We start from the raw sequence: 106,516 nt of genomic DNA on the forward strand, positions 1-106,516 counted from the left end.
GGGCGATCTGCATCACCTGCTCCTGATAGAGGATGATGCCGTAGGTGGGCTCGAGCACCGGCTTGAGCAGCTCGTGCTGATAGTCGGGGTGCGGGTAGGATATCTCCGCCCGCCCATGCTTGCGGTTGATGAAGTCATCGACCATGCCCGACTGCAGCGGCCCCGGACGGAACAGCGCCACCAGGGCGATCATGTCTTCCAGCGAGTCGGGTTGCAGCCGCTTGATGAGCTCCTTCATACCGCGCGATTCGAGCTGGAACACCGCCGTGGTCTCGGCCTTCTTGAGCATGTCGAAGGTCGGCGCATCGTCGAGCGGAATGCTGGCGATGTCCAGCGGGCCCTCGCCGCTGCGTGCTCGCACCGTATCGACCATCTCCAGCGCCCAGTCGATGATGGTCAACGTGCGCAGGCCCAAGAAGTCGAACTTGACCAGCCCGGCTTCCTCGACGTCGTTCTTGTCGAACTGCACCACCAGACCGCTGCCATCCTCGTCGCAGAGAAGCGGCGAGAAGTCGGTGAGTTTGGTCGGCGCGATGACCACGCCCCCGGCATGCTTGCCGGTACCTCGGGTGATGCCTTCGAGCTTGACCGCCATGTCCCAGATTTCCTGGGCTTCCTCGTCGTTGTCGAGAAACTCCTTTAGGGCGGGCTCCTGCTCGATGGCCTTGGCCAGGGTCATGCCGACCTCGAACGGAATCAGCTTGGAGAGCTTGTCGCCCAGCGAGTAGGGCTTGCCCTGGGCACGTGCCACGTCGCGCACCACCGCCTTGGCAGCCATGGTGCCGAACGTGACGATCTGCGACACGGCATTGCGCCCATAGCGCTCGGCGACGTAGTCGATCACCCGGTCGCGCTTCTCCATGCAGAAGTCGACGTCGAAGTCGGGCATCGACACACGCTCGGGATTGAGGAAGCGCTCGAACAGCAGATCGTATTCCAGCGGATCGAGATCGGTGATCTTCTGCGCATAGGCGACCAGCGAGCCGGCCCCGGACCCACGTCCCGGACCTACCGGAATGTCGTTGTCCTTGGCCCACTGGATGAAGTCCATGACGATCAGGAAGTAGCCCGGGAACCCCATCTGGGTGATGATGTCGAGTTCGAAATCCAGCCGCTGACGGTAAGCCGGCTCGTGCTCTTCGCGCGAACGTCCTGCATAGATGGCATTGGGCCCATCGAAGAGTTGTTCGAGACGTTCGGTCAGGCCGTCGTGGGACACCTTGCGGAAGTACTCGTCGAGGGTCATTCCGTCGGGAATCGGGAACTCGGGGAGAAAGTACTCGCCGAGGCGCACGTCGACGTTGCAGCGCGCGGCGATCATTACGCTGTTCTCCAGCGCCTCGGGGATATCGGCGAACAGCTCGGCCATTTCCTCGGGGCTCTTGAGGTACTGCTCCTCGCTGTAGCGGCGTTCGCGGCGCGGATCGTCGAGCGCCTTGCCCTCGCCAATGGAAACCCGGGTCTCGTGGGCCCAGAAATCCTCACGGGTCAAGAAGCGCACATCGTTCGTGGCCACCACTGGCGTGTCGGTTTCGGCGGCAAGCCGGACCGACAGGTGGACGCACTCCTCTTCATGCTGACGGCCGGTGCGCGTCAGTTCCAGATAGAACCGCCCGGGGAAATGGCGCTGCCATTCGGCCAGCAGCTCGCGGGCCTCATCGTCGTGCTCGGCGAGCAGGAAACGTCCGATTTCTCCTTCGCGACCGCCGGATAGCGCGATCAGCCCGTCGCTCTGCGCGAAGACCCACTCCTTCTTGAGGATCGCGAGCCCCTGACGCTGGCCATCGACCCAGCCCCGCGAGATCAGCTCGGTCAGGTTACGATAGCCGTCGTTGTCCATGGCCAGCAGCGTCAGCCGGTACGGATGCCCTTCGTCGAAGGGATTTTCGAGCCACAGGTCGGCGCCGATGATCGGCTTGAGCCCAGCGCCTTGCGCATTCTTGTAGGCCTTGACCAGGCCGAACAGGTTGGCTTCGTCGGTGAGCGACATGGCGGGCATGCCGGCCTCGGCGGTGGCCTGGACCAGAGGTTTGAGGCGCACCAGACCGTCGACGAGGGAATATTCGCTATGCACGCGAAGATGAACGAAGGGCGTGGTCATATCGGACTCGCAGTTATTCGTGCAATGGCGGCTGCGGAGAGGCATCTCTTGCAGCGTATCAGAGAGCGGTGGAATAAGATCGACGCTTCACTAACGATCGATCAAAACAGCTCGAGTTGTTTCTTGACCGGTGCAAAGGAACGCCGATGCTCGGCCAGCGGCCCAAGCCGAGTCAATGCCGCCAGATGCTCGGGTGTAGGATATCCCTTATGGCGCGCGAAGCCGTACTCGGGAAAGCGGGCATCGAGCGCCACCATCTGTGCGTCCCGCGTCACCTTGGCGAGGATCGATGCAGCGCCGATCGCCGGATGACGGGCGTCGCCCTTCACTACCGCCTGACCGGGAAGATGATGTCGCGGCAGGCAATTGCCATCCACCAGCAGGTACTCGGCAGCCACTTCGAGCGCATCGATGGCGCGCCGCATGGCCAAGTGGGTGGCATGGTAGATGTTGAGTTCGTCGATCTCGGCCGGCGACGCTTCCGCCACGGCAAACGCCAAGGCACGTTCACGAATCAGTGCATCGAGCTCCAGGCGGCGCTTCTCGGTGAGCGCCTTGGAGTCACCCAGACCGTCGATGGGACGGCACGGATCGAGAATCACCGCCGCCGCAACTACAGCGCCTACCAGCGGGCCACGCCCCACCTCATCGATGCCAGCCAAACGTTCGCCAGTATACTCGACGATCAACTCGGGAAACTCATTCAGCGGGACTTTGCGTTTCTTCTTATCGGCAACCTGCTTGTCAGGCATGACCAGGGTCATGAGTCTTTCTCCAACACATCCGGCGCCACCTGCTGCGGCAGCGCTCGCCGCTGGGCCAAAGCGAGTACCGTGTCTGCAGCACGCTCGCTGGCGCCACGTTGCAATTGTGCATGCATCGCTGCAAAACGCGCCTCGAGCGATTGCCGCGCTTGCGCATCGCCGAGCCAAGCCATCAGCCGCTCGGCAATCGCACCGGGCGTGGCGGCGTCCTGGACCAGTTCGGGCACCAGCGTCTCGCGAGCGATCAGATTGGGCAACGATATCCACTCGGTCTTGACCAGGCGCTGCGCCAACCAGTGTGTCGTCGGTGCCATCTTGTAGGCGACCACCATGGCACGATGGCAGAGCATGGCCTCGAGTGCGGCCGTGCCCGAGGCCAGCAGCACGGCGTCGCTGGCGGTCATCGCTTCACGGGACTGGCCATCCACCAGTCTGACCCGACCCGTCAATGCAGGATACTCGCCCAGCAACGCGGATAGTTCCTCGCGGCGCTGCGGCGTTGCCGCCGGGATCACTACCTGCAGCCCCTCGATACGGTCGTTCAACTGGACGGCAGTATCGAGGAAAGTGCGCCCCAGAAAGCGAATCTCGTTACCTCGCGAACCGGGCAGTATCGCCAACACCGTTGCATCGGCCGGCAGATCCAGTGTTTGGCGCGCCGCAAGACGATGATTGTCGAGTGGCAGCTCGTCGGCCAAAGGGTGGCCAACGAAGGCCACCGGCACGTCATGACGTTCATAGAATGCCGCCTCGAAGGGCAGGAAAGTCATCATGACGTCCACCGAGCGGGCGATGCCCTTGACCCTCCCCTGACGCCAGGCCCACACGGAAGGGCTGACGTAATGCGCCGTCGGGATGCCGCTTTCACGCAGCTGCCGCTCCAGCCCCAAGGTGAAATCCGGCGCATCGATGCCGACCATCACGTCGGGCTGCCAGGCCAAGGCATCGCGTCGCAAGTGACGGCGCACACGGATCAATCCAGGCAAGTGCTTGATCACCTCGACGAGCCCCATGACCGATAGGGTTTCCAGCGGATAGAGGCTATCGAAGCCTTCGGCGATCATGCGCGGGCCACCGATACCGCGAAACTCGATATCGGGATGGCGCACTTTGAGGGCACGCATCAGGCCGGCGCCCAGTATGTCACCGGACAATTCACCGGCCACCAGATAGACACGCATGAGCTGTCGCCTTCTAGCGGGTAATGCCGCGGGTCGATTGCTTGAGTGAATCGATGAAGACCTCGACTTCCGGCATGCCGGCATAGCGCGACGTCAGGGTCTGCAATGCCTGATCCAGAGTCAGCCCCTGCCGGTAGACGACCTTGTATGCCTCGGAAAGCGCCTTGAGCGCCTCGCGAGAAAAGCCGCGGCGCTTCAGACCGACGAGATTCAGGCCATGTGCCTGGGCCGGATTGCCATTGACCATTAGGTAGGCGGGAATGTCCTTGGTCACGATCGAGCCGCCGCCGCACATGGCATGGGCGCCAACATGGCAGAACTGGTGCAAGGCCGAGAGCCCACCGAGAATAGCATGGTCTCCCAGGGTGACATGACCGCCCAGCGTGGCCTGATTGGCAAGGATGCAATCGTTCCCGATCACGCAGTCGTGGCCGACATGGGCATAGGCCATGAACAGATTACGGCTGCCGATCGAGGTCACTCCGCGGTCCTGCACGGTACCTCGATGTAGCGTGACCCCTTCGCGAATGACATTGTCGTCGCCAACCTCGAGGCGCGTCGGCTCGCCGGCATACTTTTTGTCCTGGCAGTCCTCACCCACCGAGGCGAACTGGAAGATACGATTGCGCTCGCCCAGCCGCGTCGGGCCTTTGACCACCACATGCGGTCCCACCACGCTCCCGGCACCGATCTCGACATCCGGGCCGATCACGCTGAACGGGCCGACCTCGACGTCATCGGCCAAGCGGGCGGTAGAGTCGACGATGGCGGTAGGATGTATCAAGCGACCTTCCTCTCAGCACAGATGATCTCGGCCTCGCAGGCGAGTTCGTTATCAACGGTGGCACGGCAGGCGAACTTCCAAATACCGCGCTTTTCGCGTACCACTTGCGCTTCCAGACGCAGCTGGTCACCGGGCATGACGGGACGCTTGAAGCGCACGTTATCGCTACCGACGAGGTAATAGACGTAACCGTCACGCGGTAACTTGTTGACCGTCTTGAATCCCAGAATACCGCAGGCCTGAGCCATGGCCTCAACGATCAGGACACCCGGCATGATGGGGTGATGCGGAAAGTGGCCATTGAAGAACGGCTCATTGATGCTGACGTTCTTGTAGGCGACGATGCGCTCCCCCAACGTGATCTCTACCACGCGATCCACGAGTAAAAATGGATAGCGGTGTGGCAGATACTCACGAATCTCGTTGATGTCCATTACCATCGATGCAACCTCTGAAAGTGCGTAATGCCCACCGGACAGGGTGGGCATTCTTGAGCGGATATCCGCTGATTGGCTTGGCGGTGGATTATAGCGTCACGCTACGGCGCTGACAGCCGTTCACGCCCGATTGTCACGCTCAAGTCGCGCCAAACGCTTGGCAATATCGTCGAGCTGCTTGAAGCGTACGGCATTCTTGCGCCACAAGGCATTGTTCATGGCGCCGGTTCCCGACGAATATACGCCCGGCTCGGTGATGGAATTGGTCACCAGGCTCATGCCGGTGACCTGCACACCGTCACATATCGTCAGGTGACCGGCCAGCCCCACACCGCCGCCCAACATGCAGTGACGGCCCACCTTGGTCGACCCGGCAATCCCCACGCATCCGGCCAGCGCCGTGTGATCGCCAATCTGCACGTTGTGCGCGATCTGCACCTGGCTGTCGATCTTGACGTCATTGCCGATCACGGTGTCGCCCAAGGCCCCGCGATCGATGCTCGAGCAACTGCCGACCTCGACATCGTCGCCCAGAATCACACCGCCGAGCTGGGCGATCTTGTGCCAGCCGCTGCCGTCATGGGCGAACCCGAATCCGTCGGCGCCAATGACGCAGCCACTATGCAGAATGGCTCGTTCACCGATGACCACGCCATGATAGACAGTGACATTGGCATGCAACAGAGAGCCGGCGCCGATTACCGAGTCGCACCCAACGACACTGCCCGCACCGATGATGACGTCGTCGCCAATCGTTACGCCGGCCTCGATCACTGCCTGGGGCCCCACACTCACGTTGCGCCCCAGCGACACGCCTTCGGCGATCCACGCTGTGTCATGGATGCCAGCCTCGACTTGGGCATTGAAGGGGTCGAACAACCGTGACAGCTCGGCATAGCCCAGGTAAGGGTTATCGAGTTCGAGCCGTGCCGTGGGGCAATCGGCGGCATGCGCCGGGTGGATGAGTACCGCCGCGGCCTGCGTCTCGGCGAGGTACTTGAGATAGGCCTTGTTGGCCAGAAAGCTTATGTCCTGTGGGCCGGCATCACTGAGTGTCGCCAGACCGCCCACGCGGCGTTCCCCGTCGCCGACGAGGGTAGCACCCAGCCGCTGGGCCAACTCGGCGAGGGTGCAGGTAAAGGGTGTCGTCTTTTTCATAGCATTGGCGAGCGGACGTCCGGAGACGCGCCGAACGATCACTTATCGTTGAGTATATCGGTGACTTCCTGGGTCAGGTCGAGTCCATCGGCCATGTGCACCACCGAATCTCGATCGACCAGCAACTGTACGTCATGTTTGGCGACGACCTGCTCGATGGCACGATCCAGTTGCGGCTTGGCGGATTGCAGGAATTTCTGCTCCGCCTGCTGCTGAGCCTGCTGGATCTGAGCGCGCAATTGCTGGAACTCGGCGCCTTTGCGGCGCAGTTCCTGAGCTACACTGTCACGCTCGGACTCGGACATGATGTCACCGTCCTGCTGCAGCCGTTGCTGCAGCTGTTGCAGCTCCTGGCCCAGGCTCTCGGCACGTTGACGCTGGCCGCTGGTCTGGTTGCTCAGTTCGTTCATGGAGCGCTGCGCCGCCTCGGAACTCATCAGCGCCTCGCGCCAGTCGAGCACCGCCACTTCCGCGGCATGAGCAGGTATGGAAAGCATACCCAGCAGGCATAGGGCCCCTGTCATCTTGCGCATGAAATGCTCCTTGTCACGTTTCCCGGCGTCGACATCAGAATGTCTGGCCAAGGGAGAACTGGAAGGTCTGGGTATCATCGCCTTCCTGCTCGTTGAGCGGCTTGGCCACACTGAATGTCAACGGCCCCACAGGGGTCAGCCAGGACAGCCCAAGGCCCACGCTGTAACGAAGCTCACCGAGATCGACACCGCTCTCGCAATTCGACTCGTAACCGTCAGGAACGGCGTAGCAATCGGTGAGGTAGGTATTGCCGGCATCCATGAAGATGGACGTCTGCAGGGAACGACGATCCTCGACCCAGGGGAAGGGATAGATCAGCTCGACCGAGCCTTCGACCAGCACATTGCCGCCCAAGGTATCGTCATCACCGTCGTTACGCTCGGTGGTGGCAGGCCCCAGCGTGTTGCCGGAGAAGCCACGCACCGACCCCAGGCCACCGGAATAGAAGTTCTCGTAGAACGGATATGGATCGTTGCCGATGGTGTCGGCATAGCCCAGCGCCGTGCTGAACTTGAGCGACCAGTCCGGCCTGAACTCAAAAAGTTTCCTGCCGTTGTAGCGCAGCTTGTAGTACTCGGCATCGGAGCCGGGCACGGCGGTTTCCAGCGCCACGCGCTGATAGCTGCCATCGGTCGGCATGATGCCGCGATTGAGATTGTTGCGCGTCCAGCTGGCGGTGAGCTTGTAGCTCATCGCATCGTTGCCCTGATCGTCGACGTACTCGACGATCTCGGCCGGCGTATCGTTATAGGTCTCGATGGAGAGGTCTTCGAGGCCGACCCCGAAATTCAGACGGCTCAGGTCGTTGATCGGGTAACCGAAATCGATACTGCCACCGTACGAATCGGTGGAGTATGTCGAGATGTCGGAGTCCTCGTAGTCGGTTTCGCGATAGAACAGGTTATAGCCACGCGAAATGCCGTCGAGCGTCCAGTAAGGGTCGGTATAGCCGAAGTTCAGGTTGGTATAGGTATCGCTGCGCTGGGCGCCGACATTGACCCGGTTGCCCGTGCCCAGGAAGTTCTTCTGTGACAGTGACGCACCGTAGATGACGCCGGCGGACTGAGAATAACCGACACTGGCCGAGATCGAACCGGACGGTTGCTCCTCGACGTTGTAGGTGACGTCCACCTGATCCGGCTCGCCGGCTACGGGACGGGTCTCGACATCGACCTGGCGGAAGAAGCCCAGGCGCTCGAGACGCTGCTTGGACTGGCTGATCTTGTCGGTAGATGCCGGCGCGCCTTCCATCTGAATCATCTCGCGGCGCAACACTTCGTCCTGGGTGGTGGTGTTGCCCTCGAAGTTGATCCGGCGCACATAGGCACGCCGACCGGGATCGACCCGGAAGATGACATCGACCGTATCGCCCCCTTCGGCGACCTCCGGCACACTCTCGACGTTGGCGAAGGCGAAGCCCTCGGCGCCCAGTGCCTGACGCAGCGCTTCGGCGGATTCGGTCAGCGCGCTGCGCGAGTAGATATCGCCGGACTCGGCCGTGACCAGCGAACGGGCCTGGCTCTCGGGCAGGGTCAAGTCGCCCGCGAAGCGAATGTCGTCGATACGATAGCGGCGTCCCTCGTCGACGTTGATCGTGACGTAGATCTTGGACTTGTCGGGACTGATGGCGACCTGAGTCGAGGTAATCGCGAAATTCACGTAGCCGCGATCGAGATAGTACGAGCGCAGTGTCTCGAGGTCCCCGGCCAGCTTCTCCCGCGAGTATTCGTCGTCCGAGAACCAGCCGAAGAACCAACCCGGCCGATCCTCGAGCTGAATGAGGTCACGCAGCGTCTCGTCATCGAAGGCCTCGTTGCCGACGACGTTGATCTGGCGGATCTTGGCCACGGCGCCTTCGTTGACGTCGATGTTGACCTGGACGCGGTTGCGGTCGACCGGCTCCACCGACGTATCGATACTGGCACTGTATCGCCCTTGGGAATGGTAGAGCTGTTCGAGCTGACGCTCCACTTCCTCGAGCGAAGCACGCTGCAACACCTGCCCCTCGGCCAGGCCGGTCTCGGCCATCCCCTTGAGCAGATCCTCTTCGGCGACCTGCGAATTGCCTTCGATCTCGATGCGGGAAATGGACGGACGCTCGACCACGTGAATCACCAGAACGTCACCGTCCCGGGCCAGACGGACGTCTTCGAACAACCCCGTGGCGAAGAGCTGCTTGGCGGCTTGCGCCAGCTCGCGATCGTCTACACTTTCGTTAGCGCTCACCGGGAAGGCGTTGAATACTGATGCGGCCGAAACGCGCTGAAGGCCTTCTACGCGAATATCGGACACCGTGAAGTTGGCCGCCATGGCCGCCTGGGTGCTGGTTGCCAGCATTACCGCCAATCCGAGGGTCTTGAGTTTCATGCAGTCGCTTCGCCCGATCTGTTCTGCTCGCTCGCCGAACAGGCACCTTATACATTTCCCGGGGTAACTGACAAGGCCAAGCGTGATACTGCCGGCATGCCGCCCCAGACCGAGAGACGCCCAGGGCGCCCAAAAAATTCAATGCAACATCAAATCGTTACAGTCGTAACGTGTCACAGTCGCATCAAGTCGAAGTACAACGCCATCACCATCAGCGTCCCGACCAACGCCAGACCAATCCGCAGTCCCACCGCCTGGACCGTCTCGGATACGGGACGACCCCGCACCGCCTCGATGAGGTAATAGGCCAGATGCCCCCCATCGAGTACCGGAATCGGCAGCAGGTTGAGCACACCGAGGCTGATCGACAAGTACGCCATGAAGCTGATGAAACTTTCCATACCGCTACGTGCGGTATCGCCGGCAACCCGTGCAATGGTGATCGGCCCCGACAGGTTGGAGGGCGCAATCAGCCCGACCAGCATCTTGCGAATCGAGTCGAGAGTCAGCACGGTCATCTCGGCGGTACGCGATACCGATTGCCCGACCGCGGCCAGAGGGCCATAGCGAATCTCGCGCCGATACTCTTCGGGCCAACTGACCGGTTCGACACCGGCACCGATGTAACCGACCGTCTCGCCCTCCACCTCACGGCTGCCTGGTGTCAACGCCAGGTCCTGCAGCTCGCCGTCACGCTCCACGCGTAGCGCCAAGGTTTCGCCGGGACGTTGGCGTACCCGTTCGACGAAGTCCAGCCAGTCCTCGACCGGCGCTCCCTCGATAGCCACGATGCGATCTCCCGCCTCGAGGCCGGCCTGGGCCGCCGCCTCGCCCTCGAGGACCTGGCCGAGCACGGCCGGCATCTCGGGACGCCATGGCGTAACGCCCAGTGTCTGCAGAGGCTGAGGGGGGTCTTGTTGCGCCAGCCAGTTGTCCACGCTGACACGATGTACCTGGGCCTCGGTGCTTTGCGCTCCACGCACACTGACGTCCAGAGTGCCGCTGAGCCCGATCCGCGAGATCAACTCCAGATTGACGTCTTCCCAGGAGCGGGTCCGGTCGCCCTGAATGGCAACGACTTCCTGCCCTGTCGTCAGACCGGCCTGCGCTGCGGGCGAGCCCGGCGCCACATCGCCGATGACCGGCACTACCGTCGACGTTCCGGCAACGAAAAGCAGCCAGTAGGCAATCAAAGCCAGCAGAAAATTGGCCAGCGGGCCGGCAATGACAATGGCAATGCGTGCCCACACGCTCTTGCGATTGAACGCCCGATGCTGCTCTTCGGGGGCGACCGGGCCTTCTCGCTCGTCGAGCATCTTGACGTATCCGCCCAAGGGAATCGCCGCCACGGCGAATTCGGTACCGTGACGGTCGAAGCGCGACCACAACGGCTTGCCGAAGCCGACCGAGAAACGCAGCACCTTGACGCCGCAGCGCCGCGCAACCCAGAAGTGCCCGAACTCATGAAACGTGATCAGCAGGCCAAGAACGACGATGACCGCTAAAATATTCTGTATCGCACCCATAGCGCTATCCTCCCGGCTTAGCGTGCCAGATGCCGCTCGGCAACGCGGCGGGCGCGTGCGTCCTCGGCAAGAATGACGTCCAGTTCATCGGCGGCCTTGACGTCGCAGGCGTCCAGTACGGACTCGATGATTCCGGGAATTCGGGTGAAACCCACCCTACCGGTGAGAAAAGCCTCCACCGCTACCTCATTGGCTGCATTCATCAGCGCCGGGGCCGTGCCTCCTGCCGCCATTGCCTCGCGAGCCAGGCGCAGACAGGGAAATGCCGCCTCGTCGGGGGCCTCGAAATCGAGCCTGGCCACACTGAACAGGTCGAGGTGCTCGACACCAGCGGCAATCCGCTCGGGCCAGGCCAGACCATAGGCAATCGGCGTGCGCATGTCGGGGTTACCCAGTTGAGCGATCACCGAACCGTCGCTGTAGGCTGCCATCGAGTGGATCACGCTCTGTGGATGCACGACGACCTGAATCTGTTCGGGGCGCGCATCGAACAGCCAGCACGCCTCGATCAGCTCCAGCCCCTTGTTCATCAAGGTTGCACTATCCACCGATATCTTGCGCCCCATTGCCCAGTTGGGATGGGCGCAGGCCTGTTCAGGCGTCACCGCAACCAGTCGCGTAGCGTCCCAGCCTCGAAAGGGTCCGCCGGAGGCGGTCAACAGCAGTTGGGTCACGCCGATTTCAGCGAGACGCCCACGATGTCCGGGGGGTAGACACTGGTAGATGGCATTATGTTCAGAATCGATGGGCAACAATATCGCTTCATGGCGCGCCACCTCCTCCATGAACAGTGCCCCGGACATGACCAGCGCCTCCTTGTTGGCCAACAGCACGCGCTTGCCTGCACGCACCGCCGCCAATGTCGGCAGCAGGCCGGCGGCACCGACGATGGCCGCCATGACCACATCGACCTCGTTCGCCCCGGCAACCTCCTGTAGTGCCATCTCGCCGGCTCGCACTTCGGTGGACACACCGGCACGGCCCAACTCGTCGCGCAGCCAGGCTGCATCGTGCTCATGCGCCAGCACGGCGACCGCCGGACGATGGACCAGGCACTGATCGCGCAGCGCTTCGCGACGGGTACAAGCCGTCAAGGCATGTATCCGGTAGCGCTCGGGATGCCGGGCCAGGACATCCAGGGTGCTGGCCCCGATCGAGCCGGTGGCTCCCAAGACCGTGACCGACTGACGGTCGTACGACGTGGCGATATCGAGCATCAAATGTTCCTCAGCCCCATAACCTGAACAGGGCAAACAGCGGAATGGCGGCTGTCAGGCTATCGATGCGATCGAGTATCCCGCCATGCCCGGGCAGCAGGCGGCCGGAATCCTTGATGCCGCGTAGACGCTTGAGCATGCTTTCCAGTAAATCGCCAAGTACCGACATCAGCGCCACGACCAATGTGGCAACGACAAGCCAAACGCCTTGCGCCATCCCCATTTCCAGCCACGAGGCGAACGCCAAGGCCAGCAACGCGGTCGCGGCCATGCCACCGTATACGCCCTCCCAGGACTTACCCGGGCTGACGCGCGGGGCCAGCTTGCGACGCCCAAACCGACGGCCGGCGAAGTAGGCACCGATGTCGGCGACCCAGACCAGCAGCAGCACGTAAAGCAGCCATTCGGCACCGATGGCTCGCAACTGGTTGAAACCGATCCAGCAAGGCAACAGCACCCATACGCCCATCGCCATACGCACCGCTGAAGCACGCCACTGCTCGCTCGTGTGCGGATAGCTGGCCACCCAGTAACCACTGACCAGCCAGCCGATCGCTCCCAGCCACAACGGCCAGACGGCCTCAACCGCCCCCACCAGCCAGGCCAGGAACATCAACGCTGCCAAGCCGGCAACGTAGGCCAGGCGTTGTGCCGGACGCGCCAGGCCCGATAGGTTGGCCCACTCCCAGCCTCCCCATAGCACCACGGCTCCCGTAAACAGGGCGAAGCCACCTTCAACGAGGCCGAACAGCCCCACTAGCGCCAACGGCGCGAGCACCAACGCCGTCAATATGCGTTGCTTAAGCACCCTGGGCCTCGATCTGTTCCTGGGTCATGCCGAAACGGCGCTGACGGCCGGCAAAGGCCTCGATGGCCTCGTCGAATGCCTCGGCATCGAAGTCCGGCCATAGCCGGGGCGAAAAGAAAAATTCGGAATAGGCCAGTTGCCAGAGCAGGAAGTTGGAAATGCGTTGTTCTCCACTAGTCCGGATACACAGGTCCACCGGCGGTGTACCGTTCGTGGCTATTTCCCGATCCAGCGCCGCCTCGTCGATGTCATCGGCCTGTAACTCGCCGTTTTCGACCCGAGCCGCCAAGCGCCGGGCCGCCATGGCGATGTCCCATTGACCGCCATAGTTGGCGGCAACGATCAAGTGCAGCCCTCGATTGTCGCGAGTCAACGCCTCGGCGCGCTGAATGTGCTGCTGAATCGACTTGGAGAACGCATCCCGCTCGCCGATGATGGTGAGACGGATATCATGCTCATGCAACTTCTTGACCTCGCGCTTGAGCGCCATCAGAAACAGCTCCATGAGCGCTCTGACCTCGCCGGCCGGGCGTTTCCAGTTCTCGCTGGAAAAGGCGAACAGCGTAAGGGTCTCGACGCCGCGCTCGACGGCGCGGCGAATGACGGCACGGACAGACTCGACACCGGCGTGGTGACCGCGGATGCCGGACAGCCCATGCGACCGGGCCCAGCGGTTGTTACCGTCCATGATGATGGCCACGTGGCGCGGCACTTGGGAAGACTGCGGTGACGTCATGTTAACTCGCAAGGATGAGTCAATTCGGGCGGCCATGTGCCGCCCGTTTACAGCTCAGACCTGCATCAGGTCGCGCTCCTTGGACTCCAGCAGCTTGTCGATCTCGGCGACATACTTGTCGGTCAGCTTCTGGATATCGTCCTCGGCGCGGTGCTCGTCGTCTTCGGTGATTTCCTTTTCCTTGAGCAGCGCCTTGATGTCGCCATTGGCGTCACGACGCACGTTGCGTATCGCCACACGAGCGTTCTCGGCCTCGCCACGCGCCTGCTTGATGTAGTTGCGGCGCGTCTCTTCGGTCAGCGCCGGCATCGGCACACGTATCACGCTGCCCGCCGTCGACGGATTGAGCCCCAGGTCGGACGTCATGATCGCCTTCTCGATCTTGGGCACCATGGGCTTTTCCCAAGGCACCACGGCCAGGGTGCGGGCGTCTTCGACGTTGACACTCGCCACCTGGTTGAGCGGCATCTGAGCACCGTAGTAATCCACGGTCACCGCATCCAGAATGCTGGGATGGGCACGCCCGGTACGAATCTTGTGAAAGTTCGCCTGAAGCGACTCCAGGCTTTTCTTCATGCGCGTTTCGGCGTCTTTCTTGATGTCGTTGATCACGATTTTACCCTCTGTCTATCAGCGTGCCTTCCTTTCCGCCCACGACCAGGTTGAGCAACGCGCCCGGCTTGGTCATGTCGAATACGCGTACCGGCATGTCATGGTCCCGTACCAGACAGATAGCGGTCAAATCCATTACGCCCAGCTTTTGGTCGAGTACCTCGTCATAACCCAGGCGATCGTACTTGACGGCTTCGGGAAACTTGACGGGATCCTTGTCGTAGACCCCATCCACCTTGGTGGCCTTGATGATCACGTCGGCATCGATTTCGATGCCGCGCAGGCAGGCTGCCGAGTCGGTGGTGAAGAAGGGGTTACCGGTACCGGCCGAGAAGATTACCACGTCGCCGGAGGTCAGGTAGCGGATTGCCGTACGGCGATCGTAATGCTCGACTACCCCGCTCATCGGGATCGCCGACATGACCCGGGAACGGATGTTGGAGCGTTCCAGTGCATCGCGCATCGCCAGGGCGTTCATGACGGTGGCCAGCATGCCCATGTGATCGCCGGTCACGCGCTCCATGCCGGCGGCATGCAGGGCGGCGCCACGAAACAGATTGCCGCCACCGATGACGATACCCACCTGAACACCGATACCGACCATTTGGCCGATTTCCAGTGCCATGCGGTCCAGCACCTTGGGGTCGATACCGAAATCTCCGTCTCCCATCAGCGCTTCACCCGAAAGCTTGAGCAGGATGCGCTTGTACTTCGACTTGGCACTACGGTCGGGATTGGCGGTCATGCGTAATCTCCTGAGAGGGCGGCGGAATTGACGACGAGTGGCCGGCGGCCAGATACACGATGGCGTGCGCTCTCGCGCACGCCATCTCGAAAGCCAGAAGCTAGGACCTCAGCTACGACGAGCCTGTTCCATCACTTCCTTGGCGAAATCGACTTCTTCCTTCTCGATGCCTTCGCCCACTTCGAAGCGGGTGAAGCTGACCACTTCACCGCCATTGGCCTTGACGTAGTCGGCCACGGAGGTGTTGGGGTCCTTGACGAAGGGTTGCTCGGTCAGACTGTTCTCGGCCAGGTACTTCTTGAGGCGACCCTGAACCATCTTCTCGGCGATCTCCGCCGGCTTGCCGGCCATGTCCGGCTGCGCCAGGATGATGCTCTTTTCCTTGTCGAGCTGCTCCTGCGGCATGTTCTCGGGGCGCGCCACGGCCGGATTGATCGCCGCCACGTGCATGGCGACGTCCTTGGCGACGTCGGCATTGGCGCCCTTGAGCAGGGTCAGCACGCCGATGCGGCCACCGTGGACGTATTCGCCGACCACGCCACCTTCCGGCGCATCGACGACAACGGCACGACGCACGGAGATGTTTTCACCGATCTTCTGGACCAGCTGCTGGCGGGTCTCTTCCATCTCGCCTTCCATGATGGTGGCGATGTCTTCGGACTTGGCCTCGAAGACCTTGGCCAGCACCTTGTCGGCGAACGCCTTGAAGTTATCGTCGCGGGCCACGAAATCGGTCTCGGAGTTGATTTCGAGCATCACACCGTAGCTGCCGTCCTCGGCAACACGGGTCACGACGGCACCTTCGGCGGCGGTACGGCCTGCCTTCTTGGCGGCCTTGAGACCGGAATTCTTACGCAGGTCCTCAATGGCCTTTTCGATGTCGCCATCGGCTTCGGTGAGTGCTTTCTTGCACTCCATCATGCCGAGCCCGGTGCGCTCGCGCAGTTCCTTGACCAAAGATGCGCTGATAGCTGCCATGATAGTTAACCTCTAGATATTTTCGACGTCGGATATACGGAAAACGCTATCTTCCTGCGTGACTGCCACAGCGTGACAAAGGGGGCCTAGGCCCCCTTCGCCCGCCTCCCGACCGTCACCTCCCCAGCTTGGGCGAAGAACATGACAGCCAGGATAGGCATGCCGGCATCACTCGGCGACTTCGTCGCTCTCGGTGACTTCGACGAATTCCTCGGAGCGACCTTCCTTCGCCTTGGCGCAGGCATCGGCAATCGCAGTCACGTAGATCTGGATGGCCCGAATCGAGTCGTCGTTGCCGGGAATGACGTAATCGACGCCATCCGGATCGGAATTGGTATCGACCACGCCAATAACCGGAATACCCAGCTTGTTGGCTTCGTTGATGGCGATACGCTCATGGTCGACGTCGACCACGAACAGTGCATCGGGCAAGCCACCCATGTCCTTGATACCGCCGATGGAGCGCTCGAGTTTGTCCTGCTCGCGAGTGGCCATCAGAACTTCTTTCTTGGTCAGCTTCTCGAAGGTGCCATCTTCACGCATGGTTTCGAGATCGCGCAGACGCTTGATGGACTGGCGAATGGTCTTGTAGTTGGTCAACATGCCGCCCAACCAGCGGTGGTTGACGAACGGCTGACCCGAGCGGCTGGCTTCTTCCTTGATGATCTTGCTGGCGGAACGCTTGGTGCCGACGAACAGGATCTTGTTGTTGGAAGTCGCCATCTTCTCGACCACGGATACGGCGTCATTCAGCGCCGGCAGGGTGTGTTCGAGGTTGATGATGTGAATCTTGTTGCGAGCACCGAAGATGTACTTGCTCATCTTCGGGTTCCAGTACTTGGTCTGGTGGCCGAAGTGGGCGCCTGCCTTCAGCAGGTCACGCATGTTGACTTGTGCCATGGATGACTCCTGGTATATCGGGTTAGGCCTCCATGCACCCCATGGATCCGACCACGACGAGTCCGTAGACGGTCTCGTTCGCGGCACCCGGGACCATGTGCCGGTGCATGTGTGTTTTCAAGGCATTATGCTTGCTTGCGCTTTCAGCGAATCGAGCATGGGCTGAACTCGGGAGGAGTCAGCGACGCGGATTGCAGGAAAGCGCGCGGCTTTATACCATATAACGATGCCAAGATGAAGTCGCCAACCCCGTTTTACACGGGCATCTCCCCGCTGGCGGCGCTTCCTCACACCTTGATACGAGACTTCATGAACGTTCCCATCAAAACGCCCGAAGAGATCGCCAAAATGCGCGAAGCCGGTCGTCAGGCCGCCTCCGTGCTGGAAATGCTGACTCCCCATGTCCAGGCCGGCGTCTCCACTGGTGAACTCGACCGCCTTTGCCACGAGTACATCGTCCACGAGCTGGGTTCGCAACCGGCGCCGCTCGACTATCACGGCTTTCCCAAGTCGATCTGCACCTCGCTCAATCATGTGGTGTGCCATGGTATCCCCGACTTCGACAAGAAGCTGAAGAAAGGCGACATCATGAACATCGACATTACCGTGAAGACCTCCGACGGTTACCACGGCGATACCAGCATGATGTTCGTGATCGGCGAGACCATCCAGGGCATGCGCCTGTGTCGCGTCACCCAGGAGTGCCTGTACAAGAGTATCGCCCTGGTCCGTCCCGGCGTGCGCCTCTCCGAACTCGCCAGGGTCATCGAGCAGCATGCCGATGCCAACGGCTATTCGGTGGTGCGCGATTTCTGCGGCCATGGCATCGGCGCGGGGTTTCATGAAGACCCGCAGATCCTGCATTATGACGGTTATGCCCCCGAAGCCGACATCACGCTTGCTGCAGGCATGTGCTTCACCATCGAGCCGATGATCAATGCCGGCGGCTATCGCACCAAGGTGCTGCGTGATGGCTGGACCGCCGTCACCCGCGACAAGAGCCTGTCCGCGCAATGGGAACACACGCTGCTGGTTACCGATAACGGTGTCGAGGTGTTGACGGCACGCGGCGACGAGGATTTCTCGTTTCTCGCCGCCTGACCGCCTTCCGGGACCGGCCGGCGCCTGTCCGGTCCCTCCCGACCCCATGAACCGTCTTCGCCGGATGGATCGGTACCGGCGTACCGATGCCTGAGTGCCTGCAGGGAGAAACACGCCGCATGCTTCTGCATCACTACCACTTCGTTCCCGACGAGACACTGTTCGACATTGCGGCATTTCGCACCGAACTCGATACCGGTCGCTCGCCGGTGGTGCTGTTCAAGCAGGCGCTGCGCGAGATCCAGGCCAGCCTCGATGCGCGCTTCCGCGCCGGCGCCGACATTCGCGACTTGGTGCATGGGCGCGCCTGGTGCCTGGACCGGCTACTGGAATGCGCCTGGGCCCGCCATGACTGGCCGGATGAAGGCATTGCCCTGCTCGCGGTCGGCGGCTATGGGCGCGGCGAATTGCACCCCCATTCCGACATTGATCTGATGATGCTGCTCGAGCACGACGACGACACGCCCTACCGCGAGCCGCTCACCGCATTCATCACCTTTCTGTGGGATATCGGCCTGGAGATCGGCCAGAGCGTACGTTCGCTGGCCGACTGCGAACGCGAGGCCCGCGCCGACGTCACGGTCATCACCAACCTCCTGGAGACCCGCACGCTGGCCGGTCCCGAAAGGCTCCGCGAGGCCATGCGTGCGCGTCTGTCGACGCAACACATGTGGCCATCGGACCGTTTCTTCGAGGCCAAGTGGCAGGAGCAGATCGCCCGCCACTACAAGCACAACAATTCCGAGTACCATCTCGAGCCAAATATCAAGAGCTCACCGGGCGGACTGCGCGACATCCAGATGATCGGCTGGGTGGCCAAGCGCCATTTCGGCCCGCTGCGCTACGAGGACGTGGTCGCTCAAGGCTTCATGAACGACGCCGAGTTGCGCATCCTCAGCCAGGGCCAGGCGTTCCTGTGGCAGGTCCGCTATGCCCTGCATATGCTGACCGGCCGTGCCGAGGACCGCCTGCTGTTCGACCATCAGCGCACCATCGCCGAACTATTCGGCTATCGCGACAGCCCCGAGCGCCTGGGCGTCGAACAATTCATGAAACGCTACTATCGCCACGTCACCGCCCTGGCGGGGCTCAACGACATGCTGTTGCAGCATTTCGACGAAGTGATACTGCACGCGGACGAGGAACTCGAGACACGGCCACTCAATGCCCGCTTCGAAATCAAGGGCGGCTATATCCAGGCGCGCGACCGGCGCGTCTTCAAGCGTCGCCCCGCCGCCTTGCTCGAGCTGTTTCTGCTGATGGCCCAGCATCCAGAAATCGAGGGTGTACGCGCCGACACCATTCGCCTGATTCGCGATCATCGCCACCAGATCGACGACGCCTTTCGGGAAGATCTTCGTCACCAGAGCCTATTCATGGAACTGCTGCGCAGCGGCGGCAACGTGCCACGCCAGCTGAGACGCATGAATCGTTACGGCGTACTCGGCAAGTATCTGCCCGAGTTCGGTCAGGCGGTGGGGCTCATGCAGCACGATCTGTTCCATATTTATACGGTCGACGCCCACACCCTTCGCCTGCTCAAACTGATCCAACGCTTTCGCGAACCTGCCGGACGCGAATCGTTTCCGGTGGCGGCCACGCTGATTCACCAGTTGCCCAAGCTCGAGCTGCTGTGGATCGCCGGGTTGTATCATGACATCGGCAAGGGTCGCGGCGGCGATCATTCGCTGCTCGGCGCCCAGGACGTCGCCGCATTCTGCGAGCGTCACGGCCTTACCCCTCGCGACACCCGCCTGGTCACTTGGCTGGTGGAGCATCATCTGCTGATGTCGATGACCGCTCAAAAGCGTGACATCACCGATCCGGACGTGATCCGCGAGTTTGCCGCCCAGATCCGCGACGAAGTCCACCTGGATTATCTCTACGTGCTCACCGTCGCCGACATCACCGCGACCAATCCCTCGCTGTGGAACGGGTGGCGGGCCAGTCTGCTGCGCCAGCTGCACGGCGAGACCAAGCGCGCTCTGCGTCGCGGGCTGGAAAACCCCATCGATCGCGACGACTGGATCAACGATACACGCGCCGAAGCCCTGGCACTGTTACGTACGGTCGGCGCCGACATCGCCCGCGTCGAACGGCTGTGGGACACCCTGGGCGACGATTATTTCATGCAGTACTCACCCAGCGAGATCGTCTGGCAGACCCAGGGCATTCTTTCCCACGCCGGCTCCGAGCTGCCGCTGGTCCTGGTCAGCGCCCCGGCCGAGGACACCAGTGAGGGCGGCACCAAGGTATTCATCCATACCCGCTCGGTGGAAGATCTGTTCGCCGCTAGCGCCGCGGCCATGGATCAGCTCGATCTGTCGATTCACGATGCGCGCATCGCCACCTCGAGCAACGACTGGACGCTGAACACCTTCATCGTGCTCGACGACAACAACGAGCCGATTCGCGAATCCGCACGCCTGGACCGCATCCGCCAGCATCTGGTCGAGGAACTCGACGATCCCGACGACTACCCGCAGATCGTCAGCCGCCATACGCCGCGTCAGCTCAAGCATTTCCGCGTCCCCACTCAGGTCACCATCGAGCAGGACCCGGCCAACGAGCGCACGGTACTGGAACTGATCGCCCCCGACCGACCGGGCCTGCTGGCCCGCGTCGGGCGCATCTTCGTCGAGCAGGACATCGCCCTGTCGGCGGCCAAGATCGCCACCTTGGGTGAGCGCGTCGAGGACGTGTTCTTCATCACCGACAAGCGCGGCGACCCGATCACCGACCCCGAACGCCAGGCGCGCCTGCGCGACCGGCTATGTGACGTGCTGGATGTCTAGCGGCGTCCCGATTTGAGGCGCCCCGGCGGCTTCCCTATAATCGGTGGCTTCTTGCTCGCCCGATAATAACGATCGCCGTCCGCACTCGGCGGACATCGCTGGAATGCCGATGAATCCCGAACTCGCTGCTCTCAAGCCCTACCCTTTCGAAAAGCTCGCCGCGCTCAAGGCCGGCGTGACGCCGCCGCCGCTGGCGCACATCCCACTGTCGATCGGTGAGCCGCGCCATGCGCCACCGGAGGCGGTGCTCGAGGCGCTACGTCGCCATGAAGGCGACATCGCCCGCTATCCGGCCACCGCCGGCCTGCCCGAGCTGCGCCAGACCATGGCGGCCTGGGCGACACGTCGCTTCGGCCTGAGCGTGGGCAGTCTCGATCCGGAGCGCCACATCCTGCCCGTCAATGGCACCCGCGAGGCGATCTTCGCCTTCGTTCAGGCGGCCCTGGATCGCACTCGCCCGGCGCGTGTCGCCATGCCCAACCCGTTCTACCAGATCTACGAGGGCGCGACCCTGCTCGCCGGTGGCCAGCCAGAGTATCTGGACTGCCGGGCCGACCGAGGATTCCGCCCCGATCTGGAAGCGGTGCCTGCCGAGGTCTGGCGCGACACGCAGATCGTGTTCGTCTGCTCGCCTGGCAATCCAACCGGCGCGGTCACACTACTCGAGGAGTTCACGCGCCTGATCGAACTGGCCGACGAATACGATTTCATCGTCGCCTCCGACGAGTGCTACTCCGAGCTTTACCTCGACGAGGACGCCCCACCGCCCGGACTGCTGCAGGCCTGTGCCGCGCTCGGCCGGCATGATTACCGCCGTTGCATCGTGTTCCACTCGCTATCCAAGCGTTCCAACCTGCCCGGCTTGCGTTCCGGTTTCGTGGCCGGCGATGCCGAACTGATCGTGCCATTCAAGCGCTATCGCACCTACCACGGCTGTGCCATGCCGCTGCAGGTTCAGCATGCCTCCATCGTCGCCTGGAACGATGAGCGGCACGTACAGGCCAACCGCGATGCCTACCGCGAGAAATTCGCGGCGGTGACTGATATCCTCGCCCCGGTCATGGATTTCCAGGCGCCCGCGGCGAGTTTCTACCTGTGGCCGGCCGTACCGGGCGGCGACGATGAAGCGTTCGCGCGCGATCTGTTCGCCGAACAGCACGTCACGGTGCTACCCGGCCGCTACATGTCTCGCGACAGTACAGCTGGCGGCGAGTGCCTCAACCCGGGCAGCGGCCGTGTGCGCCTGGCGCTGGTCGCCGAGCTCGACGCTACCGTCGAGGCGGCGAAGCGCATTCGCCGTTTCATCGAGTCCCGCGGATAATCGAGAAGACGACAGCTCATGATCACGCTCTACGGCATCAAGACCTGCGACACCTGTCGCAAGGCACGCAAGACCCTCGACGCCCAAGGTACGCCCTACCAGTACCATGACCTGCGCGAGGACGGCCTGAGCGCCGAGCGGCTAGAGGCATGGCTCGCCCGCACCGAGCTGGCCACCCTGCTCAATACCCGCAGCACGACCTGGCGGGCCCTGGCGGCGGAAGAACAGCAGGCGGCCAAGGCCGATCCCGATTACGCCTGCAGACTGATACTTGCCCAGCCGACCCTGCTCAAGCGCCCCTTGCTGGATAATGGCGAGCGCCTGCGCGTCGGCTTCAAGCCCGACGAGTATGCCGCCCTGGCCGGCTGAGCCATCCACCCCGAACAGAACCCATCCGGAGATCCCCCATGCTGAGCTTCGCACTCGGAATCGGTAACCAGAACAGCCAAGGCGACTGGCTGGACGTCTACTACCCGGCCCCGCTGTTCCAGCCCGACACTGCACTGGTCGAGGCGGCCCGCAAGGCCCTCGACGCCCCGGCCGGCAATGCCGTGGTCAGTTTCCTGCCGGAGCACTGCGCCGCACTGGCCCAGGCCCTGAAGGAGGCGGGCAGCGAGGAACAGGCCGAACTCGCCGAGGCTTTCGCTGCCAGCCAGCGTCCGCTCGTCGCTACTTTCCTCGAAACCGACCAGCCGCCCGAAAGCGCTCCGGAGGTCTACCTCAAGCTGCATCTGCTCTCGCACCGCCTGGTCAAGCCGCATGGCGTCGACCTGACCGGCATGTTCGGCCTGCTGCGCAACGTGGCCTGGAGCAGCGAAGGTCCCATCGACATCGAGGAGCTGCCGGCGAGGCGCCTCAAGGCACGCCTGGAAGGCCGCCCGCTGTCGGTGGACTGCGTCGACAAGTTCCCCAAGATGACCGACTACGTGGTGCCCAAGGGGGTGCGTATCGGCGACACCGCACGGGTGCGGCTGGGCGCCTACCTGGGCGAGGGCACCACGGTCATGCACGAAGGCTTCGTCAACTTCAACGCCGGCACCGAAGGCCCGGGAATGATCGAAGGCCGCATCTCGGCCGGCGTCATGGTCGGCAAGGGCTCTGACCTGGGCGGCGGCTGCTCGACCATGGGCACGCTGTCCGGTGGCGGCAACATCGTCATCAAGGTCGGCGAAGGCTGCCTGATCGGCGCCAATGCCGGTATCGGCATTCCGTTGGGCGATCGCTGCACCGTGGAAGCCGGCCTGTACATCACTGCCGGCGCCAAGGTCGCGGTGCTCGACGACCAGGGCCAGGAAGTCAAGACCGTCGCTGCCCGCGAACTGGCCGGCCAGGACGATCTGCTGCTGCGCCGCAACTCGGTCAATGGCCGTATCGAGTGCCTGACCAACAAGAGCGCCATTGCACTCAACGACGCGCTTCACGCCCACAATTGATGCCGTGCGCCCGTGTCGCGGGCGCCATTCACTGCCAGCAGGACTTTTCATGCCCTTGCCCGATACCGCCGCTCCGGCGACGACGCTGTCACCGACGCTCGAACTGGCCATCGATCTGATGCGCCGACCTTCGGTCACTCCTGACGATGCCGGCTGCCAGGAGGTGATGATCGACCGTTTGGAGCGCCTCGGCTTCCACGTGCAGCGTCTCCCGTTCGGCGATGTGGACAACTTCTGGGCAGTACGTGGCCATCACGGGCCGGTCCTGGCCTTTGCCGGGCACACCGACGTGGTACCCAGCGGCCCGGAAAGCCAATGGCGTACCCCGCCCTTTGCGCCGCAGATCAATGCCGAAGGCGAGCTATGCGGGCGTGGCGCCGCCGACATGAAGGGCAGCCTGGCGGCGATGGTCACCGCCGTGGAGCGTTTCGTCACGGCACACCCGGACCATGATGGTCGAATTGCCTTTCTGATCACTTCGGATGAGGAAGGACCGGCCCAGGACGGCACGCGCGCCGTGGTGGAGCACCTGCGCGAAGCCCACGAACGCCTCGACTATTGCATCGTCGGCGAGCCGTCGTCTACCGCGCGCCTCGGTGACGTGATCAAGAATGGCCGGCGTGGCTCGCTGGGGGGTGTGCTGCATGTGCATGGCGTGCAGGGTCACGTCGCCTATCCGCATCTGGCGCGCAATCCGATTCATGAGGCGGCCCCGGCGTTGGATGCGCTGTGTCGCGAGCACTGGGACGCCGGCAATGCCTTCTTTCCTGCGACCAGCTTCCAGATCTCCAACATCCGCTCGGGCACCGGGGCGACCAATGTCATTCCCGGTGAGCTCGAGGTGGTGTTCAACTTCCGCTACTCCACGGAAGTCACTCACGAGCAGCTCCGTGAGCGCACCGAGGCGATCCTCGACGCCCATGGCCTCGACTATCGCCTGGACTGGACACTCAACGGCGAACCGTTTTTGACCGCCGAAGGCGAACTGGTCGATGCCACGCTGGCCGGTGTGGAGGATATCGTCGGCCAGCGTCCCGAACTATCGACGGCCGGCGGGACGTCGGATGGGCGTTTCATCGCCACCCTGGGCAGCCAGGTGGTCGAGCTGGGCCCGCTCAATGCCACCATTCACAAGGTCAACGAACGCGTGCGTGCCGCCGATCTGGATACGCTGAGTCGTATCTACGAGGCGATCTTACTGCGCCTGTTCGCCTGAGGTTCGCCATGCAGCGCTATCCCGACATCGAGATCTATCTGGCCAAAGCCGACATTCCACGCATCGAGGCTTGGCTGCGCGACACCCTCGACGCCGATCCGCTCAAGCCTGCCGGCAAGCGCAAGTGGCGGTCCCGGGGTCATTGCGACCAGGCGGAGATTCCCATTCTCCTGGTGGAAGCGGTTGCCGACGGCTTCGCCACCCTGTGGTTCGACAGTGACGCTACGCCATGGCCCCGGGATACCGACTGCGCCCGCGACGCTGCGCAGCACTTGGCCTGCGAGGTGCGCTGTTCTCTCGGTGGCTGGCAACCCGGCGACGACCCCGATCGCTTCTGGCAGGTACTGCCCAATGGCAGCGAAGGTGCCATCCACTGGCCCGACTCTGGGCAGTAAGCCGAGCCAGAACGAAAACACCCTACCGTATGGGCAGGGTGCATGTTATTCATCCAGCACAACCGAGAGGAAACTCATCGAGCGATGATCAGGCAAGGCGAGAGGGCATCGAAAGTGCGGAGTTTACTTTGGTAAATGAGCAACTTGAGATGTCCTTTCAACGCAGCATGATCAAGCGCAGACAGTTTCTTTAAGTGATGACGGTGACATCATCGGCCTGCAGGCCCCTCTCGTTTTCCACCACGTAGTACCGCACCTTCTGCCCCTCGGCCAGCGTACGGTGCCCCTTGCCCCGAATGGCCCGGAAATGCACGAAGACGTCTTCCCCGCCATCATCTCGGGTAATGAAACCGTACCCCTTATTGACGTTGAACCATTTGACCTCGCCGATTTCACGATCGTCGTTTTCGACGTCGGCAATCGTCGCCAAGCGTGGTGAGAGCATATGCATGGCGAGAGTGGCAGCGAGTAGCAGCAGGAAAACTGCCAGCACAGTCGCAATGTAGACCTGTACCATGCCGACACCGGCCAGCATGTCGGCAACGGCACCGCCGAACAGCATGACGAACAAGGCAATCAGAAGCGGGGCGGGGACGGCGAACAGGAGGCTGACAAGACTGCAACGAAGTATGACCTTGCGATTCATGGACCTCTATTTCTCTTGTTGTGATACAAACGAAAGCCACGGTGTGCTGTGCATGCCGGGCAATGACCAAAAGGTGTCGCGATGAACGGCAACACGCAGCGCAGCGATTCTAACATGCCCAATGACAATACGCTTGACAGGCTGGAAAAACGCCTGGAAGCCCTGGAAAGCCGTCTCGCCTACCAGGAGCATTGGCTGGACACACTGGATCGAGCCGTGGCAGGACAGGAGCGCAGGTTAACGCAGCTCGAGCGTTTAAGTGAACTGTTACAGTTGCGGTTACGCGAACAGCATCAATTGCTGCAGGCCAACGACGGCGGGCCCGGAGAAGACGACTACCGGATGGAGGATGAAGTTCCTCCGCATTATTGAGGTTCTTTCGGACGCAAGCCCGAAGCCAAGAGCATGGTCCTGGTTCGGGCTTGCGGTCGCGATTCAGGTCATCGGCGGTTCGGCCGGTAAATCATCCAGATAGCGCTCTGCATCCAATGCCGCCATGCAGCCGCTACCCGCCGAAGTAATCGCCTGGCGATAGACATGGTCCATGACGTCACCGGCGGCGAACACCCCCGGCACACTGGTGGCAGTGGCGTTACCGTCGAGACCGGACTTGACCTTGATGTACCCTTCGGCCATGTCCAGTTGCCCTTCGAAGATCCCGGTATTCGGCGTATGACCGATGGCAATGAACACGCCGGGGACAGCGAGATCCTTGCTCACCCCGTCCACGGTAGACTTGATGCGCACACCAGTGACCCCCGTGGCATCGCCCAGCACTTCTTCGACTTCATGATTCCATTCCACGGCCATGTTGCCGCTATCGACCTTCTCGAACAGCTTGTCCTGAAGGATTTTCTCGGCACGCAGACTGTCACGGCGATGTACTAGCGTCACCTTGGACGCGATATTGGACAGATAAAGCGCCTCTTCCACGGCCGTATTGCCGCCGCCGACCACGACGACTTCCTGGTTGCGGTAGAAAAAGCCATCACAGGTGGCACAGGCCGATACCCCTTGTCCCATGAACTGCTGCTCGGAGGGCAATCCCAGGTAGCGTGCGCTGGCACCGGTAGCGATGATCAATGCGTCGCAGGTGTAGGTACCGTTATCGCCCTTGAGCGTGAACGGACGCTGGCGCAGTTCGACTTCGTGAATATGGTCGAACAGAACCTCGGTGTCGAAGCGCTCGGCGTGCTTGCGCATGCGCTCCATCAGCTCCGGCCCCTGCACACCGCTATCGTCGCCCGGCCAATTATCGACATCGGTGGTCGTGGTCAGTTGGCCACCGGCCTGCATGCCCGTGATAAGTAGCGGCTTGAGGTTGGCCCGCGACGCATAAACGGCCGCGGTATACCCGGCGGGACCGGAGCCGAGGATGATCAGACGTTCGTGGCGGACTTCACTCATGGGTGACCTCTCTTGCGATGGACGCCGCGACCGGGCGCCGGCAGGTAACGACGGGATTCATGAACTGGGGTCTGAACTCGCCGATGGCAAGCACAGACCCCAGTTCACACATGGCAGGGCGGCTGCCCAGACGATAAAGGGCGGCCCTTGGGCCGCCCCGTCAGCACGAAAGCTTACAGCTCCTTGGAGTATTCACCCAAGTACTTGGCAACGCCTTCGGCGTTGTCCTTCATGCCTTCTTTGCCTTCTTCCCAACCGGCCGGACAAACTTCGCCGTGTGTCTGGTGATGTTTCAGCGCCTTGACCATGCGCAACATTTCATCGACGTTACGGCCCAGCGGCAGGTTGTTGACCGTCTGGTGCTGAACGACACCCTCTTCGTCGATCAGGAAGGAGGCACGCAGTGCCACGCCGGCTTCCGGGTGCTCGATGCCGTAAGCCTGGGTAATGTCGTGCTTGACGTCGGCTACGATCGGGAAACCGACTTCCCCAATGCCGCCTGCGTCGGGAGACGTCTTGCGCCATGCATAGTGGGTAAACTGCGAGTCGATGGACACGCCAATGACTTCGACGCCAAGATCCTTGAACTGCGCCAGGCGATTGTCGTGGGCGATGATCTCGGACGGGCAGACGAAAGTGAAGTCCAGCGGCCAGAAGAACAGGACGCGCAGCTTACCGTTGCTGTCGGACAGCTTGAAGTTCTCGACGATCGTTCCATCGCCCAGGACGGCAGCGGCTTCGAAATCGGGTGCTTGGCGGCCAACCAATACGCTCATGTGGATCTCCTTGTTTAAGGTATTCACCGGGAGTGAATGAAAAGACGAGACCGAGAGTACCCTCCGGCTCCGGAATTGCCAATTTGATTAGACTAATGGCGTATATAGGCCATGTCTATCGCACTGTATTGACAAATACTATCTAAACGGCAGTCGGGCTAAAGTTATCCCTATTAAAATGGTTGGCTGACACGCCTCGACTCTCAAAGTACGTCGTCGTCACGACCCAGCAAGATATTTTCCAACTCCCCCGATTGAGGCGACACGTTCACCTCGATCTGTATCGGCGCACAGCACCTCGGGCAATCATCCCAAGTACGGTGCGTTCCCTGACTCACATCGATCAGCAGGTCGAAGCGGGTGCTACAGTAGGGACAGGTCACTTCGTGTGAAGTCAGCAGTTCTTCATGCATGGCATGCATGCTCCAAGGCCGGTCGGTTATGCCTACCTTGAGATTGACCTTACCCCTTTTCAAGGTTTTTCCGGGCTTTATTCCCGGCTGGTCACGTCACCCTGTGTATCCTGTCGGTGTGTTGATATCGCGATTGCGCTGGCCGACGCTTGAAAACTGCACCTATCATGACCATGTGTGTAGAGACAGGGACGTGTCGACAATCATCGCCCTGAGACCAGAATCTTGTGGTCGTCGTCCCGAAACCTGACATGCGGGCGACCTAGCGACCCACATGCCGGAGCGGGCTACCCATGATGGAGCGCGTTCCGACAGCAAGGACAGAAGAGGAGGAGTTCCATGAGCGCCGAAGATACGCCGAATACCTTGAGTACCCTCGAAGCCGGGGGCCATACCTACCACTATTACAGTCTTCCCAAGGCTGCCGAGGCTCTGGGCGATATCAAGCGGCTTCCTTTTACGCTCAAGGTCCTGCTCGAGAATCAGCTCCGTTTCGCCAGCGAGCCCAGTGTCTCCCGCGAGGACATGCAGGCTCTGGTCGACTGGCAGCAGGAAGCCCGATCGTCGCGCGAAATCGGCTATCGTCCGGCCCGCGTGTTGATGCAGGACTTCACCGGGGTTCCCGGCGTGGTCGATCTCGCCTCGATGCGTGACGCCGTACAGCGCCTGGGTGAGGACCCGGCACGCATCAATCCGTTGTCACCGGTGGATCTGGTCATCGACCACTCGGTCATGGTCGACCATTTCGGTGACCCTTCGTCCTTCAAGGATAACGTCGCCATCGAGATGGAGCGCAACAAGGAACGTTACGAGTTCCTGCGCTGGGGTCAACAGGCCTTCGACAACTTCCGCGTGGTCCCGCCGGGCACCGGCATCTGCCACCAGGTCAACCTGGAGTACCTGGGCAAGGCCGTATGGACCAAGGAAGAAGACGACAAGACCTTTGCCTATCCTGACACATTGGTGGGTACCGACTCGCATACCACGATGATCAACGGCCTGGGCGTACTGGGCTGGGGCGTCGGCGGGATCGAAGCCGAGGCCGCCATGCTCGGCCAGCCGGTCTCGATGCTGATTCCCGAGGTCATCGGCTTCAAGATCACCGGCAAACTGCGCGAAGGCATCACCGCCACCGACCTGGTACTCACCGTCACCCAGATGCTGCGCAAGAAGGGCGTCGTCGGCAAGTTCGTCGAGTTCTACGGCGATGGCCTCAAGGACATGCCGGTCGCGGACCGTGCAACCATTGCCAACATGGCGCCGGAATATGGTGCGACGTGCGGCTTCTTCCCCATCGACGAGCAGACGCTGGATTACATGCGTCTGACCGGTCGCGACGACGACCAGATCGCTCTCGTCGAGGCTTATGCCAAGGCGCAGGGGCTGTGGCGCGAACCCGGCCACGAGCCGATCTACACCGACACCCTGCAGCTCGACATGGACGATGTCGTGGCCAGCCTGGCCGGCCCCAAGCGCCCTCAGGATCGCGTTGCACTGACCGACATGAAGCTGACCTTCGAGAAGCTGATGGACGGCGAAGCCACGGATGCCTCGGCACAAGCCCAGGCCCGTTGGCAGTCCGAAGGCGGCCAGCCGGCGGATTATGACCGGCACAGCCACTTCGAGAATACCGATAGCCAGGTCTGCGAGATGGATGGCGAGTCGTTCAAGCTCAATCCTGGCGCGGTGGTCATTGCCGCGATCACCTCGTGCACCAACACCTCCAACCCCAGCGTGATGCTGGCGGCCGGCCTGCTGGCGCGCAAGGCCGTCGAAAAGGGCTTGTCCACCAAGCCGTGGGTCAAGACCTCGCTGGCACCCGGCTCCAAGGTGGTTACCGATTATTTGGCCGCAGGCGGCGTTCAGGAGGATCTCGACAAGCTCGGCTTCAATCTGGTGGGCTATGGTTGCACGACCTGTATTGGCAACTCCGGCCCGCTACCCGAGCAGATCGAGAAGGCCGTCGACGCCGGCGACCTGACGGTAGCCTCGGTGCTTTCCGGCAACCGCAACTTCGAGGGTCGCGTCCACCCGCTGGTCAAGACCAACTGGCTGGCTTCGCCGCCGCTGGTGGTGGCCTATGCGCTGGCCGGCAACGTGCGCCTGGACCTGACGAAAGAGCCTATCGGTAACGGGCACGATGGCAATCCGGTCTATCTCAAGGATATCTGGCCGTCCCAGGCAGAGATCGCCGAAGCCGTGGAGCAGGTCAAGACCGACATGTTCCGCAAGGAATATGCCGAAGTATTCGAAGGCGACGAGATCTGGAAATCGCTCCAGGTGCCGGAAAGCAAGGTCTACGAGTGGTCCAAGGAATCCACCTATATCCAGCACCCGCCGTTTTTCGAAGGCATGGGACGCGAACCCGAGCCGGTCGAGGACGTCAAGGACGCCAAGGTACTGGCGATGCTCGGCGACTCGGTAACGACCGACCATATCTCGCCGGCCGGCTCGATCAAGCCCGATAGCCCTGCCGGTCGTTACCTTCAGGAGCACGGCGTGCAGCCCAAGGACTTCAACTCCTACGGCTCACGCCGCGGCAACCACGAAGTGATGATGCGTGGCACCTTCGCCAACGTGCGTATCCGCAACGAGATGCTCGATGGCGTCGAGGGTGGCTATACCCGCCACGTCCCCTCCGGCGAACAGATGGCCATCTATGATGCCGCCATGAAGTATGCCGAGGACAGCACACCGCTGGTCGTGGTCGCTGGCAAGGAATACGGCACCGGCTCGTCACGCGACTGGGCGGCCAAGGGGACACGCCTGCTTGGCGTGCGTGCAGTGATTGCCGAATCCTACGAGCGTATCCACCGCTCAAACCTGATCGGCATGGGCGTGCTGCCGCTACAGTTCCCCGAAGGCGAGGACCGCAAGTCGCTGGGCCTGACCGGCGACGAGACTTTCTCCATCGAAGGCCTGAATGACCTCGAACCGGGCGGCACTGTTCGTGTAGTCATCAAGTCTGACAAGGGCGAGAAGGCCATCGACGCCACCTGCCGCATCGATACCGCCAACGAGATGGAATACTACCGTCACGGCGGCATTCTGCATTACGTGCTACGCAGCATGCTGTAAGTGCAAATGCGCCGGCCTCCGGCGCATTTGGTCATCAAAGAAACGCCCCACTGCGAGCTCGCAGTGGGGCGTTTCTTATTAAACGAACCATCATGGATTCCCTGCGAAAAGGCAGCGAGCGCAGCCACTTTTCGTTGGAATCTTAGAAGGCGCGGCGACGATACCCCCGATACCGCGGATACCAGAAGTTCCGCTCGATCGCCTCCCAAAGCACCTCGTCACTGGAACGCAGCGCCACGCCATCTTCCTGCGCCTGCTTGGCTACGTCGAATGCGATGGCCTTGCTGATCTCGCGAATGTCGCCCAACGACGGCAACAGCGCACCCTCACCGTGCTTGACGATAGGCGCCCCCTCGGCCAGCGCATTGGAAGCTGCCATCAGCATGGCATCGGTCACACGTGTGGCGTTGGCTGCCACGACACCCAGGCCGATGCCAGGGAAGATGTAAGCATTGTTGCACTGGGCGATAGGGATGCTGCGTTCGCCCACCTGAGCCGGCGGGAACGGGCTACCGGTAGCGACGAGCGCTTCGCCGTTGGTCCAGTCGAGAATGTCCTGCGGCTTGGCCTCGACGCGCGAGGTAGGGTTGGACAGCGGCATGACCAGCGGATTGGGACAGTTTTCATGCATGGCACGGATTACCGCCTCGGTAAACAGGCCGGGCTGTCCCGACACGCCGATCAGCACGGTGGGATGCGCATTGCGGACCACGTCCAGCAGCGTCTTACCCGGCCAGTCGGCGACTTCACCTTGGGCGTGGGTCAGGCGCTGCTGGAAATCGTAAAGATCGTCCATATCATCGGTAAGCAGACCGAAACGGTCGACCATAAAGATGCGCTTTCTCGCCTCGGCATCACTGAGGCCTTCCTCGGTCATGGCCACGATGATCTGCTCGGCGATGCCACAGCCGGCCGAGCCGGCCCCCAGGAATGCCACGCGCTGATCGCTGACCTTGACCCCACGCGCCTTGCAGGCGGCCAGCAGCGTACCCACGCAGACCGCCGCAGTACCCTGAATATCGTCGTTGAAGCAGCACAACTCGTCACGGTAGCGCTCGAGCAACGGCATGGCATTGGTCTGCGCGAAGTCTTCGAACTGCAGCAGCACATTCGGCCAGCGACGCTTCACCGCCTGCATGAACATGGCGATGAATTCGGCGTACTCCTCATCGCTGACGCGCGGATGACGCCAGCCCATGTACATCGGATCGTCGAGCAGGGCCTGGTTGTTGGTACCCACGTCGAGCATGATGGGCAACGTATAGGCCGGACTAACACCGCCGCAGGCGGTGTACAGCGACAGCTTGCCAATCGGTATCCCCATGCCGCCGATGCCCTGGTCGCCCAACCCCAGGATGCGTTCGCCGTCGGTAACCACGATGACCTTGACCTTGTCCTTCGTCGCACTGCGCAGGATGTCATCCATATGCTCGCGGTCGGGATAGGAGACGAAGATGCCGCGATGGTTACGATAGATGTTCGAGAACTCCTCGCATGCCTCACCCACGGTCGGCGTGTAGATGATCGGCATCATCTCTTCGAGATGTTCCTCGAGCAGTCGGAAGAACAACGTCTCGTTGTCGTCCTGGATCGAGCGTAGATAGATATGCTTGTCGAGGTTGGTGGCGTTCTGGCGATACTGGAGATAGGCCCGTTCGACCTGTTCCTCGATGGTCTCGACATTCTGGGGCAGCAGCCCGACCAGATTGAACTCGATACGTTCTTTCAGCGAGAAGGCACTACCCTTGTTGAGCAGTGGCATTTCCAGCAGTGACGGACCGGCATAGGGAATGTACAGGGGACGTTTGGCTTGCTCGCTCATGTCTCGGCTCGTAGTGGTACGAAGGTGAATGGATGGCTGCCGAACCAACGGTGCGTGAATACGCTCCGGGCCTCGAACGATGTTCTGTGCGCCTAGATTAACACGCTTGCCGACAATGAGCGCGACGCACACCGCCCGACTCCCGCTTTCGAGCCCGGGCCTCGGTCGCTATGGTTACGCTTACGCTTAGCGAAAGATTTTCCGTTTTTTCAGGAGCCGGCATGCGCACGTTCTACCATGACGACCAGGCCCTGCATCATCCGTGCAGCTATTTCTCGCGCGGCAAGATGCGTACGCCGCAAGAGGTGCCGACACGCATCGATCCGCTGCTCGCGGCCGTGGCATCCTTGAACGCCTCGTGCGAGCGCCCCGGGGATGCCGGCATGGGCCCCATTGCCGAAGTGCATACCCAACCCTACCTGCGTTTTCTGGAAAGTGCCCATCGACGCTGGCCCGAAGACTGGGGCGGCGAGGTCATGTCCAACGTCTTCGTGCGCGAACCCAATGCCCTGCGTGGCGTACTCGCCGAAGCCGGCCGTTATCTGGCCGATGGCAGCGCGCCGCTGGGCGAATTTACCTGGCAGGCCGCCTACGCCTCGGCACAGAGCGCCATCGCCGCCGCCGACACCTTGATCCAGGGCGAGCGCCAGGCCTATGCACTATGTCGTCCGCCGGGCCACCATGCGCGCGCCGATGCGGCCGGCGGCTTCTGCTATCTCAACAATGCCGCCATCGCGGCCCAGCGGCTCAGTCATCACCATTCGCGCATCGCCATTCTCGATACCGACATGCACCACGGCCAGGGAATCCAGGAAATCTTCTATACCCGTGACGATGTACTTTACGTTTCGATCCACGGCGATCCGACCAACTTCTACCCCGCCGCTTGCGGCTTCGAGGACGAACGCGGCCAAGAATCCGGCTACGGCTACAACCTCAACCTGCCGATGCCCCACGGCGCTTCGGAAGCCGACTTCTTCGCCCGGCTCGACGAGGCCTGCCGCGCCGTTGCCCTGTATGCCCCCGACGTGTTGATCCTGGCCCTGGGTTTCGATATCTATACCGACGATCCCCAGGCCAAGGTCAGCGTCAGTACGGAGGGCTTCGCCCAGCTCGGCCAGATCGTCGCCGGGTTCAATCTGCCTACGCTGGTGATCCAGGAAGGTGGTTACGCCGTGGATAGCCTGGAAGTGAACGCTCGCTCCTTCTTTCGCGGACTGCTGGGCTGAAACGACGACGCCCCGGCAAAGGCCGAGGCGTCAGGAGCGGAAAACGGCTGGTACTCAGTTGCTGCGTGCCACGGGCTGTGCGGGGCGACTGAAGAACCACGGGCGCAGCTTGACGCCCAAAATGTTGCCGGCAAAGGCCGCCACCAGCCACAACCAGCCATGCAGACTGCCCGAGGCAATGCCGCCAAAATATGCGCCGATATTGCAGCCGAACGCCAGACGCGCCCCGTAACCGAGCAACAGGCCACCCACAACCGCGGCAACGACCGAACGCAGCGGAATATTGAACTTCGGCGCAAACTTGCCGGCTAGCGAAGCAGCCACCAACGCCCCCAGAATGATCCCCACATTCATCACGGTCGTAATATCGGACCACACGCTTGCCTCGAGCGCGGCAGCGTTACCAGGGGCCTGCCAGTAACCCCAACTGCTGACATCGCCGCCCAGCACCTCGAAGACCTTGGCGCCCCAAAGCGCAAACGCCGACGTGATGCCCCATGGACGGCCCGCCAGCGCCAGGGTAATGAAATTGAGCAGCGCCAGCGCAACGGCGCCGAACAGCAGCGGCCAGGGGCCACGCAGCCAGCGTGAACGCTTGTCTTCGACCTGAGGGGCTGACTCCAGCCGGCCATGGCGATGCCGCTCCATGATCACTGTGACCGCGGCAATCAGGGCAAAGACCGCCAAGCTGACCGCAATACCGCCACCGGCACCGAACACCTCGACCAGCGAGGTCGGCCGAAAGGCCGGCAGGCTCTGCCACCAGGTAAAGTGCGCCGTACCGATCAAGGAGCCGACGATGAAGAAAGCTAGGGTGATGAGCATGCGGGCATTGCCGCCACCGACCGTGAACAGCGTGCCGGAAGCGCAACCGCCGCCGAGCTGCATTCCCAGGCCAAACAGAAAGGCACCCACCAGCACCGATACCCCGATCGGCGCAACATAACCCGACACTGGCGTGCCGAACAGCGTACCCGCCGCCAGCGCCGGAAAGAACAGCACCACGGCCAGGGCAAGCATGAGCATCTGGGCACGCAATCCGCGCCCACGCCGCTCGCTGATAAATACGCGCCAGGCCCCGGTGAAACCGAACGCGGCATGATAGAGCACCATGCCGAAGGCGCCACCGACCAGCATGAGTGCAGCCAGCCGCGGGCCGAAGGCGATCGCCAGCCCCAGCATACCCAGCAGCAACGCCCCCGCCCCCAGCCAAACCGCGGGAGCCGGGCGTTGCGGCGCCAATGTCATGTCCGTCATGGACTCCTCCTGATTCGTGAGCTCATCCGAGCAAAGCCGGATAAAGCCTACCTTTTTACTCAAGAATCAGGAAATAGATAAGCGCGATGAATTAATTAGCTTTAGGAATAATTAACCCGCTTACAATAAGCGCCCACGTGGGGCGCTCTCGGCGTCGCAGGCAGGTCGACTAGACGAAGCGTCCCAGCCCCACCGCATGGCGCAACTTGTCCATCAGCGGCGCAGCCTCGGTGCGGGCACGCTCAGCCCCTGTCTTCAGCACCCGCTCGATATGACCGGGATCTTCCATCAGCGCCTGGTAACGCTCGCGCGGCTCGCGCAGGTGGGCGTTGAGGTGCTCGAACAATTCGTTCTTGGCCTCGCCCCAACCGATGCCTTCGGCATAACGTTGGCGCATCGCCTGTGTCTCTTCGGCACTGGCGAAGGCCGAATAGATCTGGAACAGCGTGCAGGCATCGGGATCCTTCGGCTCGCCGGGCTCCAGCGAGTTGGTCTTGATCTTGCGGACCAGCTTGAGCAGTTTCTTCTCGCTGACGAACAGCGGAATGGTGTTGTTGTAGCTCTTGGACATCTTGCGTCCGTCGAGCCCGCCCAGCACCTCGACCTTCTCGTCGACCACCGCCTCGGGCAGTGTGAAGTACTGGCCCTTGAACAGGTGATTGAAGCGCCCGGCCATGTCGCGCGCCATTTCGATGTGCTGGATCTGATCACGCCCCACCGGCACCTTGTTGGCATTGAACATCAGGATGTCGGCGGCCATCAGCACCGGGTAGCCGAACAGGCCCATGGTCACGCCCTTGTCCAGATCCTGCTGGCCCGCGGACTCGTTCTCGGCCACGGCGGCCTTGTAGGCATGCGCCCGATTCATCAGGCCCTTGGCGCAGACGCAGGAAAGCATCCAGTTCAGTTCGGGGATCTCGGGAATGTCCGACTGGCGATAGAAGATGGCATTGTCGGTATCCAGGCCCAGCGCCAGCCAGGTGGCGGCGATCTCCAGACGTGACTCCTGGACGCGCTTGGGATCCTGACACTTGATCAGGGCATGCAGATCGGCGAGAAAATAATAGGACTGTACGTTGGGGTCCTGGCTGGCGTCGATCGCCGGCTTGATGGCTCCGACGTAATTGCCGAGATGCGGCGTGCCGGTGGTGGTGATACCGGTAAGAACGCGAGTTTTTTCCATGAGTAGGCGTATCTGCGTAAGCGAGGGTAAATACGCCCTAGTGTACAACGCCGGTGCTTTTCAAAGCGACCGCCGGCCATGGACCGGCAGTCCGGTAAGTTTCATGCCGTCACGCTACGCGGATCGACGCTTTCCAGGCCGAAGGCTTCGGCCACCGCCGGGTGCGTCACCTGGCCGGCATGCACGTTGAGACCGGCCAGGAAGTGGGGATCGTCGCCGAGCGCCTGTTTCCAGCCCCGCTCGGCCAGGGCAATGACGAAAGGCAGAGTGGCATTGGTCAATGCCTGAGTGGAGGTGCGCGCCACCGCCCCGGGCATGTTGGCCACACAGTAGTGCACGATGCCATCGACCACGTAGGTGGGTTCGGCGTGGGTCGTGGCTTTGCTGGTCTCGAAACAACCGCCCTGATCGATGGCGACGTCGACGAGCACGCTGCCGGGGCGCATCTCGCCCAGTTGACCGCGAGTGATCAGCTTGGGTGCAGCGGCGCCGGGCACCAGCACCGCACCGATGATCAGATCGGACGTGCGGATCGCCTCATCCAGCGCGTCGGACGTCGAATACACGGTGCGCAGCCGGCCCTGATAGCGATGATCGAGCGTCTCCAGGCGTGACAGCGACTTGTCGAGCACTGTGACTTCGGCCCCCAGACCCAGCGCCATGCGTGCGGCATTCTCGCCGACCACACCGCCGCCGATGACGGTCACACTGGCCGGCGCCACCCCCGGCACCCCGGGCAGCAGCACACCCGAGCCCCCTTGCGCCTTCTCCAGACTATGCGCGCCGGCCTGCACGGCCATGCGCCCCGCCACCCGACTCATCGGCGCCAGCAGCGGCAATCCGCCATCACGGTCGGTGATGGTCTCGTAGGCGATACAGGTCGCGCCGGATTTCATGAGCCCGCGGGTCAAGGTTTCCTCGGCGGCCAGATGCAGGTAAGTGAACAGGGTCTGGCCTTCCTTGAGCCGGGCAACCTCGTCGGGCTGCGGTTCCTTGACCTTGACGATCAGCTCGGCATCGCGCCAGAGCGTGTCGACGTCCTGCTCGACGTCGGCACCGGCGGCCTGGTAATCGGCATCGGGATACCCCGATCCCTCTCCCGCCGAGGCTTCCACAGCCACCCGATGGCCGCGTTCGATCAGCTCGCGTACGCCGGTGGGCGTCAGGGCGATACGATATTCGTGGTTCTTGATTTCCTTGGGAACGGCGATCTTCATGACCCCTCCTGCGCACGATGGAGTAGAGCGAATTACCCACCTAGTACAGCACAAGGCCTCAAACACATTAAAACGGCGCCATAAAAAGAAAAATCGTTCTCTTCAATATGACAGACAGAGTCGTTTTCCTTGCCAGCGCTGCCAACAGCAGAACATTCCTCGGCATCACACCGTCTCGTCGACCAGCGCTCCTCCATAGACATCGACGTAAGCCGCCGGCAGGCGTCGCGGGCGACCCGACGAGAGAGCGATACAGGCAAAGCGGGTACGTGCCCGCAGCAGCGTCACGCCATCGTCAGGCCGCAGGAGCTGGAAACGACGCGTCAGCGTCATACGGCCATCGCAGGCGACGATCCATGTCGCCATCGCCAGTCGGTCGCCGGCATGTGCCGGAGCCAGATAATCGAGCTCGTGGCGATGCACGGCCATGGCTCGATCATGCTGGCGATAATCGTCGATATCCAGGCCCAGAGACTGGGAGTGCGCCCAGCTTACCCGCTCCACCCAGCGCAGGTATTCGGCATTGTTGGCATGTCCGTAGGCGTCGATGGCCGCCTCGGTAACCGTAATATCGATGACGAAGGGATCGGCCAGGTCCCAGCTCATGGCGACTCCTTGGGCTGCGTTGCGAAGAAGCAGGCTAGCAATGCCGCTCTATCCTGTCATTCCATGTCGCGGGGCGTGCCGCACTGCCAGCAGGTATCGAATACACCGTCGAGCATCTCGCCACACTGCTGGCAACGCCAGGCCGACGGCATGTCATCCGGGCCGTGCAGGGCTGCTTGCAACAGCAACTGGGCATGCGTGTAGTCACACGCCGCAACCCAGACTTCCGGCTCGCATTCGCTCAAGGGCAGCTCACCGGCGCCGCCACCGAGCGACATGTTGCGTAGCTCGCAGGCGATACCGGCAGCCTCAAGCACGTTGCACACATGACTGACCAACAGCGCATTGGAATGCGCGAACAGGCACAGCTCGCCGGCAACCGCCACAATGGCCTCGCTAGTCGCGGAAGACGCGTACGCCCAGCGCCTTGAGGTAAGCCGTCTCGGGAATCGCCGGATGCACCGGATGATCCGGCCCCTGGCCACCCTGATAGATGATCTGGCCATGCCGGTCCTGATGACGTACCGCACCACGCACGCATTCGACCAAGCGCTCGGGCGCCAGGTGCATCGAACACGAGGCGCTCAGCAGCAGGCCGTCGCGTCCCAGCAGGCGCATGGCCTCGCGATTGAGACGCGAGTAGGCACGCTCGCCATTGGGAATGTCCTTGCGCTTCTTGATGAAGGCCGGCGGGTCGAGCACGATCACGTCGAATTGTTCGCCCTCGGCCTTGAGCGCAGCCAGTGCCTCGAAGGCATCGCCCTCTCCGATGGCCACCTGCTCGGCCAGACCATTGAGTGCAGCATTTTCGGCGACGCGCTCCAGCGCCTCGGCAGAGCTGTCGATGCACAGCACTTCCGTCGCCCCGTGGGCGGCCGCCTGTACGCCCCAGCCGCCGACATAACTGAACACGTCGAGCACGCGCTTGCCGGCCACCAGGCCATTGAACCAGGCGCGATTGGCACGATGATCGTAGAACCAGCCGGTCTTCTGACCATCGATTACCGGCGCCACGAAACGTACGCCGTTCTCTTCCAGCAGGACCTGCTCCGGCAGCTCGCCGAAGACCACCTCGACCTGACGCTCGAGCTGCTCCTGACGCCGTCCGGACGAATCGTTCTTGAACACGATGGCCCGCGGCGACAACACCTTGTCCAGTGCAGCGACGATCTCATCGCCCAGATGCTCCATACCCAAGGTATTGAGCTGAACGACCAGCACGTCGTCGAAGCGGTCGACGATCAGGCCCGGCAACAGATCGCCCTCGCCATGAATCAGCCGATAGAACGGCTTGGCGAACAGCCGCTGACGCAACGCCAGCGCCTGATTGAAGCGATGCACCAGCAACGAGCGATCGAGGCGCACATTGGCATCACGCGACACCACCCGCGCACAGATCAGCGAGTGCGGATTGACGTAGGCCACTCCCAGCGGCTTGCCGTTGGCGGCCTCGATAATGGCTTGGGCACCGGGCTCGACACCCTTGAGCGGCGTCGCCTCGATATCGATCTCGTTGGAGTACAGCCAGAGATGCCCCGCCTTGAGGCGGCGATCGGCGTTCTTCTTGAGGCGCAGGCGTTCGGACACGGAACTCTCCGTCAGGATGAAAGGACTGCGCGTATTCTAACGCGCCAGGATGACAGGAAGAAAAAGGCACAACGATAATATGGCCCCGGCTTGCCAGAAAAGCTGGCGCGCGACGGCCATGCGCCGCGGCTTTCGATCAGGTTTGGCAGTGCGCACAGTAAACGCTCGCTCGCTGCCCCAACGTAATCAGGCGCAGCTCATCGCCACATCGCCGGCAGGCCTGCCCGGCCCGGCCATAGACATTGAGCCGCTGAGCGAAATAGCCCGGTTCGCCGGTGCCGCTGACGAAGTCGCGCAGCGTGGTGCCGCCCTGGGTGATGGCGGCAGCCAGCACCTCGCGTACCGCCTCGGCCAGCCGCAGGTAGCGTTCGCGCGAGATTCTTCCCGCCGCCCGGCGTGGATCGATACCTGCCATGTACAAGGCTTCGGTGGCGTAGATATTGCCCACGCCCACGACGACGGCGTTATCCATCAGAAACGGCTTGACCGCCAGACGCTTTCCGCGCGACAGCGTGTACAGCCGATCCCCGGTGAAATCCGGCGATAGCGGCTCGGGACCCAGTCGGCGGAAGCGGGAATCGCTACCGATGCCGCCCTGCAGCCAGTCGACGAAACCGAAACGGCGCGGGTCGTGATAGCGCAGGACGCTGCCATCCTCGACGATAATGTCGACATGGTCGTGCTTCCTGGGAAGATCCCCGACCCGAGCGATGCGCAGGCTGCCCGACATGCCCAGATGCCAGATCAGCGTCCGCTCGCCACCCTCCGACGCCTGCAGCGGTAGCAACAGGTACTTGGCGCGACGTCCCAACTCACCGATGCGACGGCCAATCAGGCTATCGGCCAGATCGTCGGGAACCGGAGTACGCAGACGCCGTTCGCGGACGATCACCTCGCTGATTTCCTGCCCCACGATATGCGGAGCGATGCCGCGGCGCGTAGTTTCGACTTCGGGTAGCTCGGGCATGGCGGGTCTCACAACATCCGGTACAGATACGAAAAGACCCGGCCTGGGCCGGGTCTTTCTCGGCAGAGCGGTTTTTTGAAACCCGATCTGCCATGGAGGCACTCAGATCACTTGATCTTGGCTTCCCGGTAAATCACGTGCTTGCGAACCACCGGATCGTACTTCTTGAATTCGAGCTTGTCCGGCGTATTACGCTTGTTCTTTGCCGTGGTGTAGAAGTGGCCGGTACCGGCACTGGACACCAACTTGATCTTGTCACGCATGATGCAACTCCCTTAGATCTGCTCGCCGCGCTTGCGGATGTCTACGAGCACCTCTTCGATGCCCTTCTTGTCGATGATGCGCATGCCTTTGGACGAGACGCGCAGCTTGACGAAGCGCTTCTCGGCTTCCACCCAGAAACGGTGGGTGTGAAGGTTGGGCACGAAACGACGACGCGTCTTGCGCTGGGAGTGGGATACGTTATTACCAGTCACCGGACGCTTGCCGGTAACCTGACATACTTTGGACATGAGAGCCTCCAACCGCTGGGCGAGTTGTTCAAAACCTGTCGGGCAAACCGGGAAGAGAGAATGGCAGGTAACCGCCTTCCGCCCCTTAATTAACCCAAGGAAGTCAAAGGGCGTACTTTATACCAGAGAGATGCCGCCACGGCAACGTTTTCCACGCCAAGAAACTCTATACCCGCAAGCCGAGTGCAGCAAGTTCCGCACTATAGCCAGCCACGTTCCGCAAACGACACCACATCGCCATCGCCCACCACGAAATGATCCAGCACGCGAATATCGAACAGGCTCAGTGCGTCCTTGAGCCGCTCGGTGATACGCCGGTCGGCTCCGCTGGGCTCGGCCACGCCCGAAGGATGATTGTGAGCGAAGATCACCGCACCCGCACCCAGCTCCAGAGCGCGCCGGGCCACTTCCCGCGGATAGACCGAGGCGCTGTCCAGCGTGCCGCGAAACATCGATTCGAAACGAATCACATGATGCTGGGTGTCCAGAAACAGGGCAGCGAATTCTTCATGGCCGAGATGACGTAGGTGCGAGGCCAAAAAGACTCGCACCAGGGCGGGCGACGTCAGCGCACCGCCACGTTCGATCTGACTGGCCAAGTGACGCCGGGAGAGCTCAAGCACCGCCTGCAGTTGCACGAACTTGGCCTCGCCCAGACCATGCTCGGCGCAGAATCGCGTACGGTCGGCTTCCAGTAGTTGGCGTAGCCCACCAAAGCCGCTCAACAAATCCCGCGCCAGATCCACCGCCGATCGGCCCTTTACGCCCACGCGCAGAAAGATCGCCAGCAGTTCCGCATCCGACAGCGCGGCCGCCCCCAACGACAACAGCTTCTCGCGCGGTCGCTCGCCCTCGGGCCAGTCCCGAATGCCCATTGCCTCTCCCCGTTACCCGAAAACACCGGGACTTACATTACGCGACATCCACGACTAGCCTGAATCGGCAACCTGCTCTTTTCATGTACGCCATCACTGACAGTGCCACCGCGCCCGAACGAGTGGTCGCGCTACGCAAAGGCGTGCATGTAATGGTAAGGTAACCCCCCAGGATCACTAGGATTGCTTGCCATGTCGCATCTGGCCGGAAAGCGCATTCTGCTGGGCATCAGCGCCGGCATCGCCGCCTACAAGAGCGCGCACTTGGCGCGGCTACTGAAGAAAGCCGGCGCCGAGGTTCGCGTGGTGATGACCGAGGGGGCCCAGGCGTTTATCACGCCATTGACGTTGCAGGCCCTGACCGGCGAAGCGGTACGCACCTCGCTGCTCGATCCGGAGGCAGAGGCCGGCATGGGGCATATCGAGCTGGCCCGTTGGGCCGAGGTGGTATTGATCGCCCCGGCCACGGCGGACCTGATGGCACGTCTCGCCCACGGCCATGCCGACGATCTGCTGACCACCCTGTGCCTGGCCACCGAAGCCGACTGCCTGATGGCGCCGGCCATGAATCAAGCCATGTGGCGTCACCCGGCCACCCAGGACAATGTCACCCGCCTCGCGGAGTACGGCTGGCAGCTGCTCGGCCCAGATGCAGGTGACCAGGCCTGCGGCGATATCGGCCCCGGCCGCATGCTGGAGCCCGAGGCCATCGTTGCAAGACTGACCACTCAGCCGGACACGCTGCCTTTCGACTCGCCTCTTGCCGATGGACCGGACAGCGCCACGCCGGACGATGACAAGACGCTCGACGCCTTGGGCCTGACCATTACGCTGACCGCCGGGCCGACACGTGAACCGCTGGATCCTGTGCGCTACCTGACCAACCACAGCTCGGGCAAGATGGGCTACGCTCTGGCCGATGCAGCTGCCCGACGCGGCGCCCGGGTTCGCCTGATCAGCGGCCCGGTCAACCTGCCCACGCCGGCGGGCGTCGAGCGCATCGATGTCGAATCGGCCAGCGAGATGCACGAAGCGGCACGCCAGTCGATCACCGATAGCGACATCTTCATCGGTTGCGCTGCCGTCGCCGACTATCGCGCCGAGCGATTCAGCGAGCACAAACTCAAGAAGACACCGGGCGAAGAGACACTGATGCTGCGCCTGGTCAAGAATCCCGACATCGTTGCCGCGGTGGCCGCCGCAGAGCCACGTCCATTCGTGGTCGGTTTTGCCGCCGAGACCCGCGACGTCGAGGCCTACGCCCGCGACAAGCTGCTGCGCAAGAACCTCGACATGATCGTCGCCAACGATGTCAGTCAGGCCGGCCTTGGCTTCGGTGCCGACAAGAACGCCGCGCTGCTTTTGTGGCGCAGCGCCGCCAGCGGCACAGGCCGTCTCGAGCTGCCCGCCCAGAGCAAGGCCACCTTGGCCGATACGATCATCGCCGTCGTCGTGGAGCGCTTTCATGCCAAGCAACACGAGACGCTGCAGACGCCCCAACAGGACACCCCATGAGTGACGTTTCGACACCCGCTGCAACCCGCGGCGCCCGGCTTTCCGTCAAGATTCTCGACGAGCGGGTCCATCAATACCCGTTGCCGCACTATGCGACCCAGGGCAGCGCCGGCATGGATCTGCGCGCGCTGCTCGATGCCCCGCTGATGCTCGCGCCCGGCGACTGCGAGCTGATACGTACCGGACTGGCCGTGCATATCGCCGATCCCGGCCTTGCCGGCCTGATCCTGCCGCGCTCGGGCCTGGGCCATAAGCATGGCATCGTGCTGGGCAACTTGGTCGGCTTGATCGACTCGGACTATCAGGGCGAGCTGATGATTTCCGTCTGGAACCGTGGCCAGCAGCCGTTCACGCTGGAGCCCGGCGAACGTCTGGCACAATACGTGCTTGTGCCTGTGGTACAGGCCGAACTCGACGTCGTCGAGGACTTCGACGTCAGCTTGCGCGGCGAAGGCGGCTTCGGCCACTCGGGCCGCCGCTGAGCATGCGTATGCGCACGTTGCGTAACGCTTACAGGAAACATCCCGGCAGCGTGCCGGGAGACATAGCGACATCCGTCGACACCAAGGAGGGATCATGACCCAAATAACCCCATCCATCTTCCGCGCCTATGACATCCGCGGCATCGTGGACGACACATTGACCGACGAAAGCGTCGAGCTGATCGGTCGGGCCATCGGCAGCGAAGCCGCCAAGCGCGGCGAGTCTACCGTCGTGGTCGCCCGGGACGGGCGCCTGTCGGGCCCACGCTTCAAGGACGCTCTGACCCGTGGCCTCAACGCCGCCGGGCGAGACGTCATCGACCTCGGCATGGTACCGACGCCGGTTCTCTACTTTGCCACTTACGTACTCGACGGCACCGCCTCGGGCGTCATGGTCACCGGCAGCCACAATCCGCCGGACTACAACGGCTTCAAGATCGTGCTGGGCGGCGAGACACTGTCCGGGGACGCCATCACCGCACTCTACGAGCGCATCAAGAACGACGACCTGGAAAGTGGCGAAGGCGCGGTGCGTGAGCACGACATTCGCGATGCCTACCTGGAACGCATTCTCGGCGACGTTACGCTGAGCCGGCCGATCAAAGCCGTGGTCGACTGCGGCAACGGCGTGACCGGCGAGCTGGGCCCCAAGCTCATCGAGCGCCTGGGCGTCGAGACGATCCGCCTGTTCGACGACATCGACGGCACCTTCCCCAACCATCACCCCGATCCCGGCAAGCTCGAGAACCTCGAAGACGTGATCGCCAAGGTCAAGGAAACCGGCGCCGACATCGGCCTGGCCTTCGACGGCGACGGCGATCGCCTGGGCGTGGTCACACCCAAGGGCGAGGTGATCTATCCCGATCGCCTGATGATGGCTTTCTCCGAGGACATGCTGACGCGCAATCCCGGCGCCCGGGTGATCTTCGACGTCAAATGCACCAGCAACCTGGCGCAGGTGATCGAAAAGGCCGGCGGCACGCCGGAAATGTGGCGCACCGGACATTCGCTGATCAAGGCGCGCATGAAGGAGACCGGCGCCCAACTGGCCGGCGAGATGAGCGGCCACATCTTCTTCCAGGAACGCTGGTACGGTTTCGACGACGGCATCTATGGCGCGGCGCGCCTGCTCGAGATCCTCTCCAAGCAGGATGACGACGCCGACACCTTCTTCCATCGTTTTCCGCAGGACCTCGGTACGCCCGAGCTCAACGTCAAGGTCACCGATGACGACAAGTTCGATATCGTCGCCAAGCTGGCCAAGGAAGGCGATTTCGGCAACGATGGCGTGAAGACCACTCTGGACGGCATCCGTGTCGACTACCCCGATGGCTGGGGTCTGTGCCGCGCCTCCAACACCACGCCGGTGCTGGTGCTGCGCTTCGAAGGCAAGAACCAGGAAGCGCTCGAACGCATCCAGGCCAGTTTCCGCAACGCGCTCAAGCAGGTGGCGCCGGATGCCGAGCTGCCATTCTAGGCCGTGCCTGAAAGCGCCTGCGCCTGGCGGCTTTCAGACACACCCTGAACGTCTTGTCGTCGGCCTGCGGGCCGGCGACGCGTTTGATACTGAGGAGACCGATCGCCAATGAGCGAACAACCCCGCGATCCCCGCCTGGTGGTGGAGGTACTTTCCGAAGCTCTGCCCTATATCCAGCGTTTCTCCGGCAAGACCGTAGTGGTCAAGTACGGCGGCAATGCCATGACCGAGGAAGCGCTGGTCGATTCCTTCGCCCGCGACATGGTGTTGATGAAGGAAGTCGGCATCAACCCGGTGGTCGTGCACGGCGGCGGCCCGCAGATCGGCGAACTGCTCGGCAAGCTCAAGATCGAGTCGCGCTTCGTCAACGGCATGCGCGTCACCGATGCCGAGACCATGGACGTGGTCGAAATGGTGCTCGGCGGGCTGGTCAACAAGGGCATCGTCAACCAGATCAACCAGTGCGGCGGCAAAGCGATCGGCCTGACCGGGAAAGATGGCGGCCAGATTCGCGCCCGCCAGCTCAAGGTGGAACGCAAGAGTCCCGAGATGACCGTGCCCGAAATCATCGATATCGGCCACGTCGGCGAGGTCGAGCACGTCTCCACCGAGCTGATCGAGATGCTCACCGCCCGCGACTTCATTCCGGTGATCGCGCCGATCGGCGTCGACGCCAAGGGCAATAGCTATAACATCAACGCCGATCTGGTCGCCGGCAAGGTTGCCGAGGCGCTGCGCGCCGAAAAGCTCATGCTGTTGACCAACGTCGCCGGCCTGATGAATGCCGAGGGCGAGGTACTGACCGGCCTGTCGACCCAGCAGGTCGATGCGCTGATTGCCGACGGCACGATTCACGGCGGCATGCTGCCCAAGATTCGCTGTGCGCTGGAAGCCGTCAAGGGCGGCGTGGCCAGCTCGCACATCGTTGACGGCCGTGTCCCGCACGCCACCCTGCTGGAGATCTTCACCAATGCCGGTGTCGGCACACTGATCACCGACACCGCCCAACCTGTTGACTGAACGCCTTTATTTACGCACTGCACGCCGGTGCGGTGCGTTGTCTCGCCATTGAATGTTGCCGTTTGCCCTGGCTCGTCCCCCCAAGTACGATTAGCGGAACCATAAAATATTACTAGAAGAACGCCATGACGCAGGCTACTACCAAGCAGAGTCGCCGGGAGCAGATTCTCCAGGCGCTTGCGCTGATGCTCGAAGAAGATAGCGGAAAACGCATCACCACCGCTTCGCTGGCTCGTCAGGTCGGCGTTTCGGAGGCCGCCCTCTATCGCCATTTCCCGAGCAAGGCGCGCATGTTCGAGGGATTGATCGAATTCATCGAAGAAAGTCTTTTCGAGCGCATCCGACGGATCCTCGACGAGACGTCCGACGCTCCGTCCCGTTGCCAGCATATTCTGACGCTATTGCTGGGCTTCGCCGAAAAGAATCCCGGCCTGTGCCGGCTGCTCAATGGCGATGCGCTCACCGGTGAGACCGCACGATTGCGCGTGCGCATGGGACAGCTTTTCGAGCGCCTGGAAACCCAGCTCAAGCAGGTCCTGCGCGAAGCCGAGCTACGCGATGGCTTGCGCACCACCCTGCCGGTCTCGTCGGCGGCCAACCTGCTGCTGGCCTACGCCGAGGGGCGCATCGGCCAGTACGTACGCAGCGACTTCAAGCGGCTACCCACGGAGTACTGGAGCGAACAGTGGTCGCTATTGTCCAGTCAGCTCCTTGCCCCGATCCCGACGATAGCCCGCGCCTGAGCTGATCGCGCCGTCCTGATACGCAAAAGCGCCCGGCAATCTCTTGCCGGGCGCTTTCATCGGGCGGAACTCTCGTTTCTAGCGCCGCCGTCAGGCGGCCATTGCCTCGCCCAGTTGCTGACGAATCTTCTTCATGGCGTTCTTTTCGAGCTGCCGGATACGTTCGGCGGAAACACCATAGACATCGGCCAACTCGTGCAGCGTGGCCTTGTCTTCGGCCAGCCAACGGCTCTGCAGAATGTGGCGTGAGCGTTCGTCGAGGCTAGCCAGAGCATCCTGCAGGCGGCGGGTGGAATCCTCTTCCCAGTCGCTGTCCTCGAGCTGGACTGCCGGGTCGTAGCGGGTATCCTCGAGAAAGTGCACCGGCGCCTGGTAGGTCTGCTCTTCGTCGTCGGAGGGCGAAGCATCGAAGCCGGCATCGAATGCCGAGAGACGCCCTTCCATCTCGCGCACCACCTCGGGCTTGACGTCGAGATCCTTGGCGATGGCATCGACTTCGTCATTGTTCAACCAGGCCAGGCGCTTCTTGGCGCTACGCAGATTGAAGAACAGCTTGCGCTGGGCCTTGGTGGTAGCGATCTTGACGATGCGCCAGTTGCGCAGCACGAATTCGTGAATTTCCGCTTTGATCCAGTGCACCGCGAAGGAGACCAGACGCACGCCCTGATTCGGGTCGAAGCGCTTGACCGCCTTCATCAGGCCGACGTTGCCCTCCTGGATTAGATCGGCCTGCGGCAGCCCATAGCCGGAATAACTGCGTGCAATATGCACGACGAAACGCAGATGCGACATGACCAGACGGCGTGCAGCCTCCAGGTCGTTGTGCTCATGCAGACGAAAGGCCAGTTCGCGCTCTTCCTCGACAGTCAGCACGGAAATGCTGTTGACTGCCTGGATGTAGCCATTCAGATCATGGCCCGGCGAAAGCTGGCCAATAGGCTGAAGACTGGTGCTCATGCAGGATGTCTCCATGTTGCCCAAGAAGCGGGGAGCCATGCTATGGCTCGACCCAACAATAATTAGACGCCTAACATAGCTGTGCGATCATAGGACCGCAACTACAGCGTGAAGTTCCACCAACTGCAAGACAGTCAACGATCGCCTTGCCTGCTCAGGTTAGCGCGGCCGGATGTCCTTTAGATGACGGCTCACCGCTATCCAGCTACCCAACCAGCCTAGTAGTGTACTAGAAACCAACAAGATTGCCGAACCTTCCGTCCCCAGCGACGGCATGACGAAGGTTGCCCCGTAGCTCTGCGCCAGTGCCTGAACCGGTGCGGCCAACCACTGTCCTCCCAAGGTCAACATGCCCCAGGCCAGCAGCCCCCCGCCCAAGCCGTACCAGGCCCCACTGTACAGGAAGGGACGGCGCACGAAGGCATGGGTGGCGCCGATCAGCGTCACTACTTCGATCTCCTGACGGCGGCTCTCCACCGCCAGTCGGATGGTGTTGCCAACGATCAGCAATACGCCGAGACCAAACAATACACCCAGCGCCAAGGTCAGACGTTGACCCAGCTCAGCCAGACGATTCAGCCGTTCGAGCCAGGCCATGTCCAGGCGCACCTCATCGACGCCCTCGACATCGTCCAACTGCCCGCTCAGCTCATTCACGGCCTGCGGAGACACGTCGCGGGGCGAGACGATGATACTCGCCGGCAGCGGATTCTCCTCCAGTTCGCTCAGCGCATCCTCGAGCCCCAGGGCCTGCTGGAATTCGGCCATGCCTTCGGCCGCCGTGACCAGCCGGGCACCGGCCACGCCGGGTTGGGCACGCAGCGTATCGGCCACGTCCATGGCCTGATGTTCCCCGAGCGAGGCCGACAGGTAGACCGTCAACGTGGCGCTCTCGTCGAGCTCGGTATCCAGCGCCTTGGCGCTGTCCATGACCAACCACAGAGCGCAGGGCAGGATCAGAGCGATGGCAATGGCCACCATGGTCAGCAGGCTGCCCAACGGCCGACGTAACAGCCGATGCGCACTGTCGCGGGCCATGGCCCGATGGTGGCGGCTCCAGGCGCGCAACCGACTATCCAGCCCGGTGCGATGACTACGCGCACCTCGTCGCGGCGCGGCGGCACGGGACGCCGGCGCCGCGGCTCGTCCTTCATTGCGTCTGGAAGCACCGGAGCTCATACGGCCTCCCGGGCGGCATGTTCGTCGGCGATCAGACGACCATCGCGTAGCCGCAATACCCGATGGCGCAGCCGGGCGATCAGCGCCAGATCGTGACTGGCGATCATGACCGTGGTGCCGATACGGTTGAAGTCCTCGAACAGACGCATGATATCGGCCGATAGCTGGGGATCGAGGTTGCCCGTCGGTTCGTCGGCCAGCAGCAGCGCCGGCTTGTTGACCACCGCCCGCGCAATGCCGATACGCTGCTGCTCACCGCCGGAGAGTTCGATGGGCAATGCCTTCTCGCGATGCAACAGGCCGACCTTGTCGAGGGCGGCCCGCACGCGCCGGGCCGCCTCGTGAGGCTCGACGCCCTGGATTTCGAGAGGCAGCGCCACGTTGGCGAACACGTCGCGGTCGAAGAGCAACTGGTGATCCTGAAAGACTACACCGATCTGTCGTCGGTAGAAGGGAATCTGGCTGGTATGCAGCCGGTCGATATCGTAGCCGGCCACCAGGATACGCCCCCGGGAGGGACGCTCGAGACGCATGATCAGGCGCAGCAACGAGCTCTTGCCGGCCCCCGAATGACCGGTCAGGAAGACCATCTCACCGCGCTGCACACTGAAATTGATGTCGGCGAGCGCCTCGAAGCGCCCACCGTAACGCTTGCCAACATGCTCGAAAGCGATCATGCCGCGTTCTCGTCATCCTGCGAGAACAGTGCGTTGACGAAATCATCCGCCGCGAAGGGACGCAGATCGTCCAGCGTTTCGCCGACGCCGATGTAGCGGATCGGCGTACCCAGCTGCTTGGCCAGGGCGAAGATGATCCCACCCTTGGCGGTGCCATCGAGCTTGGTCAGGGTAATGCCGGTGACCGGGATCGCCTCGTTGAAAGTGCTCGCCTGGGCCAGGGCGTTCTGGCCGGTCCCGGCATCGAGCACCAACATCACTTCATGAGGCGCCGCCTCGTCGAGCTTGGCCATTACCCGACGCACCTTCTTGAGCTCCTCCATGAGGTGGCCCTTGTTATGCAGTCGCCCGGCCGTATCGGCAATCAGCACATCGACCTTACGCGCCTTGGCTGCAGCCAGGGCATCGTAAATCACCGAGGCACTGTCGGCGCCGGTATGCTGGGCGACGACCGGCACGTTGTTGCGCTCGCCCCAGACCTTGAGCTGCTCCACCGCGGCGGCGCGGAAAGTGTCGCCGGCAGCGAGCATGACACTACGCCCCTCGCCCTGGAAGCGCTTGGTCAGCTTGCCGATGGTGGTGGTCTTGCCGACCCCGTTGACGCCGACCATGAGGATCACGAACGGCCCCTCGCCCTTGGGTGGCAGCGCCAGCGGCGTGGCCACCGGAGCGAGCAGTTCGGTCAGCTCTTCCTGCAGCGCCCGATAGAGCGCCTGAGGATCGTTGAGCTCCTTGCGCGAGACCCGGGCCGACAGGTTGTCGATGATCTCGGTGGTCGCTTCGATGCCGACGTCGGCCATCAGCAGCTGGGTCTCGAGATCCTCCATGAGTTCGTCGTCGATCTGTTTCTTGCCCAGAAACAGGTTGGCCAGGCCGTCGGTCAGGTTGGCGCGCGTCTTGCCCAGACCAGCCTTGATGCGTGAAAACCAGCCCCGCTTCTCACTCTTGGGCTTGTCGCGCCCGGCCGTGGCCGCCGAGGTATCGTGGGGCACCTCGGCGACGCTGCCACCGTCGATGCCGCCCGCCTCTTCCTGACGGCGCACTTCCTCATGAGCCTCGTCGGCCGCCTGAGCCTGCGTATCCGCCTTGACTTCGTCATCACGGGCGTCGCCAACGTCCGCTGTCGTCGCTTCGGGCTCGGGCGCCAGCGGCTCCCCTTCCGTCACTGACGCCTCATCCTCCGTCAACGCTTCGTCGGCAGGCAGTTCGGCATCGGGCCGCTTCACCTCCTCGGCCAGCGACTCGTGCGGAGTGTCCACCGGCACTTCATCGAGCGCAGTGTGGGCTTCGCCCGTGGCCAGCTCGCCATCGAGCGCCTCACGAGAGGCTTCCTGCTCCAGTTCGTCGGGACGATACTCCGCCGCCTGCTGGGCCTCGGGGTCGTGTTCGCGTACCGCCTCTGCCGCGGCGGGTTCCTCATCGGCAGTGCGCTCCTCGGCCTCAGTGGCCTGTTGCTGCTCGAGCGCTTCCTGCTGATCAGATTCCTGCTTCTTCTTGCGCTTGAAAAAACCGAACATGGGCGAGTTCTATGCTGTAGAGGTTGTGAATCGAACCATCCTATCACTGTGCACTACCACTGTGGATAAGGCACACGTACAATCCAGCGACCATGACCCGACAACGCCCCTCCCGCAACCGCCGCCGCCCAGCCACGTCCACGCCGGACCGGCCGCGTGGAAAACTACGCATCATCGGTGGCCGCTTTCGTCGCCGGCTGCTTCCGGTGGCCGACAGCCCCGGCCTGCGCCCGACGCCCGACCGGGTCCGCGAGACCCTATTCAACTGGCTGGCCTTCGACCTGGCCGGTCGTCGCGTCCTGGATCTCTTCGCCGGCACTGGCGCGCTCGGCCTGGAAGCCCTGTCGCGCGGCGCCGATCAGACGCGTTTCGTCGAGACCAATGCCGAAGTCGCGCGCCTGATCGAGGCCAACCTGGCCACGCTGGGCGCTACCGGCCAGGTCGTGGTGCGCAATGCGCTCGACTTTCTGAACGAGCCCGCCACGCCTTTCGACGTCGTGTTCCTGGATCCTCCGTTTCGCCGGGATCTGGCCGGACCGGCCTGCGATTTGCTCGAGCGTCGAGGCTGGCTGGCTGACGATGCGCTGATCTACGTTGAAACCGAGGCTGGCTTGCCACCCCAAGTGCCGGGATGCTGGACGCTGCATCGCGAGGTCAAGGCGGGCGATAGCCACGGCCGGCTCTATCGACGCACGCCGTCAGCCTTTGGAGACGCTTGCTGAGCGGCAGGACGCAGCGTACGCTGGCGGCTGGCCAGTCGTGCCAGACTACGCAAGACATCAGGAGAATAGGATGAGCATCGAACTCTTCAACCAGCTCGAGCAGAAAGTCGCCAATGCGGTCGAATCGCTGGAAATGCTAAAAATGGAAGCCGAGGAACTCCGCGAGGAGAATGCCCGGCTCAAGCAGGAACATCAGGAATGGGAACGTCGCCTCAATGGCTTGCTGGACAAGTTCCGCGAGCTGGAAAGCAGCGAAACCAGCGTCTCCTGAACGCCAGTAAGCGCTCCTGCTGTTCTGCGCCGGCCGGGCTCACGCCTTGCCGGCAGCCAACATCAACGACATGAGCCACGCATCCTCACGCCCTTCCTCGCTACGATAATAGCCTCGCCGCACTCCGTCGTGCTGGAATCCCGCTCGCCGGTACACGGCAATGGCGGCCTGATTCGAGGCGCGAACTTCGAGCAGTAGCCGTTCACTGCCCCACTTGTTCGCTTGGGCAACCCCCGCTTCCAGCAAGGCCGAGGCAACGCCCTGACGACGCATCTGGGGTGCGACCGTAATCGCCTGCAGCTCGGCCTCGAAAGGCAAGCGGTAGAATACGGCAAAGCCCTGCAGGCCAGCGTTCTCCTTCATGCCCCAGACCTGGGCCCGCGCGTCCACAAGCGCTTCGTGTAGCTGGGCTTGCGACCACGGATGAGGCTGGCCTTCGCTCTCCAGCGCCACCAGGCGCGGCAGGTCATCGAGCGTCAACAACTCAGGACGCATCGTCAGGTTCACCGTCCGCCGCGCCATGCCAGGCCTCGCGCCAGTCGACCATGGCCCGCCACAGCTCACGCTTGGCGTCGGGTGACATCGCCAGCGCCTCCAGCGCAGGCCCTTGCCAGCCATCGATGTTCAACAGGCTACAGCGTCCATCCTTCAACGCCAGGACAGAGCTGAGCGTTGCGTCCTCACCGAAGACCAGAACGCGTTCCGGACGCCAGCCACGACGACTCTGACCTTCCACGAAGGCACGTAAGCCATCGCACGCCTCGTCAAGCGGCGACTCGGCAGGCGCCCCTTCGACGACCGGCCAGCGGAATTCCTGAAAGCCCGGCGGATTCCTGGGCAAAATGCCAGCCGCCTGAAGCAGATTGTCAAGCAGGCGCCGACTCGTAGCGTCGAGCGGCTGACGCTGCGGCACGATCACCAGCCAGCGCCCATCCAGTGCAGCGACCTGCAGCGTGAAACGCAGCGATTCCTGAGGCCCACGCTTGCTGGCCTCGGCCGGTGCCTCTTCCAAGGCCGGTGCCGTAGCCGATGCCTGCTCGGGAACCTCCACAAGCCCCTCGGATTCGAGCAATCCCCGGGCCCGCTTACGCTGGCGCGCAGCGGGTGCCGTCTCCACTGGCGAGCGCGGAGGCGCCTCGACCGGCGTGTCGAGCAACGCATGCAGACGTTGTGCTGGTGGCCGCTCGGCAGGCACCTCGGGCTCGAGCCATTCGCAGGCCGGCGTTTCGGCCGCGTTCGGCAGGCGATAACGGCTGACCCAGACGGTCAGCCCCATGGCCTCGAGATATTGCGAGCGTTGCGGTTCGGTGATCATTCAGCGGCTGCCACCGCCTCGACAGTTGGGCGAATCCGGACGTGATCCACCCCGCACTTCCCACTCGTCCGGGGTGTAAAGATGCAATGCCAAGGCATGGACCGGTCCGGCTTTCTCGTCGGCCAGGATGGCATAGACCTGCTGGTGGCGTTTCACGGGCATCAGCCCCTCGAAGCGGGGCGAGACCAGCGTTACCTTGAAATGCGTTTCCGAATTGGGCGGCACGTGGTGCATGTGACTCTCGTTCTCCACGGCCAGGTAGACGGGTTCGAGAGCCTGCAACTTGGTTTCGATCTGTGCCTGGATGCTCATGCTGTTTGGCCTCCTGTGGCGAAGCGATTATTGTAACGTGTCGTCCAGGTGGGACGATATGTTCAGTGGCGAGCTGCCAGCGGTATGCGCCACAGACTCAACGACAGCGCGACCACCACGAAAACGCAGCCCAGCCAAAGGGCCAACTGCAGCGAACCGTACGACAGCGCCAATACGATGCCGACCAGTGCGGTACCCAGTGACTGTCCGAAGGTGCGCACCGATGCCAGCACCCCCGATGCATTGGCGCTGAGCTCCAGCGGCACGCTACCGATCATTTCACGGTTATTGGGCGCCTGAAACAGCCCATACCCCAATCCGCATAGTAGCGTACGCCAGATCACATCCAGCGGCGCTGCCGCATCCGGCATCAGGGCCAGCGACAACATGCCCAGCAGGAAGATGCCCAGCCCCAGCGACGATAGCTTGGTGGGATTGACCCGGTCCGCCAGGCGCCCGGCCATGGGCCCGGCAAACATCAGCGCCAGCGGCCACGGCGTGAACATCAGCGCGGCCTGCCATGGCGATAGCCCCATCAAGTTCTGGTAGAAGAATGGCAGGCCGACGAAGGCGGCTCCATTGGCGGTGAACGCCAACATCGAAATCACTGCTGCGTAAGAGAAGCGTGGCTCGGCGAACAGAGCCGGCGGCACCAGAGGGCGCGACGCCCGGCGCAGGCGCCAGACGAACAGGCTCGTCAATACGCCACTCAGCACCAATAGGGCCACCACCTCGACAATCGACGCACCATGGCCCATGCGATCGATACCATAGACGAAGCTTCCCAGCATGCCGGCCGACAGCACGGCCCCCGGCCAATCGAGCCGCCCCGGCTGCGCCGCCTCACGAGGCAGCGCCCTGCTCGCCAGCCACAATGCAACCAACCCAACCGGCACATTGATGGCGAACAGCCACGGCCAACTGGCCACCGCCAACAGCAGACCGCCGAGCGACGGCCCCGAGGCGATGCCGAATGCCACGACCAGGGCCCCGAGCCCAATAGCGGACCCCAGCAGGCGCGACGGAAAGATGACCCGGTACATGGAAGGCCCGATGCTGAGCATGGCGGCCGCCCCGATTCCCTGCAGGATACGCGACAGCAGCAGCGTGTTCAGCGACTCGGAGAGCGCGCAGCACAACGAGGCAAACGAGAACACCGCCAGCCCGCCCATGTACAGCCGGTGTCGCCCGACCCGACGGCTCAGCGCCGCGAAAGTCAGCAACGAGGCTGCCGTCACCAACTGATAGGCATTGGTCACCCAGACGATGCGCGACTCGGCGACCTGCAGCTCGCGCGCCATCGTGGGCAGGGCGATATTGACGATACCCCCATCCAGCACGGCCATTAGCGTTCCCATGACCAGTACCAACAGGGCAAGCTTGCGCTGCGGCCCCGGCAAACCATCGTCGTCGGGACGCGTCTCGAAAAGTCGGCTCAATAGCATAAGAAAACCCGGCAGAGCCGGGCAGACAACATCATATGGCGGAACGAATGCAGGCTAGCCCTGCTTATTCTTCATCGGTTTCCAGCAGTATCGCATCGTCGAAATCGGCGATTTCCAGCGGTGCCTCGTCATCGAGGTCGATGGCAAGGTAGCTATGTTCGACCGACAGAAAGCGCTGGAACAGCGCCCAGTCGATGGACTCGGGCCATTGCCGCTCGTCCTCCTCCCAGGCGCGCAACTCATTCTCGAGAATGTCCATGTAACGCTCGCGCACCCAGGCGTCGAGCGCTTCCTCGGTATCCATCTCGGGAATCAGATAGACGGTGTTCTCGCGATCGATGTCGTCGATGGTCAGGTCATCGTTACCGACCATCGGCTCCAGCGAGTTGATCCAGTCGACGAACGCCTGGGTTGGCTTGACGCTCAGCGCAGAGCGATTGAGCAGTTTCATCGGGAGTCTCCTCGGCATGCGGTCTCGACATCGAAACGCTGACCATTATGGTCGCTCGCCACGCGACTTACCAACTATTCCGGTCGCATCGCCGGGAACAGCAGCACATCGCGAATCGATGGGCTGTCCGTGAACAGCATCACCAGGCGATCGATCCCGATACCTTCGCCCGCCGTCGGCGGCAGCCCGTACTCCAATGCCCGTACGTAGTCGGCATCGTAGTACATCGCCTCGAGATCGCCGGCCTCCTTCTCGGCCACCTGGGCGGCAAAGCGCTCAGCCTGATCCTCGGCGTCGTTGAGCTCGGAGAAGCCATTGGCAATCTCCCGGCCGCCGACGAAGAACTCGAAGCGATCGGTGACGAACGGGTTGGCATCGTTGCGCCGCGCCAGCGGACTGACCTCGGCCGGGTACTCGATGATGAAGGTCGGCTGATCGAGCCGATGCTCGGCGACCTCCTCGAAGATTTCGGTCTGCAACTTGCCGAGTCCCCAGCCCTCCTTGACCTGAAGCCCCAGCGTCATGGCCGTGTCGCGGGCCGCCTCGAGGGTATCGATATCGGCATCGGCGATGCCGTCGCCATGCTCGAGGATCGCTTCGCGCAGCGTCAGCCGGCGGAACGGCTTGCCCAGGTCGTACTCGGTGCCCTGATAATTGAGCACGGTGCTTCCCAGGACTTCCCGGGCGGCGTTGCGGATCATCTCCTCGGTCAGGTCGAGCAGATCCCTGTAGTCCGCATAGGCCCAGTAGAACTCGAGCATGGTGAACTCGGGGTTGTGACGCGTCGATAGCCCCTCGTTGCGGAAGTTGCGGTTGATCTCGAAGACCCGCTCGAAGCCGCCCACCACCAGGCGCTTGAGATACAATTCGGGCGCAATGCGCAGGTACATGTCGATGTCCAGCGCATTGTGGTGAGTGATGAACGGTCTCGCCGTGGCCCCGCCGGGAATCGGCTGCAGCATCGGCGTCTCGACTTCCATGAAGCCACGCGCCTCGAAGAAACGCCGGATCGAAGCGATCACCCCGGCGCGCACCTCGAAGGCCCGGCGCGACTCGGGGTTCATGATCAGATCGACATAGCGCTGACGGTAACGCGCTTCCATGTCGGTCAAACCATGGAATTTGTCGGGTAGCGGACGCAGACTCTTGGTGAGCAGCTTGGCCTCGACCATCATCACATACAGGTCGCCCTTGCCGGACTTGTGCACCGGCCCGCGCGCAGCGACGATGTCGCCAAGATCCCAACCCTTGACGTCCTCGAGGATTTCCTCGGGCAGGCCCTTCTTGTCGACATAGAGCTGGATCTGGCCGGAAACGTCCTGAATGACGATGAACGGTCCACGCTTGCGCATGATCCGCCCCGCTACCGCCGCCTGGCGATTGCGGCTCTCCAGCTCAGCCTTGTCGAATTCGCCCAGCTCGGCCTGTAGCTCCGCCGCCAGGCTATCGCGGCGAAAGTCGTTGGGGAACGCGCTGCCACCATGCTCGGCGGCTTTCTCGCGGCGGGCAGCCAGTTTGGCCCGCCGCTCCGCGATCAGGTGGTTTTCGTCGTGCTGGGGAGAATCCTGGTTCGCCATTGCTCTGCCTATGAAAAAATCGCTAATTCGAAAGCTGCCCAGTCCACTCACGCCGCGGGGCCGACGCGAGCGATGCCAAGACAAGGCGAATCTCAGCGAACAAGCGCAGTTGGCGGGGGGCCAATGAGCATTGTGAGCTGAGATTCAACGCCGTATTGGCGAGCGCAGCAGGCCCTATAACCCCTGTTTGAGGCTGGCCACGATAAACTGATCCAGATCCCCATCCAGCACCTTCTCGCAGTTGCTGGTCTGCACGCCCGTACGCAGATCCTTGATGCGCTGATCGTCGAGCACGTAGGAACGGATCTGACTGCCCCAGCCGATATCGGCCTTGCTGTCCTCGGCCTCCTGCTTGGCGGCATTGCGCTTCTGCATTTCCAGTTCCCACAGCTTCGCCTTGAGCTGCTTCATGGCGAAGTCGCGGTTGGCATGCTGACTGCGCTGAGTCTGACACGACACCACCACGCCGGTCGGCTCGTGGGTGATACGCACGGCGGAATCGGTGGTGTTGACGTGCTGACCGCCGGCGCCACTGGAGCGGTAGGTATCGACACGCAGATCGGCGGGATTGATCTCGACTTCGAAGTCGTCGTCGATTTCCGGCGACAGGAACACCGAGGCGAATGAGGTGTGACGGCGCCCGCCGGAGTCGAACGGGCTCTTGCGCACCAGGCGGTGAACGCCGGTCTCGGTACGCAGCCAGCCGAACGCATGATCGCCCTGGACGTGCAGGGTCGCCGACTTGATGCCGGCCACCTCGCCACCGGAAATCTCGACGATCTCGGTCTTGAAACCGTGATGCTCGCACCAGCGCAGGTACATGCGCAGCAGTATGTTGGCCCAGTCCTGGGCCTCGGTGCCGCCAGAGCCGGACTGAATGTCGAGATAGGCGTTATTGGCATCCATCTCGCCGGAAAACATGCGCCGGAACTCGAGCTTTTCGAGCAGCGTGTCCAGATGGGCAAGCTCTTTCTTGACCTCATCGACGGTCGCATCGTCCTCTTCCATCACTGCCAGCTCGAGCAGTTCCTGGTTGTCCACCAGGCCGCGATCCAAGGCATCGATGGTTTCGACGACGGCCTCGAGCGAGGCACGCTCCTTGCCCAGCTTCTGGGCATAATCGGGATCGTTCCAGACGTTGGGATTTTCGAGTTCGCGGGAAACTTCTTCTAGCCGATCCTTCTTCTCGGCATAGTCAAAGATACCCCCTCAGGACGTCTGTCCGCTCGGACAGGTCCTTGATGAGGTTGTTGATCGGATTGATCTCTTGCATGGTCGTCCTGTGTCGGCTTGCGGTGACTCCGCAGTCAAAGGCACCGGGCAGAGCCCCGGCGCACGCGAAAAGCCCTACATTGTAGCCAAACCGGGCAGCACCGTCATCCTGCCACTAGGGTGACGAGCATCATCGGCAACATGCGCCGATACTGCCTATCATACAGAAACACAACGATCCACAAGGTTTCCATCATGTTCAGGAGCCAGGCACCTACCGGTCTGGTCATCGTTCTTGCCGCCGCTCTTACCACACCGCAGACCCTGGCTGCTACCGTCTACGAAACCCCCAGCGACAAGCTAATCTTTAGTGGACGCATCTCCGTCGGTAGCAGTTTCGTCGACAAGACCGACGACGGCCACGATCTCGCCAACGTTGGCTCACGCGCGCGACTGATTCACGAACACGACTTCAAGGGCGGATGGTCGTCCGTGGCCCGTGCCGAGTGGGGCTTCGATCCATTCTTCGAGGACGCCGACGACGCTTACTCCAAGCGCCAGCTCTACGCTGGGGTGAGACACGACGACTACGGAACGCTACTGATCGGAAAGCAGGAGTCTCTATGGTATGACATGGTCGCCGACTGGACCGACTGGTTTTGGTACAACGGTGCCACCGCCCAGGGCAGCTTCAACGGAGCGGCCGGCGACGGCGGCTTCGAGGGCAACGGTCGTGCCGACGATGCGGTGTCTTACAAGAACGCTTTTGGTGACTGGACGGTCGGCATCCTCTACCAGCCTCCCCGAGACGGCATGCCCCCTAACGCCGACTACAGTGGCAACCTGACCGGCTACACGCGCAATTACACTGGCCAGGGCGCGGTCGTCTACAAGCCCAGCGAGGATTGGTCGTTCGGCGCCGCTTACACGCACAGCGACATTGACGGCAAACTCGCAAACGGCACCACCTCGGCAAATGTCGATGCCGGCCTGCTGGCGGCCCGCTGGACACCGAGCAACTGGTATTTCTCGCTGAGCGGAGGCGAGTATCGCAACCTAGTGCGTGACGGCAGCTTTAGCGACGTCGACGAAGTTGACGGCATCATAGACAAGGCGCGCGGCTTCGAGGGTGTCGCACTGTACAATGTCAAGAACCGGATTCCTGGCAAGGTGCAGATCTACTCTGGCTTCAATCGCCTCGAGGACACTGGTTCCGATGCACGCAGCGCCTTTTATCTGGCTGGCGCAGCGTGGCTGACCTTGAACGATGATCTGATCGTCGCACTGGAGCGCAAGTTCAACGACTCTACCGATGCCGAGGGCGGCAATGTCGACAGCGACGAGACCGACCTGCTGGTGCGCTACAATTTCTAGTATCTACTGGCAAACGCGCCCCCGCCCTCCTTGCCCTAACGCGAAGGTCGCCCCGCCGCCATAAAAAACCCGGCCGCTCGGCCGGGTTTCTCGTTACAGGAATGGAATTTAGAAGCGATAGGTCGCCTGGGCACCGAAGCCGTGGGCTTCGTTTTTGTAATCGGCAGTGTATGAAGTAGCCCCAAATCCATTCAAAGAGTCATCTCGGGACTGACTAATCCTCGTACTACGCTCAGTCAAGTAAGAGTAGGCCAGATCAACTGTAAAGTCGGGAATGGGGGTCCACCCGGCCCCAACCGAGAAGATACGGCGATCATCCGAAGGAATCCTGACGCTGCGGTCTTCATCGTTAGTAGGCGTATTGTCGAGTGCCAGCCCGGTACGTAATATCCATTGCGGGTTCAGTTCGTACTGTGCCCCTACTGCAAAATTCCACGCATTCGAGTAGTTCTGTGCTTCATTGGTGATTTCATCACCTTGGGTACCATTGACGAGAATTCGCTCGAATCGGCTCCAGCGAGCCCATGAAGCACCGGCCATGAGCGTGAGGCGGTCAGTCATTTCCTGTGTAATCGAAAAATTTACCGTTTCCGGAGTCGTCAGGTCCAGGCTGGCATCGTCCTGTCTCACCACGGTTCCATTAGGCGCTGTGGCTCGAAAATCGCCTTTCAGTGTGTAATCCACTTTAGAGCGGTAGGTCAGCCCTAGTGTCGTTTCGGGCACAGGCCTATAGATCACGCCGATGTTATACCCCCATGCTTCATCGTCACCATCGACACGCGCATCGACATCGCTCGCCGTGCTAAAAGGCTGTGGAACATTAGGAATCTGGCGCCGCAACTCACCCTCTACTTGGTTGTAAGTCACACCCGCGCCGATAGCTAACTGATCGTTGATCTTATAGGAAAGGGTCGGCTGTGCACTGACGACCTTGACTTCTGTGTAATCCCCGAAATAACGTCCTTGAAAATCATCTTCATAATCTGTCTTGGAGCCGAAAGGCGCATACACCCCAAAACCGAAATGCAGACGGTCACTGATCGGCTGAGCATAAAATGCAAAGGGCACAAGGGTACCAGGCACCATGTCGCCATCGGTGCTGCCGGATACAGGTCCGAGAGGGAATTGAACACCACTTGGAGCCCCTCCAGCCGCCAATCCAGAGTCTATTGAAGTGCTGGATTCGACAGTATCTATATCCGTACTTACGTCCAGATAGGTGGCACCGGCCGTAACTTGTGCGCGATCCAGAAACGACATCCCAGCCGGGTTACCGAAGACGATAGTGGCATCCTGAACATTCGAACTACGCCCTGCATGGCTATAGCCCTGCCCGCTAACGCTCTGCTCATTTAACTGGAATCCACCGGCCACGGCCTGGCCGGACATCGCTGCGGCAACAGCGATGGCGACGGTGAGCTTGTTGATCTTATTTTGCATATTTTTCGAAATCCTGTTCCCAATGAGGCTAGACGTTGACACTGATCTGCTCATACGCAACGGCAGTCTGCCTAACCGTTTTGGCTGATGGACATAATCAAGTCAAGAACAAACGACTGTTTTAATCGCGCGACTGCACATCCATTAGTAGTAGATGCCGTTATCAGCAAAGCGTCATCGCTACCGGAGCGCAGCCATGCCCGGCTTATCGGCGGGCCGATTCATTCCTTTACCTGACACCTTGACCTAGGTGTTACCCACAGGTTCTAGACTAAAGGCATCCCACTCAGGAGGCAGCCATGAAAGTCGGTGAATTGGCCACGGCAGCTGGCGTCACGGCCGAGACGGTACGTCACTACACACGCGAAGGACTGCTGTCGCCTCGTCGCAACCCGGACAATGGCTATCAACTCTACGACAGCGACGATCTCAATCGCCTGCGTTTCATCCAGCGGGCGCGCACCCTGGGCTTCAGCGTCAAGGAGATCAGCGATATTCTCGAGCACGCCGATCAGGGCGACTCTCCCTGCCCGCTGGTACGCGACCTGCTAGCCCAGCGCCTGCCCACGATCCGTCAGCGTATCGCCGAGCTCGAAGCGCTGGCCGCTCGCATGGAGCAGGCCCTGGACACGTGGCGGGACATGCCCGATGGCGTCCCCAATGGCCATAGCCTGTGCCGCCTGATCGAGAGCTTTCCCGACGACAAGCGCGCCGAGTCACCAGTCCACACAGGAGACGACCAATGACTGCGCCAGCCAATCATCTCTCGCGCCAGGTCGGCGGCATGAATTGCCAGGGCTGTGTGAGCAAGATGCGTCGCGCCATCCAGGCCCACGATGCCGAGGCCGAAGTCGTGGGCACGCCCGCCGAAAAGCGCCTCGACGTAACGACGACACTCGATGGCGATACTCTGGATAACGTGCTCCGTGAGGTCGGCTTTCCGCCTGAGGAAGCGCCGACTGCTACCGGCAGCGACTCGGAGCCTCGCAGCGAGGCCAGCGTTTCCGAGCCCGTCGTCCCGTCACGCTCCACTGCGTCGCCAAGCGCCGCGGGCAGGGCCCCGGAAAGCGACGTGATTCGTCTATCGCTGACCGGCATCACCTGTGCCGGCTGTGTACGCACCATCCAGCAGGCGCTCGACGAGACCCCCGGTGTGCGCCGTGCCGAGGTCAATTTCGGCTCGCGCACCGCCCAGATCCATGGCGACGCCAATGCCACCCAACTGATTCGTTCGGTGGTCGAGGCCGGCTACGGCGCCGAGGTGATCGAGGACCTGCGCCAGGCCGAGCAGACCCGGGAAGTCAACGAGACTCGGGAGTATCGCAAGCGCCTGCGTGACACTGCACTGGGTCTGGGTGTCGGCATCCCGCTGATGCTCAGCATGTTCTTCCATCATCCCCATCTGGCCGGCAGCGAACGCTGGCTATGGCTGCTGGTCGGCCTGATCACCCTGGGTGTACTGGCCACCGCCGGGCGGCGCTTCTTCGTCAATGCCTGGAAGGCGTTCCGTCACCATCAGGCCAACATGGACACGCTGATCGCCGTGGGTACGGGCACCGCCTGGATCTACTCGATGGTGGTGGTCCTGTTTCCCGAGGCGATTCCCGTCGCGGCCCGCGGTCTCTATTTCGAAGCCGCGGCAATGATCATCGGCCTGATCAGCTTCGGCCAGGGCCTGGAACTCAAGGCACGCGGCCGTACCAGCCAGGCACTCAAGCGGTTGCTCGACCTGCAGACGCGTAGCGCAAGGATCATCCGCGACGGGCAGGAGCGTGAGGTCGGGATCGATGAGGTACGCAGCGGCGATCGCATCCGCGTGCGCCCCGGCGAACGTCTGCCGGTGGATGGCGAAGTCGAGGATGGCAGCAGCTATATCGACGAATCGATGCTCACTGGCGAGCCGGCCCCCGTGGCCAAGCAACCCGGCGACGAGGTCAGCGCCGGGACCGTCAACGGCCGCGGCGGGCTGGTCTATCGTGCCACGCACGTCGGCGCGGATACCCGCCTGGGACGCATCATCGACCAAGTTGCCAAGGCCCAGAACTCGCGTCCACCAATCGGTGAGTTGGCCGACAAGGTCTCGGCGATCTTCGTGCCCAGCGTGATGATCATCGCCGTACTCACCGCGCTGGCCTGGTACAACCTCGGTCCCGAACCGCAGATCATCCACATGCTGGTCGCCGCCACCACGGTGCTGATCATCGCCTGCCCCTGCGCGCTGGGTCTGGCGACGCCGATCTCGACCATGATCGGCGTAGGCAAGGCCGCCGAGCACGGCATCCTGATCCGTGACGGTCAGGCACTGCAGACCGCCAGTCGCCTGACCACATTGATTGTCGACAAGACCGGCACGCTCACCGAAGGCAAGCCACGGGTCACCGATGCCGAGATATTCGCCGGCCAAGAGAGTGAGGTGCTGGGCCTGATAGCCGCGCTGGAGCGTAGCTCCGAACACCCGCTGGCGGCAGCCCTGCTGGGCTATGCCGAGGCGAGGAACGCCGAGCCCGCCACGATCCGCGATTTCGACGCAGTCACCGGACGTGGCGTCACCGCCACCGGCCCCCTCGGGGAGCGGCTGCGACTAGGCAACGCCACGCTGCTCGACGACGCCGGCATTACGCTGGGCCAGGCCGAGCGCCGGGCACACGAGCTTGAAGACGAAGCGCGCACCGTCGTCTACCTCGCCGTGGATGACAGGTTAGTTGCCTTGTTCGGCATCAGCGATCCGCTACGCGCCGACAGCGTCGAGGCCGTACGCCGCCTGCAGGCAGATGGGCTCAAGGTAATCATGCTGACTGGCGACAATGCGCATACCGCTGCCGCCGTGGCCCGTGAAGTGGGTATCGACGATTACCGCGCCGGCCTGATGCCCGAGGACAAACACGCGGAGGTGCAACGCCTGCAGCGTGCCGGAGAGATCGTCGGCATGACCGGCGACGGGATCAACGATGCTCCCGCGCTGGCCCAGGCCGACGTCGGCTTCGCCATCGGTCAGGGTACCGACGTCGCCATCGAGAGCGCCGGCATCACGCTGATGCGCGGCTCGCTGCACGGTATCGCCGACGCCATCGAGATCAGCCGGGCTACGCTGACCAACATCAAGCAGAACCTGTGGGGCGCGTTCGGCTACAACAGCCTGGGCATTCCGATCGCGGCCGGCTTACTCTACCCGGTTACCGGCCTGCTGCTGTCTCCGGTGATTGCCGGGATTGCCATGTCGCTGTCGTCGGTGACGGTGGTCAGCAATGCCAACCGGTTGCGCCTGTTTCGCCCCAGCGCCGCACAACGCAGCAGCCGATCCGGTACCCGGTCATCACTGCAGGAGGCAAGCACATGAGCTGGCTGGTCAATCTTGGTGGCATCGCCCTGATCGTATTGATCGTATGGTGGTTCTGGTTGCCGCCCAGGAAGAAGAACTAGACGACGAAAGGCTGGCCAGGCACCGGCCAGCCTTTCTATGCTGACGGAAACACGCCGACACGGAAATAACCATGCCAACGCTCGATGGCGTGCTGGAAACGGCACTTTACGTGGAAGACATGGAGCGCGCTCGGGCGTTCTTCGAGGAAGCGATGGGACTCGAGCCGTTCACCGCCGATCACCGTTTCACGGCCTACGATGCCGGACGTGGCACGGTGCTGTTGCTGTTCCTTAAGGGCGAGACGCTGGATACCGTCACCCTGCCCCGTGGCATGGGCACCATTCCGCCACACGATGGTCAGGGACCGGTTCACATGGCCCTGGCCATTCCCGCCGATCAGCTCGACGCCTGGGAAGCCCAGCTCAACGCGCATGGCATCGAGATAGAAGGGCGTACCCACTGGCCCAAGGGCGGTGAAAGCCTGTATTTCCGCGACCTGGACGGCCACCTGCTGGAGCTGGCGACACCGGGCGTGTGGCCCTGCTATTGAGTCCAGTGCAGCGAGCGTCGTCTAGCTGATGCCAATATAACGGCCTGCGCGATGGTTGAGCGCCACGATCTGATTCATCGCCAAGGCGCCGAGCACCGAAAACACGACCTGTAGCGGCGCAATCACCACCAGTGCCGCCATCAGAATAACCGCATCGACGGCCAGTTGAACGTAGCCGGCACGCAGGCCGTAACGATCCTGCAGAAAGAGGGCCAGGATCGTGATGCCACCCAAGCTCATGCGGTGCCGAAAAAGCACCAGAATGCCCATGCCCGTCAGACTTCCTCCCATCAGGGCAGCGTAGAGCGGGTGCAGGTTCTCGATCGCGATCCAGTGCGGGGTCAGTTGGGAAAACAGCGACACCAGCAGCACCGCAGCGAATGTCTTGACGGTAAAGAGCCAACCCATGCGCCGAATCGCCAGGTAGTAAAACGGTAGGTTGATGAGAAAGAACACCAGCCCGAAGCCGGCCCCGGTGGAATACTGCACCAGCAGGGCCAGGCCGGCGGTACTCCCGGTGAGCAGACTCGCCTCGGTATAAAACGTGATGCCCAGCGCCACGAACAGCGTGCCAAGCAACATGGCAAGTGCGTCTTCGTATGGGCGATGCCTTTGGCCGCGCTCCTGAACCATGACTGTTTCCGATCAGTGAAAAGAGAGGCAAGCGCTCAGCACTTACAATGGCTCGGCATGCTCGATCATCAACTGCAACGACTCCCGTCCCTTCCAACGGTTGCGCGACAGCTTGTAGGCGCAGCGCAGTCGTGCACCGAGGCCGAAGGCCGGCACTTCGCCGGGTGTCAGCGCGCGGAACCAGATGGCACGCGCCGTCACTTCACTGCACGCCAGCTCGAGCATCAGATGGCTGCCGTCGGCGCCAACCACACGCAGATTCTCGACCAGGAATTCGCCGTCGAACAGCGGCGCATCGAACTCTCGGCCATAGGGCGAGAGGCGCTCCAACTCGTCGAGGGTCGCCAGGCAGAGCTGCGGCGCGGTCAGCTCACCATCGGTAAAGACGCAGGGGTACAGCTCGCATACGCCAAGCTGTTCGTTAACGGCCTGACGCAACACAGCGGTGAAGGTACCCAATTGCTCGGCCGGCAGGCCAATACCCGCCGCCCCGCTATGCCCACCGAAACGCGGCAATGCCTGCGGGGCAAGATCGTGGGCGCGCTGCAGGGCGTCACGCAGGTGCAGCGCCTCGATGGAACGTCCCGAGCCGGTAAGCATGCCCGGTGCCGCCGCCCTCGTCAGCACCAGAGCCGGTCGCCCGAAGGCCTGGACCAGCCGTGAGGCGACAATGCCCTGTACCCCGGCATGACCGTCCTCGAGATAGACCACCAGCACCTGTTCGCCTGCCGCCACTTGCTGCATGGCCAGGGAGCGGGCTGTCTCGGTCATGTCGGCCTCGATGGCCTTGCGCGACTGGTTGTCCTGATCGAGCACGTCGAGATGCCGGCGTGCCGTGTGCTCATCGGCAGCCAGCATGAAGTGCAGTGCAGCGTAGGGATCGTCGAGGCGCGACCGGGCGTTGATGCGCGGCCCCATCTGGAAGGCCAGCGTCTCGGCGTCGAAGGGTACGCTATCGGCACCCAGGCGTTCGGCCATTGCCCGCCAGCAGGCGGCTTCCATGCGGTTGATGAGCGTCAGCCCCTGGGTCACCACCGCCCGGTTGATGGCGCTACCTCCCAGCGACACGCAATCGGCCACGGTGCCCAGCGCCACGTAGGAGAGCCACGGCGACAGCTTGGGTGTGGACGGCGACAGTGCGCCGAACTCGATCAGTACCGCTCGGGTCAGCGACATCACCAGCCAGGCCACCATGCAGCCGGCAATGGTGCGATCGGGAAATTCGCAGTCGTTGCGGGTCGGGTTGACCGTGGCGTAGGCCGAGGCCGGCGGCCCTTCCAGTGGCAGCGCGTGGTGGTCGGTGACGATGACCTCGATGCCGGCTTCGCGCAGGCGAGCGATGCGCGGTTCGTCCGACGAGCCGCAGTCGGCGGTGATGACCAAACTGGGTCGCGGCTTCAGCGCTAGCGTGCGCTCCACCAGCGGCAGGCTGATGCCGTAGCCATCGTTGATGCGATGGCCGATCAGGCTATGCAGCTTCTGTGCAGGCACGCCGAACAGCTCGTTGAGGGTGCGCAGGATGACCACGTGAGACGTGATACCGTCGACGTCGTAGTCGGTGAGAATCCCGATGTGCTCGCCCTCGGTCACCGCCCGGGCGATGCGCTCGGCGGCACGCCGGGCGTCCTTCAGCTTCTCGGGATGCGCCAGGTAACGCAGACCGGGCGTGACCAGCGGATCGAGTTCGCCTCCATAGCCCGGCAGACGGCCGGCCAGGATCCGCGACTGAAGCTCGGAAAGCCCCGCCGCCAGACAGCGCTGATACAGCGTCTCGTCACGGCGACGTGGCACGATGCGCCGGCGCATGAATTCGGCCAGGGGGCGTTGCACACTCTCGGTTTCCACAAAGGCTCCTGTGACGCAGCGCGCCCGGCAAGCCGGGCGCGATCAGGCATCGAAACGGCTGACGAATGCTTAGGCCCTGCGGCGATGCTCGGCAACGAAAGACTGCACGGCAGTCAGCTCCGCCGGCAGCACGCTGTAGCGCTCCTCGCGTTCGAGCAGGTCTTCCATATGAGCAGGCAACGGCACACCGGGGAAGCCGGCCTTGACCACCGCCTCGGCGAACTTGGCCGGGTGAGCCGTGGCCAAGGTAATCATCGGCGTGGCGTGATCACCATGGCACACCTCGGCGGCGCGATAGCCAGTGGCAGTGTGCGGATCGAGCAGTGCCTTGGTGCGATGGTGCGCCTCGCGGATCACCTCGAGAATGGTGGCATCGTCGACGCTGTGACTGGCGAAGCGCTCGCGCAGTTTGGCCAGGGGAGCCTCGGCAAGCGCCGCCGGCTCGTTCTGGAAACGCTCGAGCAGGGCACGCACGGCATCGCCGTCGCGGTCGTAGGCGTCGAACAGCAGGCGCTCGAAGTTCGACGACACCACGATGTCCATCGACGGTGCCAGGGTCGCCTCGAGATCGCGCTTGGAGAAATCGTTATCCGCCAGGGTGCGATGCAGGATGTCGTTGGCGTTGGTGGCAATGACGAAGCGCTCGACCGGCAGGCCCATCTGGTAGGCCATGTAGCCGGCGAAGACATTGCCGAAATTGGCCGAGGGCACACAGAAACTAACCTTGCGGTGCGGTGCGCCCAGCGCCACGCCGGCGGCAACGTAGTAAACGATCTGGGCCATGATGCGTGCCCAGTTGATCGAGTTGACCGCTACCAGTCGCGTGCCGTCGAGGAACGCCTGGTCGGCGAAGCTGGCCTTGACCATTGCCTGGGCGTCGTCGAAGTTGCCTTCGATAGCGATATTGAACACGTTGTCGGCCAACACCGAGGTCATCTGCCGGCGCTGCACCTCGGAGACACGGTTGTGCGGATGCAGAATGAAGATGTCGAGATTGTCGCAGTGGCGGCAGCCTTCGATCGCCGCCGAGCCGGTATCGCCGGAAGTCGCGCCCATGATCACCGCACGCTCGCCGCGCTTCTTCAGGAAGTGATCCAGCAGACGCCCAAGCAATTGCAGGGCGACGTCCTTGAAGGCCAGCGTGGGCCCGTGGAACAGCTCGAGCAGAAAGTGATTGGCGCCGAGCTGGTTGAGCGGCACGATCGCCTCGTGGCTGAACGTCGCGTAGGCATCACGGATGATGGCACGAAAAGTGTCGTCGTCGATCTCGCCGCCGACGAACGGTTTCATCACCCGGAAGGCGATTTCGGCATAGGATAGCCCGGCCATCGCTGCCAGCTCGTCCCTGGATAGCTGCGGCACGGTTTCGGGTACGTAAAGCCCCCCATCGCTGGCCATGCCGGTCAGCACAACATCCTCAAAGTTCAGCGCCGGCGCCTGCCCGCGCGTACTGATATAACGCATGATCGTTTCCCCTATCGCCACCGGCCACGGAAAGCCGACGACCTGGTGTCCACCCGACGATTGAAGCCAAGCTACGTGATCGCCTGGCACTCATGATTTGGCGCCGCGCCTCATTGCTGCTCGTCGAGGCACTCGACCCGGATCCGCGTAATCGGCCCGGCGATATCGGCCAACGACTCGAGCTGCCGGATGGCTTCGTTCATGTTCTTCTCGCGGGTGCGGTGTGTCAGCAGGATGATCGGCACCAGCTCGCCTTCGGTGGCTTCCTTCTGGATGATGGCCTCGATGGAAATCCCCTGCTCGGAAAGGATGGTCGCCACGCGTGCCAGCACCCCCGGGCGATCGACAGCCAACAGCCGCAGGTAATAGGCGGTGACGATATCCTCCATGGGCAGGATCGGCAGGCTATTGTCGCCCTCGACGATGCCACTGAAGGCCAGATAGGGCACCCGGTAGTGGTGGGCGGTGGTGATGTCGCGAGCCACGTCGAGCAGATCGGCAACCACCGCCGAGGCCGTCGGTTCGGAGCCGGCACCAGCACCGTAATAGAGCGTCGGCCCGACGGCATCGCCCATCACCGCAATGGCGTTCTTGACGCCATGCACGCTTGCCAGCAGGCGCTCCTTGGGGATCAACGTCGGATGCACACGCAGCTCCAGGCCGGCCTCGGTGCGCTTGGAAATCCCCAGATGCTTGATGATATAGCCAAGGTTATCGGCTTGCTCGACATCTTCGGCGGTAATTCGCGAGATGCCTTCGGTGTAGGCCTTGTCGAACTGCAGGGGAACGCCGTAGGCAATAGAGGCCAGGATGGTCAGCTTGTGCGCTGCATCGATGCCTTCGACGTCGAAGGTCGGGTCGGCCTCGGCATAGCCCAACGCTTGCGCTTCGGCGAGAACGTCCTCGAAAGCCCGCCCTTCGTCGCGCATGTGAGTGAGGATATAGTTGCCGGTGCCATTGATGATGCCGGCCAACCATTGGATGCGATTGGCACCCAACCCCTCGCGCAGCGACTTGATCACCGGAATGCCACCGGCAACCGCCGCTTCGAAGGCCACGATCACGCCCTTGTCGTGGGCCGCCTTGAAGATTTCGTTGCCATACACTGCAATCAATGCCTTGTTGGCGGTGACTACATGCTTGCCGTTCTCGATGGCGGTCAGCACCAACTCACGCGCGACATCGTAGCCGCCCACCAGTTCTACCAGTACGTCGATATCGGGATTGCGCGCCACCTCGAAGATATCGCTGGTGACCTTGACCCCGGTGGTATCGCAGTCGGGATTCTCACGCCGGGCGCCGACCTGCTCGATAACGATCGGCCGTCCCGCCCGACGGGCAATCTCGTCGGCATTGCGCGTCAGCACATTGAAGGTCCCGCTACCGACGGTCCCCAAACCACAGATCCCCACTCTCACCGGTTTCAACGTCGTGCTCCCTTCCTATTCGTTCGATTTGCAAACTGATCAATTTTTGATCAGAACGACAAGGTAAAAACCCTCTGACGGGGTGTCAAACGTGTGTCCAGCGGCCTTGTTTTCGAAAGGCAGCGTCATTCCTCGATGCCGAGCATACCGGCCAGCCGTTCGGCCGGCACGTAGCCTGGCACCATGCGACCATCGGGCAATACGATGGCCGGCGTACCCTGTACGCCGAGTTCGAGACCCAGATGATACTGATCGATGACCGGGTTGTCGCAATCCGGAGCATTCTTCAAGCTATCACCACGCTTGGCGGCGCTCAGCGCTTCGGCCGGGTTGTCCGCACACCATACCTGAGCGAGGTAACGTGCGCCCTCGGAGCCCAGGCCGCTGCGCGGAAACGCCAGGTATTGCACCTCAATGCCCATATCGTTGAGGCGTGGAACTTCCTCGTGGAACTTGCGGCAGTAGGGACAGGTCACGTCGGTAAATACCTGTATCGTCGCACGGGGCGCCTCCTTGCCGCGATAGACGATGCGCTGATCCTCCGGCACTTGGGCGAGCCGTTCGGCGCGTTCGGCGTTGCGTGTCTGCTGGGTCAGGTTGACCAGTCCGCTCTCGCCGTTGGCGAATAGATCCCCGACGATGAAATGGCTTCCCTCGGCGTCGCTATAGAACGTTTCGCCGCTTTTCAGACGCACTTCATAAATATTGTCCAGCGGCGTCTCGCTCACGCTCTCCACGGGCATCGGCTCACCGTTCACGGCCAGTCGCTCGGCCAACGTTTCCGCAGTCGGCGCGGCCAGCGCCAGACTGGAAGTGAGTGTCAGGGTTGCGAACAGTGCGCACGACAGCGCCTTGAAACCACGAATCATCATTCAGCCTCGAGGATGGTGTTCGGCATGTAGCGTCTCCAGGCGCGCCTGGGCTACATGGGTGTATATCTGCGTCGTCGATAGATCGCTATGACCCAGCAACATCTGTACGACACGCAAATTGGCTCCATGATTCAATAGATGCGTCGCAAATGCATGACGCAGAGTATGCGGCGACAGTGGCCGATCGATACCGGCAAGCCGGGCATAGTGCTTGATGCGATACCAGAATGTCTGGCGCGTCATGAACGCATCACTACGGCCAGGAAACAAGGGCGGACGCCGTATATCGCTCATCAACTCGCTGCGACCGGCACGTAGGTAGCGCTCTACCCACGCCTGGGCCTCCTCCCCCAACGGCACCAGCCTCTCCTTGTCGCCCTTGCCGACGACACGTACCACGCCCTGGCGCAGGTTGACGTTGTCCAGACGCAAGCCGATCAGTTCGGAAACGCGCAGACCGCAGCCATATAACACTTCGAGCATGGCACGATCCCGCAAGCCCAATGCCGTCGTATCGTCCGGTGCAACGAGCAGACGCTCGACTTCGTCTTCATCCAGGGTATTGGGCAAACTGGCGCGCACTGGCGGCAAGCGGACCTCACCGAGCGGATCGCCATCCAGACGCCCCTGCTCGAGCTGCCAACGATAGAAACCACGCAGACTCGACAACAGCCGGGCATTGCTGCGCAGTTGATACCCTGCGGCACGTCGCGTTTCCAGCCAGCGAGGCAACACCTCGGGATCGGGCGAGAGCAGTCGGCTACCGCTCTCATGAATGTGGGTGCGCCAGGCTTCGAGATCCCGCCGGTAGCTCGAGAGCGTATGCTCGCTGGCTCCCCGCTCTAGCCACAGGGCATCGAGGTAGGCCTCGATCAGCCCGCTGTCGTCATCTGACTCCGCCATGGCACATTATCTTCGTAAGCAACTCACAGATGCAACGAAACCCCGCCCCGCATTCGCGGCGACGGGGTTTCGTGAGATGGCGACAAGGCATGCCTCGCCGCCAACGGCCAACCGCTTAGGCCAGCTTTTCCTTGATGCGCGCTGCCTTGCCGCTGCGCTCACGGAGGTAGTACAGCTTGGCCTGACGCACGTCGCCACGGCGCTTGACCTCAACGGAAGCGACCAGCGGGCTGTAGGTCTGGAAGGTACGCTCGACGCCGACACCATGAGAAATCTTGCGCACGGTGAAGGCGGAGTTCAGACCGCGGTTACGCTTGCCGATCACCACGCCTTCGAAGGCCTGCAGACGCTCGCGGTTGCCTTCGACGACCTTGACCTGGACGACAACGGTATCGCCCGGCGCAAATGCCGGTACTTCCTTGCTCATCTGCTCGGCTTCGATCGCCTGGATCACTTTGTTCTTGCCACTCATGATGCAACTCCTTGACTGATTTGGGCCACGCGGGCTCGCTGTACTCTCTCGGCATCGTCAGTGACGATACTCGAGACGCGCCTGCCTGGCGTGTGATCCCGACGCGCGATGACGCGGGAACGACAATATGGGTGACGTGGGGCCTACCGGTCCTCGCCTCGGGCCTGGTCGGCATCGGGCCGCACCGGTTCGCCACACTCCTCCGCCGGGTTGGCGTATTCCTCGATGAACTCATCGAGCAGCTTACGCTGCTCATCGTTCAACGTTCGGCTCTTTAACAATTCGGGTCGCCTGAGCCAGGTGCGTCCCAGTGACTGCTTGAGGCGCCAGCGCCGGATCGCGGCATGATTGCCGCTAAGCAGCACATCCGGCACACGCCGTTCATCGATGATTTCAGGCCGTGTGTAATGCGGACAATCCAGCAGACCGTCGGCAAACGAGTCTTCGATTGCCGAATCCCGATGCCCCAGCACGCCGGGAACCAGTCTGGCCGCGGCATCGATCAGCACCATGGCCGGCAGCTCGCCACCGCTCAGGACATAATCACCGATCGACCACTCTTCATCGATGTCGCTTTCCACGACGCGCTCGTCGATGCCTTCATAGCGTCCAGCCACTACGACCAAGGGGCCACCGGACGCCAGTTCCTGCACGCCACGCTGATCCAGAGGTCGCCCCTGAGGCGACAGATAGATCACCTTGGGAGGCGTGCCGTAACGCCGCTCACCGCTTGCTCGCGCCTCATGAATGGCACGCCGCAGGGTATCGACCTTCATCAGCATGCCCGGCCCACCGCCATAAGGGCGATCATCCACCGTGCGGTGGCGATCCGTGGCGTAATCCCGGGGGTTCCAGAAATCGATTTCCAGCAACCCCTGCTTGACCGCTCGCCCGACCACCCCGTAACCGGTCAGGGCCTCGAACATTTCCGGGAACAGGGAGACAACACCAATCCACACGGCAGATCCCATGGAGCCGGAGCCATGGCCGGCCCGTCGTGTCAGCGCCCGATCACGCGTCGCATCAGAACTCAGGGTCCCAGTCCACCGTCAATGTACCGGTCACCAGATCCGTGTCGCGAATCACTTCATCGGGCAGGAAGGGAAGTAACCGCTCCCTGTCGTCGATGCTCTGCGCATCGCCCTTGACGACCAAGACATCGTTGGCGCCGGTTTCGAACAGGTAGTCGACACGTCCCAGGTCGGCGCCTTGCAGCGTCACGACCCGAAGCCCTTCCAACTGATACCAATAATAATCACCCACCTCGAGTTCGGGCAGGGTCTGCTTGGGCAGAAGAATCTCCGCCCCGGCAAGCTGCTCCGCCTGCTCTCGCGAATCGATCCCCTCGAGACAGGCCACGAGGCCTTTCCCCTGACGACGCCCCTGGACGAGGCGGCGGGCCGTACGTACCCCGCGCTGCTCGATCATCCATTCGGCGTAGTCGAGGATGCCCTCCATCGGGCTGGTGTACGAATACACCTTGAGCCACCCTTTCACGCCGTAGGGGCTGGTCAGCTTGCCCAGCACCACGTACTCGTCCGACTGGCCGGCTTGCGGCGCGCTCGATACGTCATTCGGCATGAGGCGGGGCTCGGCTTACGCTTGCTGCTTGCGCGCTTCTTTGATCAGCTCGGCGACGCGGTCGGAGACCTGCGCGCCCTGCCCCTGCCAGTGGCTGACACGGTCGAGATCGACGCGTAGACGCTCTTCCTGGCCGCGGGCGACCGGATTGAAGAAGCCAACACGCTCGATGAAACGGCCATCGCGTGACTTGCGAGAGTCGCTCACGGTCAGGTGATAGAAGGGACGCTTCTTGGCGCCACCACGTGCCAGACGAATGGTAACCATTGCGTTAACAATCCTTCGGTTGAGTTCAGTATTTACGCCACAGATTCATGACTGCAGTCGCAGTCGTCAGCTACGCACGCGCGCAGCCTGCCACGAAGACGCAGCATTCTACGGAAAACGACGGGCGTTGGAAACCTTTTTCCTCGCTCCGCCACATTATAGCCTCAACGCCGCGGGAAGCCTCCACCGCCGCCAAGACCGCCCGGACCACCCATGCCACCCGGGCCGCCGCCCATGCCACCGGGACCACCGCCCATGCCGGGCGGCAACATGCCGGACATGCCGCGCATCATCTTTTGCATGCCGCCCTTCTTGCCTACCTTTTTCATCATCTTCTGCATCTGCTTGTGCTGCTTGAGCAGGCGATTCAGGTCAGGCACCTGCAGGCCGGCGCCGGCCGCAATACGCCGTTTGCGCGACCCATTGATGATCTCCGGCTTGCGGCGTTCCTTGGGCGTCATGGAGTTGATCAGCGCTTCCAGCTTGCCCAACTCCTTCTCGGGCCCGGGACCCTGCGCCATCTCGGCGAATTGCCCCATGCCCGGCAACTTGGACATCATGCCGCCCATGCCGCCCATCTTCTTGAGTTGCTGTAGCTGATCGCGAAAATCCTCGAGATCGAAGCCCTCTCCCTTCTTGACCTTTTTGGCGAGCTTCTCCGCCTTGCTCTTGTCGACGCTACGCTCGGCCTCCTCGATGAGCGACAGCATGTCGCCCATGCCCAGGATACGCGACGCCACACGGTCAGGATGGAAGGGTTCCAGGGCGTCGACCTTCTCGCCCACCCCCATGAACTTGATCGGCTTGCCGGTGATATGGCGCACCGATAACGCAGCACCGCCACGTGCATCGCCGTCGGCCTTGGTCAGGATCACCCCGGTGAGAGGTAACGCCTCATGAAAGGCCTTGGCCGTGTTGGCGGCATCCTGACCGGTCATCGCATCGACGACGAACAGGGTTTCCTGAGGCTGGGTCGCCCGATGCAGCGCCTGGATCTCATCCATCATGTCGCTATCGACATGCAATCGACCCGCCGTATCGACCAACACCACGTCATGGAACTGGATCTTGGCGTGCCTGAGGGCCGCTTCGGCGATGTCGACCGGACGCTGGTCGCTGGTCGACGGGAAGAAATCGACCTCGACTTCACGCGCCAGGGTTTCGAGCTGATCGATGGCCGCCGGACGATAGACGTCGGTGGACACTACCAGGACTTTTTTCTTTTCACGCTCGCGCAGGTAACGCGCCAGCTTGGCTACGGAGGTGGTCTTGCCCGCCCCCTGCAGACCGGCCATCAGCACGACCGACGGGCTGCCCTTGAGCGCCAACCCTTCATTGGCCTCGCCCATGATCGCTTCCAGCTCCTGCTGGACGATCTTGACGAACTGCTGACCCGGCGACAGACTGCGCGACACCTCCTGGCCAACGGCGCGCTCGCGCACCCGCTCGATGAAGGCCTTGACCACCGGCAGCGCGACATCGGCTTCGAGCAGGGCACGACGCACCTCGCGCAGCGTATCCTTGATATTGTCTTCGGTCAGCTTGGCCTGACCGGTAACCGACTTGAGTGTCTGCGACAGACGCTCCGAGAGATTTTCGAACATGGGGCTCTCCATGCTGGGATGCCTGGATGTCTGCTTCGCCGTAGGGCGATATCACATCCACTGTTTGGCGAAGAATTATACGCCTTCACGGCGTCAGTCTCCATGCAGCTATAGCCACGGCCTCTTCTCACCGCCCTGCCGTGGCTGGGCGAGAAGGTCACGATTCGGTATAGTGGCGCTGCAATCGATTCTCTTTTGCCATGGCACACCTTCCGAGGTCAGCAGGGCCTAACCATGCAGGCGCTTCCCTTCGCACTACTTGCCATTATTTTTTACCTAGGCGCCGGCTCCTGGCAGGGCCTGACGCTGCTGCGCCGCGTCCCTCCGCGGCCGGCCCTGGTCAGGGGCGTTGGTCTGTTGGCCGTGGCCTGCCACAGCGCAGTGGTCTTCGTCACGCTGAGCAGCACCGACTCACTCAACCTCAGCCTCTCCAATAGCGTGTCGGTGTTCAGTTGGCTGATCGCCCTGCTGCTGTTGGGTGTCAGCTTCGTAAAGCCCGTGCTGAGCGCAGCCGTTGGCCTGTTCCCCCTGGCGGCACTGGCTTTGCTACTGGTCGTGGGCCTTCCTACGCATAGTGAGCGCGAAGGACTGCCCCCGGGCATTGCCATTCATGTCCTGACCTCGACACTGGCATTTTCACTGTTCGCCATCGCTGCCGTGCAAGCCATGCTGCTGGCTCGTCAGAACCAGTCCCTGCGCAAGCACCATACGCGCGGCATCGTTCAGGTATTGCCACCCTTGGTCACCATGGAGCGTCTGCTGTTCGAATTGATCTGGGCCGGCATGCTCCTGCTCACGGCATCGATCGTCAGTGGCATGCTCTTTCTCGACAACCTGTTCGCCCAGCACCTCGTCCACAAGACCGTACTCTCGTTTGCCGCCTGGATCATCTTCGCCCTGCTCTTGGCCGGGCATCACATTCTCGGCTGGCGCGGCGCCAAGGCCGTGCGCTGGACACTAGGCGGTTGCGCGCTGCTATTGCTGGCCTATTTCGGTAGCAAGTTCGCCTTGGAAATCGTGTTCAATCGGCCCTGAGCCGTCATGTGTGGCTACCCTGCCTTGACACCGGGGCGGCCTATTCCCTACAAACGAGCCTGTCATGCAATTTAGGATTCCCAGCCCTTGAACGACGACATCCCTTTGGGACTGCTGTTCGGCCTGCTATTTCTTCTCATCTGCCTGTCGGCGTATTTCTCCAGCTCCGAGACCGGCATGATGTCCATCAACCGCTACCGCCTGAGCCATCAGGCCAAGAGCGGCGACCGCGCCGCCAAGCGGGTGATGCGGCTGCTCGGGCGGCCCGATCGCCTGATCGGCGTCATCCTCATCGGCAACAACTTCGTCAACAACCTGGCGGCGTCGATCGCCACCATTATCGCCATCCACTTCTTCGGCGAAGTCTCGGGGCCGGCCATTGCCACTCTGGTGTTGACCATCGTAGTGCTGATCTTTGCCGAAGTGACACCCAAGACCTACGCCGCAATCAAACCCGAACGCATCGCCTATCCTTCGTCGCTGGCCCTGGAACCGCTGCTCAAGGCGCTCTACCCGCTGGTGTGGCTGGTCAGCGCCATTTCCAACGGCCTGCTACGCTTGCTCGGGGTACGCAATCTCGAAGGCGGTGCGGACAACCTTACCCGCGACGAGCTACGCACCGTGGTGCACGAAGCCGGCACCATGATCCCGCGCCGTCACCAAGCCATGCTGCTGTCGATCCTCGATCTCGAGAACGTGACCGTCAACGACATCATGGTGCCTCGTCATGAGGTGTCGGGCATCGACCTGGACGATGACCTGGACAACATCCTGGCCCAGATTCGTGCCAGCCAGCATACGCGCGTGCCGGTCTACAAGGGTGACATCAACAACATTATCGGGATTCTTCATCTGCGCAATGCAGCCCGATTCCTGTCCAAACCCGAGGTCACCAAGGCGGCGATCGTCCAGGAAGCGCGCGAGCCCTACTTCATCCCCGAATCGACGCCACTGCATACCCAGCTGCTCAACTTCCAGCAGCAGAAGCGGCGCATCGGCATCGTGGTCGACGAGTACGGCGACGTAGAGGGGCTGGTCACGCTAGAGGACATCCTCGAGGAAATCGTTGGCGAATTCACCACCAACGTCGCCGGCATGCACAAGGAGATTCACCTGCAGGACGATGGCAGCTATGTCATCGAGGGGACGGCGAACATTCGCGAGATCAACAAGATGCTGGGCTGGCAATTGCCCACCGACGGCCCCAAGACGCTCAACGGGCTGATCCTCGAACATCTCGAGTCCTTCCCTGACGCGCCAGCATGTTTGCAACTGGGCGCTACGCGAATGGAGATTCTGCAGGTCAAGGACAACCTGATCACGGCGGCACGCTGTTGGCAGCAGGTGCGCCGTTCACGCCTTGGCTAACCCCTCTGGCGATGTCTCCTCGCTCACTCGAGAATGCGTCGCTCGGCGGCGGTCTTGAGTTCACGAACCTTGGCCTCGAGGGTGCCACTGCTTGCCTCTTGCGGGGCCATCGGCTCACCGAACACCAGCGCCACTTTGGCGCGGAACCGGCGCGGTCGCTTGGTCAGTGCCGCACCTTCGCAATTCGAAGTCCACGACCCCCATAGCCCAGCCAATGCGGCCGGCACGACCGGAACGGCATCGCGCGACAGAATCATGTCCACGCCGCGTCGGAAGCGATATACATCGCCATCCGGCGTGAGCCGCCCTTCGGGAAACAGCATGACGACTTCACCGCTGCGCAAGGCCAGGCTGACCTGTTCCAGCGCACGACGTATCCCGCCCGGATCGCGACGCTCCGAGTCCACGGGAATCGCCCCGGCAATACGGAAGAACCAGTTCAACCATGGCGACTCATAGATCGGCCGGTCCATGAGAAAGCGCAACGGGCGCGGACAACCGCCGCCCAGAATCAACGCATCCATGAAGCTGACATGATTGCAGACCACCAGCGCCGGCCCTTCCGCAGGAACGTGGCTACGCCCGGTGAAACGCAGGCGATACAACACATGCATCAACGCGAAAATGGCCAGTCGCAATACCGAGCGCGGATTGGCCAGCAGTGCATAGACACCCGTTGCCAGGGCGATGCCCGCCAGCCAGACGAAGAAGACGTGCAGCGACGCGCCGAACAGGCTCAGCACCACGATACCGAAGGCCGCAGCCAGGATCATGAACAGGGCATTGAGCAGGTTGTTGGCGGCTACCATCCTCGCGCGATGCTCGTCATGGCTGGCTAACTGGATCAAGGTATACAGAGGCACGATATACAATCCGCCGCCAACACCGACCAGAGCCAGATCCAGCACCATGTGCCAAAAGCCAGGCATGGTCAAAAGCGTCGCCAAGCCCAGTTGCTCGCCAACGATGGCTGGCTGCAGCGCCAGGTCGAGCCCGGCGGCACCGATGATCAGCGCCCCCAGGGGGACCAATCCCACTTCCAGACGTCCGCCGGACAGCCGCGCGCACAACAGCGCGCCCCCGCCTACGCCCAACGCAAACGCCGCCAGCAGAGCGCTGACGGCGGTCTCGTCGCCATGCACCACATCGCGCACCCAAGCCGGCAGTTGCGTGAGGTAGCAGGCACCCAGGAACCAGAACACACTGACTCCCAGCAGGCCACGAAAGATGCGCGGATGCTGCCAACTGTTGCGCAATACCTGAACACTGCCCGACAGTGGCCGCCACGTCACGGGCCCCGGCGCACTGGACGGCGCAGTGGGTACGCCCAGGCTGACCAAATAGCCGGCCAGGGCGATCCCCACCAGCGTGAAGGCTATCGCCCCACGGGACCAGCCGCCCTCCAGCGAAGCCAGCACGCCGGCCAACAGCGTTCCCAACAGGATCGAGACGAAAGTTCCCAGGTTGACCCAAGCGTTACCGCGCACCAGTTCGGTGGGGCGCAGATGCTGCGGCAGGATGGCGTACTTGACCGGCCCGAACAGCGCCGATTGCGTCCCCATCATGAACAGCAACCCGAGAAGCACGGCAAACTGCTCGAACCAGACCGCCGCCGCCGCTGCACACATCGTGATCAACTCGAGAAGCTTGAGACGACGAATCAGGCGCTGCTTGTCGAGCCGGTCGGCCAACGCGCCGCCCCAGGCGGAAAACAGCAGGAAGGGAAGGATGAACAGCCCTGCCGCTAAATTGTTGAGCAGCCCCGTGTCCCAGCCATGCCGGGGCACGGCCACGAAAGTCAGCAGCAGCAGCAATACGTTCTTGAATAGATTGTCGTTGAAGGCGCCCAGGGCCTGGGTCCAAAAGAACGGGGCAAAGCGGCGCTGCGTCAGCAAGGACTCACTCACCATGTTCGGATGACGACCTAAGGCCGGCCAGGATGGTGGACAGTAATTGATCGAGCAGTTCCCCGACCTCGAGCGCCTGGCCCTGCCAGTAACCGAGGCGTTCATTGAGTCCCAACTGCACCAGACCGTGCACACTGCCCCACAGGGTGCGTGCCATACGCCGCGCCTCGAGTTCCCCGAGGGCCGGCTGATACTCCTTGAGCGTCGCCTCGACGCGTGTGAACAGTGCCTCGATCATGCTGTTCTGGCGCTGGTCCAGCTCACCTTCCTGAGCCAGAGGATAGTCGAAGAGCAGTTGCCAGCGGAACGGCTCTTTCTGCGCAAACTGCCAGTAAGCCGTCGCCAGCGCCTTGAGTTGCGGTTCGGGCGTCGCGCCACTCAGGTCTTCGACTGCGGCACGCAACCGATCGAGCGTCTCGATGTTGACGTACTGCAGCAGGTTGTTGAAGCTGCCATAGAGCTTGAGTAGCGTACTGGGTGCGCAGCCTATCTCGCGCGCCAGGGCGCGCAGAGAAAGCGAGTGCACAGGATTCTCCCGCAGCCATGCATCGCACGCGGCCATGACCTGGGCATGCAACGCCTCGGGCGCGTGCTGTCGGGGACGTGCCATCGTTAACCTCGTTTCGTAGATCGCGTCCGTGCGCGCTCGGATGCGACAATGATCGAACACTGTTTTCGCTCAGCATATCGACACCGTACGTAAACGCAAGTCCGGAACGCATGCCGTAGCCCGCCAATGGCTGCCGACCCGGGCAGCGATAGGCTGAAAACGCCTTGTGACTCACCAGCTAGAGACCGCAACCATGGCCGGACGCCTGCATATTGCCGCTTTTCCCCTCGACGGCCTGCTGCCCGGGCTCAAGGCCACCCAACCGTTGATCACCAGCCCCAACCGGGCGCCACGCACCCCTATTTCCATCATTCGTCACGAGCAAGCGACCTCAAGTCTGACCACGGCATTCTGGGGACTGACCCCACCCTGGCTCAAGATCCTCGACCACGCGCCACATTGCGCGCGAGCCGAGTCGCTCGACGAACGCGCCATGTTCCGTGACGCCTTTGCCGCTCGACGCTGCTTGATCCCGGTCAGTGGAGTCTATGTCTGGAAACCTCAGCCACGCATGAAGCAGCCGTTCCTGGTGACCCGGGTCGACCGAGGCCCGTTGCTGTTGGCCGGAATCTGGTGCCGTTACCATACGACATTGACCCACTACAACGATTCCACGGCACTGATTACCGTTCCCGCCAACCAACTTTTGGCGCCGCTCACCGACCGCTTTCCGGCCATCGTCGCTCCGGAAAATGCACACCGCTGGCTATCGCCGGATACCTCGCAGGAGCACGCACGCACTCTCCTTTCTCCGTCTCCCTTGGAACTGTTGGGCATTTTTCCTGTATCAAGACGGGTAAACGATCCGTCTTACCAGGACTGGGCCTGCGGTCGACCGACCGGCAACATGGTCCGCTGGCATAGCGAACAGGAGACATGATGCGACTACCGCGATCCCGCCGCGCCCTCGGGCTGGGCCTATGCTGGCTCGGCCTGACACTGTCGGCAGGCCAGACCCTGGCCGAGGGCGAAGCCACCACCGCGCCAACCGACGAGGCGCCAATCATCAGCCCCAACGATGACCGGGACTATCGCGCCCTGACGCTGGACAATGGCCTACAGGTATTGCTGGTCAGCGATCCCGACGCCGACAAGGCGGCTGCATCGATGAACGTTTCGGTGGGCAGCGCCCAGAATCCGGAATCGATTCCCGGCCTGGCGCATTTTCTCGAACACATGCTGTTCCTGGGCACCGAGCGCTATCCCGAGGCGGACAGCTATCAGCAATACATCAACCAGCACGGCGGCAACCACAATGCCTTCACCGCCAGCCAGGACACCAACTATTTCTTTTCCATCGAGCCGGATGCCCTTTCCGGCGCACTCGACCGCTTCAGCCAGTTCTTCATCGCCCCACTGTTCAATCCCGATTACGTCGATCGCGAGCGTAACGCCGTGCATTCGGAATACCAGGCCCGCCTGCGTGACGATGCCCGTCGCCTGAACGAGGCCATGGATCAGGCACTCAATCCCGACCACCCGGACACCGGCTTCTCGGTGGGTAGCCTCGAGACCCTGCGTGACGGCGAATGGCCACTGCGTGAGGCGCTGATCGATTTCTACCAGAACCATTACGGTGCCAATGTCATGAACCTGGCGGTAGTGGCACCACAGTCGCTGGACACATTGGAGACCTGGGTGCGCGAGGACTTCAGCGCCGTCCCCGACCGCGGCCTGACTCGTCCGGAGATCCCGGAGACACTGCTGACCCCGGAACTCGTCCCGGCCAAGATGCAGGTCCAGAGCCTGGAAAACCGCCGTCAGGTGCATTTCCTGTTTTCCACTCCGGACCCGATCGAGGATTACCGTCACAAGTCGCTGGACTACGTAGCCAATCTGCTTGGCCACGAAGGCGAAGGCAGCCTGCTCGCCGCGCTACGTGAGCAGGGCTGGGCCGATGGCCTGTCGGCCGGCAGCATGCGCGGCGACGGTGACGACGCCCTGTTTGCCGTTAGCGTCAGCCTGACCCCCGACGGGGTCCAGCATCTCGACCGCATCCAGGCCAGCCTGTTTGCCATGATCGGGCGCATTCGCGAACACGGCATCGAGACCTGGCGCTATGAAGAACAGGCGCAACTCTCGGAACAACGATTTCGTTTCCAGCAGCGCGGCGAGCCCATTCATCTTGCCAGCCGACTGGCCATGAACATGGCGCTTTATCCGCTGGAGGACGTCCAGTACGGTAGCTATCGCATGGAAGGACTCGAAACGGACGAAGTGCGCAACTTGCTCGCCTCGCTCACCCCCGAGTCACTGCTGCGCGTCTACAGCGGCCCCGACGTGGAGGGCGAGCAGCGCAGCCAGTGGTTCGATGCGCCTTACACGCTGACCCGGGTCGAACAGTGGCCCGAGGCCGAACCATTGCCCGGCCTGGCGCTGCCCGAACGTAACCCGTACATCGCCGAGGACCTGGAGCTGCTCGACCTGGAAACCCGGGACCCCGAAGCGCTGATCGACGGCGAGCACTTTGCGCTGTGGTATCGCCCCGACAGCGAGTTCGGCACCCCGCGTGTGGAATGGCGCTTCAGCCTGCAGAACCCTGAAGCTTCGAGCAGTGCCCATGATGCCGCCCTGGCCCGACTGCTGGCCGGCTGGCTGAACGACAGTCTCAATGAAACGCTGTATCCCGCCCGCCTGGCTGGCCAGGACGTGTCCGCCTACGCCCACTCCCGTGGCATTACGCTATCGCTGTCCGGCTGGCGCGATCAGCAGGAAAAAGTGCTGAGTCGAGCGGTGGAGCAGCTGCAACAGGGCGATATCGACGGTGACACCTTCGCACGAGTCAAGATGGGCCTGGAACGCGAATGGCGCAATGCCCCGCAGTCGCCGCTCTATGCGCAGATGCAGAACACCCTGGGAGCGGCGCTGATTCGTCCGCAGTGGAGCGAAGCCGCCTTGCTCGAGGCCATCGGCCCGCTCGACGTCGAAGATCTGCGTGACTTCCGCACGCAATTCCTGAATGGGCTCTACATCGAGAGCATGGCGGTCGGCAACCTGACGCCGGAGCAGGCCCGCCGCAAGGGACTGACGGTAGCCAATGCCCTGTCGCCCCAGTTGGACGAGGCCGCCATCCCCGAGCTGACCCCCCTTGATGTACCGCCTTCGGCACCGGTGCTGCATCCGCACTCGACGCGCAACGATGTCGCCGTATTGCGTTACCTTCAGGGCCCCGATCGCTCACTGGACAGCCAGGCCACCCTCGCCGTACTCGGCCAGATGATCGACACGCCGTTCTATGCGCAGCTGCGCACCGAGGAACAACTCGGCTATATCGTCACTGCCGGCTATCAGCCATTGCTCGATGCACCGGGCATCAACCTCCTGGTCCAGTCGCCAAGCGCGGATATCGACAAGGTCCAGTCGCGCATCGACGCCTTCCTGGAAACGTTCGATGCCCGCATCGACCAGGCCGACGAGGAGACGATCGCTCCCTATCGCAATGCCGTACGCGATCGACTGCTGGAACGCGATCCGTCGCTCTCCAGCCTGACCAATCGCCTGTGGTACGAGCTGGCTTACGACCATACCGAGTTCGACCGTCGCGAGCGGTTGGCCGAGCGCGTCTCGCAGTTGGATGCCGCCACCCTGCGCCAGGCATGGCAGGCGCTGCGTGAAGCGCCGTCCCAAGTGGTCACTTTCGCCAGCGGGATGTCGCCCAGTGACGTCTCGGCGCTGACCGAGGACTATCAGCCCCTGCCCGAGGCACACTGAACTCGTTCTGAAACGATACCGCCCGCGCCGTCAATGTCGGCGCGGGCGGTTTTTCCTGTCCTGTCCAGTCTGCAAAGCCCGAACTCAACCGAATGCCTGTGGCGGCATGATTGACTCCACATGCATGACCAGCTCTTCGAGCACCTGTCGCTCACGATCGCCCAGTGCAGCTTGATTCAACCGTTCTATTTCACGGGCAAATGCCTGCAGGGTCAGCACACCCAGCGTGGCGTCATTCATCCGCGACCAGCGATAGGCTTCCCACTGCGACTGCTCTTCACTGGTCAGCGTATCGGGATAATTGCGCGCTCGCAGACGGAACAGCATCTCCTCGAGGCGTGGATCCTGAAACGCGAACGCCATCTCGCCCAACGCCTCGGGTGGCGTACTTAGCACCCGTTGCATCTCCTGACGATCCGCCGGCGAGAAAAACCCGCCGCTGTAGAGCATCAGATCGGGATCCTGCGGGCCCTGTGCAGGGCCTTCGGCAAATACGGCCGCCGCCTTGCGGGCTGCCTCGGGGTGCGCGCACAGCGCCTTCCAATGCTGGCGGCAGGCCACCACGTCGAGCCCCAGGCGTTCGACGATCGTGCCGTATTCGCCCTGGTGAGGCCCACTGACATCCTTGAGGAACGTAGCCGGCATGACGACCGGACTACGGTTGATGTGAATGACCTTGAGCGGAATCCTCGACTCCCCCTCGGCCAGCTCGTCCGCACTGGCGAAGACCCTGGCGCGTATCTCATCGACGGACAGTTCGAACAGCGGCGCCGGATCCACCGACAGGTCGTAGACGACGACGCCATTGGCATTGGAAGGATGTTCGGCCAACGGCATGACCAACGCACTGCAGCCACGGCTGGCAGGATAGCGCCGAGAAACATGCAGCATGGGCTTGCGCCCGGGAATGTCGAGCTTGGCGGCCACGTCACGCTTGTTGTGCAGCCCGAGCAAGTAGTCGAAAAGCTTGGCATTGCGCGAACGCAGCAGTCGTGCCAGCGCGATGGTGGCCCGCACATCGGCCAGCGCATCATGGGCGCCCGCATGTTCGATGCCGTTGGCCGCCGTCAGGTCTTCGAGACGAAAGCTCGGCGAACCGTCCTCACGCTGTGGCCACTCGATCCCCTCGGGGCGAAGAGCGTGGAAGGTACGCACCACGTCGATGAGGTCCCAGCGCGAATTGCCGTTTTGCCATTCGCGGGCATAGGGATCGAGAAAGTTGCGATACAGCAGGTGGCGGGTCACTTCGTCGTCGAAGCGCAGGCTGTTGTAACCCAGCACGCAAGTGCCTGGCACGCTCATCTCGGCGTTGATACGCACCGCGAACTCGACCTCGGGCAGCCCGCGCCGCCGCGCCGTTTGCGGTGTAATGCCGGTGACCAGACATGCTTGCGGATGCGGCAGGAAGTCGTCGGCCGGCTTGCAGTAAAGCGTCAGCGGCTCGCCGATCTCGTTGAAGTCGGCGTCGGTGCGAATGGCCGCGAACTGTACAGGCCGATCGCGCCGTGGATCGGCCCCAAAGGTCTCGTAATCGTGCCAGAGAAATGTTCGCTGTGTCGCGCCAAGCTGCGCCATGACCGCTCTCCACACCCATCGAAAGCGACCAGACTAGCACAGCTAAAGCCAACGCTCAGCCGCTACGCGGCAGCGTGACGTTGAGCTCCAGAACGGAACAGTCATCTTCGCGGTCGAGACTGATGTTGATGGCGTCCTGGTCGACATTGACGTAGCGGCGGATGACCTCCAGCAGTTCGCGCTCGAGCATCGGCATGTAATCGGGCTGATCGCGCTGGCTGCGCTGATGGGCCACGATGATCTGCAGACGCTCCTTGGCGACGGACGCTGACTTCTTGCGTTCACGCTTCAGGAATTCGAGTAACTTCACCGACGACCTCCTCCGAACACGCGGGAGAGCAGGCTCTTCTTCTGGTACTCATGAAAGCGTAGCGGGATGTCTTCACCGAGCAGGCGCGAAACGGTGTCGACATACGCCTGGCCGGCATCGCTCTTCTGGTCGTGGGTGACCGGTACGCCCTGGTTCGAGGCCCGCAACACCGCCTCGGATTCAGGGATCAAGCCAATCAGGTGAATCGACAGGATTTCCTGGATGTCCTCCAGGTTCAGCATGTCGCCATGATTGACCCGCTCCGGGTCGTAACGTGTGATCAACAAATGCTCCTTGACCGGATCCAGACCCTGTTCGGCACGCCGGGTCTTCGACCCCAGCAAACCCAGAATCCGATCCGAGTCGCGCACTGACGAGACTTCGGGGTTGGTTACGACTACAGCCTCATCAGCGTAGTACATGGCCAGTTGCGCACCGCGCTCGATGCCGGCCGGCGAGTCACAGACGACGTAGTCGAAATCCTTGGAAAGCGTATCGAGCACCTTCTCGACGCCCTCGGCAGACAGGGCATCCTTGTCGCGCGTCTGGGACGCCGGCAGGATGTGCAGGTTGTCCACCCGCTTGTCGCGGATCATGGCTTGATTGAGACCTGCCTCGCCTTGGATGACGTTGATGAGGTCGTAGACCACGCGACGTTCGCAGCCCATGATCAGGTCCAGGTTACGCAGACCCACATCGAAGTCGATCACCACTGTTTTCTTGCCGCGCAGCGCCAGCCCGGTGGCGATGGCTGCTGCACTGGTCGTCTTGCCGACCCCGCCTTTGCCGGAGGTCACTACAATAATCTTGGCCAAGGTAAGCTTCCTGTTGCTAGTTTCTGATGATCATTGAGCGTTAGGTTCAAACGAGCGGCGCGATGGTCAACTGGTCGTCGTTAAGGCGCACCTGCACCGCCTTGCCGAGCAACTGAGGATCGATATCCTCGAGGCGCTTGTAGTTCCCGGCCAGGGAAAGCAGCTCGGCATGCAATTCGTGACAGAAGATGCCCGCTTCGCGGTCGCCGTGAATCCCGGCCAGGGCGCGTCCACGCAGCGCCCCATAGACGTGCACGTTGCCACCCGCGAGCACCTCGGCGCCGGCATTGACCGAACCGAGCACGATCAGATCGCCTTCCGCTGCACTGACCTGCTGGCCGGAGCGGACCGTGCCGCGATGAATACGATTGGCCACCGGGACGACACCTGCCGGCGCCGGACTTGGCGCCTCCTCTGTCTCGGCCACGGATCGCGATACGCTCTCGAGATTGCGCACGCGTTCTTCCTGCGGAGGAAACCAGCCTAGCCCCAGGGCCCAGGCCGACTGTTTGACGGGGTCCGTTCCGCCGCGCACGGCAACCGGCAACAGCTTATGGGCACGGCAGACGGCGCAGATCCGCTCCAGTGCCAGGTGAGGCTCGGCGAGCTTTTCCACGCTCAGCACCACCGGCGTATGCTGGAAGAAGGCCGGCGATTGACTGACCTTGCTAGCCAGCTGCTCACGTATCTGTTCGGGATCTGCACTGGTCAGTTCCATGACCGTCATGGGCAGCATGCCACCCTTGAAAGAAAAGGCCGTACCTGCCCTGTCCACGTTGAGGCTCATTGCCGGTCTCCGCGTCGGTAATGTCACTAAGCTAAGCGAGGGGCTGCCTGGCTGCAACTGATGATACGCCCAGCCCCGCCGACTTGTCAGTGTCGCCGGATGCCGACGCTCCGGGCTTTTCCCCCGGCGATGCACATGCTTAGATAGCAGGATGTGCTTTCGGTAGCGGACGCCGGAGCGACAACAACCACTTTATCTTTTTATTTACGCCTTTTCAGGGATGCCTGTTCTCTCATGTCAGGAATTTTTGAACGTTTATTCGGTCCCCGCTGGCAGCACCGGGACCCCTCGGTACGACGTCAGGCCATAGATCGTCTCGATCCAGGCCAACCCCGGGATCGCCAACGCCTGGAGCGCCTGGCCAGCGATAGCGATTCCGGCGTACGCCAGGCGGCACTTGCCCGACTCGACGATCCTGCTCGCCTGCTGGCATTGCGCGCCGACCAGGAGTCGCCTGAGCTTCGCGCCCGCCTGAAGGCACTGCTGTCCGGCCAGGTTGGCAACATCCCCTTGAGCGAACGCATGGCGCTGATCGACCGCCTCGATGATCCGGCGCTCTTCGCCGAGCTGGCATTGCATGGCGACAACCAGGAGTTGCGCCTGTCGGCATTGTCTCGCCTGGACGATGAGCCGGCACTTATCCATCAAGCCTGCGAGAACAGCATCGCCGCCGTACGTCATGCCGCGGCCGAGCGCGTGACGTCCGAGGAGGGGCTGGCTCAGTTGGCCCGTCAGGCACGGCGCGACAAGCACGTGGCACGCCTGGCACGCGACCGCCTAAGCCGGCTGCGTGAGGACGCCTCGCAAGCCGAGGCGCAGCGCATCGAGAGAGAGCGCATCCTTGAAGCCCTGGAACAGCATGCTCGACATGCCTGGGAACCGCTCTATGCCGGTCGCTATCGTCATCTGAAACGCGAATGGGAGCGGCTTCCCGACCTGGCATCGGCGGAGCAGGAACAGCGATACCAGGAAGCCAGCCTACGCTGTCGCAAGGTGATCACCGATCACGAGGCACAGCATCAGGCAATCGAGACGGCAGACCAGCAGCGCAACGATGCGGAAGCAGAGCGTCAGGCATTGGTCGAGGCACTCGAAGAATCGTTGGCCGGGTTACGCCAGGGCGAGGCGCTTACCCAACAGGACATTGACAGCCTGCTTGCGCACAAACGCCTGCAGGCCAATCGCTGGCAGGCCCTGTCCGAACAACACGTGCCCAGTCAGACACTCAGTCAGCGCTACACGGTGACGCTGGAAGAACACGAACGGATCCGCCAGGCGTGGGAGCGCCTGGAACAGCAAGCCAATGCCCTGCGTGAAGGCATCGAGCAGCAGGATAATGCGCGTTTGCGCAACGTTCTGGATAGTATCGACTGGCCGAGCGACCTTCCGCCGTCGCCCCTGCTGCGGCGCGCAATACGCCAGCTGTCCCAGCAGCCCGTCGACCCCGCAGGCCCGCAACAGGCGGAGCGTATCGCGAAGGACCTAGACGAGCTGGAAAAACTGCTCGAGCGCGGCGCCTTCAAGCGGGCCAGCCGGCTTCACCAGAGCCTGCGCCAGCGCTTCGACAGCTTGCCCGCCGAACACCGTCAGCCGCTACAGCCGACGCTCAAACGCCTGGGTGCACAACTTGCCGAACTGCGCGATTGGCGAGGCTTCGTGGCGGGTCCCAAACGCAACCAGCTATGCCTGGCCATCGAAGAACTGGCCGAGGATACGACACTGCCCGATGCCGAGCTGGATCGCCGCCATCGCCAATTGGTCAAGGATTGGAAGAACCTCGGCGATGCCGCTGCCGAGCGTGAGCTCTCCAACCGTTTCCGGGGCGCTTCCGACCGCATTCATGAACGCTTGGCGCCCTGGCGCAAAGCGCGCGATGAAGAGCGTCAGAACAACCTGCAGGCACGCGAAGGGCTGTGCGATCAGCTCGAGGCCCTGATCGACCATCCCGACCCCGATGCCGACCCCGATGTGCTGCGTGAAATTCGCGATCGCTCCAGGGAACAGTGGCGGCGTTTTTCGCCCGTCCCACGCGACCAGGCCGAGCAGGTAGGGCAACGTTTCGGCCGCATCCGTCACGCTCTGCAGACCCTGATCGATCAGCGCGCCCAGGAAATCGCTACTGCCAAACGCACCTTGGTCGATGAGGCCCGGCAACTGCAGAGCGACACAGGCACGGCCGCCCAGCGCGCCGAACAAGCCAAGGGGCTACAACGGCGCTGGCGCGAACTGGGTCGCGCGCCCAAGGGCGAGGAACAGGCGTTGTGGCGCGAATTCCGCAGCCTTTGCGACACGATCTTTGCCGCACGGGAAAGCGAACGCGATGACCGTGCCCAACGTACCCGCGACCATCTCGATGCCATGCAGGCCCTGATCGAACGGCTAGATGCCTGGCAGCCCACCTCCAGTCACGATGCGAGCGTGCTGGAACAGGCCATTGCCGAGGCCGAAAGCCTCGAGCCACTGCCCGCCGGCCGGCGAAGCGACGGCATGCGCCGACGCTGGACAGGCATCGTACGCGCACGACGGGAGCGGCTAGTGCAGCTAAGCCTGAGCGAAGAAATCCAGCGCTGGCAGCAACTTCGTCCATTGCTCGATCGCCATCTCGAGGCCGATGCCCGACAACTGGAAGGCCACGAGGCGACGCCGGTCGAGGCTATGCCCGAACTCGACGACGACATGTTGACCGCCCACGAGCAACGCAATGCCGCACGCCAGGAGCCGATCCCGGCGGCACAGGTCGCGGAACGGCTGGGCCGCTTGCGTGTCCATCTTGCGCTCCTGGCCGGAGGCCGCGTCGAGCGTGCCGACGAGCCGCTGCGCCTGGCCATCCAGGTGGAACGCATCAACGAGTCGCGCGAGCGCGAACTCTCCAAGGCCGGCGAGCTGCACGATATCCTGTGCGGCATTCTGGCGACAGGACCGGTACCCCCCTCACTGTGGTCCCGAGAAGCGGGCGAACTCGATAACCATCTTAGCCAGCTGGCCCGCCTGCCGGTGTCCTAGCCAACCGCAAAAAAGAGCGAGGCCAAACGCCTCGCTCGTCTTTACGTGCATGCCATCCGGCGGGTCAGCCCATGAACTGCCCGCCGTTGATGTCCAGGTTGGCCCCCGTGATGTAGCCGGAATCGCGGTGCGCCAGAAACGCCACGGCGCGCGCCACTTCTTCCGGCGTACCGTAGCGCTTGACGGGAATCGTCTCGCGAATCGACTCACGGATCTTTTCGGGGATTTTCATGATCATGTCGGTGGCAATATAGCCAGGCGACAGGGTGTTGACGGTAATTCCCTTGGTGGCGGTCTCCAAGGCCAACGACATGGTCAGCCCGTGCATGCCAGCCTTGGCGGCGGCATAGTTGGCCTGGCCGAACTGGCCCTTACGTCCATTGATCGAGGATATGTTCACGATCCTTCCGTAGCCCGCCTCGAGCATATCCTCGATCACGCAGCGGCAGGTGTTGAATACGCTGTTGAGGTTGGTATCGATGACTTCACGCCATTGTTCGGGGCTCATTTTCTTGAGCGTAGTATCACGGGTGATGCCCGCACAGTTGACGAGAACGCTGATGGGACCGTACTTCTCGCGGATCTCGCGTACGCCGGCCTCGCAGTCTTCATAGTCGATGAGGTTGGTGCCTGACAGGGCGATATTGTCGTAACCATCGGCGCGCTGCTCTTCGAGCCAGGCTTTTGCCTTGTCGGGATTGTGGTAACCCGCCACGACCAGATACCCCTCCTTGGCCAGCTCGCGGCATATGGCCGAACCGATACCGCCGGTACCGCCGGTTACCCACGCCACGGGTGCTGTTTGTGTCATATTGTTCTCCCCCTGAATCATGACGACTGTCTAAAAGGTCGAGAGAGACGCATCGACATACGGTCTCCCTCCAATAAAGTATGGTCGAGTTTTGCTGGGCTGCGCGAGCATTCACTACTTGACGCAACGCAAAAAATCCGTAGAATACGCTCCACAGTCTGATGCGGGGTGGAGCAGTCTGGTAGCTCGTCGGGCTCATAACCCGAAGGTCATCGGTTCAAATCCGGTCCCCGCTACCAAATATGGAAAAAGCCGATCCAATGGGTCGGCTTTTTCTTTGCCTGTCGTTTCAACGCTGTCGCCAGGTTGATCATTCGTCGATTGGCCCAAAACCGACGCCTCGAGCCCCAGACGACCAATGCCCGGAAACTTGAGCGCCGGCATGGCATAGTCGATGCCGAAGACCAAGCCCAGAATGTTGATCTCAATGCCCTCGTCACGCGCCAATAGCAACCCGGCGAGGCCGCCCAACGAAACTTGGTAGCCGCTCTCACTGGGCACCTTCGCGACCCAGCCCTCAAGCAGATAATCCTTGCCGATCGCCGTAGGCGGAAGGTGTACCCGCAGGCCGGGCACTTGGCGGATGACCCAGGCCGTAAAGGTATTGCTATTGGGCCCTGGCCAGATACGGTACTGGCCGGCACGTGGATAGTCAGTGGCAGCCGCGTCGATAGGCGTAATCAGCCGTGCGGCGGCATCGCCACGATAGCTGGCCAGAAGTTGTGGCGGGTTGCCGTACCAGGCCCGATCGGGGGCCCGTTGACGGGAAGCATGCACCGCTCCACGCCAGCGGGTCACTTCGTAGACACGGTAGTACGCGGCATTTTCGGCCTTGGTGGCGATCCATGTATGGACGCCGAAAGCACCCCGCCAATTGAAGGCGCGCGCTGCGTAGACCTGCACGATGGCGTCGCGGGCTTCCCCGGGAGATGGAGCCAACCCCGCCGCCGAGCGATCCGCGGTCGACCAGTGGCTGTCCAGGTCAATGCTTGAACCGGCAAGCATGACCAGCGGCCCACCGAGCATCAAGATTCCGACCAGCCCCACTACAGCGAGACTGCGCAGACACAGGGTCATCCATCGTTTCATGGGTGTCGTCCCCTTGAATCCTTGCTTACCGGCCCGCATCTGGAAAGAAATACCCATTCTCTCAATAGGGCCAAGCGTTATGCCGATTGTCGATCCCCGTACTGGAGCCCCGCTCAACACACCCGAGGCTTCGCAGCAGCCAAGCGGCACACAGGCCGACCCGTCGAGCTACATCATCGACGTCGACATGTCCAACTTTCAGCAGGTCGTGCTGGAAGGCTCGGCCACGACACCAGTACTGCTCGACTGCTGGGCCCCGTGGTGCGAACCCTGCAAGAACCTGATGCCGATACTCGAAAAACTGGCCCATGAATATGCCGGCGCATTCGTCCTGGCCAAGCTCAATATCGAGGAGCACCAGCAGATTGCCGCACAACTCGGGATTCGCTCGGTTCCCGACGTCAAACTGATCATTCAGGGTCAACTATATGATCAGTTTCAGGGTGCCCTGCCCGAGCGACAGATCCGTGAGTGGCTGGCCCAATACATCGAAGCTCCTCAGGATGCGCCGGCCAGCCCTGAGGAACAAGCCGAAGCTGCCATCGCCGCTGGCGATGCAGCAACGGCGCGCACCATCTATCAACAGTTGAGCCAGGAATACCCCGATCATTACGATTATCAGATCGGCCTGGCCAGTGCGGTACTGGCCGAGGGCAATCCCGAAGACGCTCGGGCAATTCTCGATAATCTGCCTCCCGAACACCGCGATAGCGCCAAGGCGCGCGGGGTACGTGCCCGTCTCGAGTTCGGCGAGGAGGCCCCCGGTGCTGAAGAGCTGGCCGCCCTGGAAGGTCGCGATGATAGCGAAGCCCAATACCGCCGCGCCTTGCGGCAAGTGGCCGACGGTCAATACGAAGCTGGCCTGGATGCCCTGCTCGCCCTGATGAAGCGCGATCGAGCCTATGGCGACGATGCAGCACGCAAGACCTTGTTGCGTGTGTTCGATGCCCTGGGTGCCGAGCATCCTCTGACAGTGACTTACCGGCGCAAGCTTTTCGCCCTGCTGTACTGAGTCACAGAGCGCTCGAGTGGCGGGCCCGGCCCGCCGCACATCGTCATGTATCGCCAAGCAGCGTATCGAGCCGCGCCAGCGCTTGCTGCAGTAGGGCCGTAGGTGTTCCGAAGTTCAGGCGCACGAAACCGGGCCAGCCAAAGTCGGCACCATCCGACAGAGCGACCCTGGCTTGATCGAGCAACGTCCGTTGGGGCGATTCGCCCAGCCCCGCTCCACGCATGTCCAGCCAGGCCAGGTAGGTGGATTCCGGTTCACGGTAATCGACCCCTGGCCACCGCGCTACATGCTCACTGAGACAGTTCCGGTTGTCGCGCAACACTTCGAGCAGTGCCTGACGCCACGGCTCACCTTCACGGTAAGCCACCTCGGCGGCCAGCAGGCCCAATACGTTGATATCCGGCATCAGACCACGCATGGCATCCTGCAGCCGATGTCGCAGCTTGCCATCGGCAACCACGGCACAGGCACAGGTCAGGCCAGCCACGTTGAACGTCTTGGATGGTGCCCATAATGTAATGACCCGCTTGGCCAACTCTGGAAACGCTGCCGCCAAGGGATGGTGTCGCTCATCGTCCAGAATCAAATCGCAATGCAGCTCGTCGGAGACGACGATCAGGTCGTGGCGTTCGGCCAGTTCGGCAATGATCGCCAGCTCATCGTGATTCCAGACGCGTCCGGTAGGATTGTGTGGATGGCACCATAGCAGCAGCCGGGTCTCAGGAGTGATGGCGGCTTCCAGCGCATCGCGATCGAGACGCCATCCTCCACCGCTTGAAGCGGGCTCGGCAAGGTTCGCGGTCTGCGCCAGCCGCCCGCTACGCTCGGCGACCTTGAGAAACGGCGGATAGATAGGCGTGACGGTCAGCACCCCATCGCCAGGCTCGGTCAAGGCCAGGCTGGCCAGATGCAGTGCCGGTACGACACCCGGCAACCATACCTGCCAGCCGGGTTCGATCGGCCAGTGATAATGGCGTTCGCTCCACTCGCATAGCGCCTGGCGCAGGCTATCCGGTGTTCGCCCATAACCGAACACACCATGCGCGACCCGCTCGCTCAGGGCATCGATCACGGCCGGCGGGGATACGAAGTCCATATCGGCGACCCATAAAGGCATCACATCCGGGGCATAGCGCTGCCATTTCTGCGATGGGTACTGGCGACGGTCGATGGACGTGGCAAAATCGAAGCGCATGGTCTCTCCATGTCGAAACTCTGTGATCCCTAAGGAAGAACATGCCTGAAAGCCTCTTTTATGCCAAGGCCATGCGCGGAGGGCCCCGTCTGGTTGGCCACTGGATGCTCGTCGGTCAGTCCGATCCCGACCGGTTGGCGCAGATTCTTGCCGATACGGCCCGCCTGGCCAACCTCGGCGAGCCTCAAGACACGCCCAACGGAGCGACCCTGCGAGAATGGAGCAGCGATACCCAACCGCCGCAATGGGCCATGCGTAGCGCGCTGTTTCTGCTAGTGCAGATACCCTCCCAGCCAGTACCGCACGATGAGCTGGAAGCCTGCGCCTGGGCCTACTGCTGGTTGCGCAATCGCAGTTTCGAGACGTTCGAGCAGGCGCGCGAGGCCTTGCCCGAACATTTGCGCGAGCCCCTGACCCCGGCGCTCGAGCAAGCCTGGGCCGACCTACAGTCCCAGCGTTTGATATAGTTGGGCTAGCCGCCCGGGCATGCCCTATGGCGGCGCTTCTCATCTGCTCAGGAGTCGCCCTTGGACGTTCCCTTTACCTGGCAACTTGCCAAGCTGTTGGTCTCGGTCGGAGTCGTGCTTGGCCTGGCGGCCATCGCCGAACGCGTGAGCCCACGAGTGGCCGGCCTACTGTCCGGTTATCCGTTGGGCACAGCCATTGCTCTGTTCTTCATCGGCCTCGAGATTTCACCCGGCTTTGCCGCCGACAGTGCCGTTCATACGCTGGCGGGATTCACAGCGACCCTGGCCTTGGGGGGCGGATATCTCTTGTGTGGGCGGCGTGCAGGCCTGCCGGGCATCGCGACCGGCACCCTGGGCGGTTTGGCCTGCTGGCTCGCAGCCAGTGCCGTACTGGCACAGATCGACTTCGACCGTCTTGGCGGCACACTGACGACGCTGGCGGCCATCGGGATCTTTACCTGGCTCTACCGGCAGGTTCCCGACCAGCGTACCGGCGCTCGCAGGCGCGTCTCATGGGCCAGCGTGCTATTCCGCGCCCTGCTGGCGGCGGTGATCATCTTTGCGATTACCGGCTTGGCACATGTTCTGCCTCCGGCCTGGGCAGGGCTGTTGGCAGCGTTTCCGGTCACCATGTACCCCTTCCTGGTGATTTTGCACCTGACGCATGGTCCGGCCCCGGTTGCCACAGTCATCAAGCACTATCCGGCCGGCCTCGGTTCCCTGCTCTGCTATGCACTATGCGTGTCACTGACCTACACCACGCTGGGCTTGGCCCTGGGTACGCTGGCGGGCTTTGCTGTGGCCACCGTATGGTTGTTTCTATGGACACGTCTACAAGCCTACTGGCAGCGCTCGCGCCTAGCCGCCAAAGCTTGACCTAGCGTTTGATCGGGCGGCATTCTGACATGCCATTCGACAAGGATCCGCCGATGTTCACCCGCACTCTGGAGCCCGCTTTCTACGACACCGATGCCCTGGGCCATATCAACAACACACGCTTGCCGGCGTGGTTCGAACTGGCCCGCAACGACCTATTCCGCCTGTTCACACCCGACCTCGATCCGCGCAAGTGGGCGCTGATCATGGCCCGGCTCGACGTCGAATTCCTGGCGGAACTGTTCTATGGCGAGGATATCGAGATTCGCACCTGGATTTCGCGGCTGGGCAACAGCTCGTTCACCGTGACTCAGGAAGCCTGGCAAAATGGTCGCCCGGGAGCGCGCGGCAACACCGTGCTTGTGCACTACGATCACGGGACCAAGCGTGCCGCGCCGTTGCCCGACGAGGTACGCCATGCTCTGGAGGCGCATCTCATCGATACGGCCGAGGCCGGCGCATGACACCGGCCGTGCAGGCGCTCAAGCGTGCCAAGGTCGCCTTCGAGCTGCAGGAATATCCGCACGATCCGGCGAGCGCCGCCTATGGCGAGGAAGCAGCCCGGCTGCTCGGCCTGGCGCCACATACCGTCTTCAAGACGCTGTTGGCAAAGGTCGACGGCACGCTCGTCGTCGCCGTCGTGCCGGTTTCGGGCATGCTCGACCTCAAGGCGCTGGCCCGGGCGGCGGCCGGCAAGAAGGCCACCCTGGCCGATACTGTCGAGGCCGAACGTGCCACGGGCTACGTCGTGGGCGGCATCAGCCCCTTGGGCCAGAAGCAGCGCCTGACGACGTTCATCGACGCCAGCGCCGCCGACCTGGCATGCATGCACATAAGTGGCGGTCGACGCGGCCTGGAAATCGGCCTCGCTCCTGAGGACTTGCAACGACTCACCCAAGCACGCCTAGCACCACTTAGCCGGCCTTGAGCCTTTCACCCTCCTTCGCGGTCAAACACGCATTACCCTCCAGCCGGAGCCATTGCATGGCCATTCGCTACGACCTGTGGATTTCACCGGACGATGTCGAGCGACACCGTGCCGTCGAAGCCGACCTGGAGCGCTATTTCATCGAGCGCTTCGCAGACTACCCGCATATCCGCTTGTTCGGCGCCGATCCTTACGATTATGATGCCCCGTTCAATCGCCTGTACGACGTCCTGATCGCGCGCGCCAACGATTACTGCGAACGCGAGTGGGGCTATGCGCCTACCCCGATTCAGCTCAACCAGGCGTTTTTCCGCGGCGTGGCGCACTCCAACAAATTTCTGCGGGACTCCGGAAACGATGTTGATCCAGACCGACCAGATACCCACTGATGCGCAGCTGGCCATCATTGCCGAACAACTTGGCAGAACGCCGCGCGGTATCCAGGCCGTGACCGCTACCGACGGCCAGGGCACGCCATTGGTGCTGCGCATGGCGTCCATCGTCGATGACAAACCCTTCCCCACGCTGTACTGGCTGAGTTCCGATCTGCTCAAGGTCGAGTTGTCACGCATCGAGGCCAGCGGCGTAATCAAGCAGCTCGAGGCGCGCCTGCAAGACGATCCTGCCTTTCTGGCAGACTACCATCGCAGCCATGAGGATTATGTGGCCCAGCGCTGGCACTACATGCACGAGGCTCACCGGGATCAGGCCGAGCGCCAAGGCTATACCTCACTGTTTCGCGAACGCGGCATCGGTGGGATCGCCAATTGGGATCAGGTGCGCTGCCTGCACACTCAGTATGCCCATCATTTGTGTGGCAACAATGTCATCGGCCAATGGCTGGATGCCGAGTACGGGCTGATCGACTGCCTGCCCTAGTCAGTCCCGAGCGATAAGCGGGCGCCTTTAGGGCGTCCGTTTTCGTTTCTGGCAATGCTAATATCAGCGCTTTTGCTGGGAAAAGCAGGGGGAACTCCATGCCCAGAGTCTGTGTCTATCTGGGGTCGCGCGAAGGCCACGATCCTCGTTTTCGTGAAGCGGCCGTCGCACTGGGGCGCGGCATCGCCGAGCGCGGCCTGGGCCTGGTCTATGGCGGTGCCAGTATCGGCCTGATGGGCGCCGTAGCCGATGCCGCCCTGGATGCCGGTGGCGAGGTGATTGGCGTCATGCCCCACCACCTCGTCGATCGCGAAATGGCTCATCTCGGCCTGAGCGAGCTGATCCGCGTCGACAACATGCACGAACGTAAAGCCAGCATGGCCGCCCATGCCGACGCCTTCGTGGCCCTGCCCGGCGGCATCGGCACGCTCGAGGAGCTGTTCGAAGTCTGGACGTGGCAGTATCTCGGTCTGCACGACAAACCGGTGGGCCTGCTCGATGTCGCCGGGTTCTACCAGCCCCTGCTACGCTTTCTGGACAATGCCGTCGATGCCGGCTTCCTTGCAGCACGAACGCGCGCGCAGCTTCAGCACGCAAGCACGCCCGAATCCTTGCTGGACAGTTTCGAAGCCCGTCTCAAGCCGGTCTGAGGACATTCAAGGCACAAGGAGATGCCATGTACGCCATCACGTTCGACGACCAATCGCTCCATTGGGAGGAACAGCCGCCATTGCCCGCCCCTGGCCCCGATGAGGTACGCATCAAGGTCGCCTGGGCCGGGATGAACCGGGCCGATCTCATGCAGCGTGCAGGTCAGTATCCGCCGCCTCCCGGCGCCTCCGAGATCCTGGGACTGGAGGTCAGCGGCACGATTGTCGAGAAAGGGGCGAGAGTCGAAGGCTTCGATATCGGTCAGCAGGTCTGTGCCCTGCTCGCCGGTGGCGGCTATGCCGAAGAGGTCATCGTGCACCAGGCCCAGGTACTCTCCTTGCCGCAGGGCTTTGGCCTGCGCGAGGCAGCGGCTCTGCCCGAGGTGTTCGCCACCGCCTGGCTCAACCTGTTCATGGAAGGTGCCTTGCGTCAGGGAGAGCGTGTGCTGCTGCATGCCGGTGCCAGCGGTGTCGGGACGGCAGCCATCCAGCTCTGTCGTGCCTTCGGTCATCCCTGCTTCGTGACCGTGGGCAGCGACGACAAGCTGGAGAAATGCCTATCCTTGGGTGCCGCTGCCGGTTGGAACCGTCACCAGGGCAGCTTCGTCGAAGCAGTGAAGGAGTGGGGCGGCGCCGACATGATTCTTGATCCGGTCGGAGCCAGCTACTTGCCTGACAATCAACAGGTCCTCAACGTGGACGGACGCTTGGTGCTGATCGGTCTGATGAGCGGGCGCACCGCCGAACTGGATATGGGACGCATGTTGATGAAGCGCCAACGCTTGATAGGCTCGACACTACGCAGCAAGACACCCCAGAGCAAGGGAGCCATTCTCGATGCACTGCATGCCCATGTCTGGCCGCGGCTGGCACGCAATGAGCTTCGCCCGTTGATCGATCGCGAATGGCCGATTCAGGATGCCGAGCAGGCTATGGATTATCTGGAAAGCAATGCCAGTGTCGGCAAGGTCCTGCTGTCGGTGAGCGGTGAGGGGTAGCCCGCCGTGTCGTTAGCGGAACGCTGCCGGGTCGAGAGTATGCTGGTAGGTCAACTGCAGCAATCGGGCATCTTCGCCGGCCCGGTGGCGACGAATTCCGCACTCCTCCACCAAGGCTTCCTTGGTACGCTTCCATAATGCAAGCTGCGTGTCGCTGAGCAGTCGACGCAGGGCTTCGAGGCGAAAGCGCGGCAACATGCCGGCATGGTGAAACAGTAACGACAGCCAGGTATTGTCGTAACCCCAACTGTCGCTGTAGGCGATTCCGGTCTCGCTGAGCTCGTCGTTGAGCCAGCGGGCCACTTCGACGATGGGGTACCCCTCGCGCTGCAGACGCCCTCGCGAGATCCCATGCAGTAATTCGGCCTTGGGGTCCCAGTGGGTCCATTCCGTGATCGGTTGGATCAGAAAGGCGCAGGTGCTGCCATCGCTGCGCGCCAAGCCAACCTCTATAGGATAGCTGCCCCGGCCAAAACCGGACGCTTCGATATCGAGCAGGATGGGCAGCGTCACATCACATTCCTATCTGGTTCGGGCTAGACGACTCGGCTATAGACCCTGCCTATGTAAACATGAAATCCGGGCTAATGCCCGGACTTGCCTGGCGTTGGATTAAACGCATCTGCAGGCTTGGCTTATCGCTCAGTGTGTCTGCGAATTGCCTAACTCGGCACTGTAGACCGGCTGGTCGGCAATTGCCTGCCAGTGCGCTGCCCGCTGTGTATCGACCATCAGATCGAGTTCACCCTGCCAATAGGCCTGGGCCAGACGCCTGGCTGCCAGACGATGGCCTGCCTCTCCAGCACGCGCATACCAGGTCACGGCATTATCGGTGCGCTGAGGATACTGGGCACAGCCATGTTCGTAGATCAGCGCAGCCTGATACTGGGCCTCGGGATCCCCGCTCTGTGCCGCCTGCAATACATAGCGAGCGCCACGCGCCTTGTCCTGCGGCGTCATGCCGCGATGGAACAGCATGTTGCCATACACTGAAAGCGCCGCCGTGTGCCCGGCTTCGGCACAGCGCTGGAAAAGATGCATGGTCAGGCGCTGGGTACGCGGCGAACGCGGCAACCAGCGAGTTTGGAATAACTGCTCGGCCAGACGATATTCGAGCCGGGTAAACAGGGAAGATGCCTGCGGCATGGTTAAGAACCTTGAATCCAGTTTGCCTAGGGTGACAACGTCGAATATAGCTCTATCTAGAGCCAGCCTACGCTTCATCTCCTTGCTGCCAACCATCCGGACTCCGCCGGATCGACGGTGGGCAAGCATACGCCCCCCGCAGGCCCGACTCAACCCTCGTTTGCCGCTTTCTCCCGCCCTCGCTACCATGGTCTTTTCTCTAATAGTATTGGAGCCTGCAGGATGCAGAAACGACCACTTGGCCGAACGGGAATCGATGTCACTCGACTCTGCCTGGGAACCATGACGTTCGGCGAACAGAACACCGAAGCCGAGGCTCACGAGCAGCTCGACCGCGCCATCGATTTCGGCATCAATTTCATCGATACCGCCGAGATGTACCCGGTCCCGCCCAAGGGCGAGACGCAAGGGCGTACCGAGGCTTTCATCGGCAGCTGGCTCAAGGCCCGCGGCAAGCGTGACGACCTGGTGATCGCTACCAAGGCAGCCGGTCCGGGCATGGAGCACATCCGCGGCGGGCCACGCCTGACCCGAGAACATCTCAATCAGGCTATCGACGCCAGCCTCGAGCGCCTGCAGACGGATTACATCGACCTCTATCAATTGCACTGGCCGGACCGTAGCACCAACTTCTTTGGCAAGCTGGGCTACCAGCCGGACCCGGAAGAGACCGCCACGCCCTTGGCGGATACGTTGACAGCCCTGAAAGAACTGGTCGAGGCTGGCAAGATACGCGCCATCGGCCTGTCCAACGAGACGCCCTGGGGCGTCATGCATAGCTTGCACCTCGCCGACACGATCGGTGTGCCGCGCGTGGCCAGCGTGCAGAATCCCTACAACCTGCTCAATCGCAGCTTCGAGGTCGGCCTGGCCGAAATCGCCCACCGCGAGCAGGTCGGTCTGCTGGCTTACTCACCCTTGGCCTTCGGCGTGCTGTCCGGCAAGTATCTCGATGGCGCCCAGCCACCCAAAGGCCGTCTAACCTTATACGAGCGTTTCAAGCGCTACACCTCGGAGGTGGCCAACGAAGCCACCCACGCCTATATCGATATCGCTCGTCGGCATGGCCTCGATCCGGCACAAATGGCACTGGCCTTCGTCAACTCGCGCCCGTTCCTGACCAGCAATATCATCGGGGCCACGACCATGGAGCAACTGGAAAGCAACCTGGCCAGCGAGAACTTATCACTCGATCAGGCCGTAATCGACGAGATAGATACGGTACATCGCCGCCTCTCCAACCCCTGCCCTTGAACTATGAACGCGATAGCGGAGGCCGCATCGGCCCCCGCTGTCACGCTTGGTATACTTGCCCGTCATGACACAAGATGCAGGAGCTCTTAATGCTGAGCGTAATCTCCCCGGCCAAGACGCTGGATTTCGACACGCCTCCGACCACCTCGACTCACACCCAGCCCGACTACCTGCCACAGAGCCAGGCTCTCATCGATATCCTGCGTGACTATTCTCCGCAGCGAATTGCCGAGTTGATGGGCATCAGCGACAAGCTGGCCGGCCTCAATGCCGCGCGCTTCGCCGAGTGGGCTCCGCCTTTCGACCTCGAGAATGCCAAACAGGCCGTTCAGGCCTTTCAAGGCGACGTCTACGTGGGACTGAATGCCGCATCGTTCAGCGAGGCGGACAACACCTTCGCCCAGGACCACTTGCGAATTCTCTCTGGCCTGTACGGCCTGCTGCGCCCTCTCGACCTGATCCAACCCTATCGGCTGGAAATGGGTACCCGCTTGCCCAACGACGCCGGCAAAGACCTTTACGCCTTCTGGAAGGCGCGGCTGACCCAGGACCTTGATGCGGCCGTCGTCCACAGCGGTACACCCGTGCTGGTCAACCTCGCCTCGAACGAGTATTTCAAGGCCATCGACACCAAGCGTCTCTCCTCACGAGTCGTTACCCCGGTATTCAAGGATGCCAAGAACGGCCAGTACAAGATCATTAGTTTCTATGCCAAGAAAGCCCGCGGATTGATGGCCGCCTGGATGATCCAGCAACGAGTCGATGATCCTGAAGGCCTCAAGGAATTCGACATCGACGGTTACCGTTTCAACCCTACCCTCTCCCAAGGCGACACCTGGGTCTTCACCCGCAAGGAACAAAATCCTTCCTGAGGCGTCTTATCGTGCAGGAATCGGGACAGGGACGAAGGCTGGGGGTAAACTGCTCCGAGCCTTTTCATTACCCTTCGGGAGAAGACACCACCATGAGAAACCTGTTTGTCATGCTACTGGTCGGCCTGCTCGGCTTCGGCTTGGCAGTCGAGCATGCAGAAGCCAAGCGCCTGGGCGGCGGCAAGAGCTTCGGCACCTATTCGCGATCGGCGAACACTACCGATGCGGCACCCAACCGCACGGCTACAGCCACGCCGCCCCGTCAGCCGTCTCAAGGTCTGTCGCGCTTTGCTGGGCCCTTTGCAGGCCTACTGGCCGGTGGCCTACTGGCTTCGCTGTTCTTCGGTGGCGCCTTCGATGAGCTGCGCCTGCTGGACATGCTGCTAATTGCAGGTGCCATTTGGCTGGCCTTCCGCCTGTTCCGGAAGAAGCGTCAGCCTGCACCGGCCGGTGGCCCGCAGGACTATGGTCACCAACCGCAGGCCCGCACCGACAATTCTCCGCAGGCTTTCACGGCGAGCAGTCTGGGCGGAGGTGCAGCTGCATACCCTGCATGGTTCGACAAGGAGCGTTTCCTGGGCGGTGCCAAGGAGCACTTCACGACCCTGCAGCGCGCCTGGGACAACAATGACCTCAGCGGCATTCAAGAGTACGTAACGCCGCAGCTTTACAACCTGCTGCGTGAAGAGCGCGCCAACCAACCGGCCAACAACCGCACCGAGATCGTGCGCCTATTCGCCGAGCTAGGCGATGTTCGCGAGACCGACCGCCAAGCGGAGGCCACGGTGCTGTTCCACGGCATCATGGATGAAAATGGCGAACAGAATGAGTTCAACGAGACTTGGCACCTGGTGCGTGACCTGCGGGATGGCGCGCCGTGGTACATTCAGGGTATTGAGCAGAATACGGCTCCCTGACCTCGTCTCAAGTCCTCTAGCAACACCATGAAGAGCCGGGCCCTTGGGCCCGGCTCTTTTCTTTCAAGCTGCATGGCAACTCAGCCGATTAGTTCTGAGCTTCCTCGGCAGAATCCTCAATATCCTCACCCATTTCTTCTACGCTATCGCCGGCATTCTCTGCCGCTTCATCCATATTCTCGCCAGCCTGTTCCATGGGCCCCTCATCTTCACAACCGACAAGCCCGCCCATCAGCATGGCCACGACTGCAGCCAGACCCAGCGTTTTCCATAGGCTTCCTTTCATGTACCACTCCTTTACGGATGACTTACCATTTCTAACGTAGAAGTCTTTTTACTGGAACGCCAATTAGCAGGTCAATTGCCCGGTATGTATTCATGATTATTGAAGGCTTAACGGCTCGGCCGGCACAAAGCGTGGTGAATCAGTGAAGCCACTACCGCCAGGCAACGGCAAAGCTACCAGGCGCAGAATTAAAGCTTCAACACGGACGCCCTGCAGGACTTCATGCGCCTTTCCATCGGCACCGACGACGAGATGGATAGCCTGTGCGAGGCACTGGAAGGGCTCTGCCGCTAGGCGGCTATCGGGCATAAATAAAGCCCAGCTCACGCTGGGCTTTTTAGGGTTCCTTCCCGCAAACGAAAAAACCCCAGCCGGTTGGGCTGGGGTTTTCGAAAAGATGCCTGACGATGACCTACTCTCGCATGGGGAGGCCCCACACTACCATCGGCGCTGAGCGGTTTCACTGCTGAGTTCGGCATGGGGTCAGGTGGGACCCGCTCGCTATGGTCGTCAGGCGTAAGCGTGGCGTGCTGCCTAGAGGCAGCACCCAAGTACCTGGTGCGCTTTACAACGTGATCAAGCTGACAGCGATACGACTCGCGTATCCGTGTGTCGTGGCGACCGCCACCCGGGCCTGGCAAGGCCCCTTGGGTGTTATATGGTCAA

104 protein-coding genes, 1 tRNA gene and 1 rRNA gene (1 of these 106 only partly in view) are annotated in these 106,516 nt (G+C 62.2%); 39 read left to right on the forward strand and 67 right to left on the reverse strand.

Annotation, left to right across the window (positions count from 1 at the left end; all coding sequences use genetic code 11):
* From dnaE to rpsB, 16 genes are all read right to left on the reverse strand, one after another.
* Positions 1 to 2,101: the 5' portion of a DNA polymerase III subunit alpha gene (gene dnaE / locus MHM84_RS17850; RefSeq protein WP_239267777.1), read on the reverse strand. It extends 1,403 nt beyond the left edge of the window; only the first 2,101 of its 3,504 coding nucleotides appear in the window; the start codon lies at positions 2,099 to 2,101; the stop codon falls past the left edge of the window.
* A gap of 101 nt (positions 2,102 to 2,202) precedes the next feature.
* Positions 2,203 to 2,853: a ribonuclease HII gene (gene rnhB / locus MHM84_RS17855; protein WP_239267981.1), complete on the reverse strand. Its 651-nt coding sequence runs from the start codon at positions 2,851 to 2,853 to the stop codon at positions 2,203 to 2,205.
* A gap of 8 nt (positions 2,854 to 2,861) precedes the next feature.
* Entirely contained in the window at positions 2,862 to 4,046 is a 1,185-nt protein-coding gene (gene lpxB, locus MHM84_RS17860; RefSeq protein WP_239267779.1) for a lipid-A-disaccharide synthase, read from the reverse strand.
* 13 nt (positions 4,047 to 4,059) lie between these two features.
* Complete coding sequence (gene lpxA / locus MHM84_RS17865) at positions 4,060 to 4,830, reverse strand: acyl-ACP--UDP-N-acetylglucosamine O-acyltransferase (RefSeq protein WP_239267781.1); 771 nt, start codon at positions 4,828 to 4,830, stop codon at positions 4,060 to 4,062.
* Positions 4,827 to 5,270, reverse strand: a complete 444-nt coding sequence (gene fabZ / locus MHM84_RS17870; protein ID WP_239267783.1) for a 3-hydroxyacyl-ACP dehydratase FabZ — start codon at positions 5,268 to 5,270, stop codon at positions 4,827 to 4,829. The genes lpxA and fabZ overlap by 4 nt, the downstream gene beginning before the upstream one ends.
* Before the next feature lie 117 nt (positions 5,271 to 5,387).
* Entirely contained in the window at positions 5,388 to 6,425 is a 1,038-nt protein-coding gene (gene lpxD, locus MHM84_RS17875; protein ID WP_239267785.1) for a UDP-3-O-(3-hydroxymyristoyl)glucosamine N-acyltransferase, read from the reverse strand.
* 38 nt (positions 6,426 to 6,463) lie between these two features.
* Positions 6,464 to 6,958, reverse strand: coding sequence for an OmpH family outer membrane protein (locus tag MHM84_RS17880; RefSeq protein ID WP_239267787.1), 495 nt, complete (start codon positions 6,956 to 6,958; stop codon positions 6,464 to 6,466).
* A 34-nt stretch (positions 6,959 to 6,992) separates the two neighbouring features.
* Entirely contained in the window at positions 6,993 to 9,326 is a 2,334-nt protein-coding gene (gene bamA / locus MHM84_RS17885; RefSeq protein WP_239267789.1) for an outer membrane protein assembly factor BamA, read from the reverse strand.
* 173 nt (positions 9,327 to 9,499) lie between these two features.
* Positions 9,500 to 10,852: a sigma E protease regulator RseP gene (gene rseP / locus MHM84_RS17890; RefSeq protein WP_239267791.1), complete on the reverse strand. Its 1,353-nt coding sequence runs from the start codon at positions 10,850 to 10,852 to the stop codon at positions 9,500 to 9,502.
* 17 nt (positions 10,853 to 10,869) lie between these two features.
* Positions 10,870 to 12,069, reverse strand: coding sequence for a 1-deoxy-D-xylulose-5-phosphate reductoisomerase (gene ispC, locus MHM84_RS17895; RefSeq protein WP_239267793.1), 1,200 nt, complete (start codon positions 12,067 to 12,069; stop codon positions 10,870 to 10,872).
* A gap of 10 nt (positions 12,070 to 12,079) precedes the next feature.
* Entirely contained in the window at positions 12,080 to 12,877 is a 798-nt protein-coding gene (locus MHM84_RS17900) for a phosphatidate cytidylyltransferase (RefSeq protein WP_239267795.1), read from the reverse strand.
* Positions 12,870 to 13,613 carry a polyprenyl diphosphate synthase gene (gene uppS, locus MHM84_RS17905; protein WP_239267797.1) on the reverse strand — a complete coding sequence of 248 codons (744 nt, stop codon included), beginning with the start codon at positions 13,611 to 13,613 and terminating at the stop codon, positions 12,870 to 12,872. Before uppS ends, MHM84_RS17900 begins: the two co-directional genes overlap by 8 nt.
* A 54-nt stretch (positions 13,614 to 13,667) precedes the next feature.
* Complete coding sequence (gene frr, locus MHM84_RS17910) at positions 13,668 to 14,225, reverse strand: ribosome recycling factor (protein ID WP_239267799.1); 558 nt, start codon at positions 14,223 to 14,225, stop codon at positions 13,668 to 13,670.
* A gap of 4 nt (positions 14,226 to 14,229) precedes the next feature.
* A complete protein-coding gene (gene pyrH / locus MHM84_RS17915) occupies positions 14,230 to 14,970 on the reverse strand; it encodes a UMP kinase (protein WP_239267801.1) in 741 nt (246 codons plus the stop codon).
* 108 nt (positions 14,971 to 15,078) lie between these two features.
* Positions 15,079 to 15,948, reverse strand: a complete 870-nt coding sequence (gene tsf, locus MHM84_RS17920; protein ID WP_239267803.1) for a translation elongation factor Ts — start codon at positions 15,946 to 15,948, stop codon at positions 15,079 to 15,081.
* Between the two features lie 168 nt (positions 15,949 to 16,116).
* Positions 16,117 to 16,848 (reverse strand): 30S ribosomal protein S2, encoded by a 732-nt coding sequence (gene rpsB, locus MHM84_RS17925; RefSeq protein ID WP_239267805.1) that lies wholly within the window; start codon positions 16,846 to 16,848, stop codon positions 16,117 to 16,119.
* Between the two features lie 309 nt (positions 16,849 to 17,157).
* Here rpsB and map point away from each other — a divergent pair, with 309 nt between their 5' ends.
* From map to MHM84_RS17960, 7 genes are all read left to right on the forward strand, one after another.
* Entirely contained in the window at positions 17,158 to 17,949 is a 792-nt protein-coding gene (gene map, locus MHM84_RS17930) for a type I methionyl aminopeptidase (protein ID WP_239267807.1), read from the forward strand.
* A gap of 119 nt (positions 17,950 to 18,068) precedes the next feature.
* Positions 18,069 to 20,744 carry a [protein-PII] uridylyltransferase gene (locus MHM84_RS17935; protein ID WP_239267809.1) on the forward strand — a complete coding sequence of 892 codons (2,676 nt, stop codon included), beginning with the start codon at positions 18,069 to 18,071 and terminating at the stop codon, positions 20,742 to 20,744.
* Positions 20,745 to 20,853: 109 nt separating this feature from the next.
* Positions 20,854 to 22,065 carry a succinyldiaminopimelate transaminase gene (dapC, locus tag MHM84_RS17940; protein WP_239267811.1) on the forward strand — a complete coding sequence of 404 codons (1,212 nt, stop codon included), beginning with the start codon at positions 20,854 to 20,856 and terminating at the stop codon, positions 22,063 to 22,065.
* Between the two features lie 18 nt (positions 22,066 to 22,083).
* Positions 22,084 to 22,434 carry a Spx/MgsR family RNA polymerase-binding regulatory protein gene (locus MHM84_RS17945; protein WP_239267813.1) on the forward strand — a complete coding sequence of 117 codons (351 nt, stop codon included), beginning with the start codon at positions 22,084 to 22,086 and terminating at the stop codon, positions 22,432 to 22,434.
* Between the two features lie 38 nt (positions 22,435 to 22,472).
* Positions 22,473 to 23,498, forward strand: coding sequence for a 2,3,4,5-tetrahydropyridine-2,6-dicarboxylate N-succinyltransferase (gene dapD, locus MHM84_RS17950; RefSeq protein ID WP_239267815.1), 1,026 nt, complete (start codon positions 22,473 to 22,475; stop codon positions 23,496 to 23,498).
* A gap of 49 nt (positions 23,499 to 23,547) precedes the next feature.
* Complete coding sequence (dapE, locus tag MHM84_RS17955) at positions 23,548 to 24,714, forward strand: succinyl-diaminopimelate desuccinylase (RefSeq protein ID WP_239267817.1); 1,167 nt, start codon at positions 23,548 to 23,550, stop codon at positions 24,712 to 24,714.
* An 8-nt stretch (positions 24,715 to 24,722) separates the two neighbouring features.
* Positions 24,723 to 25,109 (forward strand): hypothetical protein, encoded by a 387-nt coding sequence (locus MHM84_RS17960; RefSeq protein ID WP_239267819.1) that lies wholly within the window; start codon positions 24,723 to 24,725, stop codon positions 25,107 to 25,109.
* A gap of 190 nt (positions 25,110 to 25,299) precedes the next feature.
* Here the strand turns inward: MHM84_RS17960 and MHM84_RS21515 are convergent, their stop codons facing one another.
* Positions 25,300 to 25,755: a cold shock domain-containing protein gene (locus tag MHM84_RS21515; protein ID WP_275445836.1), complete on the reverse strand. Its 456-nt coding sequence runs from the start codon at positions 25,753 to 25,755 to the stop codon at positions 25,300 to 25,302.
* A 114-nt stretch (positions 25,756 to 25,869) separates the two neighbouring features.
* Here MHM84_RS21515 and MHM84_RS17970 point away from each other — a divergent pair, with 114 nt between their 5' ends.
* Complete coding sequence (locus MHM84_RS17970) at positions 25,870 to 26,127, forward strand: SlyX family protein (protein WP_239267985.1); 258 nt, start codon at positions 25,870 to 25,872, stop codon at positions 26,125 to 26,127.
* A gap of 63 nt (positions 26,128 to 26,190) precedes the next feature.
* On the opposite strand, the gene trxB is transcribed toward MHM84_RS17970, so the two are convergent.
* The 3 genes from trxB to MHM84_RS17985 form a co-directional block, all read right to left on the reverse strand.
* Complete coding sequence (gene trxB / locus MHM84_RS17975) at positions 26,191 to 27,162, reverse strand: thioredoxin-disulfide reductase (RefSeq protein ID WP_239267821.1); 972 nt, start codon at positions 27,160 to 27,162, stop codon at positions 26,191 to 26,193.
* Positions 27,163 to 27,335: 173 nt separating this feature from the next.
* Complete coding sequence (locus tag MHM84_RS17980) at positions 27,336 to 27,938, reverse strand: peroxiredoxin (protein ID WP_239267823.1); 603 nt, start codon at positions 27,936 to 27,938, stop codon at positions 27,336 to 27,338.
* 203 nt (positions 27,939 to 28,141) lie between these two features.
* Positions 28,142 to 28,414, reverse strand: coding sequence for a CPXCG motif-containing cysteine-rich protein (locus MHM84_RS17985; RefSeq protein WP_343218301.1), 273 nt, complete (start codon positions 28,412 to 28,414; stop codon positions 28,142 to 28,144).
* 276 nt (positions 28,415 to 28,690) lie between these two features.
* Between MHM84_RS17985 and acnA the strand changes: the two genes are divergently transcribed.
* Complete coding sequence (gene acnA / locus MHM84_RS17990) at positions 28,691 to 31,429, forward strand: aconitate hydratase AcnA (protein WP_239267825.1); 2,739 nt, start codon at positions 28,691 to 28,693, stop codon at positions 31,427 to 31,429.
* Positions 31,430 to 31,571: 142 nt separating this feature from the next.
* On the opposite strand, the gene MHM84_RS17995 is transcribed toward acnA, so the two are convergent.
* Positions 31,572 to 33,251, reverse strand: coding sequence for an NAD-dependent malic enzyme (locus MHM84_RS17995; protein ID WP_239267827.1), 1,680 nt, complete (start codon positions 33,249 to 33,251; stop codon positions 31,572 to 31,574).
* A 221-nt stretch (positions 33,252 to 33,472) separates the two neighbouring features.
* Here MHM84_RS17995 and MHM84_RS18000 point away from each other — a divergent pair, with 221 nt between their 5' ends.
* The gene (locus MHM84_RS18000; RefSeq protein WP_239267829.1) at positions 33,473 to 34,480 is read left to right on the forward strand and encodes a histone deacetylase family protein; all 1,008 of its coding nucleotides are present in this window, start codon (positions 33,473 to 33,475) and stop codon (positions 34,478 to 34,480) included.
* Positions 34,481 to 34,534: 54 nt separating this feature from the next.
* On the opposite strand, the gene MHM84_RS18005 is transcribed toward MHM84_RS18000, so the two are convergent.
* From MHM84_RS18005 to radC, 10 genes are all read right to left on the reverse strand, one after another.
* A complete protein-coding gene (locus MHM84_RS18005; RefSeq protein WP_343218303.1) occupies positions 34,535 to 35,662 on the reverse strand; it encodes a YeeE/YedE family protein in 1,128 nt (375 codons plus the stop codon).
* 244 nt (positions 35,663 to 35,906) lie between these two features.
* Positions 35,907 to 36,920 (reverse strand): tryptophan--tRNA ligase, encoded by a 1,014-nt coding sequence (locus tag MHM84_RS18010; RefSeq protein ID WP_239267833.1) that lies wholly within the window; start codon positions 36,918 to 36,920, stop codon positions 35,907 to 35,909.
* A gap of 101 nt (positions 36,921 to 37,021) precedes the next feature.
* Positions 37,022 to 38,137 carry an alanine dehydrogenase gene (ald, locus tag MHM84_RS18015; RefSeq protein WP_239267835.1) on the reverse strand — a complete coding sequence of 372 codons (1,116 nt, stop codon included), beginning with the start codon at positions 38,135 to 38,137 and terminating at the stop codon, positions 37,022 to 37,024.
* 165 nt (positions 38,138 to 38,302) lie between these two features.
* Entirely contained in the window at positions 38,303 to 38,743 is a 441-nt protein-coding gene (locus tag MHM84_RS18020) for a thioesterase family protein (protein ID WP_239267837.1), read from the reverse strand.
* 56 nt (positions 38,744 to 38,799) lie between these two features.
* Entirely contained in the window at positions 38,800 to 39,129 is a 330-nt protein-coding gene (locus MHM84_RS18025) for a DUF2007 domain-containing protein (protein ID WP_239267839.1), read from the reverse strand.
* A gap of 10 nt (positions 39,130 to 39,139) precedes the next feature.
* Positions 39,140 to 40,330, reverse strand: coding sequence for a class I SAM-dependent rRNA methyltransferase (locus tag MHM84_RS18030; protein ID WP_239267840.1), 1,191 nt, complete (start codon positions 40,328 to 40,330; stop codon positions 39,140 to 39,142).
* A 136-nt stretch (positions 40,331 to 40,466) separates the two neighbouring features.
* The gene (mutM, locus tag MHM84_RS18035) at positions 40,467 to 41,297 is read right to left on the reverse strand and encodes a bifunctional DNA-formamidopyrimidine glycosylase/DNA-(apurinic or apyrimidinic site) lyase (RefSeq protein WP_239267842.1); all 831 of its coding nucleotides are present in this window, start codon (positions 41,295 to 41,297) and stop codon (positions 40,467 to 40,469) included.
* A 107-nt stretch (positions 41,298 to 41,404) separates the two neighbouring features.
* A complete protein-coding gene (rpmG, locus tag MHM84_RS18040; protein ID WP_019019574.1) occupies positions 41,405 to 41,560 on the reverse strand; it encodes a 50S ribosomal protein L33 in 156 nt (51 codons plus the stop codon).
* Between the two features lie 12 nt (positions 41,561 to 41,572).
* Positions 41,573 to 41,809, reverse strand: a complete 237-nt coding sequence (rpmB, locus tag MHM84_RS18045; protein ID WP_239267844.1) for a 50S ribosomal protein L28 — start codon at positions 41,807 to 41,809, stop codon at positions 41,573 to 41,575.
* 200 nt (positions 41,810 to 42,009) lie between these two features.
* A complete protein-coding gene (radC, locus tag MHM84_RS18050; RefSeq protein WP_239267846.1) occupies positions 42,010 to 42,684 on the reverse strand; it encodes a DNA repair protein RadC in 675 nt (224 codons plus the stop codon).
* A gap of 192 nt (positions 42,685 to 42,876) precedes the next feature.
* Here radC and coaBC point away from each other — a divergent pair, with 192 nt between their 5' ends.
* From coaBC to slmA, 5 genes are all read left to right on the forward strand, one after another.
* Positions 42,877 to 44,199, forward strand: a complete 1,323-nt coding sequence (gene coaBC, locus MHM84_RS18055; protein WP_239267848.1) for a bifunctional phosphopantothenoylcysteine decarboxylase/phosphopantothenate--cysteine ligase CoaBC — start codon at positions 42,877 to 42,879, stop codon at positions 44,197 to 44,199.
* Complete coding sequence (dut, locus tag MHM84_RS18060; protein ID WP_239267850.1) at positions 44,196 to 44,681, forward strand: dUTP diphosphatase; 486 nt, start codon at positions 44,196 to 44,198, stop codon at positions 44,679 to 44,681. The genes coaBC and dut overlap by 4 nt, the downstream gene beginning before the upstream one ends.
* A 94-nt stretch (positions 44,682 to 44,775) precedes the next feature.
* On the forward strand, positions 44,776 to 46,158 hold the full coding sequence (locus MHM84_RS18065) for a phosphomannomutase/phosphoglucomutase (protein WP_239267852.1): 1,383 nt from the start codon (positions 44,776 to 44,778) through the stop codon (positions 46,156 to 46,158).
* Between the two features lie 108 nt (positions 46,159 to 46,266).
* Positions 46,267 to 47,178, forward strand: a complete 912-nt coding sequence (gene argB, locus MHM84_RS18070) for an acetylglutamate kinase (RefSeq protein ID WP_239267854.1) — start codon at positions 46,267 to 46,269, stop codon at positions 47,176 to 47,178.
* A 125-nt stretch (positions 47,179 to 47,303) separates the two neighbouring features.
* On the forward strand, positions 47,304 to 47,921 hold the full coding sequence (gene slmA, locus MHM84_RS18075; RefSeq protein WP_239267856.1) for a nucleoid occlusion factor SlmA: 618 nt from the start codon (positions 47,304 to 47,306) through the stop codon (positions 47,919 to 47,921).
* A 90-nt stretch (positions 47,922 to 48,011) separates the two neighbouring features.
* Here slmA and rpoH read toward each other — a convergent pair whose 3' ends face one another.
* The 4 genes from rpoH to ftsY all read right to left on the reverse strand — a co-directional run bounded on the left by rpoH (position 48,012) and on the right by ftsY (position 52,251).
* A complete protein-coding gene (rpoH, locus tag MHM84_RS18080; RefSeq protein ID WP_239267858.1) occupies positions 48,012 to 48,878 on the reverse strand; it encodes an RNA polymerase sigma factor RpoH in 867 nt (288 codons plus the stop codon).
* 159 nt (positions 48,879 to 49,037) lie between these two features.
* Positions 49,038 to 50,057, reverse strand: a complete 1,020-nt coding sequence (ftsX, locus tag MHM84_RS18085; protein ID WP_239267861.1) for a permease-like cell division protein FtsX — start codon at positions 50,055 to 50,057, stop codon at positions 49,038 to 49,040.
* The gene (ftsE, locus tag MHM84_RS18090; protein WP_239267863.1) at positions 50,054 to 50,734 is read right to left on the reverse strand and encodes a cell division ATP-binding protein FtsE; all 681 of its coding nucleotides are present in this window, start codon (positions 50,732 to 50,734) and stop codon (positions 50,054 to 50,056) included. The genes ftsX and ftsE overlap by 4 nt, the downstream gene beginning before the upstream one ends.
* Entirely contained in the window at positions 50,731 to 52,251 is a 1,521-nt protein-coding gene (gene ftsY, locus MHM84_RS18095; protein WP_239267865.1) for a signal recognition particle-docking protein FtsY, read from the reverse strand. The genes ftsE and ftsY overlap by 4 nt, the downstream gene beginning before the upstream one ends.
* Positions 52,252 to 52,343: 92 nt before the next feature.
* Between ftsY and rsmD the strand changes: the two genes are divergently transcribed.
* A complete protein-coding gene (gene rsmD, locus MHM84_RS18100; RefSeq protein ID WP_239267867.1) occupies positions 52,344 to 52,973 on the forward strand; it encodes a 16S rRNA (guanine(966)-N(2))-methyltransferase RsmD in 630 nt (209 codons plus the stop codon).
* 70 nt (positions 52,974 to 53,043) lie between these two features.
* Positions 53,044 to 53,244 (forward strand): cell division protein ZapB, encoded by a 201-nt coding sequence (locus tag MHM84_RS18105; RefSeq protein ID WP_239267869.1) that lies wholly within the window; start codon positions 53,044 to 53,046, stop codon positions 53,242 to 53,244.
* Positions 53,245 to 53,283: 39 nt separating this feature from the next.
* Here MHM84_RS18105 and rimI read toward each other — a convergent pair whose 3' ends face one another.
* The 7 genes from rimI to prfB all read right to left on the reverse strand — a co-directional run bounded on the left by rimI (position 53,284) and on the right by prfB (position 59,617).
* The gene (rimI, locus tag MHM84_RS18110; protein ID WP_239267871.1) at positions 53,284 to 53,739 is read right to left on the reverse strand and encodes a ribosomal protein S18-alanine N-acetyltransferase; all 456 of its coding nucleotides are present in this window, start codon (positions 53,737 to 53,739) and stop codon (positions 53,284 to 53,286) included.
* On the reverse strand, positions 53,729 to 54,559 hold the full coding sequence (locus MHM84_RS18115) for a hypothetical protein (protein ID WP_239267873.1): 831 nt from the start codon (positions 54,557 to 54,559) through the stop codon (positions 53,729 to 53,731). The genes rimI and MHM84_RS18115 overlap by 11 nt, the downstream gene beginning before the upstream one ends.
* Positions 54,560 to 54,871, reverse strand: a complete 312-nt coding sequence (locus MHM84_RS18120) for a BolA/IbaG family iron-sulfur metabolism protein (RefSeq protein WP_239267875.1) — start codon at positions 54,869 to 54,871, stop codon at positions 54,560 to 54,562. It lies immediately after the preceding gene.
* A gap of 62 nt (positions 54,872 to 54,933) precedes the next feature.
* Positions 54,934 to 56,316, reverse strand: a complete 1,383-nt coding sequence (locus MHM84_RS18125) for an MFS transporter (RefSeq protein ID WP_239267877.1) — start codon at positions 56,314 to 56,316, stop codon at positions 54,934 to 54,936.
* A 64-nt stretch (positions 56,317 to 56,380) separates the two neighbouring features.
* Positions 56,381 to 56,767 carry a hypothetical protein gene (locus MHM84_RS18130; protein ID WP_019019556.1) on the reverse strand — a complete coding sequence of 129 codons (387 nt, stop codon included), beginning with the start codon at positions 56,765 to 56,767 and terminating at the stop codon, positions 56,381 to 56,383.
* Between the two features lie 74 nt (positions 56,768 to 56,841).
* Entirely contained in the window at positions 56,842 to 58,344 is a 1,503-nt protein-coding gene (lysS, locus tag MHM84_RS18135; RefSeq protein ID WP_239267879.1) for a lysine--tRNA ligase, read from the reverse strand.
* Positions 58,345 to 58,518: 174 nt separating this feature from the next.
* Positions 58,519 to 59,617 (reverse strand): peptide chain release factor 2 gene (gene prfB / locus MHM84_RS18140; RefSeq protein WP_239267881.1). Its coding sequence is split into 2 segments (ribosomal slippage): positions 58,519 to 59,541 and positions 59,543 to 59,617, totalling 1,098 coding nucleotides; the frame shifts between segments, so codons are not numbered across the junction.
* A gap of 194 nt (positions 59,618 to 59,811) precedes the next feature.
* Here prfB and MHM84_RS18145 point away from each other — a divergent pair.
* Positions 59,812 to 60,930 (forward strand): porin, encoded by a 1,119-nt coding sequence (locus MHM84_RS18145; protein ID WP_239267883.1) that lies wholly within the window; start codon positions 59,812 to 59,814, stop codon positions 60,928 to 60,930.
* Between the two features lie 108 nt (positions 60,931 to 61,038).
* On the opposite strand, the gene MHM84_RS18150 is transcribed toward MHM84_RS18145, so the two are convergent.
* Complete coding sequence (locus MHM84_RS18150) at positions 61,039 to 62,370, reverse strand: outer membrane protein transport protein (protein ID WP_239267885.1); 1,332 nt, start codon at positions 62,368 to 62,370, stop codon at positions 61,039 to 61,041.
* A 299-nt stretch (positions 62,371 to 62,669) separates the two neighbouring features.
* Between MHM84_RS18150 and MHM84_RS18155 the strand changes: the two genes are divergently transcribed.
* From MHM84_RS18155 to MHM84_RS18165, 3 genes are all read left to right on the forward strand, one after another.
* Complete coding sequence (locus MHM84_RS18155) at positions 62,670 to 63,116, forward strand: MerR family transcriptional regulator (protein WP_239267887.1); 447 nt, start codon at positions 62,670 to 62,672, stop codon at positions 63,114 to 63,116.
* Entirely contained in the window at positions 63,113 to 65,707 is a 2,595-nt protein-coding gene (locus MHM84_RS18160; RefSeq protein WP_239267889.1) for a heavy metal translocating P-type ATPase, read from the forward strand. Before MHM84_RS18155 ends, MHM84_RS18160 begins: the two co-directional genes overlap by 4 nt.
* Before the next feature lie 154 nt (positions 65,708 to 65,861).
* Positions 65,862 to 66,281, forward strand: coding sequence for a VOC family protein (locus MHM84_RS18165; protein WP_239267891.1), 420 nt, complete (start codon positions 65,862 to 65,864; stop codon positions 66,279 to 66,281).
* Between the two features lie 21 nt (positions 66,282 to 66,302).
* Here MHM84_RS18165 and MHM84_RS18170 read toward each other — a convergent pair whose 3' ends face one another.
* The 11 genes from MHM84_RS18170 to ffh form a co-directional block, all read right to left on the reverse strand.
* Positions 66,303 to 66,914 (reverse strand): YitT family protein, encoded by a 612-nt coding sequence (locus MHM84_RS18170; protein ID WP_239267893.1) that lies wholly within the window; start codon positions 66,912 to 66,914, stop codon positions 66,303 to 66,305.
* Positions 66,915 to 66,956: 42 nt separating this feature from the next.
* The gene (recJ, locus tag MHM84_RS18175; protein ID WP_239267989.1) at positions 66,957 to 68,720 is read right to left on the reverse strand and encodes a single-stranded-DNA-specific exonuclease RecJ; all 1,764 of its coding nucleotides are present in this window, start codon (positions 68,718 to 68,720) and stop codon (positions 66,957 to 66,959) included.
* 108 nt (positions 68,721 to 68,828) lie between these two features.
* Entirely contained in the window at positions 68,829 to 70,223 is a 1,395-nt protein-coding gene (gene thrC / locus MHM84_RS18180; protein WP_239267895.1) for a threonine synthase, read from the reverse strand.
* 110 nt (positions 70,224 to 70,333) lie between these two features.
* Positions 70,334 to 71,650 carry a homoserine dehydrogenase gene (locus tag MHM84_RS18185; protein ID WP_239267897.1) on the reverse strand — a complete coding sequence of 439 codons (1,317 nt, stop codon included), beginning with the start codon at positions 71,648 to 71,650 and terminating at the stop codon, positions 70,334 to 70,336.
* A 125-nt stretch (positions 71,651 to 71,775) separates the two neighbouring features.
* On the reverse strand, positions 71,776 to 72,522 hold the full coding sequence (locus MHM84_RS18190) for a DsbC family protein (protein WP_239267899.1): 747 nt from the start codon (positions 72,520 to 72,522) through the stop codon (positions 71,776 to 71,778).
* Positions 72,523 to 73,425 carry a site-specific tyrosine recombinase XerD gene (gene xerD, locus MHM84_RS18195; protein WP_239267901.1) on the reverse strand — a complete coding sequence of 301 codons (903 nt, stop codon included), beginning with the start codon at positions 73,423 to 73,425 and terminating at the stop codon, positions 72,523 to 72,525. It abuts the gene before it with no gap.
* Between the two features lie 115 nt (positions 73,426 to 73,540).
* Complete coding sequence (gene rplS, locus MHM84_RS18200; protein WP_239267903.1) at positions 73,541 to 73,897, reverse strand: 50S ribosomal protein L19; 357 nt, start codon at positions 73,895 to 73,897, stop codon at positions 73,541 to 73,543.
* 143 nt (positions 73,898 to 74,040) lie between these two features.
* A complete protein-coding gene (gene trmD / locus MHM84_RS18205) occupies positions 74,041 to 74,856 on the reverse strand; it encodes a tRNA (guanosine(37)-N1)-methyltransferase TrmD (protein WP_239267905.1) in 816 nt (271 codons plus the stop codon).
* A 64-nt stretch (positions 74,857 to 74,920) separates the two neighbouring features.
* The gene (gene rimM, locus MHM84_RS18210) at positions 74,921 to 75,478 is read right to left on the reverse strand and encodes a ribosome maturation factor RimM (protein WP_239267907.1); all 558 of its coding nucleotides are present in this window, start codon (positions 75,476 to 75,478) and stop codon (positions 74,921 to 74,923) included.
* 15 nt (positions 75,479 to 75,493) lie between these two features.
* Positions 75,494 to 75,745 (reverse strand): 30S ribosomal protein S16, encoded by a 252-nt coding sequence (gene rpsP, locus MHM84_RS18215; protein ID WP_092848600.1) that lies wholly within the window; start codon positions 75,743 to 75,745, stop codon positions 75,494 to 75,496.
* Between the two features lie 164 nt (positions 75,746 to 75,909).
* Positions 75,910 to 77,349, reverse strand: a complete 1,440-nt coding sequence (gene ffh / locus MHM84_RS18220) for a signal recognition particle protein (RefSeq protein WP_239267909.1) — start codon at positions 77,347 to 77,349, stop codon at positions 75,910 to 75,912.
* A gap of 234 nt (positions 77,350 to 77,583) precedes the next feature.
* Between ffh and ccsA the strand changes: the two genes are divergently transcribed.
* Both ccsA and MHM84_RS18230 read left to right on the forward strand, forming a co-directional pair.
* A complete protein-coding gene (gene ccsA, locus MHM84_RS18225) occupies positions 77,584 to 78,384 on the forward strand; it encodes a cytochrome c biogenesis protein CcsA (protein ID WP_239267911.1) in 801 nt (266 codons plus the stop codon).
* A gap of 87 nt (positions 78,385 to 78,471) precedes the next feature.
* Entirely contained in the window at positions 78,472 to 79,752 is a 1,281-nt protein-coding gene (locus tag MHM84_RS18230) for an HlyC/CorC family transporter (RefSeq protein ID WP_239267913.1), read from the forward strand.
* A gap of 23 nt (positions 79,753 to 79,775) precedes the next feature.
* On the opposite strand, the gene MHM84_RS18235 is transcribed toward MHM84_RS18230, so the two are convergent.
* A complete protein-coding gene (locus tag MHM84_RS18235) occupies positions 79,776 to 81,647 on the reverse strand; it encodes an MFS transporter (RefSeq protein WP_239267915.1) in 1,872 nt (623 codons plus the stop codon).
* A 4-nt stretch (positions 81,648 to 81,651) separates the two neighbouring features.
* Positions 81,652 to 82,269 (reverse strand): WHG domain-containing protein, encoded by a 618-nt coding sequence (locus MHM84_RS18240; RefSeq protein WP_239267917.1) that lies wholly within the window; start codon positions 82,267 to 82,269, stop codon positions 81,652 to 81,654.
* A gap of 193 nt (positions 82,270 to 82,462) precedes the next feature.
* On the opposite strand from MHM84_RS18240, the gene MHM84_RS18245 reads away from it, so the two are divergent.
* Positions 82,463 to 83,149, forward strand: coding sequence for an SOS response-associated peptidase (locus tag MHM84_RS18245; protein ID WP_239267920.1), 687 nt, complete (start codon positions 82,463 to 82,465; stop codon positions 83,147 to 83,149).
* A complete protein-coding gene (locus MHM84_RS18250) occupies positions 83,149 to 85,980 on the forward strand; it encodes an insulinase family protein (protein WP_239267921.1) in 2,832 nt (943 codons plus the stop codon). Before MHM84_RS18245 ends, MHM84_RS18250 begins: the two co-directional genes overlap by 1 nt.
* Before the next feature lie 84 nt (positions 85,981 to 86,064).
* On the opposite strand, the gene sbcB is transcribed toward MHM84_RS18250, so the two are convergent.
* The 4 genes from sbcB to minC are packed head-to-tail and all read right to left on the reverse strand — an operon-like array spanning position 86,065 to position 89,467.
* Positions 86,065 to 87,555 (reverse strand): exodeoxyribonuclease I, encoded by a 1,491-nt coding sequence (gene sbcB / locus MHM84_RS18255; protein WP_239267923.1) that lies wholly within the window; start codon positions 87,553 to 87,555, stop codon positions 86,065 to 86,067.
* A 55-nt stretch (positions 87,556 to 87,610) separates the two neighbouring features.
* Complete coding sequence (gene minE, locus MHM84_RS18260; protein WP_019019531.1) at positions 87,611 to 87,865, reverse strand: cell division topological specificity factor MinE; 255 nt, start codon at positions 87,863 to 87,865, stop codon at positions 87,611 to 87,613.
* Positions 87,862 to 88,680, reverse strand: coding sequence for a septum site-determining protein MinD (gene minD / locus MHM84_RS18265; protein WP_239267926.1), 819 nt, complete (start codon positions 88,678 to 88,680; stop codon positions 87,862 to 87,864). The genes minE and minD overlap by 4 nt, the downstream gene beginning before the upstream one ends.
* Positions 88,681 to 88,726: 46 nt before the next feature.
* Positions 88,727 to 89,467, reverse strand: coding sequence for a septum site-determining protein MinC (minC, locus tag MHM84_RS18270; RefSeq protein WP_239267929.1), 741 nt, complete (start codon positions 89,465 to 89,467; stop codon positions 88,727 to 88,729).
* Positions 89,468 to 89,701: 234 nt separating this feature from the next.
* Between minC and MHM84_RS18275 the strand changes: the two genes are divergently transcribed.
* Positions 89,702 to 92,470 (forward strand): DUF349 domain-containing protein, encoded by a 2,769-nt coding sequence (locus MHM84_RS18275; protein WP_239267932.1) that lies wholly within the window; start codon positions 89,702 to 89,704, stop codon positions 92,468 to 92,470.
* A 64-nt stretch (positions 92,471 to 92,534) separates the two neighbouring features.
* Here the strand turns inward: MHM84_RS18275 and phbB are convergent, their stop codons facing one another.
* Complete coding sequence (gene phbB / locus MHM84_RS18280; RefSeq protein WP_239267935.1) at positions 92,535 to 93,281, reverse strand: acetoacetyl-CoA reductase; 747 nt, start codon at positions 93,279 to 93,281, stop codon at positions 92,535 to 92,537.
* A 162-nt stretch (positions 93,282 to 93,443) separates the two neighbouring features.
* Here phbB and MHM84_RS18285 point away from each other — a divergent pair.
* A tRNA-Met gene (locus MHM84_RS18285) sits at positions 93,444 to 93,520 on the forward strand.
* On the opposite strand, the gene MHM84_RS18290 is transcribed toward MHM84_RS18285, so the two are convergent.
* On the reverse strand, positions 93,477 to 94,427 hold the full coding sequence (locus MHM84_RS18290; RefSeq protein ID WP_343218304.1) for a DUF3750 domain-containing protein: 951 nt from the start codon (positions 94,425 to 94,427) through the stop codon (positions 93,477 to 93,479). The genes MHM84_RS18285 and MHM84_RS18290 overlap by 44 nt on opposite strands.
* Before the next feature lie 22 nt (positions 94,428 to 94,449).
* Here MHM84_RS18290 and MHM84_RS18295 point away from each other — a divergent pair, with 22 nt between their 5' ends.
* Positions 94,450 to 95,382, forward strand: a complete 933-nt coding sequence (locus MHM84_RS18295; protein WP_239267937.1) for a co-chaperone YbbN — start codon at positions 94,450 to 94,452, stop codon at positions 95,380 to 95,382.
* A 43-nt stretch (positions 95,383 to 95,425) separates the two neighbouring features.
* Here MHM84_RS18295 and MHM84_RS18300 read toward each other — a convergent pair whose 3' ends face one another.
* Entirely contained in the window at positions 95,426 to 96,577 is a 1,152-nt protein-coding gene (locus MHM84_RS18300; protein WP_239267940.1) for a PatB family C-S lyase, read from the reverse strand.
* Positions 96,578 to 96,618: 41 nt separating this feature from the next.
* Here MHM84_RS18300 and MHM84_RS18305 point away from each other — a divergent pair, with 41 nt between their 5' ends.
* The 8 genes from MHM84_RS18305 to MHM84_RS18340 all read left to right on the forward strand — a co-directional run bounded on the left by MHM84_RS18305 (position 96,619) and on the right by MHM84_RS18340 (position 101,375).
* The gene (locus MHM84_RS18305; protein ID WP_239267943.1) at positions 96,619 to 97,044 is read left to right on the forward strand and encodes a hypothetical protein; all 426 of its coding nucleotides are present in this window, start codon (positions 96,619 to 96,621) and stop codon (positions 97,042 to 97,044) included.
* Positions 97,045 to 97,104: 60 nt separating this feature from the next.
* Positions 97,105 to 97,920, forward strand: a complete 816-nt coding sequence (locus MHM84_RS18310; protein ID WP_239267946.1) for a hypothetical protein — start codon at positions 97,105 to 97,107, stop codon at positions 97,918 to 97,920.
* Between the two features lie 53 nt (positions 97,921 to 97,973).
* Entirely contained in the window at positions 97,974 to 98,384 is a 411-nt protein-coding gene (locus MHM84_RS18315) for a thioesterase family protein (RefSeq protein ID WP_239267948.1), read from the forward strand.
* Entirely contained in the window at positions 98,381 to 98,848 is a 468-nt protein-coding gene (ybaK, locus tag MHM84_RS18320) for a Cys-tRNA(Pro) deacylase (protein ID WP_239267950.1), read from the forward strand. Before MHM84_RS18315 ends, ybaK begins: the two co-directional genes overlap by 4 nt.
* Before the next feature lie 56 nt (positions 98,849 to 98,904).
* On the forward strand, positions 98,905 to 99,237 hold the full coding sequence (locus tag MHM84_RS18325) for a hypothetical protein (RefSeq protein WP_239267952.1): 333 nt from the start codon (positions 98,905 to 98,907) through the stop codon (positions 99,235 to 99,237).
* Entirely contained in the window at positions 99,206 to 99,727 is a 522-nt protein-coding gene (locus tag MHM84_RS18330) for a DUF501 domain-containing protein (protein WP_239267954.1), read from the forward strand. Before MHM84_RS18325 ends, MHM84_RS18330 begins: the two co-directional genes overlap by 32 nt.
* Positions 99,728 to 99,825: 98 nt before the next feature.
* Positions 99,826 to 100,377, forward strand: a complete 552-nt coding sequence (locus tag MHM84_RS18335; protein ID WP_239267956.1) for a TIGR00730 family Rossman fold protein — start codon at positions 99,826 to 99,828, stop codon at positions 100,375 to 100,377.
* A 26-nt stretch (positions 100,378 to 100,403) separates the two neighbouring features.
* On the forward strand, positions 100,404 to 101,375 hold the full coding sequence (locus MHM84_RS18340; RefSeq protein ID WP_239267959.1) for an NAD(P)H-quinone oxidoreductase: 972 nt from the start codon (positions 100,404 to 100,406) through the stop codon (positions 101,373 to 101,375).
* A gap of 12 nt (positions 101,376 to 101,387) precedes the next feature.
* On the opposite strand, the gene MHM84_RS18345 is transcribed toward MHM84_RS18340, so the two are convergent.
* Complete coding sequence (locus tag MHM84_RS18345; RefSeq protein ID WP_239267961.1) at positions 101,388 to 101,888, reverse strand: hypothetical protein; 501 nt, start codon at positions 101,886 to 101,888, stop codon at positions 101,388 to 101,390.
* Positions 101,889 to 102,017: 129 nt separating this feature from the next.
* A complete protein-coding gene (locus tag MHM84_RS18350) occupies positions 102,018 to 102,521 on the reverse strand; it encodes a tetratricopeptide repeat protein (protein WP_239267963.1) in 504 nt (167 codons plus the stop codon).
* A 222-nt stretch (positions 102,522 to 102,743) separates the two neighbouring features.
* On the opposite strand from MHM84_RS18350, the gene MHM84_RS18355 reads away from it, so the two are divergent.
* The 3 genes from MHM84_RS18355 to MHM84_RS18365 all read left to right on the forward strand — a co-directional run bounded on the left by MHM84_RS18355 (position 102,744) and on the right by MHM84_RS18365 (position 105,564).
* On the forward strand, positions 102,744 to 103,775 hold the full coding sequence (locus MHM84_RS18355) for an NADP(H)-dependent aldo-keto reductase (RefSeq protein WP_239267965.1): 1,032 nt from the start codon (positions 102,744 to 102,746) through the stop codon (positions 103,773 to 103,775).
* Positions 103,776 to 103,864: 89 nt separating this feature from the next.
* Positions 103,865 to 104,647, forward strand: coding sequence for a peroxide stress protein YaaA (yaaA, locus tag MHM84_RS18360; protein ID WP_239267967.1), 783 nt, complete (start codon positions 103,865 to 103,867; stop codon positions 104,645 to 104,647).
* Between the two features lie 92 nt (positions 104,648 to 104,739).
* On the forward strand, positions 104,740 to 105,564 hold the full coding sequence (locus tag MHM84_RS18365) for a Tim44-like domain-containing protein (protein ID WP_239267969.1): 825 nt from the start codon (positions 104,740 to 104,742) through the stop codon (positions 105,562 to 105,564).
* 88 nt (positions 105,565 to 105,652) lie between these two features.
* Here the strand turns inward: MHM84_RS18365 and MHM84_RS18370 are convergent, their stop codons facing one another.
* The gene (locus MHM84_RS18370) at positions 105,653 to 105,850 is read right to left on the reverse strand and encodes a hypothetical protein (protein WP_239267971.1); all 198 of its coding nucleotides are present in this window, start codon (positions 105,848 to 105,850) and stop codon (positions 105,653 to 105,655) included.
* A 399-nt stretch (positions 105,851 to 106,249) separates the two neighbouring features.
* Positions 106,250 to 106,365, reverse strand: a 5S ribosomal RNA gene (gene rrf / locus MHM84_RS18375).
* Positions 106,366 to 106,516: the final 151 nt, after the last annotated feature.

Source organism: Halomonas sp. McH1-25 (assembly GCF_022348165.1).
Classification (GTDB): Bacteria; Pseudomonadota; Gammaproteobacteria; order Pseudomonadales; family Halomonadaceae; genus Modicisalibacter.

Coding starts and splice junctions, on each gene's coding strand:
- MHM84_RS17960 (WP_239267819.1), top strand. CDS start 24,723: ATGCAGCGCTATCCCGACATCGAGATCTATCTGGCCAAAGCCGACATT.
- xerD (WP_239267901.1), bottom strand. CDS start 73,425: ATGGCGGAGTCAGATGACGACAGCGGGCTGATCGAGGCCTACCTCGAT.
- dapC (WP_239267811.1), top strand. CDS start 20,854: ATGAATCCCGAACTCGCTGCTCTCAAGCCCTACCCTTTCGAAAAGCTC.
- ftsY (WP_239267865.1), bottom strand. CDS start 52,251: ATGTTCGGTTTTTTCAAGCGCAAGAAGAAGCAGGAATCTGATCAGCAG.
- pyrH (WP_239267801.1), bottom strand. CDS start 14,970: ATGACCGCCAATCCCGACCGTAGTGCCAAGTCGAAGTACAAGCGCATC.
- MHM84_RS18295 (WP_239267937.1), top strand. CDS start 94,450: ATGCCGATTGTCGATCCCCGTACTGGAGCCCCGCTCAACACACCCGAG.
- MHM84_RS18000 (WP_239267829.1), top strand. CDS start 33,473: ATGCGCACGTTCTACCATGACGACCAGGCCCTGCATCATCCGTGCAGC.
- ftsX (WP_239267861.1), bottom strand. CDS start 50,057: ATGAGCTCCGGTGCTTCCAGACGCAATGAAGGACGAGCCGCGGCGCCG.
- MHM84_RS18275 (WP_239267932.1), top strand. CDS start 89,702: ATGTCAGGAATTTTTGAACGTTTATTCGGTCCCCGCTGGCAGCACCGG.
- recJ (WP_239267989.1), bottom strand. CDS start 68,720: ATGCGCCGGCGCATCGTGCCACGTCGCCGTGACGAGACGCTGTATCAG.
- ispC (WP_239267793.1), bottom strand. CDS start 12,069: ATGCTCGATATCGCCACGTCGTACGACCGTCAGTCGGTCACGGTCTTG.
- MHM84_RS18305 (WP_239267943.1), top strand. CDS start 96,619: ATGCCTGAAAGCCTCTTTTATGCCAAGGCCATGCGCGGAGGGCCCCGT.
- MHM84_RS17970 (WP_239267985.1), top strand. CDS start 25,870: ATGCCCAATGACAATACGCTTGACAGGCTGGAAAAACGCCTGGAAGCC.
- MHM84_RS18065 (WP_239267852.1), top strand. CDS start 44,776: ATGACCCAAATAACCCCATCCATCTTCCGCGCCTATGACATCCGCGGC.
- MHM84_RS18290 (WP_343218304.1), bottom strand. CDS start 94,427: ATGGGTATTTCTTTCCAGATGCGGGCCGGTAAGCAAGGATTCAAGGGG.
- rimM (WP_239267907.1), bottom strand. CDS start 75,478: ATGCCGAATGACGTATCGAGCGCGCCGCAAGCCGGCCAGTCGGACGAG.
- coaBC (WP_239267848.1), top strand. CDS start 42,877: ATGTCGCATCTGGCCGGAAAGCGCATTCTGCTGGGCATCAGCGCCGGC.
- MHM84_RS18300 (WP_239267940.1), bottom strand. CDS start 96,577: ATGCGCTTCGATTTTGCCACGTCCATCGACCGTCGCCAGTACCCATCG.
- MHM84_RS17980 (WP_239267823.1), bottom strand. CDS start 27,938: ATGAGCGTATTGGTTGGCCGCCAAGCACCCGATTTCGAAGCCGCTGCC.
- MHM84_RS18190 (WP_239267899.1), bottom strand. CDS start 72,522: ATGATGATTCGTGGTTTCAAGGCGCTGTCGTGCGCACTGTTCGCAACC.
- ald (WP_239267835.1), bottom strand. CDS start 38,137: ATGAAGATCGCCGTTCCCAAGGAAATCAAGAACCACGAATATCGTATC.
- tsf (WP_239267803.1), bottom strand. CDS start 15,948: ATGGCAGCTATCAGCGCATCTTTGGTCAAGGAACTGCGCGAGCGCACC.
- MHM84_RS18005 (WP_343218303.1), bottom strand. CDS start 35,662: ATGCTGGGGCTGGCGATCGCCTTCGGCCCGCGGCTGGCTGCACTCATG.
- MHM84_RS18115 (WP_239267873.1), bottom strand. CDS start 54,559: ATGATCACCGAACCGCAACGCTCGCAATATCTCGAGGCCATGGGGCTG.
- acnA (WP_239267825.1), top strand. CDS start 28,691: ATGAGCGCCGAAGATACGCCGAATACCTTGAGTACCCTCGAAGCCGGG.
- rimI (WP_239267871.1), bottom strand. CDS start 53,739: ATGCGTCCTGAGTTGTTGACGCTCGATGACCTGCCGCGCCTGGTGGCG.
- ffh (WP_239267909.1), bottom strand. CDS start 77,349: ATGTTCGAAAATCTCTCGGAGCGTCTGTCGCAGACACTCAAGTCGGTT.
- MHM84_RS18315 (WP_239267948.1), top strand. CDS start 97,974: ATGTTCACCCGCACTCTGGAGCCCGCTTTCTACGACACCGATGCCCTG.
- MHM84_RS18010 (WP_239267833.1), bottom strand. CDS start 36,920: ATGGAAAAAACTCGCGTTCTTACCGGTATCACCACCACCGGCACGCCG.
- ybaK (WP_239267950.1), top strand. CDS start 98,381: ATGACACCGGCCGTGCAGGCGCTCAAGCGTGCCAAGGTCGCCTTCGAG.
- minC (WP_239267929.1), bottom strand. CDS start 89,467: ATGAGCCTCAACGTGGACAGGGCAGGTACGGCCTTTTCTTTCAAGGGT.
- argB (WP_239267854.1), top strand. CDS start 46,267: ATGAGCGAACAACCCCGCGATCCCCGCCTGGTGGTGGAGGTACTTTCC.
- thrC (WP_239267895.1), bottom strand. CDS start 70,223: ATGCGTTATATCAGTACGCGCGGGCAGGCGCCGGCGCTGAACTTTGAG.
- MHM84_RS18170 (WP_239267893.1), bottom strand. CDS start 66,914: ATGGTTCAGGAGCGCGGCCAAAGGCATCGCCCATACGAAGACGCACTT.
- MHM84_RS18245 (WP_239267920.1), top strand. CDS start 82,463: ATGGCCGGACGCCTGCATATTGCCGCTTTTCCCCTCGACGGCCTGCTG.
- MHM84_RS18165 (WP_239267891.1), top strand. CDS start 65,862: ATGCCAACGCTCGATGGCGTGCTGGAAACGGCACTTTACGTGGAAGAC.
- MHM84_RS18365 (WP_239267969.1), top strand. CDS start 104,740: ATGAGAAACCTGTTTGTCATGCTACTGGTCGGCCTGCTCGGCTTCGGC.
- radC (WP_239267846.1), bottom strand. CDS start 42,684: ATGGGCATTCGGGACTGGCCCGAGGGCGAGCGACCGCGCGAGAAGCTG.
- rpmB (WP_239267844.1), bottom strand. CDS start 41,809: ATGTCCAAAGTATGTCAGGTTACCGGCAAGCGTCCGGTGACTGGTAAT.
- uppS (WP_239267797.1), bottom strand. CDS start 13,613: ATGACGTCACCGCAGTCTTCCCAAGTGCCGCGCCACGTGGCCATCATC.
- trxB (WP_239267821.1), bottom strand. CDS start 27,162: ATGAGTGAAGTCCGCCACGAACGTCTGATCATCCTCGGCTCCGGTCCC.
- MHM84_RS17945 (WP_239267813.1), top strand. CDS start 22,084: ATGATCACGCTCTACGGCATCAAGACCTGCGACACCTGTCGCAAGGCA.
- rpmG (WP_019019574.1), bottom strand. CDS start 41,560: ATGCGTGACAAGATCAAGTTGGTGTCCAGTGCCGGTACCGGCCACTTC.
- MHM84_RS18350 (WP_239267963.1), bottom strand. CDS start 102,521: ATGCCGCAGGCATCTTCCCTGTTTACCCGGCTCGAATATCGTCTGGCC.
- MHM84_RS18340 (WP_239267959.1), top strand. CDS start 100,404: ATGTACGCCATCACGTTCGACGACCAATCGCTCCATTGGGAGGAACAG.
- rpsB (WP_239267805.1), bottom strand. CDS start 16,848: ATGGCACAAGTCAACATGCGTGACCTGCTGAAGGCAGGCGCCCACTTC.
- MHM84_RS17935 (WP_239267809.1), top strand. CDS start 18,069: ATGCTTCTGCATCACTACCACTTCGTTCCCGACGAGACACTGTTCGAC.
- MHM84_RS18120 (WP_239267875.1), bottom strand. CDS start 54,871: ATGAGCATCCAGGCACAGATCGAAACCAAGTTGCAGGCTCTCGAACCC.
- dapD (WP_239267815.1), top strand. CDS start 22,473: ATGCTGAGCTTCGCACTCGGAATCGGTAACCAGAACAGCCAAGGCGAC.
- fabZ (WP_239267783.1), bottom strand. CDS start 5,270: ATGGTAATGGACATCAACGAGATTCGTGAGTATCTGCCACACCGCTAT.
- MHM84_RS18325 (WP_239267952.1), top strand. CDS start 98,905: ATGGCCATTCGCTACGACCTGTGGATTTCACCGGACGATGTCGAGCGA.
- rsmD (WP_239267867.1), top strand. CDS start 52,344: ATGACCCGACAACGCCCCTCCCGCAACCGCCGCCGCCCAGCCACGTCC.
- sbcB (WP_239267923.1), bottom strand. CDS start 87,555: ATGGCGCAGCTTGGCGCGACACAGCGAACATTTCTCTGGCACGATTAC.
- yaaA (WP_239267967.1), top strand. CDS start 103,865: ATGCTGAGCGTAATCTCCCCGGCCAAGACGCTGGATTTCGACACGCCT.
- MHM84_RS18145 (WP_239267883.1), top strand. CDS start 59,812: ATGTTCAGGAGCCAGGCACCTACCGGTCTGGTCATCGTTCTTGCCGCC.
- MHM84_RS18155 (WP_239267887.1), top strand. CDS start 62,670: ATGAAAGTCGGTGAATTGGCCACGGCAGCTGGCGTCACGGCCGAGACG.
- ftsE (WP_239267863.1), bottom strand. CDS start 50,734: ATGATCGCTTTCGAGCATGTTGGCAAGCGTTACGGTGGGCGCTTCGAG.
- lpxD (WP_239267785.1), bottom strand. CDS start 6,425: ATGAAAAAGACGACACCCTTTACCTGCACCCTCGCCGAGTTGGCCCAG.
- rseP (WP_239267791.1), bottom strand. CDS start 10,852: ATGGGTGCGATACAGAATATTTTAGCGGTCATCGTCGTTCTTGGCCTG.
- MHM84_RS18160 (WP_239267889.1), top strand. CDS start 63,113: ATGACTGCGCCAGCCAATCATCTCTCGCGCCAGGTCGGCGGCATGAAT.
- rpsP (WP_092848600.1), bottom strand. CDS start 75,745: ATGGTTACCATTCGTCTGGCACGTGGTGGCGCCAAGAAGCGTCCCTTC.
- phbB (WP_239267935.1), bottom strand. CDS start 93,281: ATGACACAAACAGCACCCGTGGCGTGGGTAACCGGCGGTACCGGCGGT.
- rnhB (WP_239267981.1), bottom strand. CDS start 2,853: ATGCCTGACAAGCAGGTTGCCGATAAGAAGAAACGCAAAGTCCCGCTG.
- lpxB (WP_239267779.1), bottom strand. CDS start 4,046: ATGCGTGTCTATCTGGTGGCCGGTGAATTGTCCGGTGACATACTGGGC.
- map (WP_239267807.1), top strand. CDS start 17,158: ATGAACGTTCCCATCAAAACGCCCGAAGAGATCGCCAAAATGCGCGAA.
- lysS (WP_239267879.1), bottom strand. CDS start 58,344: ATGGCGAACCAGGATTCTCCCCAGCACGACGAAAACCACCTGATCGCG.
- MHM84_RS18130 (WP_019019556.1), bottom strand. CDS start 56,767: ATGAAACTGCTCAATCGCTCTGCGCTGAGCGTCAAGCCAACCCAGGCG.
- dapE (WP_239267817.1), top strand. CDS start 23,548: ATGCCCTTGCCCGATACCGCCGCTCCGGCGACGACGCTGTCACCGACG.
- MHM84_RS17995 (WP_239267827.1), bottom strand. CDS start 33,251: ATGAGCGAGCAAGCCAAACGTCCCCTGTACATTCCCTATGCCGGTCCG.
- MHM84_RS18105 (WP_239267869.1), top strand. CDS start 53,044: ATGAGCATCGAACTCTTCAACCAGCTCGAGCAGAAAGTCGCCAATGCG.
- MHM84_RS18370 (WP_239267971.1), bottom strand. CDS start 105,850: ATGAAAGGAAGCCTATGGAAAACGCTGGGTCTGGCTGCAGTCGTGGCC.
- rplS (WP_239267903.1), bottom strand. CDS start 73,897: ATGAGTGGCAAGAACAAAGTGATCCAGGCGATCGAAGCCGAGCAGATG.
- slmA (WP_239267856.1), top strand. CDS start 47,304: ATGACGCAGGCTACTACCAAGCAGAGTCGCCGGGAGCAGATTCTCCAG.
- MHM84_RS21515 (WP_275445836.1), bottom strand. CDS start 25,755: ATGAATCGCAAGGTCATACTTCGTTGCAGTCTTGTCAGCCTCCTGTTC.
- rpoH (WP_239267858.1), bottom strand. CDS start 48,878: ATGAGCACCAGTCTTCAGCCTATTGGCCAGCTTTCGCCGGGCCATGAT.
- MHM84_RS17880 (WP_239267787.1), bottom strand. CDS start 6,958: ATGCGCAAGATGACAGGGGCCCTATGCCTGCTGGGTATGCTTTCCATA.
- MHM84_RS18240 (WP_239267917.1), bottom strand. CDS start 82,269: ATGGCACGTCCCCGACAGCACGCGCCCGAGGCGTTGCATGCCCAGGTC.
- MHM84_RS18355 (WP_239267965.1), top strand. CDS start 102,744: ATGCAGAAACGACCACTTGGCCGAACGGGAATCGATGTCACTCGACTC.
- MHM84_RS18250 (WP_239267921.1), top strand. CDS start 83,149: ATGCGACTACCGCGATCCCGCCGCGCCCTCGGGCTGGGCCTATGCTGG.
- MHM84_RS18150 (WP_239267885.1), bottom strand. CDS start 62,370: ATGCAAAATAAGATCAACAAGCTCACCGTCGCCATCGCTGTTGCCGCA.
- mutM (WP_239267842.1), bottom strand. CDS start 41,297: ATGCCCGAGCTACCCGAAGTCGAAACTACGCGCCGCGGCATCGCTCCG.
- MHM84_RS18125 (WP_239267877.1), bottom strand. CDS start 56,316: ATGCTATTGAGCCGACTTTTCGAGACGCGTCCCGACGACGATGGTTTG.
- ccsA (WP_239267911.1), top strand. CDS start 77,584: ATGCAGGCGCTTCCCTTCGCACTACTTGCCATTATTTTTTACCTAGGC.
- dut (WP_239267850.1), top strand. CDS start 44,196: ATGAGTGACGTTTCGACACCCGCTGCAACCCGCGGCGCCCGGCTTTCC.
- MHM84_RS18020 (WP_239267837.1), bottom strand. CDS start 38,743: ATGAGCTGGGACCTGGCCGATCCCTTCGTCATCGATATTACGGTTACC.
- MHM84_RS18330 (WP_239267954.1), top strand. CDS start 99,206: ATGTTGATCCAGACCGACCAGATACCCACTGATGCGCAGCTGGCCATC.
- bamA (WP_239267789.1), bottom strand. CDS start 9,326: ATGAAACTCAAGACCCTCGGATTGGCGGTAATGCTGGCAACCAGCACC.
- MHM84_RS18335 (WP_239267956.1), top strand. CDS start 99,826: ATGCCCAGAGTCTGTGTCTATCTGGGGTCGCGCGAAGGCCACGATCCT.